Origin of the sequence: Paraburkholderia sp. GAS206C (assembly GCF_050435645.1) — a bacterium.
GTDB lineage: Bacteria > Pseudomonadota > Gammaproteobacteria > Burkholderiales > Burkholderiaceae > Paraburkholderia > Paraburkholderia phenazinium_B.
Window position 1 is genome coordinate 227,838 of record NZ_JBNDKR010000010.1, and the last position, 115,343, is coordinate 343,180.

89 protein-coding genes, 3 tRNA genes and 1 other RNA gene (2 of these 93 cut by a window edge) are annotated in these 115,343 nt (G+C 62.5%); 37 read left to right on the forward strand and 56 right to left on the reverse strand.

Annotated features, from left to right (window positions below; translation table 11 throughout):
- A protein-coding gene (locus P3T20_RS27790) for a peptidylprolyl isomerase (protein WP_429288453.1) crosses the window boundary here: on the forward strand, positions 1–377 show its 3' portion. Its footprint begins 403 nt before the window's first position; the window shows 377 of its 780 coding nt (coding positions 404–780); its start codon lies beyond the left edge, outside the window; its stop codon occupies positions 375–377.
- A 306-nt stretch (positions 378–683) separates the two neighbouring features.
- Here the strand turns inward: P3T20_RS27790 and purL are convergent, their stop codons facing one another.
- Positions 684–4,754: a phosphoribosylformylglycinamidine synthase gene (gene purL, locus P3T20_RS27795; protein WP_429288454.1), complete on the reverse strand. Its 4,071-nt coding sequence runs from the start codon at positions 4,752–4,754 to the stop codon at positions 684–686.
- Positions 4,755–5,068: 314 nt separating this feature from the next.
- Between purL and P3T20_RS27800 the strand changes: the two genes are divergently transcribed.
- From P3T20_RS27800 to pgi, 3 genes are all read left to right on the forward strand, one after another.
- Complete coding sequence (locus P3T20_RS27800) at positions 5,069–6,370, forward strand: FAD-dependent oxidoreductase (RefSeq protein ID WP_429288455.1); 1,302 nt, start codon at positions 5,069–5,071, stop codon at positions 6,368–6,370.
- A gap of 138 nt (positions 6,371–6,508) precedes the next feature.
- The gene (locus tag P3T20_RS27805; RefSeq protein ID WP_429288456.1) at positions 6,509–8,104 is read left to right on the forward strand and encodes an NAD(P)H-hydrate dehydratase; all 1,596 of its coding nucleotides are present in this window, start codon (positions 6,509–6,511) and stop codon (positions 8,102–8,104) included.
- Between the two features lie 258 nt (positions 8,105–8,362).
- Complete coding sequence (gene pgi, locus P3T20_RS27810) at positions 8,363–9,985, forward strand: glucose-6-phosphate isomerase (protein ID WP_429288457.1); 1,623 nt, start codon at positions 8,363–8,365, stop codon at positions 9,983–9,985.
- Positions 9,986–10,019: 34 nt separating this feature from the next.
- Here the strand turns inward: pgi and P3T20_RS27815 are convergent, their stop codons facing one another.
- Positions 10,020–10,706, reverse strand: coding sequence for an ABC transporter ATP-binding protein (locus tag P3T20_RS27815; RefSeq protein ID WP_074264763.1), 687 nt, complete (start codon positions 10,704–10,706; stop codon positions 10,020–10,022).
- Between P3T20_RS27815 and P3T20_RS27820 the strand changes: the two genes are divergently transcribed.
- Entirely contained in the window at positions 10,705–11,412 is a 708-nt protein-coding gene (locus P3T20_RS27820; protein ID WP_074264764.1) for an arylesterase, read from the forward strand. The two genes, P3T20_RS27815 and P3T20_RS27820, sit on opposite strands and share 2 nt — an antisense overlap.
- Positions 11,413–11,530: 118 nt before the next feature.
- Complete coding sequence (locus P3T20_RS27825; protein ID WP_074264765.1) at positions 11,531–11,872, forward strand: hypothetical protein; 342 nt, start codon at positions 11,531–11,533, stop codon at positions 11,870–11,872.
- 131 nt (positions 11,873–12,003) lie between these two features.
- Here P3T20_RS27825 and P3T20_RS27830 read toward each other — a convergent pair whose 3' ends face one another.
- From P3T20_RS27830 to tig, 8 genes are all read right to left on the reverse strand, one after another.
- Complete coding sequence (locus P3T20_RS27830; RefSeq protein ID WP_429288458.1) at positions 12,004–13,935, reverse strand: SurA N-terminal domain-containing protein; 1,932 nt, start codon at positions 13,933–13,935, stop codon at positions 12,004–12,006.
- An 86-nt stretch (positions 13,936–14,021) separates the two neighbouring features.
- Positions 14,022–14,098, reverse strand: a tRNA-Asp gene (locus tag P3T20_RS27835).
- 36 nt (positions 14,099–14,134) lie between these two features.
- Positions 14,135–14,210, reverse strand: a tRNA-Val gene (locus P3T20_RS27840).
- Positions 14,211–14,311: 101 nt separating this feature from the next.
- On the reverse strand, positions 14,312–14,584 hold the full coding sequence (locus tag P3T20_RS27845; RefSeq protein WP_007585907.1) for an HU family DNA-binding protein: 273 nt from the start codon (positions 14,582–14,584) through the stop codon (positions 14,312–14,314).
- A 341-nt stretch (positions 14,585–14,925) separates the two neighbouring features.
- Positions 14,926–17,346, reverse strand: a complete 2,421-nt coding sequence (gene lon, locus P3T20_RS27850; protein ID WP_074264767.1) for an endopeptidase La — start codon at positions 17,344–17,346, stop codon at positions 14,926–14,928.
- 185 nt (positions 17,347–17,531) lie between these two features.
- Entirely contained in the window at positions 17,532–18,803 is a 1,272-nt protein-coding gene (clpX, locus tag P3T20_RS27855) for an ATP-dependent Clp protease ATP-binding subunit ClpX (protein ID WP_074264768.1), read from the reverse strand.
- 180 nt (positions 18,804–18,983) lie between these two features.
- Positions 18,984–19,637: an ATP-dependent Clp endopeptidase proteolytic subunit ClpP gene (gene clpP, locus P3T20_RS27860; RefSeq protein ID WP_074264769.1), complete on the reverse strand. Its 654-nt coding sequence runs from the start codon at positions 19,635–19,637 to the stop codon at positions 18,984–18,986.
- Positions 19,638–19,803: 166 nt separating this feature from the next.
- Positions 19,804–21,150, reverse strand: coding sequence for a trigger factor (gene tig / locus P3T20_RS27865; RefSeq protein WP_074264770.1), 1,347 nt, complete (start codon positions 21,148–21,150; stop codon positions 19,804–19,806).
- Positions 21,151–21,560: 410 nt separating this feature from the next.
- On the opposite strand from tig, the gene P3T20_RS27870 reads away from it, so the two are divergent.
- The gene (locus P3T20_RS27870; protein WP_074264771.1) at positions 21,561–22,706 is read left to right on the forward strand and encodes a glycerate kinase; all 1,146 of its coding nucleotides are present in this window, start codon (positions 21,561–21,563) and stop codon (positions 22,704–22,706) included.
- 65 nt (positions 22,707–22,771) lie between these two features.
- On the forward strand, positions 22,772–23,224 hold the full coding sequence (locus P3T20_RS27875) for a MarR family winged helix-turn-helix transcriptional regulator (protein WP_074264772.1): 453 nt from the start codon (positions 22,772–22,774) through the stop codon (positions 23,222–23,224).
- Between the two features lie 92 nt (positions 23,225–23,316).
- On the opposite strand, the gene P3T20_RS27880 is transcribed toward P3T20_RS27875, so the two are convergent.
- A tRNA-Leu gene (locus P3T20_RS27880) sits at positions 23,317–23,403 on the reverse strand.
- Positions 23,404–23,632: 229 nt separating this feature from the next.
- Between P3T20_RS27880 and P3T20_RS27885 the strand changes: the two genes are divergently transcribed.
- The gene (locus P3T20_RS27885; protein WP_074264773.1) at positions 23,633–24,478 is read left to right on the forward strand and encodes a squalene/phytoene synthase family protein; all 846 of its coding nucleotides are present in this window, start codon (positions 23,633–23,635) and stop codon (positions 24,476–24,478) included.
- A gap of 83 nt (positions 24,479–24,561) precedes the next feature.
- Here the strand turns inward: P3T20_RS27885 and P3T20_RS27890 are convergent, their stop codons facing one another.
- The 3 genes from P3T20_RS27890 to P3T20_RS27900 form a co-directional block, all read right to left on the reverse strand.
- Positions 24,562–25,797: a DUF1501 domain-containing protein gene (locus tag P3T20_RS27890; protein WP_074264774.1), complete on the reverse strand. Its 1,236-nt coding sequence runs from the start codon at positions 25,795–25,797 to the stop codon at positions 24,562–24,564.
- Between the two features lie 90 nt (positions 25,798–25,887).
- Positions 25,888–27,507: a DUF1800 domain-containing protein gene (locus P3T20_RS27895; RefSeq protein WP_254368843.1), complete on the reverse strand. Its 1,620-nt coding sequence runs from the start codon at positions 27,505–27,507 to the stop codon at positions 25,888–25,890.
- A gap of 213 nt (positions 27,508–27,720) precedes the next feature.
- Positions 27,721–28,053, reverse strand: a complete 333-nt coding sequence (locus tag P3T20_RS27900) for a hypothetical protein (RefSeq protein ID WP_074264775.1) — start codon at positions 28,051–28,053, stop codon at positions 27,721–27,723.
- A 228-nt stretch (positions 28,054–28,281) separates the two neighbouring features.
- On the opposite strand from P3T20_RS27900, the gene ompR reads away from it, so the two are divergent.
- The 4 genes from ompR (at position 28,282) to P3T20_RS27920 (ending at position 31,874) form a co-directional block, all read left to right on the forward strand.
- Positions 28,282–29,016, forward strand: a complete 735-nt coding sequence (gene ompR / locus P3T20_RS27905) for a two-component system response regulator OmpR (RefSeq protein ID WP_006048917.1) — start codon at positions 28,282–28,284, stop codon at positions 29,014–29,016.
- Positions 29,017–29,060: 44 nt separating this feature from the next.
- Positions 29,061–30,410 carry an ATP-binding protein gene (locus P3T20_RS27910; RefSeq protein ID WP_074264776.1) on the forward strand — a complete coding sequence of 450 codons (1,350 nt, stop codon included), beginning with the start codon at positions 29,061–29,063 and terminating at the stop codon, positions 30,408–30,410.
- A 314-nt stretch (positions 30,411–30,724) separates the two neighbouring features.
- On the forward strand, positions 30,725–31,273 hold the full coding sequence (locus P3T20_RS27915) for a peroxiredoxin (protein WP_074264777.1): 549 nt from the start codon (positions 30,725–30,727) through the stop codon (positions 31,271–31,273).
- 76 nt (positions 31,274–31,349) lie between these two features.
- The gene (locus P3T20_RS27920) at positions 31,350–31,874 is read left to right on the forward strand and encodes a carboxymuconolactone decarboxylase family protein (RefSeq protein ID WP_074264778.1); all 525 of its coding nucleotides are present in this window, start codon (positions 31,350–31,352) and stop codon (positions 31,872–31,874) included.
- 165 nt (positions 31,875–32,039) lie between these two features.
- On the opposite strand, the gene ispF is transcribed toward P3T20_RS27920, so the two are convergent.
- Positions 32,040–32,519 carry a 2-C-methyl-D-erythritol 2,4-cyclodiphosphate synthase gene (ispF, locus tag P3T20_RS27925; RefSeq protein ID WP_074264779.1) on the reverse strand — a complete coding sequence of 160 codons (480 nt, stop codon included), beginning with the start codon at positions 32,517–32,519 and terminating at the stop codon, positions 32,040–32,042.
- A gap of 33 nt (positions 32,520–32,552) precedes the next feature.
- The gene (gene ispD / locus P3T20_RS27930) at positions 32,553–33,263 is read right to left on the reverse strand and encodes a 2-C-methyl-D-erythritol 4-phosphate cytidylyltransferase (protein WP_074266091.1); all 711 of its coding nucleotides are present in this window, start codon (positions 33,261–33,263) and stop codon (positions 32,553–32,555) included.
- A gap of 120 nt (positions 33,264–33,383) precedes the next feature.
- Here ispD and mfd point away from each other — a divergent pair, with 120 nt between their 5' ends.
- From mfd to mscL, 4 genes are all read left to right on the forward strand, one after another.
- Entirely contained in the window at positions 33,384–36,863 is a 3,480-nt protein-coding gene (mfd, locus tag P3T20_RS27935; RefSeq protein WP_429288459.1) for a transcription-repair coupling factor, read from the forward strand.
- Between the two features lie 138 nt (positions 36,864–37,001).
- Positions 37,002–38,249, forward strand: a complete 1,248-nt coding sequence (argE, locus tag P3T20_RS27940) for an acetylornithine deacetylase (protein WP_429288460.1) — start codon at positions 37,002–37,004, stop codon at positions 38,247–38,249.
- A gap of 56 nt (positions 38,250–38,305) precedes the next feature.
- Positions 38,306–39,328, forward strand: a complete 1,023-nt coding sequence (locus tag P3T20_RS27945; RefSeq protein WP_074264782.1) for a threonine/serine dehydratase — start codon at positions 38,306–38,308, stop codon at positions 39,326–39,328.
- 91 nt (positions 39,329–39,419) lie between these two features.
- Positions 39,420–39,878, forward strand: a complete 459-nt coding sequence (gene mscL / locus P3T20_RS27950; protein ID WP_074264783.1) for a large conductance mechanosensitive channel protein MscL — start codon at positions 39,420–39,422, stop codon at positions 39,876–39,878.
- A gap of 75 nt (positions 39,879–39,953) precedes the next feature.
- Here mscL and P3T20_RS27955 read toward each other — a convergent pair whose 3' ends face one another.
- The 3 genes from P3T20_RS27955 to P3T20_RS27965 form a co-directional block, all read right to left on the reverse strand.
- Positions 39,954–41,942 carry a response regulator gene (locus P3T20_RS27955; RefSeq protein WP_429288461.1) on the reverse strand — a complete coding sequence of 663 codons (1,989 nt, stop codon included), beginning with the start codon at positions 41,940–41,942 and terminating at the stop codon, positions 39,954–39,956.
- Between the two features lie 66 nt (positions 41,943–42,008).
- A complete protein-coding gene (locus P3T20_RS27960) occupies positions 42,009–42,488 on the reverse strand; it encodes a response regulator (RefSeq protein ID WP_074264785.1) in 480 nt (159 codons plus the stop codon).
- Positions 42,489–42,632: 144 nt separating this feature from the next.
- On the reverse strand, positions 42,633–44,243 hold the full coding sequence (locus tag P3T20_RS27965) for a sensor histidine kinase (RefSeq protein ID WP_429288462.1): 1,611 nt from the start codon (positions 44,241–44,243) through the stop codon (positions 42,633–42,635).
- 390 nt (positions 44,244–44,633) lie between these two features.
- Between P3T20_RS27965 and P3T20_RS27970 the strand changes: the two genes are divergently transcribed.
- Positions 44,634–45,134, forward strand: coding sequence for a hypothetical protein (locus P3T20_RS27970; protein WP_074264787.1), 501 nt, complete (start codon positions 44,634–44,636; stop codon positions 45,132–45,134).
- Positions 45,135–45,248: 114 nt separating this feature from the next.
- Here P3T20_RS27970 and P3T20_RS27975 read toward each other — a convergent pair whose 3' ends face one another.
- Positions 45,249–47,720, reverse strand: a complete 2,472-nt coding sequence (locus P3T20_RS27975) for an AsmA family protein (RefSeq protein ID WP_429288463.1) — start codon at positions 47,718–47,720, stop codon at positions 45,249–45,251.
- Positions 47,721–47,828: 108 nt separating this feature from the next.
- On the opposite strand from P3T20_RS27975, the gene P3T20_RS27980 reads away from it, so the two are divergent.
- Entirely contained in the window at positions 47,829–48,542 is a 714-nt protein-coding gene (locus P3T20_RS27980; RefSeq protein ID WP_429288464.1) for an ABC transporter ATP-binding protein, read from the forward strand.
- A complete protein-coding gene (locus tag P3T20_RS27985) occupies positions 48,539–49,348 on the forward strand; it encodes an ABC transporter permease (RefSeq protein ID WP_074264790.1) in 810 nt (269 codons plus the stop codon). Before P3T20_RS27980 ends, P3T20_RS27985 begins: the two co-directional genes overlap by 4 nt.
- A 102-nt stretch (positions 49,349–49,450) precedes the next feature.
- On the opposite strand, the gene P3T20_RS27990 is transcribed toward P3T20_RS27985, so the two are convergent.
- Together P3T20_RS27990 and P3T20_RS27995 are read right to left on the reverse strand one after the other, a co-directional pair.
- On the reverse strand, positions 49,451–49,999 hold the full coding sequence (locus P3T20_RS27990; protein ID WP_074264791.1) for a DUF6013 family protein: 549 nt from the start codon (positions 49,997–49,999) through the stop codon (positions 49,451–49,453).
- A 161-nt stretch (positions 50,000–50,160) separates the two neighbouring features.
- The gene (locus P3T20_RS27995; protein WP_429288465.1) at positions 50,161–51,177 is read right to left on the reverse strand and encodes a zinc-binding alcohol dehydrogenase family protein; all 1,017 of its coding nucleotides are present in this window, start codon (positions 51,175–51,177) and stop codon (positions 50,161–50,163) included.
- Positions 51,178–51,339: 162 nt separating this feature from the next.
- On the opposite strand from P3T20_RS27995, the gene P3T20_RS28000 reads away from it, so the two are divergent.
- Positions 51,340–52,308, forward strand: coding sequence for a LysR family transcriptional regulator (locus P3T20_RS28000; protein WP_074264793.1), 969 nt, complete (start codon positions 51,340–51,342; stop codon positions 52,306–52,308).
- Between the two features lie 107 nt (positions 52,309–52,415).
- On the opposite strand, the gene P3T20_RS28005 is transcribed toward P3T20_RS28000, so the two are convergent.
- Genes P3T20_RS28005 through P3T20_RS28015 form a run of 3 tightly spaced genes read right to left on the reverse strand, consistent with a single transcriptional unit; the run spans position 52,416 to position 56,779 of the window.
- Positions 52,416–52,739, reverse strand: coding sequence for a hypothetical protein (locus P3T20_RS28005; RefSeq protein ID WP_429288466.1), 324 nt, complete (start codon positions 52,737–52,739; stop codon positions 52,416–52,418).
- Positions 52,740–52,795: 56 nt separating this feature from the next.
- On the reverse strand, positions 52,796–55,795 hold the full coding sequence (ligD, locus tag P3T20_RS28010; protein ID WP_074264794.1) for a DNA ligase D: 3,000 nt from the start codon (positions 55,793–55,795) through the stop codon (positions 52,796–52,798).
- A gap of 21 nt (positions 55,796–55,816) precedes the next feature.
- Positions 55,817–56,779, reverse strand: coding sequence for a Ku protein (locus P3T20_RS28015; RefSeq protein ID WP_429288467.1), 963 nt, complete (start codon positions 56,777–56,779; stop codon positions 55,817–55,819).
- A gap of 234 nt (positions 56,780–57,013) precedes the next feature.
- Between P3T20_RS28015 and serB the strand changes: the two genes are divergently transcribed.
- The gene (serB, locus tag P3T20_RS28020) at positions 57,014–57,853 is read left to right on the forward strand and encodes a phosphoserine phosphatase SerB (RefSeq protein ID WP_074264796.1); all 840 of its coding nucleotides are present in this window, start codon (positions 57,014–57,016) and stop codon (positions 57,851–57,853) included.
- A 73-nt stretch (positions 57,854–57,926) separates the two neighbouring features.
- Here serB and P3T20_RS28025 read toward each other — a convergent pair whose 3' ends face one another.
- The 12 genes from P3T20_RS28025 to P3T20_RS28080 form a co-directional block, all read right to left on the reverse strand.
- Entirely contained in the window at positions 57,927–59,111 is a 1,185-nt protein-coding gene (locus P3T20_RS28025; protein WP_074264797.1) for a cystathionine beta-lyase, read from the reverse strand.
- Between the two features lie 55 nt (positions 59,112–59,166).
- Complete coding sequence (locus P3T20_RS28030) at positions 59,167–59,808, reverse strand: hypothetical protein (RefSeq protein WP_074264798.1); 642 nt, start codon at positions 59,806–59,808, stop codon at positions 59,167–59,169.
- 42 nt (positions 59,809–59,850) lie between these two features.
- Positions 59,851–61,035: a beta-ketothiolase BktB gene (gene bktB / locus P3T20_RS28035; RefSeq protein WP_074264799.1), complete on the reverse strand. Its 1,185-nt coding sequence runs from the start codon at positions 61,033–61,035 to the stop codon at positions 59,851–59,853.
- Positions 61,036–61,177: 142 nt separating this feature from the next.
- The gene (locus tag P3T20_RS28040) at positions 61,178–62,113 is read right to left on the reverse strand and encodes a sugar kinase (protein WP_074264800.1); all 936 of its coding nucleotides are present in this window, start codon (positions 62,111–62,113) and stop codon (positions 61,178–61,180) included.
- Between the two features lie 3 nt (positions 62,114–62,116).
- The gene (gene rimO, locus P3T20_RS28045; protein ID WP_217272822.1) at positions 62,117–63,454 is read right to left on the reverse strand and encodes a 30S ribosomal protein S12 methylthiotransferase RimO; all 1,338 of its coding nucleotides are present in this window, start codon (positions 63,452–63,454) and stop codon (positions 62,117–62,119) included.
- A 213-nt stretch (positions 63,455–63,667) separates the two neighbouring features.
- Positions 63,668–64,612 (reverse strand): DUF3800 domain-containing protein, encoded by a 945-nt coding sequence (locus tag P3T20_RS28050; protein WP_074264802.1) that lies wholly within the window; start codon positions 64,610–64,612, stop codon positions 63,668–63,670.
- A gap of 357 nt (positions 64,613–64,969) precedes the next feature.
- Positions 64,970–65,548, reverse strand: a complete 579-nt coding sequence (gene phaR, locus P3T20_RS28055; RefSeq protein WP_074264803.1) for a polyhydroxyalkanoate synthesis repressor PhaR — start codon at positions 65,546–65,548, stop codon at positions 64,970–64,972.
- Positions 65,549–65,685: 137 nt separating this feature from the next.
- Positions 65,686–66,426, reverse strand: coding sequence for a 3-ketoacyl-ACP reductase (locus P3T20_RS28060; protein ID WP_074264804.1), 741 nt, complete (start codon positions 66,424–66,426; stop codon positions 65,686–65,688).
- Between the two features lie 181 nt (positions 66,427–66,607).
- On the reverse strand, positions 66,608–67,789 hold the full coding sequence (locus tag P3T20_RS28065; protein ID WP_074264805.1) for an acetyl-CoA C-acetyltransferase: 1,182 nt from the start codon (positions 67,787–67,789) through the stop codon (positions 66,608–66,610).
- A 116-nt stretch (positions 67,790–67,905) separates the two neighbouring features.
- Positions 67,906–69,651, reverse strand: coding sequence for a class I poly(R)-hydroxyalkanoic acid synthase (gene phaC, locus P3T20_RS28070; RefSeq protein WP_074264806.1), 1,746 nt, complete (start codon positions 69,649–69,651; stop codon positions 67,906–67,908).
- Positions 69,652–70,186: 535 nt separating this feature from the next.
- Complete coding sequence (pgeF, locus tag P3T20_RS28075) at positions 70,187–71,053, reverse strand: peptidoglycan editing factor PgeF (RefSeq protein WP_429288468.1); 867 nt, start codon at positions 71,051–71,053, stop codon at positions 70,187–70,189.
- The gene (locus P3T20_RS28080; RefSeq protein WP_074264808.1) at positions 71,050–72,339 is read right to left on the reverse strand and encodes an RluA family pseudouridine synthase; all 1,290 of its coding nucleotides are present in this window, start codon (positions 72,337–72,339) and stop codon (positions 71,050–71,052) included. The genes pgeF and P3T20_RS28080 overlap by 4 nt, the downstream gene beginning before the upstream one ends.
- Before the next feature lie 38 nt (positions 72,340–72,377).
- Here P3T20_RS28080 and P3T20_RS28085 point away from each other — a divergent pair, with 38 nt between their 5' ends.
- A complete protein-coding gene (locus P3T20_RS28085) occupies positions 72,378–73,274 on the forward strand; it encodes an outer membrane protein assembly factor BamD (protein WP_074264809.1) in 897 nt (298 codons plus the stop codon).
- Between the two features lie 179 nt (positions 73,275–73,453).
- Here P3T20_RS28085 and rlmD read toward each other — a convergent pair whose 3' ends face one another.
- The 6 genes from rlmD to surE form a co-directional block, all read right to left on the reverse strand.
- A complete protein-coding gene (gene rlmD / locus P3T20_RS28090) occupies positions 73,454–74,809 on the reverse strand; it encodes a 23S rRNA (uracil(1939)-C(5))-methyltransferase RlmD (RefSeq protein ID WP_429288508.1) in 1,356 nt (451 codons plus the stop codon).
- Positions 74,810–75,020: 211 nt separating this feature from the next.
- A complete protein-coding gene (locus P3T20_RS28095) occupies positions 75,021–75,797 on the reverse strand; it encodes a 3'-5' exonuclease (RefSeq protein ID WP_074264811.1) in 777 nt (258 codons plus the stop codon).
- 4 nt (positions 75,798–75,801) lie between these two features.
- Positions 75,802–76,896 carry an RNA polymerase sigma factor RpoS gene (gene rpoS, locus P3T20_RS28100; protein ID WP_074264812.1) on the reverse strand — a complete coding sequence of 365 codons (1,095 nt, stop codon included), beginning with the start codon at positions 76,894–76,896 and terminating at the stop codon, positions 75,802–75,804.
- Between the two features lie 11 nt (positions 76,897–76,907).
- Positions 76,908–77,864: a peptidoglycan DD-metalloendopeptidase family protein gene (locus P3T20_RS28105; RefSeq protein WP_074264813.1), complete on the reverse strand. Its 957-nt coding sequence runs from the start codon at positions 77,862–77,864 to the stop codon at positions 76,908–76,910.
- A 5-nt stretch (positions 77,865–77,869) separates the two neighbouring features.
- The gene (locus tag P3T20_RS28110) at positions 77,870–79,030 is read right to left on the reverse strand and encodes a protein-L-isoaspartate(D-aspartate) O-methyltransferase (protein ID WP_074264814.1); all 1,161 of its coding nucleotides are present in this window, start codon (positions 79,028–79,030) and stop codon (positions 77,870–77,872) included.
- Positions 79,027–79,785, reverse strand: coding sequence for a 5'/3'-nucleotidase SurE (surE, locus tag P3T20_RS28115; RefSeq protein ID WP_074266093.1), 759 nt, complete (start codon positions 79,783–79,785; stop codon positions 79,027–79,029). The genes P3T20_RS28110 and surE overlap by 4 nt, the downstream gene beginning before the upstream one ends.
- Before the next feature lie 149 nt (positions 79,786–79,934).
- Between surE and P3T20_RS28120 the strand changes: the two genes are divergently transcribed.
- Positions 79,935–80,909: an NADPH:quinone oxidoreductase family protein gene (locus P3T20_RS28120; protein ID WP_074264815.1), complete on the forward strand. Its 975-nt coding sequence runs from the start codon at positions 79,935–79,937 to the stop codon at positions 80,907–80,909.
- A 96-nt stretch (positions 80,910–81,005) separates the two neighbouring features.
- Here P3T20_RS28120 and P3T20_RS28125 read toward each other — a convergent pair whose 3' ends face one another.
- From P3T20_RS28125 to ffs, 5 genes are all read right to left on the reverse strand, one after another.
- Positions 81,006–82,229, reverse strand: coding sequence for a CaiB/BaiF CoA transferase family protein (locus tag P3T20_RS28125; protein ID WP_074264816.1), 1,224 nt, complete (start codon positions 82,227–82,229; stop codon positions 81,006–81,008).
- A 32-nt stretch (positions 82,230–82,261) separates the two neighbouring features.
- Positions 82,262–82,858, reverse strand: coding sequence for a recombination mediator RecR (recR, locus tag P3T20_RS28130; protein WP_074264817.1), 597 nt, complete (start codon positions 82,856–82,858; stop codon positions 82,262–82,264).
- 33 nt (positions 82,859–82,891) lie between these two features.
- Positions 82,892–83,218 carry a YbaB/EbfC family nucleoid-associated protein gene (locus P3T20_RS28135; RefSeq protein WP_074264818.1) on the reverse strand — a complete coding sequence of 109 codons (327 nt, stop codon included), beginning with the start codon at positions 83,216–83,218 and terminating at the stop codon, positions 82,892–82,894.
- 60 nt (positions 83,219–83,278) lie between these two features.
- Positions 83,279–85,891, reverse strand: a complete 2,613-nt coding sequence (locus P3T20_RS28140) for a DNA polymerase III subunit gamma/tau (protein WP_074264819.1) — start codon at positions 85,889–85,891, stop codon at positions 83,279–83,281.
- A 302-nt stretch (positions 85,892–86,193) separates the two neighbouring features.
- An RNA gene (gene ffs, locus P3T20_RS28145) (signal recognition particle sRNA small type) lies at positions 86,194–86,292 on the reverse strand.
- Positions 86,293–86,661: 369 nt separating this feature from the next.
- Between ffs and trxA the strand changes: the two genes are divergently transcribed.
- The 12 genes from trxA (at position 86,662) to P3T20_RS28205 (ending at position 105,864) form a co-directional block, all read left to right on the forward strand.
- Entirely contained in the window at positions 86,662–86,988 is a 327-nt protein-coding gene (gene trxA / locus P3T20_RS28150; protein ID WP_074264820.1) for a thioredoxin TrxA, read from the forward strand.
- Positions 86,989–87,195: 207 nt separating this feature from the next.
- Positions 87,196–88,464, forward strand: coding sequence for a transcription termination factor Rho (gene rho, locus P3T20_RS28155; RefSeq protein ID WP_074264821.1), 1,269 nt, complete (start codon positions 87,196–87,198; stop codon positions 88,462–88,464).
- 247 nt (positions 88,465–88,711) lie between these two features.
- Complete coding sequence (locus P3T20_RS28160; RefSeq protein WP_074264822.1) at positions 88,712–89,224, forward strand: MerR family transcriptional regulator; 513 nt, start codon at positions 88,712–88,714, stop codon at positions 89,222–89,224.
- On the forward strand, positions 89,221–90,777 hold the full coding sequence (locus P3T20_RS28165; RefSeq protein ID WP_074264823.1) for an MFS transporter: 1,557 nt from the start codon (positions 89,221–89,223) through the stop codon (positions 90,775–90,777). Before P3T20_RS28160 ends, P3T20_RS28165 begins: the two co-directional genes overlap by 4 nt.
- A 3-nt stretch (positions 90,778–90,780) precedes the next feature.
- Positions 90,781–91,617, forward strand: coding sequence for a zinc-dependent peptidase (locus tag P3T20_RS28170; protein ID WP_074264824.1), 837 nt, complete (start codon positions 90,781–90,783; stop codon positions 91,615–91,617).
- Between the two features lie 208 nt (positions 91,618–91,825).
- A complete protein-coding gene (locus P3T20_RS28175; protein ID WP_074264825.1) occupies positions 91,826–92,089 on the forward strand; it encodes a type B 50S ribosomal protein L31 in 264 nt (87 codons plus the stop codon).
- Between the two features lie 367 nt (positions 92,090–92,456).
- Positions 92,457–94,229: an ArnT family glycosyltransferase gene (locus P3T20_RS28180; protein ID WP_074264826.1), complete on the forward strand. Its 1,773-nt coding sequence runs from the start codon at positions 92,457–92,459 to the stop codon at positions 94,227–94,229.
- A gap of 2 nt (positions 94,230–94,231) precedes the next feature.
- Complete coding sequence (locus tag P3T20_RS28185; protein ID WP_074264827.1) at positions 94,232–95,593, forward strand: MATE family efflux transporter; 1,362 nt, start codon at positions 94,232–94,234, stop codon at positions 95,591–95,593.
- A gap of 178 nt (positions 95,594–95,771) precedes the next feature.
- A complete protein-coding gene (locus tag P3T20_RS28190) occupies positions 95,772–101,993 on the forward strand; it encodes an alpha-2-macroglobulin family protein (RefSeq protein ID WP_429288469.1) in 6,222 nt (2,073 codons plus the stop codon).
- A 140-nt stretch (positions 101,994–102,133) separates the two neighbouring features.
- A complete protein-coding gene (gene pbpC, locus P3T20_RS28195; RefSeq protein WP_429288470.1) occupies positions 102,134–104,479 on the forward strand; it encodes a penicillin-binding protein 1C in 2,346 nt (781 codons plus the stop codon).
- A 174-nt stretch (positions 104,480–104,653) separates the two neighbouring features.
- On the forward strand, positions 104,654–105,277 hold the full coding sequence (locus tag P3T20_RS28200) for a ComEA family DNA-binding protein (RefSeq protein ID WP_429288471.1): 624 nt from the start codon (positions 104,654–104,656) through the stop codon (positions 105,275–105,277).
- Between the two features lie 155 nt (positions 105,278–105,432).
- Positions 105,433–105,864: a YidB family protein gene (locus P3T20_RS28205; RefSeq protein ID WP_074264830.1), complete on the forward strand. Its 432-nt coding sequence runs from the start codon at positions 105,433–105,435 to the stop codon at positions 105,862–105,864.
- A gap of 223 nt (positions 105,865–106,087) precedes the next feature.
- On the opposite strand, the gene clpB is transcribed toward P3T20_RS28205, so the two are convergent.
- The gene (clpB, locus tag P3T20_RS28210; protein ID WP_429288472.1) at positions 106,088–108,685 is read right to left on the reverse strand and encodes an ATP-dependent chaperone ClpB; all 2,598 of its coding nucleotides are present in this window, start codon (positions 108,683–108,685) and stop codon (positions 106,088–106,090) included.
- A gap of 119 nt (positions 108,686–108,804) precedes the next feature.
- A complete protein-coding gene (locus P3T20_RS28215) occupies positions 108,805–109,305 on the reverse strand; it encodes an Rrf2 family transcriptional regulator (protein ID WP_074264832.1) in 501 nt (166 codons plus the stop codon).
- A gap of 246 nt (positions 109,306–109,551) precedes the next feature.
- On the opposite strand from P3T20_RS28215, the gene P3T20_RS28220 reads away from it, so the two are divergent.
- Complete coding sequence (locus tag P3T20_RS28220; protein WP_429288473.1) at positions 109,552–110,028, forward strand: group III truncated hemoglobin; 477 nt, start codon at positions 109,552–109,554, stop codon at positions 110,026–110,028.
- Here the strand turns inward: P3T20_RS28220 and P3T20_RS28225 are convergent.
- The 6 genes from P3T20_RS28225 to P3T20_RS28250 all read right to left on the reverse strand — a co-directional run.
- Positions 110,009–110,485, reverse strand: coding sequence for a molybdenum cofactor biosynthesis protein MoaE (locus tag P3T20_RS28225; RefSeq protein ID WP_429288474.1), 477 nt, complete (start codon positions 110,483–110,485; stop codon positions 110,009–110,011). The genes P3T20_RS28220 and P3T20_RS28225 overlap by 20 nt on opposite strands.
- 10 nt (positions 110,486–110,495) lie before the next feature.
- Positions 110,496–110,753, reverse strand: a complete 258-nt coding sequence (gene moaD, locus P3T20_RS28230; RefSeq protein ID WP_074264834.1) for a molybdopterin converting factor subunit 1 — start codon at positions 110,751–110,753, stop codon at positions 110,496–110,498.
- A gap of 27 nt (positions 110,754–110,780) precedes the next feature.
- The gene (locus P3T20_RS28235) at positions 110,781–111,986 is read right to left on the reverse strand and encodes a molybdopterin molybdotransferase MoeA (protein ID WP_074264835.1); all 1,206 of its coding nucleotides are present in this window, start codon (positions 111,984–111,986) and stop codon (positions 110,781–110,783) included.
- 167 nt (positions 111,987–112,153) lie between these two features.
- Positions 112,154–113,605 carry a threonine synthase gene (gene thrC, locus P3T20_RS28240; RefSeq protein ID WP_074264836.1) on the reverse strand — a complete coding sequence of 484 codons (1,452 nt, stop codon included), beginning with the start codon at positions 113,603–113,605 and terminating at the stop codon, positions 112,154–112,156.
- A gap of 14 nt (positions 113,606–113,619) precedes the next feature.
- Positions 113,620–114,951 carry a homoserine dehydrogenase gene (locus P3T20_RS28245; protein WP_074264837.1) on the reverse strand — a complete coding sequence of 444 codons (1,332 nt, stop codon included), beginning with the start codon at positions 114,949–114,951 and terminating at the stop codon, positions 113,620–113,622.
- Between the two features lie 82 nt (positions 114,952–115,033).
- Positions 115,034–115,343, reverse strand: partial view of a pyridoxal phosphate-dependent aminotransferase gene (locus tag P3T20_RS28250; RefSeq protein WP_074264838.1) — the 3' end only. Its footprint extends 938 nt past the window's final position; the window shows 310 of its 1,248 coding nt (coding positions 939–1,248); its start codon lies off the right edge, out of view; the stop codon is at positions 115,034–115,036.

Sequence of the window (115,343 nt, forward strand, 5' to 3'; positions counted from 1 at the left end):
ACCACATCCTCGTGGATAACGAAGCCCAGGCCAAAGACCTGATCGCCAAGATCAAGGCCGGTGCGAGCTTCGAAGACCTCGCCAAGCAATATTCGAAGGATCCGGGATCGGGCAAGAACGGCGGCGACCTCGACTGGTCGGATCCGAAGGCCTACGTGCCGGAATTCGCCGCGGCGGCCGAGAAGCTGCAGAAAGGCCAGATGACCGACACGCCGGTGCACACGCAGTTTGGCTGGCACATCATTCGTCTGGACGACACGCGCGATACCGCGCCGCCGCCGCTCGAACAGGTGCGTCAGCAGATCGTTCAGCAGATCCAGCAGGAAAAACTGCAGGCGTTTGAAGAGAGTCTGCGGAAGAACGCGAAGGTGCAGTAACGGGTAGGGGGTTGCGCTGATGGGCTTTTGTCCTGGGGTGTCACCCGCCAACCGCTTACTGGCCGGGCCACACGTTTAGCTTGGCCCGCAAACAACAAAGCCGCCCTTGGGCGGCTTTGTTGTTTTTGACGGCGGCTTCAGATTTCTGCGAGCCTGATTCTCGGCATCACGGCGCCGTCTGGCTCGATGCGGCGGCAGATTTTCACCGTCGCCGCTGCCACATCCGCCGCCGCTACACCCACCGCCACTGCCACACCCGCCGCGGCTTGCTTGCCGCGGCCCCTTCCCTTCAGCAGCGTACGCGCCTCAACCCAGCCAGCGACGCGCGTTCTGGAACACGCGCAACCACGGGCTACCGTCGTTCGCGTTCCAGCCTTGCGGATGCCAGCTCATCTGCACCGTGCGATGCACGCGCTCGGTGTGCGGCATCAGGACCGTGAAGCGGCCATCAGGCGTTGTCACCGAAGTGATGCCATCCGGCGAGCCGTTCGGGTTGAACGGATACTGCTCCGTAGCCTGGCCGCGGTGGTCGACAAAGCGCATCGCCACCGCCACCTTCGACGCATCGCCTTGCTGCGAGAAGTCCGCGAAACCTTCGCCGTGCGCGACGGCCACCGGAATGCGCGAGCCTTCCATGCCGCTAAAGAACAGCGACGGCGACTGCTGCACTTCGACCAGCGAGAAGCGCGCTTCGAATTTCTCCGACTTGTTGCGCGTGAACTTCGGCCATGCCTCGGCACCGGGGATCATCGATGCAAGGCTGCTCATCATCTGGCAGCCGTTGCAGATGCCGAGTGCAAACGTGTCCTTGCGGGCGAAGAAGGCGGCGAACATGTCGGCCAGTTGCGCGTTAAAGCGGATCGTCTTCGCCCAGCCCTCGCCTGCACCCAGCACGTCGCCGTAAGAGAAGCCGCCGCATGCAACGGCACCCGCGAAATCGGCGAGCGTGGCGCGGCCAGCCAGCAGGTCGCTCATATGCACGTCGTAGGCGTCGAAACCGGCGCGGTCGAATGCATACGCGGTTTCGAGGTGCGAGTTGACGCCCTGCTCGCGCAGGATCGCCACGCGCGGGCGGGCCCCCTTGGCGACAAACGGCGCGGCCACGTCTTCCGCCGGGTCGAAGCTCAGCTGCGGCGTGATACCCGGATCGGCGGCATCGAGCAGCGCGTCGTATTCGGCATCGGCACAAGCCGGGTTGTCGCGCAGACGCGAAATGCGCCAGCTCACTTCGCTCCACGCACGATGCAGTTCCGTACGCGGCGCTTCGTAGATCTTCTTCGCGTCGCGATAGATTTCGATCGCGTCGCGTTCGTTGAGCTTACCGATCACGTGCGAGCATGCCGACAGGCCATGTTCTCGCAGCGAGGCCAGCACCGCATCGCGATCCTGAGCACGCACCTGAATCACCGCGCCCAGCTCCTCGTTGAAGAGCGCGCGGATCGTGCGGTCTTCACGGCGGCCGCTGGTCTGCTTGGCCCAGTCTTTGGCGTCGCCGTAGTCGAATTCGTGATTCGGATCGAGCGTCAACATATCGACGTTCAGCGACACACCGACGTGACCCGCAAACGCCATTTCGCAGACCGTCGCCCACAGGCCGCCGTCAGAGCGGTCATGGTACGCGAGCAGCTTGCCGTCGCTATTCAGCGCCTGGATCGCGGCGAAGAAACGCTTCAGGTCTTCGGCGTCGTCGACATCCGGCGTCGTGTCGCCCACCTGCTGCGTAACCTGCGCGAGGATACTGCCGCCGAGGCGATGCTTGGCGCGTCCCAGGTCGATCGCGATCAGCACGGAGTCGCCCGCTTCGTCGACGCGACGCAGTTGCGGCGTCAGATGACCACGTACGTCTTCGACCGGCGCGAACGCCGAAATAATCAGCGAGACCGGCGCGACCACTTCCTTCGCCACGCCCTGGTCGTCCCATTTGGTGCGCATCGACAGCGAGTCTTTGCCCACCGGAATGCTGATGCCGAGCGCCGGGCACAGTTCCATGCCGATCGCCTTGACCGTGTCGTACAGCGCCGCGTCTTCACCCGGCGCGCCGCAAGCGGCCATCCAGTTCGCGGACAGCTTCAGCTTGTCCAGCGACGCGATCGGCGCCGCCGCAATGTTCGTGACGGCCTCGCCGACTGCCATACGGCCCGACGCCGGCGGATTGATCACGGCGAGTGGCGTACGCTCGGCCATCGTCATGGCTTCGCCGCGGTAGCCGGCATAGTCCATCGTGGTGATCGCCACGTCGGCAACCGGCACCTGCCAGGGACCGACCATCTGGTCGCGCGCGGTTGTGCCGCCCACCGAGCGGTCGCCGATCGTAATCAGGAACGACTTGCTCGCCACCGTCGGGTGACGCAGCACGCTCACCGCTACTTCCGACAGGTTGATACCGGTGACATCCACCGGCAGCAGCGTGGTCTCGACGTGCTTGACGTCGCGATGCATACGCGGTGCCTTGCCGAGCAGCACTTCCATCGGCATATCGACCGGCTGGTGCGCGTCGTCGCTTTTCTCTTCGGCGTCGATCAGCTTCAACTGACGTTCGTTCGTCGCCGTGCCGATCACCGCGAACGGGCAGCGCTCGCGCTCGCAGATTGCCTGGAATTCCGGCAGATCGGCCGGCGCAATCGCCAGCACATAGCGCTCTTGCGCTTCGTTCGACCAGATCTCGCGTGGCGACAAGCCACTCTCTTCGAGCTGGATCTTGCGCAGCTCGAAAATCGCGCCTTTGCTCGCGCCGTCCACCACTTCCGGGAACGCGTTCGACAGACCGCCCGCACCCACGTCGTGAATGCTCAGAATCGGATTCTTCTCGCCGAGCTGCCAGCAGGCGTTGATGACTTCCTGCGCGCGCCGCTCGATTTCCGGGTTGCCGCGCTGCACCGAGTCGAAGTCGAGCTCAGCAGTATTGGTGCCGGTTGCCATCGAGCTGGCGGCGCCGCCACCCATGCCGATGCGCATGCCCGGGCCGCCGATCTGGATCAGCAGCGAGCCTTCCGGCAAGTCGTGCTTGTGGGTGTGCTGATCGGAGATATTGCCGATGCCGCCCGCGATCATGATCGGCTTGTGATAGCCGCGCACGGTGCCCGCGACGTTCTGCTCGTAAGTGCGGAAGTAGCCACCCAGGTTCGGGCGGCCGAATTCGTTGTTGAACGCCGCGCCGCCGAGCGGACCGTCGATCATGATCTGCAGCGGCGATGCGATGCGGTCCGGACGACCATAGATTTGCTGCTCGTCAGCCGGATTGCGATGGCCAACCGGCTGAACGGCGTCGCGGGCGTTTTCCCATGCTTCGCGCGCATCCGGCAAGTCGAGGTTCGATACGGTGAAGCCCGCGAGACCGGCCTTCGGACGCGCGCCGCGACCCGTGGCGCCTTCGTCGCGGATTTCGCCGCCCGCGCCGGTCGCAGCGCCCGGGAACGGCGAGATCGCGGTTGGGTGGTTGTGCGTTTCCACCTTCATCAGCGTGTGCGTCAGTTCGACGTGGCGCCCGTAGTGCTCAGCCAGTTCGCCTTCAGCCGCCGGCTTGCGCGGGAACCACCGCTCGGCCTGGCCGCCGGCCATGATTGCCGAGTTGTCCGAGTACGCGACGATGGTGCCCTGCGGATTGAGCTTCTCGGTATTGCGGATCATGTTGAACAACGAGATGTCCTGCTTCTCGCCGTCGATGGTCCACTCCGCATTGAAAATCTTGTGGCGGCAGTGCTCGCTGTTGGCCTGCGCGAACATCATCAGTTCGACGTCGGTCGGGTTGCGGCCGAGCTTCGTGAAGGCGTCGACGAGGTAGTCGATTTCGTCTTCGGCGAGCGCGAGGCCCAGTTCCCGGTTGGCCGTTTCCAGCGCGCCGCGGCCGTGGCCCAGCACATCGACCGTTTGCAGCGGCTTGGCCGGCAGTTCGTCGAACAGATGCATGGCGTGATCGCGCGACGGCGCCACGCTCTCGGTCATGCGGTCGTGCAGCGCGGCGGCGACAGCTTCGCGCGCTTCGTCGGACAACGTCTTCTTGCCAAGCAGGCCGCTCTTGAGCGTCACCGTGTATTCGACGCCGCGCTCGATACGGCGCAGTTGCGTCAAGCCGCAGTGGTGCGCAATGTCCGTTGCCTTGCTGGCCCACGGCGACACCGTGCCGAAACGGGGCACCACGAGAAAGGTCTCGCTGTTGCCGCGTTCCTTGACCTCGACGAACGGGTCGCCGTAGTGCATCAACGCTTCGATCTTCGCACTGTCTTCAGCCGTGAGCGGCGCCTGCGAGTTGACGAAGTGCAGATACTGGCCGTGCACGCCGGTGATGTTGGAGTCGATACGCGTAAGCGTCTCGAGCAGGCGGGTTTGACGGAAATCGGAGAGGGCCGAAGCGCCGGGGAAACACGAGAAGTGGGCCATGGACTTGACGTTGCGTCGATGAGTCGCGCGTGCAGGCGACGTGAAGCGAAAGAGAAGTCCAAGATTATACCCCGGGAAGACCCGCGAGCGGCCCTCCCGCAAGCGTCCGGGCGGTGTATGCGTGCGGTTTTGGCACGCGTCGGCACGCGCGACCGGCCGAATTCCCGATCCTCGGACGCCTGCGCGTCTGGGCCGATTGACTGCTATCATTCGGCGTTTCACCAGATCGGCGCAGCGGTCCTCTGCACGCGCCGCATGTCACGCATACCGGGAACGCCCGTCAGTCCGCGTTCCACCGGAAAATCGAAGCAAACATGGATGTCATCGTCATTGGCGGCGGAATTGTGGGCGTCGCCACCGCTTATCAGTTGCGCGCCGCCGGTCACCGGGTCTGCGTAGTCGAACGCTTTGCGACCGTCGCGCAGGGCGCGACCTATGGCCATGGCGGCACCGTCCTGCCGACGCCGCTCGACGTCTGGTTCGGGCCGACCTTCATGCAGAGCCGCCAGGCCGCCAAAAACGGCGTCATCCGCAAGACCGGCTTCAACGGCGGCGCCCGCCTGTTCGAGCGGCAACTGGCAACATGGCAGGAGCCGCAGGCCTTCAGCCGGCAATACGGGCTGCTGCGGCCGCTGATCGAGGCATCGCGCGAGGCGATGGCCGATATGGAAGCGCGCTTCGGGCTCGAATATGAACAGACGGAGGGCGTGCTCTACCTCACGCGCTCTGCGCAGGAATGGGAGCTGACCCAGCAGGCGCTCGAATTGCTGCGCCAGTATGAAGTGCCGCACCACGTGATGACGCCTGCCGAGTGCGCGGCGTTCGAACATTCGGTGCCGACCGATCCTGAGTTTGCAGGCGGCGTGCTGTTCGACCAGGAACGCACCGCGAACTGCCCACTCTTCACCAAGCTCATCAAGCAGACGCTCGATACCGAAGGCGGCGTGCAGTTCATGCTGAACCGGGAGGTCGATGCCATCCGGCTCGATGGGGAGCGCGCAGCGGTCGAACTGGCGCCGCGGCTCGGCGAAGTCACTTCGTCGCGCGAAGTCGACGTGATCAACGCCGACGCTATCGTGGTCGCGGCCGGTACCGGCTCGGTGCCGCTGCTCGAGCGGCTCGGTCTGCGGGTGCCCTTGCATCCGCTGCGGCTGCATACGCTGTCCGCACCGATCGCGCACGAAGAATGCGTGCCGCATGTGGCGATCGTCGATGCCGTGAAACGCATCACCATCACGCGGATGAATCACCGGCTGCGCATCGCCGGCGGCGCCGTGCTGCAAGGCGCCGGACAGACCGACAAGCCGCTGTCCGAAGCGGTCACCAAGGATGCTTTGGCCCTGCTCGGTCAGGCCACGCACGACTGGATTCCGGGCGCGGCCAAGATCTCGGCGGCGCTGTCGTGGGATGGCCTCAAGCTGCTCTCGCCGGATGGCCTGCCGATGGTCGGCAATGCGTTGCATCCGCGCCTGTTCGTCAACGTGGGGCACGGACCTGCTGGCTGGGGACTCGCCTGCGGGGCCGCGAAACTGGTGGCGGATCTGATCGGCGGCAGCGCGCCCGAATTGCCGGCGGATACGCTTGCTGCGTTGCGGCCTGAGCGGTTTCGATACTGAGACCGCGAGACTGAGGCGCCCTGAGGAGTCCTCGGGCGCCGTCGTGCGACGAAACCTGGCCGAACAGTTCCACGCCTTACGTGCATTCGCACTACCATGACGGTTCCGTGCCCGCCCGGGCCATCGCTTGACGCCGCCATGAACGAAGCCGCATCTGTCAGTCCCCACAATCCTTCCGACCTCTCCGGCCTGATCGACACGCACGACCGACCGCTCGCGCTTCTGAGCGTCGCCGATCTGCGTGCGCTCGAAGTCAGCGCTGCGGCCGCGCTGCCGCCGCACGAACTGATGGCACGTGCCGGCCGCGCCGCTGCGCTGTTCCTGACCGGGCAGATCGCGTCGGAGCGCTCGAGCGGTTCTGCCGCGACGGTCTGGATCGTCGCCGGTCCCGGCAATAATGGCGGCGATGCGCTGGTGGTCGCTACCGAGTTGCATATCGCCGGCGTCGCGGTCGAAGTCTGTATGCCCGTCGAAGTCAAACCGGAAGACGCCCGCTGGGCGCTCGGCGAGGCGCGCGCGGCAGGCGTTCCGATCAGCACGTCAGCGCCCGATTCTTTCGAGCGCTACGGCTGGCTGGTCGACGGCATGTTCGGGATCGGCCTGACCCGGCCGCTCGAAGGCGTGTTCGCCACGCTTGCTCAACAGTTGTCACAACGTGCGAAGCGGCAAGGCCGCGTATTGGCACTCGATGTGCCGAGCGGGCTCGATAGCGACACCGGCAATGTGGTTGGGTCCGGCACAGGGGTGCGAGCCACGCACACGGTGACATTCATCGGCGCCAAGCCAGGACTCTTCATGGCTTCCGGGCGCGATCTGGCCGGCGCGGTGACCGTCGCGCCAATCGGTCTGGACACGACGGCCACGGTCGCCCGTACCGGCGGTGTGCAACTCAATGCCCCGGCGCTGTTCGCGCCGTACCTCCCTTCGCGCGATTTCTCGACCAACAAGGGCTCGTTCGGCAGCCTCGCCGTGGTCGGCGGCGACTCCGGTATGTGCGGCGCGCCGATTCTCGCAGCGCGCGCGGCGCTACATTGCGGCGCCGGGAAAATCCACGTGGCGCTGCTTGGCGCAGGCGCCCCGCCCTACGATCCGCCGCATCCGGAACTGATGCTGCACGCCATCGACGATCTGCCGCTCGACAAGATGGACGCGCTGGCGATCGGCTGCGGCATGGGTCATCGCGACCGCGCGACCCAGGCGCTGCACGACGTGTTGCCGCTCGACGTTCCTAAGCTGCTGGACGCCGACGCATTGAACCTGGTCTCGAAGGATCCTGCGCTTGCCGCAAAGGTCGCCGCCCGCGGAGCAAAGGGCGATCCGTGCGTGCTGACGCCGCACCCGCTCGAGGCGGCGCGGCTGCTCGGCTGCGATGTCCCCACCGTGCAGCGCGACCGGCTCGCCGCCGCGCGCGCGCTGACCGCGCGCTTCGCCTGCGTCATCGTGCTGAAAGGCACGGGTACGGTGGTGGGCGCGCCGGACGGCCGGCTCGCTGTCAATCCGACCGGCAACGCCGCGCTCGCGACAGGCGGTACTGGCGACGTGCTCGGCGGTATCATCGGCGCGTTGCTGGCCCAGCGCCTGCCACCGTACGAGGCGGCGCTCGCGGGCGTGTATCTGCACGGCCTCGCTGCCGATACGCTAACAGCCCAGGGGGACGGCCCCGCAGGCTTGACGGCAGGCGAACTGGCGCCGATGGTACGCAAACTGCTGAACCGGATGTTCTATCCAGCCTGAACAGCTCGAGGTGCAAACCGGAGTCGGCGTTGCCGGACCCGGGTAGCGGGCGAGGCTTGTCCCGCCCAATCCCGCTATCTGAATCCGGCGTCCAACTGCCTGCCCGCTTCGCGTCAAGGCCGCTATACTGAAGTACTGCGCTGTCCGGCCGGGAACCGTTGCGAACCCGAAGCCCCGATAGCGCGCCCGAGCATCCCACCGGCTGCGCCTCGCGCGCACTGCCTTTCTTTCGTGCCCCTTCGTTAGACGGACGATCTCATGACGTTGAACACGCTCCCCGCCTGGTCCTCGCTGCAAGCCCATTACGACAAGATTCGCAATGAGCATATGCGCGACTGGTTCGCCCCCGCGAACGATCCCGCTCCCACCCGTGCCGAACGCTTTGCGTACGCTGGCGGTGGACTCGCGGCCGATTTCTCCAAACACCGCATCAAGGACGAAACTCTCAAGCTGCTTGTGCAGGTGGCCCGCGAAGCGGGTGTCGAGAAACGCCGTGACGCCATGTTCGCGGGCGAGATCGTCAACCCGACGGAAGGCCGCGCAGTGCTGCACACCGCGCTGCGTGCGTCCGATCCGAAAGCCCCGTTCCATGCAGAAGTTACGGCCGAACGCGCCAAGATGGCGGCGTTTGCCGACAAGATTCGTAGCGGCGAGTGGACCGGCTATACCGGCAAGCGGATTCGCTATGTCGTGAATATCGGTATTGGCGGCTCGGATCTCGGTCCGAAGATGGTGACGAATGCGTTGCATCACCTCGCCTCGCCGGAGATCACCAGCCACTTCGTGTCGAACGTCGACGGCGCCGATCTCTACCGCGTCATGCAGGAGATCGACCCGGAAGAGACGCTCGCCATCATCGTCTCGAAGACTTTCACCACGCTCGAAACCATGACCAACGCGCGCTCGCTGCGCGACTGGTTCATCGAGAATGGCTGCCCGGAAAACGCGCTCGCGAAACACTTCGTCGGCGTGTCGGCCAACACGGCCGAAGTCGTCAAGTTCGGTATCGCCAAAGAGAACGTCTTCCAGATGTGGGACTGGGTGGGCGGCCGCTATTCGCTGTGGTCGGCCGTCGGCCTCTCGATCATGATCGCGATCGGACCGAAGCAGTTCGACGAACTGCTCGCCGGCGCGGACGACATGGACAAGCACTTCCGCGAGGCCCCGCTCGAGCGCAACCTGCCCGTACTGCTCGGGATGATCGGCATCTGGTATCGCAACTTCTTCGGCTCGCAAAGCTACCTGGTCGCGCCGTATTCCGAGGCGATGCATTACCTGCCGTCGTATCTTCAGCAACTGGAGATGGAGAGTAACGGCAAGTCCGCACGCCTCGATGGCGCGATGGTCGACTATCCGACTTCAGCCGTCACGTGGGGCGAGCCGGGCACGAACGGCCAGCATGCGTTTTTCCAGATGCTGCACCAGGGCCCGACACTCGTACCGATCGATTTCATCGCCGTGCTCACGCCCGAGCATCCGCTCGTGAGCCATCATCCGAAGCTGCTGGCCAACTGCTTCGCGCAAAGCGAAGCGCTGATGCTCGGCCGTACGCTCGAGGAAGCGAAGAAGGTAGCGGGCCCGGACAAGCCGGAACTGGCGCCGCATCTGATGTTCCCGGGCAACCGTCCGTCGAGCACGATTATCCTGGAGGCGCTGACCGCGCGTTCGCTCGGCGCACTGATCGCGCTTTACGAGCACAAGGTACTCGTGCAGGGCACGGTGTGGGACATCAACTCGTTCGATCAATGGGGCGTCGAGCTGGGCAAGATTCTCGGCAAGGTGGTCGAGGCCGATCTGACCTCAGCGAGCGTCGATCCGGCGAAGCACGATTCGTCGACCTCGGCATTGATCGCACGCGCACGGGCAGCTTTGAAGCGTTGAGTATGTGAACCCCGGTGTCGGGGCAGGCAGTGTCTCAGGCGAGACGCCCTGCCTCGATCGTCACCGTGGTATCGCAACGGCGCGCGAGTTCGATGTCATGCGTGACGAGAATCAACGTCGCACCATTGGCCCGGTTCATTTCGAACATCAGATCGATCACCGCATGGCCTGTGGCCGCATCGAGGCTGCCGGTCGGCTCATCGGCAAAGAGAATGGCCGGATGCGTGACAAACGCGCGCGCTAACGCAACGCGTTGCTGCTCGCCTCCCGAGAGCAGCTTGGGATAGTGACGCGTGCGCTGCCCCAACCCCACCTGTTCAAGCAAGCCGCGCGCTCTCGCTGCCGCATCGCGCGAACTGATACCGCCTTGCAACTCGAGCGGCAAGGTCACGTTCTCGAGCGCAGTCAGATGCGGCATCAACTGGAAAGACTGAAACACAAAGCCGACCGAGCCGTTGCGCAACGCGGCGCGTTCGTCTTCGCTCAACTCAGTGAGTTCCTGACCGAGCAGCCGAACCGACCCCGAGGTGGCGCTGTCCAAACCTGCAAGCAGACCGAGCAGCGTAGACTTGCCGGACCCGGATGCGCCGACAATCGCCACACTGCTGCCGCCTTCGATGGAAAGATCGATATCATCGAGAATCGTCAGTTCACCCGTCGCATCCTTAACCCTCTTGCACAATCCCCGTACTTCGATGACTGGATCAGTTTTCTTTTGCATGGTGAGGCGTAGATTGAAAGTGCGCCTGGCTGCGCCGCGCGCCGCCGCTTTGAACACAGCCGCCGGCCTCTTCATGATGGCCTTTTCGGCAATACCGCTTGCGGCCCGTGCCGCCAATCCACCCAACGCAACCGTTACGGCCAGACCGGTCATCATGGTTCTCGGCGACAGCATTTCAGCCGAGTATGGCTTGCCCCGCGATACGGGCTGGGTTGCATTGATGCGCCAGCGTCTTGCCAATGAGCGGATCGATTATAGCGTTGCAAACGCAAGCATCAGCGGCGACACGACAAGCGGCGGACGCGCCCGCATGCCCGAACTGATACAGCGCCTCAAACCGAGCATCGTGATCGTCGAACTTGGCGCCAACGATGCGCTGCGCGGCGTCCCCTTGCCGACCACCGAGGACAATTTGCGCACGATCGTCGAACAGGCACAACAGGCGCATGCAAAGGTCGTGCTGATCGGCATGTACGTGCCACCCAATTACGGCCCCGACTACACGCAAAAGTTCCACGGAGTCTACGAGCAGATCTCGAAGGACCTGCACGTTTCGCTCGTGCCGTTTCTGCTTGCCGGCATCGCGGACAAACCAGACATGTTCCAAGCGGATCAGATGCATCCGACCCAGCAGGCACAGCCCGTGCTACTTGACAACGTGTGGCCGACCGTCAAGCCGTTGTTGCGCACGGGTTCCTCACACTGACAAGCTTCTTACAACTTGTTGCGAACGAGCGAGGAACGCGCACAGGGGAAGGTCGATCAGACACTTTCGCTAACCGCGAAATCCGGCTCGTTTTTGAGCGCTTTTGTGAGGAGATGACGTGAAATACTTACCGCTTATCGCTTTGACCGTGGCAATCTCTGCCTGCGCCGCTCAACCGCCGGTTGGCGTCCAGTCCGTGGGACAAAGCCAGCAACCTCCAGCAGCCGTCGCGCAATGTATTGCCCACAAGTGGGCAGATGGCACTCAACAGCAGGTCGTCTCGCAAGCTACCTTGGCAAACAATCAGGCTGTCGACGTTTATGTGCCGGGCCAGCAACCGCCTAACGGCGCGGCCGCTGTGGTACGCCCGGGTAATGGCACGGGCTCGTGGGTCGGCTTCCGCAGCGGTGGTGGCGGTGCGAGCAGCGACGCAACCAGCTCCATCAGCGCTTGCCTCTAAGGCTCCCCTCAACAATGCCTCTGGTGAAGTTCGCCAGATAAGAAAAAACCCCGCAAATGCGGGGTTTTTTTGTGATTCCTTGAAAAGTGCGTGCGGCTTGCTGCTGGCACCGCGCGTGGACTTCAACTCAATCAGTCGCCACCCGCTTGAGCGCTATCCAGCGAGCCGTAGAACTTGATCTTCGAACGCGCGCGCAGTGCTTCGACATAAGCTTCCACTTCGGATTGCGCTTCCGACTGCGCGATCTCCTGCTGCGCGGCGACGAGACGGCGTGGATCAACCGGTGCGCCGGGCAACACCGCATTCACGCGATACACCGCATAGCCCGCATCACCCAGGTCGACACCCACGTAGGCCGGCAATTTCTGCGGGTCGGCCTTGTAGATTGCGCTCAATGCGGCGACTGGCAAGCCCTGGGCGTCATTGCGCGAGACCTTCAGTGGCGCCGCAAAACCGGTAGTCGCATTCGACTTCTGCAACTCGGCAAGCTTGGCGATGCCGTCCTTGTGTGCCGCCTCATCGGCCTGTACGGCGATGACCTTCTGACGCACAGCGTCCTTGACGGTGTCGAGCGGAGGCACGGCCGCCGGCTTGTAGGCAGTGACGTGCGCAGCGATCAGCGTGTTGCTGCCGGCGTCGATAGCCTGCGTGTTGTTATGCGCCTGCACCGAGTCGTTCGCAAATACCGCGGCGAGGAACTTCGCGTTGTTCAGCGGGCTCGTGGGCGGCAACGCGGGATTCAGCTGCGGCGTCACCGTTGCAGTCTGGATCTGCAGCTTGTACTTGTCGGCTGCCGGCTGCAGGCTCTTGGCCTTCTCGTACACCAACGACGTAAAGCCATCTGAATCGTCGCTGAATGCCTTGGCCGCGAGTTGAGCCTTCAGGTCTTTGGCGATCGAATCCTTGACCGTGTCGAAGGGCTGCGTGACAGACGGCTTTACATCCGTCGCCTTCAGGATCAGCAGGCCCACGTCGGTCGGCACGACATCGCTGATCTCGTCCTTCTTCAGCTTGAATGCAGCGTCGTCGAACGCCTGGCCACCGGCCATCATGCCGCGGCCGAAGTAGCCAAGATCGCCACCCTTCGAAGCCGAAGCAGGATCCTGCGAGCTCTCCTGGGCAATCTTCGCAAAGTCGTCCGGATGCGCCTTGACTTGCGCCAGCAGGGCATCGGCCTTCTGCTTCGCCTTGGCCTTGTCTTCCGCGCTCGCGTTCGGCGCTACGGAGACCAGGATCAGGCTCGCGCGCATCTGCGCGGCGGTCTGGTAGTGCGCGATGTTGTCGTCGTAGAACTTTTTCAGATCCGCGTCCGAGGGTTGCAGACCTGCGGCCAGCGCGTCCGGCGACATCACGAGGTATTGGATGGTCGCGGTGACGGGTGTCGCAAAGTCGTTACGATGCGCGTCGTAGAACGCCTGCAACTGCGCGTCGGTCGGCTGGATTTTGGCGAGATAGTCGTGCGGATTGAACGCGAGACTCTGTACTTCACGCTGCTGTTCGGCAAGCGTCGTCAGGTTCTGCGCCAGTGTCTTCGACGTGAAAGCGCTGCCCTCGATGCTGGCCGGCAACTGCTGCGTGGCCAGCGTATAGCGCACGCGCTCGTCATACTGATCGGGCGTCATGCCCTGCATGGCGAGCAGTTCCTTGTAGCGATTCACGTCGATCGAACCGTCAGGATTCTTGAGCGACGAAATCACCGGGTCGTTCAGCAACACGCGACGCACTGCGTCGTCGGATGCCGTCAGATGAAGACGTTGCGTCTCATCGTTCAGCACGCGCTGTTCGATCAACCCGTCGAGCAGTTGCTTGCGACGCTCGGGCGTGTCGAACATTTTCATGTCGAAATTCGCGCCGAGCATCTGACGTGCGCGGTCGAGTTGTTGACGCATCGCGTCGTCATACTCGGCACGGGTGATCTTGTGCCCGTTGACGCTGGCGACGTTGGCGCTCTCGTCAAAGAAGCCACGGAAGCCTTGAATACCCACAAAACCCAGCCCCGGCACGATGACGAGGATGAGCATGAACATCATCAGGCGTTTGTGATTGCGGAAAAAATCGAGCATGCGTTAAGGATGCCAAAAACAGAACGCCCGATATTACAACAGCGGGCAATAAAAAAGGCGAACCGGAGTTCGCCTTTCAAGGATACTGGCGGAGTGGACGGGACTCGAACCCGCGACCCCCGGCGTGACAGGCCGGTATTCTAACCGACTGAACTACCACTCCTTATACTGCGTATGCACTGCATGCTGAACCGGGAACTGGTGGGTGCTGAGAGGCTCGAACTCCCGACCTACGCCTTGTAAGGGCGCCGCTCTACCAACTGAGCTAAGCACCCGCTCCGCGATTCTGCGTGATACCTCTCCACTACCTAAGTCGCGCCGCGCTCTTCAGCATTCTGAGCCTTCCGAAACGCACCACCCTTATGCAGCAAGTCGATTAGTTTAGCGCATCTTTTAGTGCTTTGCCAGGCCTAAATTTGGGCACCTTGGCTGCCTTGATCTTGATCGCAGCGCCCGTGCGCGGATTACGTCCCGTGCGTGCCGTGCGCTTGCCAACTGCAAACGTGCCGAATCCGACCAGCGTCACCGAACCACCCTTCTTCAACGTGCCTTTGACGCCGCCGATCACAGCATCCAATGCACGCCCCGCCGCCGCCTTCGAAATATCGGCCTGTTGTGCAATGTGATCGATCAATTCCGTTTTATTCATTCCAACCCCCGAGAATGTTTTTGGGCAATCGTAATGGCGCTTTATAGCGCCGGGTAATAACGCAGCACGGCAAGGACGCCGAGCCAACCAATTAGAATTGGCCGAAAGCCTTATGTCAAGCGGGGTTGCGCCGGATTCGAGGGGACTTTGCTATCCGCTTTTATGACGAAATCTTGCGACCGGGGGCTGCGACGCAAAACGACGGGTTGCATGCGACGCCATTAATCCAAAGAGTGGGACAACGAAGGCAAACGCAATGCCTTGTGCGACCTGCAGATAGCAGAAACCCGCGGACAATGCCGCGGGTTTCTGTTGATGCGCAGACTCTGCTACGAGTTGGCTTAGTGCTTCACCACTTCCGTTGCGGCGTCTTTACCGGCCTCCGCTGCGACAGGCGCAGCAGGCTTCGGCTCTTCTTCCGGCAACGGTTGCGGGACACGTTCGAGTGCGAGTTCGAGCACCTTGTCGATCCAGCGGACCGGCACGATTTCGATCGCATTCTTCACGTTGTCCGGAATCTCCGTGAGATCCTTGGTGTTTTCTTCCGGGATCAGCACCAGCTTGATGCCGCCACGATGCGCTGCGAGCAGCTTCTCTTTCAGGCCACCGATCGGCAGTACTTCACCACGCAACGTGATTTCGCCCGTCATCGCGACGTCGGCGCGCACCGGAATACCGGTCAGCACCGACACCAGCGCGGTCGTCATCGCGATACCGGCGGACGGACCGTCCTTCGGCGTCGCACCTTCCGGCACGTGAATGTGAATGTCCTGCTTCTCGAACGCTTCGTCCTTAACACCCAAACGGCGCGAACGCGAGCGGACCACCGTGCGTGCTGCCTCGACAGATTCCTTCATCACGTCGCCCAGCGAACCCGTGCGAGTCACGTTGCCCTTACCCGGCATCACCGCGGCTTCAATGGTCAGCAGATCGCCGCCCACTTCCGTCCACGCGAGGCCCGTGACCTGGCCAACCTGATTTTCCTTCGCAGCCAGACCGAAGTCGTACTTGCGCACACCGAGGAACGTATCAATGTTGCTGCCGTCGACCGTCACCGCACCCTCTGCCTTCTTCAGCAGAAGCATCTTCACGACCTTGCGGCAGATCTTCGAAATTTCACGCTCGAGTGAACGTACGCCCGCTTCACGCGTGTAGTAACGAATGATGTCGCGGATTGCAGTTTCCGTGACTTCGACCTCGCCTTCCTTCAGGCCGTTATTCTTCTTCTGCTTGGGCAACAGGTAACGTTGCGCAATGCTGACCTTCTCGTCTTCCGTGTAACCTGACAGACGGATCACTTCCATCCGGTCGAGCAACGGCGGCGGAATGTTCAGCGAGTTCGACGTCGCAACGAACATCACGTCCGACAGATCGAAATCGACTTCGACGTAGTGATCGGCGAACGTATGGTTCTGTTCCGGATCGAGCACTTCCAGCAGCGCCGAGGACGGGTCGCCGCGGAAATCCTGGCCCATCTTGTCCACTTCGTCGAGCAGGAAGAGCGGATTGCGCACGCCGACCTTGGTCAGGCTTTGCAGGATCTTGCCAGGCATCGAACCAATGTAGGTCCGACGGTGGCCGCGGATCTCGGCCTCGTCGCGCACGCCACCGAGTGCCATACGCACGAACTTGCGATTCGTTGCGCGTGCAATCGATTGACCCAGCGACGTCTTACCGACACCCGGAGGCCCAACGAGGCAAAGGATCGGCGCCTTGACCTTGTCCACACGTTGTTGGACAGCAAGATATTCGAGAATGCGTTCTTTGACTTTCTCGAGACCGAAGTGGTCTTCGTCGAGCACGCGTTCCGCATTCGAGAGGTCGTTGTTGACCTTGCTCTTCTTGCGCCACGGCAAGCCGATCAGCGTGTCGATGTAGTTGCGCACGACGGTGGCTTCAGCCGACATCGGCGACATCAGCTTGAGCTTCTTCAGCTCGGCGTCAGCCTTCTTTTTGGCTTCCTTCGGCATGCGCGCAGCGGTGATGCGCTTCTCGAGTTCTTCGAGATCCGCACCTTCTTCGCCTTCGCCCAGTTCCTTCTGGATTGCCTTGACCTGCTCGTTCAGGTAGTACTCGCGCTGACTCTTTTCCATCTGCCGTTTCACACGCCCACGGATGCGCTTTTCAACCTGCAGGATGTCGATCTCGGCTTCGAGTTGCGCGAGCAGGTGCTCGAGGCGCTCGATGACCGGGAACATCTCGAGGATGTGTTGCTTCTGGTCGAGCTTGAGCGGCAGATGCGCCGCGATCGTATCGGCCAGACGGCCGGCTTCGTCGATGCCCGAAAGCGAAGTCAGAATTTCCGGCGGGATCTTCTTGTTCAGCTTCACGTATTGGTCGAACTGCGACACGATCGCGCGGCGCAGCGCTTCAGTTTCAGCGCTGTCGGCGTGGTCGGGTTCGAGCGGCATGACTTCGCACGAAAACTGGGTTTCCTGCTCTTCGATCGAGAGCGTCTTCGCACGCTGCAAGCCTTCGACGAGCACCTTCACGGTACCGTCAGGCAGCTTCAGCATTTGCAGGATGTTGGCAATACACCCTACTTCGTACATGTCCTTTTCGGTCGGCTCATCTTTGGCAGCCGTCTTTTGGGCGACGAGCATGATGTGCTTGCCGCCTTCCATTGCTGCTTCGAGAGCCTTGATCGACTTCGGGCGGCCTACGAAGAGCGGAATCACCATGTGCGGGAAAACGACTACATCACGCAGCGGGAGCAGCGGGAGCGTAGTGCGTTCCGGCGGGAGGAGTTGGGTTCCTGACATTTCATTTCCCCATGAGTGGTATCAGTTCGTTCGATAGGTGAGGCCTGCAAAAACGATTACAAGGCCTCCGCGTGTGGGAAAAGTTCAGTGACTCCAAAGGAAACACAACCATCCTAACCCAAGATAAACAAAAAAGCCGTTCACGTTGCCATGAACGGCTTTTTTTGCAAAACCTTTAAAGCCGATCAATTCGAACCCGCAACCTTGGGTGCGTCTTCGTAGATCAGTAGAGGTTTACCGTCGCCGTCGATGACGTTGTCGTCGATGATGACCTTGCTAACCCCTTTCATCGTCGGCAACTCATACATCACGTCCAGCAACGCCTGTTCCAGAATGGAGCGCAGACCACGCGCACCCGTCTTCCGACGGATCGCCTTACGTGCAACCGCCTGCAATGCGCCAGGACGGATCTCGAGTTCGACGCGTTCCATGCTGAACAGCTTGTGGTACTGCTTCACGAGCGCGTTTTTCGGTTCGACGAGAATCTTCATCAGAGCAACTTCGTCGAGCTTGCCGAGCGTGGCAACCACCGGCAGACGGCCGATCAGTTCAGGAATCAGCCCGAACTTGATCAGATCTTCCGGTTCCACTTCGCGCAGCACTTCGCCGGCGTCACGGTCCTGCTTGCTCTTGACGCTGGCCCCAAAACCGATACCCGTCTTTTCCGTACGGTCGACGATGACCTTTTCAAGGCCGTCGAACGCGCCGCCGCAGATGAACAGAATATTAGTGGTGTCGACCTGGATGAAGTCCTGGTTCGGATGCTTACGACCACCTTGCGGCGGCACCGACGCCATTGTCCCTTCGACCAGCTTCAGCAAAGCCTGCTGGACACCCTCGCCCGATACGTCGCGGGTAATCGAAGGGTTATCCGACTTGCGGCTGATCTTGTCGATTTCGTCGATATAGACAATGCCGCGCTGGGCCTTGTCGACTTCGTAGTTGCAGTTCTGCAGGAGCTTCTGAATGATGTTCTCGACGTCTTCACCGACATAGCCGGCTTCCGTCAGCGTCGTTGCATCGGCAATAACGAACGGGACGTTCAGAAGGCGGGCGAGCGTCTGCGCGAGCAAAGTCTTACCGGAACCGGTCGGGCCGATCAGCAGGATGTTGCTCTTCGACAGCTCGATTTCGTCCTTCTTGTCGAGATGTTTGAGGCGCTTGTAGTGGTTGTAAACGGCCACTGCAAGAATCTTCTTCGCGCGTTCCTGCCCGATTACGTACTGATCGAGAATTTCGCGGATTTCCTGCGGACTTGGCAGATCGGACTTGGACAGGCCCGCTTCAATGCCCGCGCCTGCTGCTTCGTCACGAATGATCTCGTTGCACAGGTCGATACATTCATCACAGATGAATACCGACGGGCCGGCAATCAGCTTTTTGACTTCATGCTGGCTCTTGCCGCAAAACGAGCAATACAACAGCTTTTCGCTGTTAGAACCTTTCTTGTCCGCCATAGATGTGTGAGCCTCCGGACACTCGATTACATGATACGCCGTTTGCCCCTGCCTCGCAGTTGGGGCGAATGAGCAAAAGCAGTGACGGCGCTTGCCGCAGGCGCTTGGACGATTCTAATTATTTCACACCATAAACGGGCGTGTTCTCGCCCTCAAAAACGGGGCGAAAACCGCGCCGGATCATGGACGCTTATGCAACACCTGATCGACGAGGCCGTACGCCTGGGCGTCGTCGCCCGACATAAAGTTGTCGCGATCGGTGTCGCGAGCGATACGCTCGACCGGCTGACCGGTGTGATGCGACAGCAACTGATTCAACCGTTCCTTCAAATACAGGATTTCACGGGCCTGGATCTCGATATCCGATGCCTGACCGCGCGCGCCGCCGAGCGGCTGGTGAATCATCACGCGTGCATTCGGCAGCGTGAAACGCTTACCCTTTGCGCCGGCCGCCAGCAGGAACGCGCCCATGCTGGCCGCGAGGCCCATGCACAGCGTCGACACGTCCGGCTTGATAAATTGCATCGTATCGTAGATCGCCATCCCGGCCGAAACCGAACCGCCCGGGCTATTGATGTAAAAGCTGATGTCCTTGTCCGGATTTTCGCTTTCGAGGAACAACAACTGCGCGACGACGAGGTTGGCCGTCTGGTCGTTCACTTCACCGACCAGAAACACCACGCGTTCCTTGAGCAGACGCGAGTAGATATCGTACGAACGCTCGCCACGGCCGCTCGTTTCCACGACGATCGGCACGAGTCCGAGCGCCTGTGCTTCGAGATCCCGCGACGACTGGGAGGTCAACGTGTCCAGCATTTGGGCGCGAAAGGTCATGCAATGGGTCCTTGTCTGGGAATATTTATCAGGTACCGGACAGGTAAGTACGACAGCGCAGTATTCAAGTGCGCCGACCCCGGCGAACCCCGCTCAACACGACGCTTTATAAAAAAACGGCGTGCGGGCCGTCGCTCCGACAGCCGGCACGCCGTTGCAGCGACGCTTACGCTTGCGCCGTTGCGCTTGCCAGTTCTTCGAAGCTTACTTCCTTGTCCGTCACCTTGGCCTTGCTGAGCACGAAATCGACGACGTTGGCTTCAACGACGTAGGCTTCCATTTCTGCAAGGCGCTGCTGGTTGGAATAATACCAGCGGACGACCTCCTTCGGGTCTTCGTAGCTTTTCGCGAATTCGTCGACTTCGGCACGAATCTGCTCCGGCTTCGCCTGCAGCTCGTTGGCCTTGACCAGTTCGGCGAGCACGAGGCCCAGCTTGACGCGGCGCTCAGCCTGTTCCTTGAACATTTCTACAGGAATCGGCGCGTCGGCGGCGTTCGGCACACCACGTTGCGTCAGATCCTGACGCGCCATTTCGACGAGACGCTGCTGGTCCTGTTCGATCAGCGCGTTCGGCACGTCCAGCTCCGAAATCTTCAACAGCGCGTCCATCACCTGGTTCTTGACGATGGATTGCGTGCGGCGCTTCGCTTCGCGCTCGAGGTTGTCCTTGATTTCAGCGCGCATCTTCACCAGATCGCCGTCTTCGATGCCGAGCGATTTAGCGAATTCAGCGTCGATTTCCGGCAGGTGCGGCCACTCGATCTTCTTCATTGTGATCGTGAACTGCGCCGTCTTGCCGGCGACGTCCTTGCCGTGATAGTCGGCCGGGAACGCCAGGTCGAATTCCTTCGCTTCGCCGACTTTCAGGCCAAGCGCTGCCTTTTCGAATTCCGGCAGCATGCGGCCTTCGCCGAGCACGAACGCGAAATCTTCCGCGCTACCGCCCTGGAACACTTCGCCGTCGATCTTGCCGGCGAAGTCGACCGTCACGCGGTCGCCGTCTTTGGCTGCGGTGTCTGCACCGCCGTCGCCATGTTCGCCGGCGTCGCCGCGGGCGTGGAAGTGCACGCGCTGCTTGCGCAGGATGTCCAGCGTGCGGTCGATCTCCGCTTCGCTGATGGTGGTCGTGGTGCGCTCGATCTCAGCCGTGGAAACGTCGCCCAGCTTGACTTCGGGGTAGACCTCGAAGGTTGCGTCGAAAGCGTAGTCGCCTTCCGCTGCATCGACCTTCGGCGCGAAGCTCGGCTGACCCGCGACACGCAGGTTCTCGGCGCGGCTGATGTCGAAGAACTCCTTGCCAACCTTGTCGCTTAGCACTTCGGCTTCCACCTGGCCCGAATACTGTTGCGTCACCATCTTGAGCGGCACCTTGCCAGGGCGGAAGCCCGGCATGCGCACATTCTTCGCGAGTTGGCGGATACGCGAGTCCACTTCCTTCTGCACGGTGTCTTTCGGCAGGGAAATCGTGACGCGGCGTTCGAGCTTGCCGAGGTTCTCAACAACGTTAGCCATGGCTTCAATCGTCCTAAAATTATTCGAGCGAATCAGTTATCTTCTTCGTGCCGCTATTCGACGTCGCTTCGCATCTTGCGTCACATCGATTCAGCGCCTGCGCCGCGGGCTTGCAGGCCACCGGCAGCACGGTTTGGGTCTAAAGAGCCGAATATTTTAGCAAACTATTCGCGCGCTTAGCCGGGATTCGGAGTTTCGCGCCCATTTTTGTCCAGTTTCCTGCGGGTTTCGGGTCGGTTTAGAGCCGTTTTGACGGCCTGGGCCCATGTTTGCGCCTCTTCAGTCACTCCATTCCGGCTATGCTGTTCGACGTATTCAGTCGCGCGCGGCATGCTGATAAGCTAGCGGACGCGTTGGGCTAGCGCCCGCCCGCACCGCCTCCGCACTGAATTCAACTATCAAGAGACACCATGCCGAATCTGTCGTCCGCGCCCGTCGTCGTCATTGCTCCCGATTCTTTTAAAGGCTCGCTTAGCGCCGAACAGGTGGCGCAAGCCATCGCGTCCGGCGTAGCGCGTGCGCGGCCCGATGTCATCGTACGCATCTGCCCGATGGCCGACGGGGGCGAAGGCACGCTCGACGCCATGCTGACCGGCGGCGGCGAACGCCGCGTCCTGAGCGTGCGCGGCGCCGCGGGTCCTATGCGTGAAGCAGCCACAGGGCTGACAGGCGACGGCAGCGCGATCGTCGAAACGGCCGAGATCGTGGGCATTACCGATCCTGTCGGCATGGGCGTACCGGTTGAAGCACGCAGCTCGCGCGGCATGGGCGAAGCCATTCGCGCACTGCTCGACCTCGGCGTGCGACGCTTCTTCGTGGCGCTCGGTGGCAGCAGCACGAATGACGGTGGCGCGGGATTGCTGGCAGGCCTTGGCATGAAGCTATTCGATGCCCAGGGCGAGGAACTCGAGCCGACGCCCGAGCAGCTTGCCCGATTGGCTCGCATCGACGTCTCGCAACTGGATGCGCGACTCGCCGATACGACATTCGTCGGCATGTCAGACGTGGACAATCCGCTCACAGGCGAACACGGCGCCACTGCGATCTTCGGGCCGCAGAAAGGCGTGAAACCCGAACAGATCACGAGCGTCGACGCGGCCCTCGCTCGCTTCGCCGATCTGCTCGAACCGGCTCTCCAGCGCACGGCTCGCAACTTGCCGGGCGCGGGCGCAGCCGGCGGCCTGGGTTTCGCGTTGCATATGCTAGGCGCGCAGTTCGAACCGGGCGCGGAAACGGTGGCTCGCCAGATCGGCCTTGATGTGGCGCTTGAAGGCGCAGACTGGCTGATCACGGGCGAAGGCCGCTCGGATGTCCAGACGCTGCACGGCAAGGCGCCGTTTATCGCCTGCGCGCATGCACGCGCTTCAGGCGTGCCGGCCACATTGTTGTCGGGCGCAGTGGACTCCTCCGCGCTGCCGCGCCTTGCCGAACACTTCAGCGGCTGCTTCTCGCCGGCGCCTGGCCCGATCACACTCGAAGTCGCGATTCGCGATGCCGCGCAGCTGCTCGCCAACGAAGCTGAGCAATTGACGCGTCTTAGATACGGCGTGCGTTGACCGGTGAGGCGGTTGCGGCAACAATCACAGCGCCACGATCGCTTTCACTCACCATCGGGACGACCATGAAGGCCTCCGCCAAAGCCGGGCTCGAACAGTTTCTGACATACCGTCTGCACGTATTGAACAAGCTTGCCGAACGCGGCATCGGCGAGCGTTATCAGGAGAAGCTCGGTGTGACATTGCCGGAGGCTCGCGTGATTGCGTCAGTGGGATCGTTTGGGCCGTTTTCGATCATGGACCTCGCGCGGCATGCAAACCTCGACAAGAGTCAGGCAAGCCGCGCGGCCGAAGCGCTGATCAACCAGGGGCTCGTGCAGCGCGAAGCGAGCGAAGAAGACGGACGCGTCGTGCTGATTTCGCTGACTGTTGACGGACGCGAGCTGTACCGCAAGATCATGCCGATCGCCCGCAAGTGGAACGTCGATCTGTTCGACTGCCTCAACGAGGAAGAGAAAGCGGCGTTCGGCGACGCGCTCGACCGCATTATCGAAAGCGTGCAGGCACGCGCGGAGTAACCGGGTAAGCGGTTCCGTGGCGATTGGTTGTGCGTGCAACCAGTAAGTAAAAAGCCCCGCCAGTCATCGACTGGCGGGGCTTTTTAAATACTTGGTGCGAGGAAGGGGACTCGAACCCCTACACCATTGCTGGCGTCAGGACCTAAACCTGGTGCGTCTACCAATTTCGCCATCCTCGCGCCGGGTCAAGCGCATGCGCGCCGCGCCCGATGTGTGGCTCGCCAGCGGCCGTACTTCGCCAGCAGGAGCCGGTTTGACGTACGTCCGAAAGCGTAAGCGCGAGATTCTAACCGATTGATTTGCGCTTGTCTGCATTTGCCCGACGTATGTCGATGCTACAATTTTTGGCTAATGTTCGTACGGCATACACGCCGTCCCCACCGCGCTTCAGCCCCACACTCCATTCAAGTGAATTTCGACGAATATTGCCAGCAGAAAGCGGCGCTCCCCGGTTCGAGCAGCTACTACGCGCTGCGCGAGGCGCCAGCAGGACGCCGGCCGCTCCTGACCGCCCTGTTTGCACTGCGCCGCGAGTTCGAGGAGACCGTCAAGGAAACCAGCGATCCGGCCGTTGGCCGCACCAAGCTCGCGTGGTGGCAAAAGGAAATCGCGGCACTGGCAGCAGGCGCGCCCTCGCATCCGGTATCGAAGGCGCTCACCGCTCATATGAGGGGTGGCGCGCAAGCCATGGAAGCCGAGTATCCAGCGCTGCAAACGCTGCTGGCCGGCTTCGAAATGGACCTCGACCAGGCCCGTTACCTCGATTACCCGAATCTGCGGCGCTACCTGCAGGGTGTCGGCGGCACGTTTGCCACGCTGACCGCACGCGCGACCGCGCATAACCCAGCGCAGGCTGCCGCATGGGCCGCACCGCTAGGTGAGGCAATGTTGCTGGCGCAACTGATTGCCGAACTCGGCAACGACGCGCGGCACGGGCGCATCTATATTCCGGTCGACGAAATGCAGCGCTTCAACGTCACCGCGGCAGATGTGATCAACCGCAAATACAGTGACGCGTTCACCGAGCTGATGCGCTTTCAGACGAAGCGCGCCCGCGAAGCACTGAACACCGCCCTCGCCGCGATACCTGCCGGCGAGCGGCGCACGCAGCGCACCCTGCGGGCTCAGGCCGCTCTCGCGCTGGCGTTGCTCGATGAGATCGAACGCGATGGCTACCACGTGCTGCATCAAAGCATCGCGCTCACGCCAATCCGCAAGCTGTGGGTCGCGTGGCGCGGCGCGCGCCAACGCTGAACCCGCGTCCACAACCACACAACACCAGCACACCGCATCGCCGCATCGGTCGTCAACCGGCGCTCGGCACCAGGCGCGAAATTTCACGCACGCAGCAACGGCAACGGTTCAAAGCGCTGCTGCAACACCGCCGTAGCGTCGAGTCCCCACCACGGCCCAAGCACGGTCGCATAGATCTGGCGGAAGTCGACGCCCACCGGCAAGTTGCCGCTGCCGTCCAGTTGCGTCAGCACCGGCGGCGCGCCGTACAAGCCGCCGCGCACCCGTCCACCCATCACGAAATGCGGCGCCACCGTGCCGTGATCGGTCCCATTGCTCTGATTCTCGCGCGGCCGGCGTCCGAACTCCGCGTAGGTCACGACCAGCGTATTGTCCCAACGTCCCAACTCGACCAGCGCCGACTTCATCGACGCAAAACCTTCCGCGAGCTGCTTGAGCAACGCGGCCTGCTGCCCAGGCTGGTTCTGGTGCGTGTCGAAGCCGTTGAGCGTCAGCCGGATCACCGCTACGCCCTGTCCGTTCAGCGGCTTGCCCTGCGGGGTGTCGCCAGCGGCCAGCACTTGCATCGCCGTCTTGATCGAAGTCCCAAACGCGCCCTGCGGAAAAGCGGTCTTGAGCGGAAATTGCCCTTCGCGTGGACGCAGGCGGTCGGCGGCCTTCACGATATCGTTCTCGACGTCGAGAATATGCGCGAGCTCGGGATTGCGCTCATGCAGCGACACAGGCGTCGCGAGGCGCGAAGCCTTGATGAACTGCGCCGGATTCACGAGCGCAATGGCCCGTGCGCCGTTGGCGAGCGGCCCCATCTCGGCACTACCGATCACCACGCCGTCCGCGACAAAACTCGGCGGTACCGCGTGCTGCGCGAACGCGCGAGTCAACCAGCCTTCACGAAGATATTGATCCGAGCGCGAGGCGGTGTCCCATATCTCGATAGAGCGGAAATGTGAGAGATTCGGCTGCGTATAGCTGACGCCCTGGACGATGGCCAGTTGCTGGCTCTGCCATAGCGGCATCAGCGGTTGCAAAGAGGGATGCAAGGCCGTGCGCTCGTCGAGCTGGATGACCTGCTCGCGCCTGATGCCGATGTTCTTGCGTAACTGATAGTAAGCAGGATCCGCGTAAGGGATGACTGTATTCAGTCCGTCGTTGCCGCCTTTCAACTCTACGAGAATCAGCAGATTGCCGTAACCGCCGCGCGCGAGCGTCGTTGCCGCCGCTGCATCGGACTGGCTCGCGCCCTGGGCACCGAACGCCCGCGGCAGCCAAAGGGCCGCGCCTGCCGCTGTGGTCATCGAAAGAAAATCGCGCCGTCTCATGCTGCACCTCATTCGTTTGTAGCTACGTGGAGTGCGCCGCCCGGTCCGCGCCGCTTCGATTCTTCATTTCTTTGGTTCGACAAAACTGACTTACTTCAACTGATATGCCGGATCCATCAACAGCGCTTCCAGGTAAGCGCTCGCGGTCGAATCGGTTTCGATGGCATCGACCGGAGCAATCGGCAACACCGCGTGCTGCAATTGCAGGTCAGCGGAGAGGCCCGCTTTCGCGGTTGGAGCCGTGTTGAACTGCGCGAGCCACGTGTCGATATCAAAGCGTACTCCGCCCTGCCCCACCCGCGCCATCGCGCGCTGCACCATCGCCGCCTTCGGGTCCTGGCTCATCGTGCCGTTTTGCGGACGATGCGGCGCGGCGGTCTCGGTGGCGCGGAAGATCTGCTCGACGAACTGCTTGCGTGCGAGCAGCGTCGAACTGTTGATCCACGTCGTGCCACCGGGCCAGCCCTTCACGTTGGGTGGATAGAACAGGTTCTCACCCAGATTGCGAATCTGTCCGGCGAACGGTGCCGTGTTGTCGTAGCTGATATCGAACTCGCGCAGCGCTCCCACCACGAACTCAGCGGGCGACTTCACCAGCACGCCGCGATTGCGCTCGTCCCAGAACGCATCGCTGAGGAAGAGTCCGCGTAATGCGACTTTTATGTCGTAATGACTGGCGCGAAAGCGCTCGGCAACCGCTGCGATCTGCGCCGGGTCCGGCGTATCGGAGACGAACTCGCGCCACAACTTTGTCGTGACGAAGGTGGCGGTCTCAGGACGCGCCAGCAGAATGTCGAGCACCTGGTCGCCGTCGAACGGACCGCTCTGGCCGAGTACGGTCTTGACTGCATCGTCATGCAGGTTGGCGCGCCACACGTACGCCTGGGTATCCGGATCGAGGCTCCATCCTGTGTAGGCACGCGCTGCTTCCGACACGTCCTGCTGCGTATAGTGGCCTTCGCCGAGCGTGAACAGTTCCATCACTTCGCGGGCAAAGTTTTCGTTGGGCTTGCCCTTGCGGCTGCCGGCGCCGTCGAGGTACTGCAGCATGGCCGGATCTTTCGCGACGTCGTGCAGCATCTGGCCGAAATTGCCCAGCGCGTCGCGTCTGAGCAGCATGTCCTGTTGCGCCATCTGCTGCGGATAGCCGACCTTGTCCTGGCCCGAGGTGAAATGGTTGTGCCAGAAGAGCGTCATGCGCTCGGTCAGCGGCGACGGCGTGGTCAACATCTCGCGCACCCACCATGCGCGCAACTCTTCGTAACGCTGACCGCGCGTGCGCCCTTCGGCTTGCCGCTGATCCTGCGTCCAGGCCTTGCGCTCGTCACGAGTCGGGATCGGCTCCAGGACCCACGCGGGCATCGGCGTAAAGGATTCGGTGCGCGCCGTGGACAACACCTTGTCGACTGTCTGCGCACGCGTCAGCCCGACGTATTGGGCGACTTCGGCGTTGTCCGGCGCAAATCCCACCCGTGTCAGGAAAAAGCGCGCATCATCAGCGTCAAGGAGAGCTTCGGCCGAGTCGTCGTCGGTCGCCACCGGTGCATGGTGTTTGCCGCGCTGACCATGCGGTGAAGTTGACGCGGGCGCTGTGCCGTTCTGGGCGTCGGCCACTTGCGCCCCCACCAGCGCTGCGAGCGCAACGACGGCAAAGAACAAGGTGAGCACGGGATTCGACCTGTCGCCGGTGCGCCTTAGCAGCTTTTTCATTGTCAGTCGTCCGTGGTCCGGTAGCGGTGTCGAGAAGACGCCAGCTTGGCATGCGAGTCATACGTGACACGCACGATCATCCTCTCTGGCCACTCAACGGCAGATCAGGCGGGAAAGTTGACGGGGGAAGTGAAACGAAATTTTTCACGCGCATCGCGACACGCTGCGCGTCGCACCAGGCGGTACTCGACGATGAAAACTGGGCGTAGTGCCCTAGCGTTTGTACAACTCGCGAACGGCGTCTTCGATGTGCTGACGTAGCAGACGCCGCTCTTCGGGCGTCATGTGGCCGTCGCGGCGACGCTGATCCAGATCGGGGGGAACTGCGGCACGCATCATGGCGTCTGAAGCTTGGTGATCCGGTTCGGGAGTATGCGGCTGGTGCGACAGTTTGAAGGCGCGGAAGCGCGGCGCGTGTGGGTTCGATGCCCGTTCGTCGGTGGACTGGGCATGGGCGAGCGAAGGGCCTAATGTGCCCGCGAGTGTGCCGGCCACAGCCAGCGCAATCACGCGTAGGCGCACATTCGGCCAAACCCCTCCCTTCATCTTGTTCCCTTCGTGGTGCGGCAACCGGCTATCCTAAATGCGTGTACAAACCCCGGAAAAAAAGCCGGGTGCGAATTTTAGTCGAGTGAAGTATCCACCGAACAGCCGCATTCAGTAAAGCAGTCTACGCGTCACCGCTTTACGCCATGCCACAGTGCGGGTAAATTTTGTAACTGACTGTAACCCGCGAATTGATGCAAACTCGCGCCACTTTGTAATCGCGCTAAGATGCCGACCATGGAAACCAAAAACCCTTCGAAAATCCTCGTCGTCGATGACGATCCGCGTCTGCGCGATCTTCTACGCCGCTACCTTGGCGAACAGGGCTTCAATGTCTACGTCGCCGAAAATGCGCCGTCAATGAACAAGCTTTGGGTGCGTGAGCGTTTCGACCTGCTGGTGCTCGACCTGATGCTGCCCGGCGAAGACGGCCTGTCGATCTGCCGTCGCCTGCGCGGCAGCAACGATCGCACGCCGATCATCATGCTGACGGCCAAAGGTGAAGACGTCGACCGTATCGTCGGGCTCGAGATGGGCGCGGACGACTATCTGCCGAAGCCGTTCAACCCGCGCGAACTGGTCGCGCGCATCCACGCGGTGCTGCGCCGGCAGTCGCCGTCGGAACTGCCGGGTGCGCCGTCCGAGACCACCGAGGTCTTCGAGTTCGGCGAGTTCGCACTCAACCTCGCTACCCGCACGCTGACCAAGGCCGGTCAGGAAATCCCGCTGACCACTGGCGAGTTCTCCGTGCTGAAGGTGTTCGCCCGTCATCCGCGCCAGCCTCTGTCGCGCGAAAAGTTGATGGAACTGGCGCGCGGTCGTGAATACGAAGTGTTCGACCGCAGCCTCGACGTGCAGATCTCGCGTCTGCGCAAGCTGATCGAACCGGATCCGGGCAGCCCGCGCTTTATCCAGACCGTCTGGGGTCTTGGCTACGTATTCATTCCCGACGGCGCAGCCTGAGTTTGTTCGCGCTTTCCGCTTTTGTTTTCAGATAAGAAGGGCCCATGCGGATCGACCGGCGCCTCCTGACGCTCGCGTTCGGTGGCCTTTTCTGGCGGACCTTTCTGCTGATTGCATTATTGATCGCAGTCAGTCTCGCCGCCTGGTTCCAGAGCTTCCGGGTGATCGAACGCGAGCCGCGCGCGCAGCGCGTGGCGTTGCAGCTCGTCGCGATCGTGAAGCTCACACGCACCGCACTCCTCTATTCCGATCCCGACCTGCGGCGCGCACTGCTGCAAGATCTGGAAAGCAATGAAGGAGTGCGCGTGTATCCGCGCGAAACCTCCGACAAGTACAAGCTGCAACCGGACGAGTCGTTGAACCGGCTGATCGAACACGACATCCGTGGACGGCTCGGCGACGACACGGTGATTGCGCAATCGGTCAACGACATCCCGGGCGTCTGGATCAGCTTCAAGATCGACGACGACGATTACTGGGTCGCGCTCGACCGCGATCAGCTCGATAACGCGACAGGCCTGCAATGGGCCGGATGGGGTGTATTTGCACTTGCGCTATCGCTATTTGGCGCAGCCTTCATCACGAGTCTGGTGAACCGGCCATTTGCACGTCTCGCGATGGCGGCGCGCAAGGTGGGCTCGGGGCAGTCGCCCGAGCCGCTGCCCGAGCGCGGCATGGGCGTGGCCGCCGAGACCAATCGAAGCTTCAACCAGATGGTGCAGGATCTCGAGCAGCTCGAAGCCGACCGCGCGCTGATGCTTGCCGGCATCTCGCACGACCTGCGCACCCCGCTCGCCCGGCTGCGGCTCGAAACCGAAATGAGCCCATCGGATCAGACCACCAAGGACGCGATGGTCGACGACATCGAGCAGATGGACATGATCATCGGCCGATTCCTCGATTACGCGCGACCGGTGCAAAGAGTCCCGGAACCTGTCGACCTTTCCGTGATCGCAGGAGAACTGGCGGCGCGAATTGCGTCGGAGGACGGCATGCGGCTGATCACGCGGCTGGCCCCATCGGCGGTGATCGAGGCCGACGAAACCGATATGCGGCGCGTGATCGGCAACCTGCTCGAAAACGCCCGCAAGTATGGTCTGAGCGAGGGCGACGGCATTCCGCGCGTGATCCTCGAGACGCGTGTGTCGCACTCGCGTGTCGAGCTTTCGGTGGTCGACGAAGGTCCGGGCATTCCGGAAGACCAGCTGACGCTCGTCACACGCCCGTTTTACCGCGTCGACACGGCGCGGACCCAGGCCAACGGCACCGGACTCGGCATGGCGATCGTGCAGCGACTGGTCGGCCGGTATCGCGGCGGCCTGCGACTGCGCAACCGCAGCCCAGGGCCGGGACTCGAAGTCACGATCGAATTTCCGCTCGCCAAGGGCGTCTGAGGCATCGGGAAACTCCCGGGGCCCCACGTGCTGCCAGCGCTTCGGCGCCCTCGCAGCACCCCATATTGCGGTGCATGAGCGTGCCAACCTGCCGCGCAACAGCCCTGCCGTAAACGCCGCAGAAGCGGTGGCATTTGAACAATCTATCGACGCGGTGAAGAAAAACTATCTACCTTATTAGTTAAAAACTATTGCTGCGATGCATCAATAGAGTTATAATTAAGTCTGTGTAACGTATTCGTTACAGCGAGCAGGTAGCCTGAACAGGCCGTTTTTTCCAACTCATTGGCAACCCTTCACAGGAGTATTTCCGCATGAAAACCGTTGGCGACAAACTGGAAGCTTTCACCGTCACCGCAGCCAAGCCGGGCTTCAACAACCATGAAGAAAACGGCGTGTCGGCGTTCGAAGAAATCACCGAACAGTCGTTCCCGGGCAAGTGGAAGATCATCTACTTCTACCCGAAGGACTTCACTTTTGTGTGCCCGACGGAAATCGTCGAATTCGGCAAGCTGGCTGGCGACTTCGCAGAGCGCGATGCTGTCCTGCTGGGCGGCAGCGTGGACAACGAGTTCGTGAAACTGGCATGGCGCCGTGAGCACAAGGATCTGAGCAAGCTGAACCACTACGCGTTCGGCGACGTCAAGGGCGAGCTGATCGACCAACTGGGCGTGCGCGACAAGGAAGCAGGCGTGGCGCTGCGCGCAACGTTCATCGTCGACCCGGACAACACGATCCAGCACGTTTCGGTGAACAACCTGAACGTTGGCCGTAACCCGGAAGAAGTGCTGCGTATTCTCGACGGTCTGCAAACGGACGAACTGTGCCCGTGCAACCGTGCAGTTGGCGGCGCAACGCTGTAAGCCTTGCAAGTCGAAAGCCCGCTAAGCTTGAAAAAGCCGGCGGGCTTTTTTATCGGCAACCTGATAGGAGATATCAATGGAATTCTTGTCTGCGATTAAAGCACTTGTTCCTGACTACGCTAAAGACATTCGTTTGAACCTGGACGGCACGATTGCGCGGTCATCGCTGGAGGGCACAGATGCCGTGGGTGTGGCGTTGGCTGCCGCGTTTGCGGCGAAGAGCCCGGTGATTGTCGATGCGATTCGCAATGCGGGTGTGTTGTCTCCCGAGGAAGTCAATGGCGCGCTGACGGCTGCTGCATTGATGGGGATGAATAACGTCTGGTATCCGTATGTGGAGATGACTGACAATGCGGATCTGAAGTCGCAGCCGGCGCAGTTACGGATGAATGCTTATGCTTCGCACGGTGGCGTGGATAAGCGGCGGTTTGAGATGTATGCGCTTGCGGCTTCTATTATTGGCAAGTGCCATTTTTGTGTTAAATCGCACTTTGATACGCTTGTTGCTGAGGGGATGAGTTCTACTCAGTTGCGGGATGTGGGGCGTATTGCTGCGGTTGTTAATGCTGCTTCGCAGGTTATTGTGGCTGAAGGGAAGTAATCAGGTTTTTCACTTTCTGTGGGACGCTGCGCGGGTGGGTTTTTTATGCGTGGCGTTTGCGGTTGATTTATTTGCCTGCGCGGCGCTTTGTCGCTGTTCTTGCGGTGGACCGATAACAAATCAAGGAAAGGCCAACACCGCCGCCCCGCAGGCAAAAACCCCCACTCACCCCTTAATTAACAAAACCACAGCCTGAGCCTCAATCCCCTCAGCCCTGCCCAGATACCCAAGCTTCTCATTAGTCTTAGCCTTGACATTAACCCGATCAAGCGCCAGCTTCAAATCCTCAGCAATATTAACCCGCATAGCCTCGATATGAGGCGCAAGCTTGGGCGCCTGAGCAATAACCGTACTATCCACATTCCCAATAGAGAACCCAGCCTGAGCAATCCGCGCGGCACATTCCCTCAACAGCACACGCGAATCCGCACCGGAAAACTTCGCATCAGTATCGGAGAAATGCCGCCCAATATCCCCCAACGCGGCTGCGCCAAACAAAGCATCCGTAATAGCATGCAACAACACATCCGCATCCGAATGCCCCAGCAACCCCCGGTCATAAGGCACCGTCACGCCGCCAATAATGAGCGGCCGCCCCGGTACGAGCGCGTGCACGTCATACCCCTGTCCAATTCTTAAATCCATAGCTCGAAGTCCGGTTATCAACGATGAAACTCTTCAGGAAGCCGCAGGCCGGCTCAAAATCGCCTCGGCCAGATCGAAATCTTCCGGATACGTAACCTTGAAATTGCGCAAGCTGCCCTGCACCAGGAGCGGCGCGTGGCCCAGCCACTCAATCGCGCTCGCCTCGTCCGTCAGATCATGTCCGTCCTGCTGCGCCCGCAAGATCGCCTCGCGCAACATCCCCACGCGGAACATCTGCGGTGTCTGCGCCTGCCACAAGCCGTCGCGCGACTCGGTCCGGGCAATCCGTCCACCACTGTCCGGCGCAATGCGCTTGAGCGTATCCGCCACCGGCAGCGCCATGATCCCGCCCACCGCGTCGTCCTTGAGCGCATTAACCAGCGTGCGGATCAGGAGAGCCGTGATGCCCGGGCGTGCCGCATCGTGCACCAGCACCCAGTCGTCGTCGTGCGCTCCGAACTCGGCCAGCGCGTGCAGGCCGTTCAGGACCGAGGCCTGGCGTGAAGCGCCGCCGCAGCGCCGTACCGCGAATCGCAAGCCGGAAAAGCGGCGGGCGTCGAAATGCTGGTCCTCGGGGGCGATCACTACCAGCGTCTGCGCGAACTCGCTGCAGGCGTCGAAAGCCGCCAATGAGTAATGCAACAGGTCGCGACCAGCTACAGTGCGATATTGTTTGGGCATCGCGGCGCCGGACCGGCTGCCGGTGCCTGCGCACGGAATCAGAGCAAAAAGACGTGAAGTCACTGGTGCGGACGCCGCGAAAGTCAAAGTAAAGGACGGATTTTATAATAGGTCCTTCGCATCCACGCCATGACACGCGTAAACTTGCCGCTCACGTGTGACCCACCGGCCGCCTTCTCCTCTATGCCAGACATTGCCGCATCATCGCAGTACTCCTCGCCCGTCGCGCTCGTCAAGGCCGGCCAGCGTTTCGCCTTCGACGGTACGCACGGCTCATCCGATGCCCTGCTGATCGCCCGCTATCACCTCGCCTATCGCGAACAGGTGCCGCTGCTCGCCGTCGTCTGCTCGAGCGCCGTCGACGCCCAGCGCCTCACGCAAGAAATCGCTTTCTTCGCTCCTGAGGCGCGTGTGCGCCTCCTGCCCGACTGGGAAACGCTGCCTTACGATACCTTCTCGCCGCACCAGGATCTCGTCTCCGAGCGTCTCGCCACGCTCCACGACCTCGGCGAAGGCCGCTGCGACATCCTGCTGGTGCCCGCCACCACGGCCCTGTACCGCATGCCGCCCGCCTCGTTCATGGCGGGCTACACGTTCTCGTTCTCGCAAGGCGAGCGTCTCGACGAGGCCAAGCTGAAGGCCCAGTTGACGCTGGCAGGCTACGAGCACGTCAGCCAGGTTGTGCGCCCCGGAGAGTACTGCGTGCGCGGCTCGCTGCTCGACCTGTTTCCGATGGGCTCGCCGCTGCCGTACCGGATCGATCTGTTCGACGATCAGGTCGACTCGATCCGCGCGTTCGACCCCGACACGCAGCGCAGCCTCTATCCGGTGAAAGACGTGCGCCTGCTGCCCGGCCGCGAATTCCCGTTCGACGAAGCCGCCCGCACCGCCTTCCGCAGCCGTTGGCGCGAGGTCTTCGAGGGCGACCCGAGCCGCGCCTCGATCTATAAAGACATCGGCAATGGCGTACCGTCCGCGGGCATCGAATACTACCTGCCGCTCTTCTTCGAAGAGACCGCCACGCTGTTCCACTATCTGCCGGCGGGCGCGCAACTCGCGTTCGTCGGCGATCTGGAAGCGGCCATCAAGCGTTTTACCAACGACACCAAGCAGCGTCACAGCTTCCTGGCGCATGACCGCGACCGGCCGATTCTCGAGCCGCAGCGCCTGTTCCTCTCGGACGCGGACTTCTTCACGTTCGCCAAACCGTTCGCGCGTCTTGTGCTGCCGGCCAATGCCGGCGGCGGCTGGTCCACGCCGCTGCCGGATCTCGCGATCGACCGCCACGCGGACGATCCGGTCGCGGCATTGCGCAGCTACCTCGATACGACCCAGAACCGCGTGCTGTTCGCCGCGGAATCGGCGGGCCGGCGCGAAACGCTGCTGCAATTGCTGGCTGACAACCATCTACGGCCGTCCTCGAGCGACAGCTTCAACGACTGGTTAGCCGGCGACGAACGCTTCTCGCTCGGCGTTGCTCCGCTGTCCACCGGCTTCGCGGTGCCGGCCGAAGGCATCGCTGTCATCACGGAAACCGAGCTGTACGGCCCGCTCGTACGCCGCTCCGGACGGCGCCGCCAGGAACAGGCGAGCAACGTCGATTCGATGGTGCGCGATCTGTCGGAGCTGAAGGTGGGCGACCCGGTCGTGCATTCGCAGCACGGTATCGGCCGCTATATGGGTCTGGTGACGATGGATCTCGGCGAAGGCGAAACCGAGTTCCTGCACCTCGAATACGCCGGCGAAAGCAAACTCTATGTGCCGGTCGCGCAGCTGCACGTGATCTCGCGCTATAGCGGCGCGGATCCGGAAAGCGCCCCGCTTCACTCGCTGGGCTCCGGTCAGTGGGAAAAAGCCAAGCGCCGCGCCGCCCAGCAGATTCGCGATACCGCTGCTGAATTGCTCAACCTGTATGCGCGCCGCGCGGCGCGCGAGGGTCATGCGTTCGCGCTCGAACCGCGCGACTATGTGAAATTCGCGGAAAGCTTCGGCTTCGAAGAAACGCCCGACCAGGCCGCGGCGATTGCCGCCGTGATCGGCGATATGACGAGCGGCAAGCCGATGGACCGTCTCGTCTGCGGCGACGTCGGTTTCGGCAAGACCGAGGTCGCGCTGCGCGCGGCCTTCATTGCGGTGATGGGCGGCAAACAGGTCGCACTGCTATCGCCGACTACGCTGCTGGCAGAACAGCACACGCAAACCTTCTCCGACCGTTTCTCCGACTGGCCAGTGCGCATCGCTGAATTGTCGCGCTTCAAGTCGACCAAGGAAGTCAACGCAGCGATCCAGCAGATTAACGACGGCAGCGTCGATATTGTCATCGGCACGCACAAACTGCTGTCCTCGGATGTGCAGTTCAAACGCCTCGGTCTGGTGATCATCGACGAGGAGCATCGCTTCGGCGTGCGTCAGAAAGAGGCCCTGAAAGCGTTACGCGCCGAAGTCGACGTACTGACGCTCACCGCCACGCCGATTCCGCGCACACTCGGCATGGCCCTCGAAGGCCTGCGTGACTTCTCCGTGATCGCAACGGCGCCGCAAAAGCGGCTCGCCATCAAGACCTTCGTGCGCCGCGAAGAAGATGGCGTGATCCGCGAGGCCATGCTGCGCGAGCTGAAGCGCGGCGGCCAGGTCTACTTCCTGCACAACGAAGTCGAAACGATCGAGAACCGCCGGCAGATGCTCGAAGCGCTGGTGCCCGAAGCTCGCATCGCAGTCGCACACGGCCAGATGCACGAGCGCGAACTCGAACGCGTGATGCGCGACTTCGTCGCCCAGCGTGCCAACGTGCTGCTGTGTACGACCATTATTGAAACCGGCATCGACGTGCCGAGCGCCAACACGATCCTGATTCACCGTTCCGACAAATTTGGCCTCGCACAGTTGCACCAGTTGCGCGGACGCGTCGGACGCTCGCATCACCAGGCGTATTCGTATCTGCTGGTGCACGACCCGCAGGGGCTCACCAAACAGGCGCAGCGCCGTCTCGAAGCCATCCAGCAGATGGAAGAACTCGGCTCGGGTTTCTATCTGGCCATGCACGACCTCGAAATTCGCGGCACGGGCGAAGTGCTGGGCGACAAACAATCGGGCGAGATTCAGGAGATCGGTTTCCAGCTTTATACGGACATGTTGAACGACGCCGTGAAGGCACTCAAGGAAGGCAAGGAACCCGATCTCACCGCGCCGCTCGCGGCCACCACCGAGATCAATCTTCACGCGCCTGCAATTCTGCCGGCCGATTATTGCGGCGATGTGCAGGAACGTCTGTCGCTCTACAAGCGCCTCGCAAATTGCGAACATAACGACGCGATCGATGGCATCCAGGAGGAATTGATCGACCGGTTCGGCAAGCTACCGCCGCAAGCGCACGCGCTGGTGGAAACGCATCGCTTGCGACTCGCTGCGAAACCGCTGGGGATTTCGAAGATCGATGCGGGAGAATCGGTCATCGGCCTGCAATTCGTCCCAAATCCGCCGATCGACGCGATGCGGATCATCGAAATGGTGCAGAAACACAAGCACATCAAGCTCGCGGGTCAGGACAAACTGCGCATCGAAACGCGCAGCCCCGATCTGGCCGTGCGAGTGGCAACCGTGAAAGAAACGCTGCGCGCACTCGGCTCGCCGACGCGGGGTACGGCCACCGCAGCGGTACGCTGAAGCGAGCTCCGCGGGGTCAGGCAACCCACCTCCGCCCTGTATGCTGCGGCGCGCAAGACGCGCCGCAGCCTGCTATTGCGCGAGCCGGGGCAGCGTTTTTTGGGTATGATCGAAAGACTTAAAAGTCGGAGCTTCGTCATGTCCCACGTCGCTGAATCAGCGCGTTCCGCGCACACAGCCGCATCGTCCGCACCCGCCGCCTCGTCGTCCACGTCCCCTGCTTCGCTTCCCTGGATCACGCGCCTAGTATCAATGGATACGGTCAGCCGCAATCCGAATCTCGGCCTGATCGAAACCGTGCGCGACGAATTGCGCGCAGCCGGCGTCGAAAGCACGCTCACGCACGACCCCAGCGGCAAATGGGCCAATCTGTTCGCCACGATCCCCGCCCATGACGGCGAGACCAATGGCGGCATCGTGCTATCGGGTCACACGGACGTGGTGCCGGTCGACGGTCAACAATGGGACAGCGATCCGTTCAAACCGGAAGTACGTGACGCCAAACTCTACGGCCGCGGCACCTGCGACATGAAAGGCTTCATCGGCGCCGCGCTCACGCTCGTGCCCGAAATGCAGCGCACGAAACTCGCCAAGCCGATTCACTTCGCGCTCTCGTTCGACGAGGAAGTCGGCTGCGTCGGCGCGCCGCTATTGATTGCAGACCTGATGAAACGCGGCATCAAACCGGACGGCTGCATCGTCGGCGAGCCGACCAGCATGCGCCCGATCATCGCGCACAAAGGCATCAACACGTACCAGTGCTGCGTGCGGGGACAGGCGGCGCATTCGTCGCTGACACCGAAGGGACTGAACGCAATCGAATACGCTGCACGGCTGATCTGCTACATCCGCGATATGGCCGATCAGTTTCGCGAGCAAGGCCCGTTCGACGAACTGTTCGACGTGCCCTTCAGCACCGCGCAGACGAGCACCATCGTAGGCGGTAACGCGATCAACACCGTGCCTGCGGAATGCCGCTTTCAGTTCGAATTCCGCAATCTGCCTACGCTCGATCCGCAGTCGATTTTCGCGCGCATCGATCAGTACGCACGCGAAACGCTGTTGCCGAAGATGTTGCGCGAACATCCGTCCGCAGCCATCGAGATCTCGAAGATCGCGGCCGCCCCTGGCCTCGACTCGTCGGAGCAGGCAGCGATCACTGAACTGGTACGCGCGTTGACCGGGGACCAGGACAAACGCAAGGTCGCTTACGGCACCGAAGCGGGACTGTTCTCGCTGGCAGGCATTCCGGCCATCGTATGCGGCCCCGGCGACATCCAGCAGGCGCACAAGGCCAACGAGTTCGTGGCACTGGAACAGCTGGTGGATTGCGAACGCTTCCTCGCAAAGTTCATTCACAGCATGTCGGTGGAGGCTCTGACTTGAACTGAAGCAGGCCGCGCGACTCCAAAGACTAAGAACGGACGACTTCACCCCACGCCATGTCCACCGCTACGCCTCAGCACACCGACCATACGATCGACGGCGAGCCGATCCCGACGCTCGACGACATCGCCTCGCAGCATTTTGCGTTGACGCCGTGGGTCGCGCGCACGCCGGTGTTCGACAAGCTCGATTTGCCATCGCTGGAAGGCACGATGGTGAACTTCAAGTTCGAACTGCTGCAGGCGGGCGGCAGCTTCAAGACACGCGGTGCGTTCACCCATCTGCTCGCGCTCGACGAAGCGCAACGCAGTGCCGGAGTGACTTGCGTATCGGGCGGCAATCATGCGGTCGCGGTCGCCTATGCGGCGATGCGCCTCGGCATCAGCGCCAAGGTCGTGCTGTTTCGTTCGGCCAACCCGGCGCGCGTCGCGCTGTGCCGGCAGTTCGGCGCAGAGATGGTGCTGGCGGAGAACGGCGCCGAGGCATTCGAGATCGTGCGCCGCGTCGAAGCCGAGGAAGGCCGCTATTTCGTGCATCCGTTCAACGGTTACCGCACGGTGCTCGGCACCTCGACACTCGGCTACGAATGGGCCACGCAAACGCCGGATCTGGACGCCGTGATCGTACCGATCGGCGGCGGCGGCCTTGCGGCAGGTGTGTCGACGGCATTACGGCTGGCGAATCCGCGCATCCATGTGTTCGGGGTCGAACCGGACGGTTCCGATGCGATGAGTAAGAGCTTCGCGGCCAACCATACGATCAAGATGGGCCACATGTACAGCATTGCGGATTCGCTGATGGCACCGCACACCGAGCAATACAGCTACGAACTGTGCAGACGCCATATCGACCGCCTCGTCACGGTCACAGACAACCAGTTGCGCTCGGCCATGCTGACGCTGTTCACGCAACTCAAGCTCGCCGTCGAACCCGCCTGCGCGGCGGCTACAGCGGCCCTGCTCGGTCCGCTGCGCGAGACGTTGCAGGGCAAACGCGTTGGGGTGCTGCTATGCGGGGCCAACATCGATACGGTCAGTTTTGCAGCGCACGTCGAGCGGGCTCACGCGCTTGAGTCATAGTTTCCGTAGCGCAAGCGCATCCTCAAAAGCACTACCCTATCCTCCCCACGTTGGCTATCATGGCGCCATCGACTTCAAGGAGGAAATCCCAATGAGCATGGTCAAGGAGTTCAAGGAATTTGCCCTCAAAGGCAACGTGATGGATCTTGCAGTCGGTGTGATTATCGGCGGCGCGTTTTCCACCATTGTTAATTCAATTGTCAAAGACCTGATCATGCCGGTCGTCGGACTCGCCACCGGCGGCCTCGATTTTTCCAACAAGTTCATCCGCCTGGGCGAAATTCCGGCAAGCTTCAAGGGCAGCCCCGAGTCGTATAAAGACCTGCAAACGGCGGGTGTGGCCGTATTCGGCTATGGCTCGTTCATCACCGTGCTGATCAACTTCATCATCCTCGCCTTTATCATTTTCCTGATGGTGAAGTTCATCAACAACCTGCGCAAGCCGGCCCCTGCCGAAGCGCCGCCGCCCGCTCCGACGCCGGAAGACGTGCTGCTGCTGCGTGAAATCCGCGATTCACTGAAAAATTCGCCGCGCCTGCCCCAGGCGTAGGTAAGGCATAGGCAAGACGTAGGTAAGCGCGCGGTTAGTGCGAAATTACGTGCAGTCATTCGCCAAAACTTCGCACTACGTGGAATCGGAGGCCGCGGTTTTTTCGGCCTTCACATTCGCCGCGCTCTCGATCAACTGTTCGAGCTGACCGAAATTCACAGGCTTGGTCAGATGCGATGTGAAACCGGCGCCCAGGCAGCGACGCACATCCTCGTCGGTGCCGAAGCCGGTCAAGGCGATCGCCGGCACGTCCGAATGTTCGCGAAACGCCTTGATGAAATCGAGGCCGGTGCCGTCCGGCAATCCGACGTCGCTCACAATCAGATCGAACGTCACCGACTGTGTGGCCGCCAGCGCGTCGGCCACGCGGCCCACCACCGTCACCTCATGACCGAGGCTGCGAATCAGCTGCGCCATCACCTCGGCGGTGTCCACATGATCCTCGATCAGCAGGATCGTCATGATGCCACCCGGGTAGGTCGCAGCGGGTGCCGGGACGACCGCTTCTTCGACAGGCTTCGCGGCCGTCGGCAAGGTAATCGTGAAGGTCGCGCCGCAGTGCGCTCCGGGACTCTGTGCCGTTACCGTGCCGCCGTGCACATCGGTCAGCGCCTTGGTGATAGCGAGACCTAATCCCAGACCGCCGAACTGGCGGGTCATGTTCTGGTTGCCCTGTTCGAACGCGTTGAAGAGCTTGCCGATCTGCTCGGGTTCAATGCCGATCCCCGTATCCTCGATCGAGATCTGCACATGCATCCGCTCGTCGCGCGTGCGCACATAGATATGACCGCCGTCCGGTGTGAATTTGGCGGCGTTGCGGATCAGGTTCCAGAGCATCTGCTGCAACCGCGCGCGGTCAGCAAGCACGTAGTGGTGCTGCGCAGCCTTGTCGACATGCACGTCCTGCTGCTTGACCTGAATCTCGCTGCGAAACAGTTCAAGCACGCTGTCGATCACTTCATGCACGTTCACGGTCTCCAGCGAGAGACGCAGCTTGCCGTTCGCCACCCGCGTGAGATCGAGCAGATCGTCGATGAGGCGCGCTTCGAGTTCGACGTTGCGGCGGATCATCAGCACGCACGAGCGCGCCTGGTCCGGCAGGTCCGGTATCATTTCGAGGAGCCGCGAGCCCGCCAGCACCGGCGTGAGTGGCGTACGCAACTCGTGCGAGAGCATTGCCAGAAAGCGGTCTTTCGCACGATTGGCTTCTTCGGCGGCGTGCCGCGCAGCCTGCTCGGAAGCCAGCAGCCGTTCATGCTCCTCAATCGCTTCGCGCTGCGAATGAATGTCCGTGCAACTGCCAAACCACTTGGTGACCACGCCGTCGGAATCGCGCATCGCAACGATACGCGCGTCGAACCAGCGGTATGCGCCGTCATGGCCGCGAATGCGCAGCTCATGGCGATAGTCCTCGGCCCCGCTCCTGACCGTTTTCAGCCAGCTCTGGCGGATTTCCTCGCGATCGTCGGCATGAACGGCTTCGAGCCACGCAAGGCCGTGCGAATGGCTCTCGTCGAGACCTGTGTATTCGAACCACTGCTTCGACAGAAAATCGCAATCGCCATTGGCGTCGCAGGTCAGCACGAGATGCGGCAGCGCTTCCGACAAGGTACGGTAATGCTGCTCGCGGTCGCGCAGCAGCACTGCTTCGGCCGAAGCCCGCTGTAGTCGGACCTGTGAGAGCGCCCGCTCCACAGCTTCCGGCAGATAGTCGAGGTAGTCGCCGGATTTCGGCACCACGTCCGAGACGCCGGCGCGCAACGCCTCGATCACGCGCGATTCGTCCGTGAACCCGGTAACGAGAATGGCGGGACTGCGCACGCCTTCGGCGCGCAGCCGGCGGAAGAAGTCGAGGCCAGTCTCCGGCCCGTTGAGCTGATAGTCGAGTACGAGCAGGTCCGGCTCGCCGGCCGCGATCCGCTCGCGGGCACTTTCGACGTCCGAACAGAGCGCCACGCGACAACCGGCCCGCTGCAGCGACTTGCGTGCAAGACGCAAGATGCCTTCGTCGTCATCGACGACAAGCACATAATCCGCGGGTGGCGAGGATACGTCTTCGGTCATGCTGGTTCTTTCTATGGCTAGATTTACGCTGGCGGATTTGAGGCCTGTACCGTAACGATAAGTCCCTCAGGATGCCATTAAACGCTGGCCCGGCGGCAGCTTCACCACCTGCAGGAAGAAGCCGAGGCGGCGCACCGCCTCGATGAATGCGTCATATTCGACCGGCTTCGTGATGTACACATTGCAGCCAAGTTCATAGCAGCGCTCGATTTCGCGCGGATCGTCGGTCGTGGTCAGGACGATCACCGGCACCGCAGCCGTCGACGGAGAGTCCTTCAGACGGCGCAGCACCTCAAAGCCGTCCACCCGCGGCATCTTGAGATCGAGCAGCACGACGAAGTTCATCAGATCCTGGCGCGGCGGATATTTGCCGGCTACGTCCCCACTGGGTGGATCGCCGAAAAAATAATCGAGCGCCTGCTGCCCATCGGAAAACCGCAGAAAACCGTTCGAGATGCCGGCCCGGCGCAAATTGCGCTCGACGAGCGTAGCGTGGCCGTCGTCGTCTTCGATCAGGACGATGCTGACCGTTTCCCCATGTTTCATCCTGCCTCCGTGCCTGCGAATCGCCGGTGCGTGATCAGTTTATTCGTGTTTCATACTTTTCAATTTAAGCGATCCGCGGGGCAGCCCAAGGGCTGCACACGAGAACCGCCTTGCTGCATGACTTGCTGCGATTCGACGCCCGCTTTACAGCCGGGCCGGCTGCTCGGGCAGCACGACGAAAAACGTCGATCCCGCGCCTTCTGCCGATTCCACCCAGACGCGTCCGCCGTGCCGCTCGGCCATGCGCCGCACCAGTGCAAGTCCAATGCCGTCGCCTTTCGCCACTTCGCCGTGCAGCCGCTGAAAGGCACGAAACACTTTGGACATATAAGCCGCCGGAATGCCAAGCCCATTGTCGCGCACATAGTAAGTTCGCGTGCGCAGGACAGGCGGCTCGCTCTCGTCCACAGGATCCGGCTCGCACGCGCCCACCTCGATACGGCCCATGCGGTCCGGATCGAGAAAGTTGAGGGCATTGCCGATCAGATTGCTGAAGATCTGCTCGATCGCGCCCGGGTCGCCCCACGCCGGCGGCAACTCGCGCACGGTGACGGAAACGCCGCGCGCTTCGATCGTGCCGGCTAATCCGTCGACCACGTGCGCCACCACCCGCCCGATACTCACGCGCTGCCACTGATATTCGAGGCGCCCGGCCCGCGAGATCCGCAGCAACGCCTCGATGATCGCGGCTGCCCGCGTCACGGCGGTCCGCAAAAACTGCAGCGATTCGCGCACGTCGCCATCGAGGACATCGGTGAGGCGGCGTTCTTCGGCTTTCGGTAACTGCGCCGCATCGATTGTGGCGCGCAGTTCGTCGCAGGAAACCTGCAGCTCCTTGGAGAAGCCCTGCAGGTTCACGAGCGGCGAGCGCAAGTCGTGCGAGACGCTGTAGATGAACATCTCGTTGTCCTGGGTCTCCTGGCGCAACTCCTCGTTGACCCCTGCCAGTTCCTTGGCACGCGCCTCGAGCTTTGCCTTCAGGACGGTCTGGGACTGCTCGGCCGCGCGCAACCGTGCGCCGGTCTGGTGCAGTACGGCGTCGAGCGCGGCGATCTCGTCGTTGCCTGAAAGAGGTGCACTCAATGGCCGGCCATGGCCGAGGCGCTCGGCGTTCCCGCTCAGCACCTCGAGACGGCGGCCGATACTGCGGGCGAATACCAGCGCGGTGAAACCCCAGATCAGCATGGAGCCAAGCACGGCCGCGATCAGCGCATATTGCTGGCGAGCCTTGGTCTGAGCGAGCGAAGCGCTGCGCTCGGCATCGAGGCGCGACTCTTCCGCGACGAAAGCATCGAGCTGGTCGCGAAACAGCGCCACCTGGGTCGGCACCTCACCGGCCTCGAGCGCGGTGAATGCGCTCATGCTGCGACCCTCACGCAGGCCCTTGGCGATGGTCTCGGCCTGGGCCCGGTAAGCGTCGACGGTAGCGCGCATCTGCTGCACGCGCGTGGCCTGCTGAGGTGTGTCGACGACCAGTTGTTCGAGATGGGTCAGCCGGTCACCCAGATCGACCCATGCCACATGACGGTCGACGAACGTGGGGTCGCCCACCACCATACCCGTGCGAACCCGCGCGGCCTGACGCAGCAGCGGGTCGATGAGCGAAGACGACTGATACAGGATCTGCTTGCTATTGGCGACCCACAGCGCGGCCTGCGCCGCCCGCTGTTGCGTCTCGAAGACGACGCCGAGCAATGCCAGCTCGACGACGCTCGGCATCGCGATCAGCAGGAGACCCTTGGTAAATAGTTTCATGTGCGCCTGGTAGTCTATCCGGACGCCGCACGGTCCAGGCGGCGGGCTGCGCTTTGCCCCCAAGCGGCGCAGGCCGCCGAACCGCCGTAGCGGAACCGGGTCATTATCGACGCGAACCCGAGATATTTCAATCTGCCGCCATGGAAGCGCTGGACAACATAAAAATGTGTTTTTTTAATGGCGAGGCTCTCCCTTACAGGGCACCTGCGTCTATCATTGAGACAGAAGTTAGAGACTGATGCTGGGGATGCGAAAGCGCGCGGCAAGGCGATTCGGCACGATTCGTGCGGATGGGTGTGAGGCAGACTGATCGTCGAATCACCGTGAATCTGGCATTTTCGTATGCTATAAAAGATCGACGTGCGGCGGCGCGAAGCCGGGAGTGGTCGCATGAGGACGCTGCGTTTCTTGCAATTCTTTTTCAGGCGAATTTTTATGTCCTTCCCGAAAAAGCGTCGGCGCGCGAAGGTGGACGGCGATGAGTCGTTCCTCGCCGTGCTACGGCACTTCAAACCGTTCGGCCAGCTCGACACCAAGATCGCGCGGGCTCGCGCACAAGATGAGCCAGTGCTGTACGCCCATGTGCTGCCAGGTCTCGACGTCCTCCTATGCAGCGTGCGCGGTGCGCAGCCGCCCTACCCGGCGCCTGCCGAACTGCGCCGGCGTTGCATTGAATCAATTGCCAATGCCCTGGAACAGCCGCTCGACGGGTTGGAAAACGGCGGTTACTGGTACGAAGCGGACGGCTTCGGCTTCCTCGTATTTGCCAGCCGCGCCCGCGGCCGGATTCTCCCGGAGTTCGGCGCCACCCGTGCGGCGGTAGGCGGTCCACGTCGCGGTGTACGGCGCCAGGATGCCGCTGGCGATGCGACGCCGCGCTCATTGCGCTGAGTCTCTTCTGATTCTGTTATGCGGCGATAAGATAAGCCGCGGGCTCATGCTCTCATGAGCCCGCCTGCTTTCCTTGTGCGCTGATACTGCCCTTCCCGCACACCTGTCTCCTGCCTAGCTCCCCTTGTACAAGGCACCGCCATTCGCCGGTGACGCGGCCGCCGGCCTGGCAGCCTTGCTTGCGCTGCTTGCCGCGGCCGGAGCCGAAGCATTCCCGTCCAGCGATATCGGCGCACGCGCCTTTTCCTTCTGCCCCGGCGCCGGCGCAGTAGGCTGCGCGCGCTCGGCCGCCAGCAATTGATTGCAGGGCAGCGGCTTGTTATTGCTCGGCGCAATCAGCGGGATCAGCGCGGCAAACGGGTTGATCAGGCCGAGGCCGACCATTGCGCCACCGCGCAGCGCCAATGCCGTCGCATTCACGCCGACGTGAGGATCCTTGAAGGTGCCTTTCACGTATAGCGGCGAGCGCAGCGAAAATACCCGGAAGCCCTTCGTGTGCGGATGCACGCCCAGGTCCATTGTCTCGTCCCGCATATTGACGTTACCGTCGATGTCGATCACCGCGTCGTCCGTATCCAGCGCGAAGACTCGCGGATTGAGCACGCCATCGGTCGCGACGAAGTCCGCTGCGGCGCAATTGATCTTGACGTCAGCCGTGCCGAACAGCTTTTCGTAGACCACGTTGGCCACGTTCAGGCCAGCGGCCTCCATCAGCAAGCGGCTCACCGTGCCGTCAGTGACCAGCGCCTTCACTTCGCCATTCGCGGTTCCGGCGAGCGCCGCCGGCGAATTGCCGGTCGCCGAAAGCGCGGCATCGCCGTTCACTTCGCCGAGTGCGCTTTGCATCGTCTTGAAGTTCGGGAACAGTTGCTTGAGTTTCAGGTGGCGCGCCGCGGTCGAGAAACGGCCCTTCAACGGCGTCGTGCTGCCGTCCAGATGAATGTCCGATGAGAGCGTGCCGCCTGCCACGCCGAACGAGAGCGGTACCAGCGAGAGCACGCCGTCCGTCATCACGACGTGGGTGTAAAGGTTGGTAATCGGCAGATCCGGATTCTTGATGAGCCGCCGGCCGGTGAATTTGACGTCGGCGTCAATCGCTTTCCAGCGGTCCGTACGGAACTCCTCGACCGGCAGGGCCTTGTTGGACGGCTGTTTGGTCGCATCGCCACGCTTGGCTTTGCTGGCGTTCGAATCGGCGCCGATCACCGGGGCGAGATCGGAGAATTGCAGCAGGTTCGATACAAGCTCACCCTGCAGTAGCGGCCTTGGCTCGCGAGCCGTATAGGTCAGCGAGCCGTTCAGGTCGCTGCCGCCCACCCGGCCTGTAAAATTTTCATACTTGAAGACGTTGCCGTCCTGCTTGAAATTGCCTACGAGGCGCCCTTCAGTGGCATAAGGCGGCGTGTCCGGCAATGTCACGCCCGTCAGTGAATACAGATGCGCCATGCTGGTGCCCTGCAGCCACAGACGTAAATCGACGGCAGCAAGATGGGCCGGATCCGTGATCGTGCCGACCAGCGCCACATGCAGGTCGCCGGCCTTGACGTCGGCCTGCAGCGGGAACGGCCGGTTCACGTCCTGCAGCGCCAGCAGGCCGCCTAACTTGCCGGTGCCCGATACGGGCGTGTGGTTGTACGACCCCTTGGCGGTCCAGCCCAGGGCGTACGGCGGAACCGGAGGCTTGGCGCCGATGCCTACGCTGCTGGCAGGATTGATCGGCGCAGACGCGACCGATGTCATGGTCGCTTCACCCGCCCCAGGACGGCCGGCCGCCGACGCGCTCGAGCCGCCGCTTCCCGCTGTCGCGGCAGAGGCCTGCGCAGCAGCCGAGGCCGAGCCCGTAGACGACGCCTCCGCAGCCGCCGACGCCGCCGTCGCCTCCGAAGCGGTGATCGCATTCGCCTGAGCGGTCAGCTTGCTCGCCCCCTCCTTGCCAACCACCTGTGCGGAGTCCTTACGGGAGGCCGCTTCCTGTTGTTTCATCACGTCGCCGATCGGGATCGGCTGGCCAAGCGTATCGACCACGACCTGCATGTCGGTCTTCTTCTGCTCGTCCGAATAGGCAATGTTGGCCTTGGCGAATGCAATGTCGTGCAGTTCCAGCTTCCATTCCGACGGCCCAGCAGATGACTGCAGTTTGAACGTCCAATTATTGCGCCCGTCGAGCACCCGTTCGAGGTCAACCGAGGGATTCACCAGATTGATCGCCGGAATCACAATGTCATGCGCGAGCAACGGCAGCACCGCGACTTCGAAGTCGATCTCGTCGAGCGTGGCGAAGTGCGGCTGTTTGGTCCAGTCGGGATTGGCTATCGTGATATTGGCCGCCGAAAATCGTGGCCAGGGCACCCAGCCGCGCCAGCCCGTCTCACCCACCGGATGGCGCCAGCCGACTTTCAGATCGCCCTCGATGACAAACTGCCTGCCTATCGCGTCGCTGACTTTCTGGTCCACCCAGGGACGCGCGCGATTCCAGTCGAAGGTCAGGATAAAAATCGCCAATGCAGCGATCAGGACAACGATGACTGCCAGGAGCCATGCGATGATCTTGCCGATTCGTCCGCCGATCGTGCTCGACACTGCCATGAGTCACTCCATTCTTCTCAATTTGCTTATCGGACAGCAGATAACATGCCCGGTTCACTGTGCATCAGGCACGGGGACGCGCATTGTACCTATGAACCCAATTCAAACATGACCGACACTCCTCTCATCGACGCCGTGGACATCTCCAGACGCGATCCGCTGAGCGGTCAGATACTCCTGCGTCAAACCCGTTTCACGCTGTACGCAGGCGACCGGGTCGCCATCACCGGCCCGTCGGGTTCGGGCAAGAGCGTGTTTCTGCGCGCGCTCGCGCTGCTCGATCCGCTTAACAGCGGACACATTGCCTGGCACGGCAAACCCGTCGAACGCGCGGCGATCCCGCGCTACCGCCGCAATGTCGCCTATATCCGGCAACGGCCCGCGATTCTCGACGGCACGGTCGAGGACAACCTGCGCTACCCGTTCTCGCTCAAGGCGTATCGCGATGTGCAGTTCGATCGCACACGGGCCGCTTCGCTGGCGGCGCAGGCGGGTCGAGGCAACGACTTTCTCGACAAACGCGCGAGCGATCTGTCGGGCGGCGAAGCGCAGATCGCGGCGCTGATCCGTGTGCTGCAACTCGACCCGGAGGTCTTGCTGCTCGACGAGCCGACGGCCTCGCTCGATCCCGAGTCGTCGCACGCTATCGAAGGTCTCGTCAAAGCGTGGTTCGCCGACGACCGGCAGCCGCGCGCATCGGTGTGGGTATCGCACGATCCGGCCCAGGCAAAACGCATGAGCGAGCGTCACCTGACCATGCGCGGCGGCGTTCTCGATGAAGCCGCAGCACCGAGAGATGCCAATGAGGAACCAGCCCAATGAACCTGCAAAACCTCAGCCTGTGGGATGTGGCGATCGCCGCGCTGCTGATCGTGGTGAACGGCGCGGTGTCGGTGGCGCTCAAGCTGGACCTCGAACGCAAGCTCGCCTGGGCCGCGGTGCGCACCGTGGTTCAGTTGCTGGCGATCGGTTATGTGCTCGGCTGGGTGTTCCAGTTCGACCGCTGGTTTGTCGTGCTGCCGTTGATGGTGGCGATGACCCTCATCGCCGGATTCGCAGGCGCGCAACGCGGCGCACGCACCTATACCGGGCAGCGCGTCGACAGCATCGTATCGATCTGGGTCAGCTCGTGGCTGGTGGCTGCCGTGGGTCTGTTCGTCGTGATCCGCATTCGCCCGTGGTACGAGCCTCAATATGCGATTCCGATTCTCGGCATGATCCTCGGCAATACGCTCACGGGGGTGTCGCTTGGCATCGAACGGATGACCGAAGAGCTGACTGCGCGGCGCGATCGCGTGGACATGGCGCTCGCGCTTGGCGCCACCCGTTGGGAAGCTGCCCAGGCGCCGGCGCGGCAGGCGGTGCGTGCAGGGATGATTCCGACGCTCAACCAGATGGCAGTGGTAGGCATCGTCAGCCTGCCCGGCATGATGACCGGTCAGGTGCTCGCCGGCCAGTCGCCGCTGCAGGCTGTCCGCTATCAGATCGTGATCATGTTTCTGATCGCGGCGTCGTCGGCGCTCGGTACTGTGCTGGCCGTGCTGCTGACTTATCGGCGGCTGTTTTCAGCGGATCACCGGTTTTTGGCATCTCGATTGATGGAACGAGCGGCGACCAGGCGGCGCTGATGCTTGCCTTGCCGTGGCGTTTGATCCACTGCATGCAGCGCACATAGGCGGCGCATGCACAGCGCATCATATATGCCACCGAAGCGCTGATCACTCAACCGTTCAGCGCTTCGCCGACACCACGACCTGGGTTCCATCGCTCAAGGTCAGCGTCTTCGCACTGCCGTTGGTGGGCATGCTAAAACGCACAATCTGACTGAGCCTGACATCGTTCGGACACTTGAGCGTCTTGCCGGCGTTGGTCACGTTCTTGGTGCCGTGTGGCGCCAATGCCTGGAAGCTCAGTTGCACGGTTGCCGTACCGTCATTGGCGACCACCGGCGCAAAGCGGATCTGCGTTTGCCGCAGCACCGCGCCGTTGCTATCAAGGGGATACGACGTGTAGTCGGGACACTGATCCGTCGCCGCGACCGCGCCGCCAGGCGGCACGGTCTTCCACGTGAAGTCATCGGACTCGCCGGAGCGGATCGTGCGGGTTTCCTGCACGTTGCCGAATTCCTTCGAAGTGACCTTGACGGTGTAGCGGATCGGTCCATCCGTCGCGGCTTGCGAAGTCACCGTGATCGGCGTGACGGCATGGGCCGCCGGCACCAGAGCGCAGGCAAGAGATGCGACCATAGACACGGCGGAGAGTCTGAAGCAGGGGCTCATACGGTCACCTCGTCGTTGTGCCGCTGCACGCTCGCGTCGCGAGACGCGCAGCGACTTTGCATGGAGCCCTGCCAGTCTACCGCCAAGCGGACCCAAAAACGCTTCGCGCGGATTGGGTGTTAACCCGCTTGCGTTAAGCGCGTCCCTTGGCTTAGATATGCCTAGAAGCCGGTCAACACGAGCTTGCCGATTGCCCGGCCTTCTTCCAGCAATTGATGCGCGCGCCGCACGTTCTGCGCATTGATCTTGCCGAGGTCCTCGCCGACCGTCGTGCGCAGCGTGCCCGCGTCGACGAGACGGCCTACTTCGGTCAGCAGCTTGTGCTGTTCGATCATGTCGGGCGTACCGAACATCGAACGCGTGAACATGAATTCCCAATGGAACGCGGCGCTCTTCGCCTTCAGCAACTCGACCGCAATCGGCTTGCTGTTTTCAACGATCGTACAAATACCGCCCTGCGGTTTGATCACCGCGGCTGCCGCCGGGAAGTGCTTGTCCGTGTCGTTGAAAATCAACACGTAGTCCACCTGCTCGAAACCGATCTCCTTCAACTGCGCCGGCATGTCGCCGAAATGATCGACGATGTGATCCGCGCCCAGCTCGGTCGCCCACTTTGCCGACGCCGGACGCGAGGCTGTCGCAATCACGGTCAGTCCGGCGAGCTGCTTCGCCAGTTGAATACCGATCGAACCCACCCCGCCCGCGCCGCCGATGATCAGCACCGAGCGCCCCTTATCCGCGCCTTGCGGCGACACGCCGAGCCGATCGAACAGCGCCTCCCACGCGGTAATCGCGGTCAACGGCAACGCCGCGGCGTGGCTGAAGTCGAGCGAAGCCGGTTTGTGGCCGACGATGCGTTCGTCGACGAGGTGATACTCGCTGTTCGCGCCCGGCCGGGTAATGCTCCCTGCATAGAACACCGGATCGCCGACCTTGAAAAGCGTCACTTCGGGGCCGACTGCCGCCACCGTTCCCGCCGCGTCCCAGCCGAGCACGCGTGGCGCTTTCTCGACCGTGTCTTTCGGCGAGCGCACCTTGTAATCGACCGGGTTCACGGAGATCGCCTCGACCTTTACGAGCAGGTCACGGCCGCTGGCTTCCGGCTTGGGAAGCTCGACGTCGAGCAGCGCTTCGGGATGGTCGACGGGCAAATAGCGATAAAGACCGACAGCTTTCATGGCAACTCCTGATTCGTTCATCGATTAGACGGGGTTAAACATTCGCTTCGACGCGGGTGCCGTGGGCGGCCCGGCATCGATCGACTGGTTGCTATCTTAGGACGATCCTTCCTCTTTCAGAACAGGCATAATGGCTTAAACATTTTCTTGAAATTCGGAATAATGACGTCTGCTGCCTCTCCGCCATCTGCCGTCAATGAGCGCGAACGGCTCGATCTGCTCGACGTCGCGCTGTTCGTGCGGGCTGCGCTGCTGGCTAATGTATCGGCGGCCGGGCGCGAGTTCGGTTTGTCGGCGGCGGTGGCAAGCGCCCGGCTCGGGCAGCTCGAAAGGCTGCTCGGCGCGCGTCTGCTGCATCGGACCACCCGCCGCATCAGCCTGACGCAGGACGGCGAGGTTTTCATGATGCGCGCCCAGACGCTGCTCGACGCCGCGGCCGCCGCCCGCGCCTCGGTTGGCCGGGCGCAAACCGAGCCGCAGGGGCGTCTGCGGGTGTCGATGACATCGTCGTTTGGACGCCAGCATGTTTCGCCAGTGATCCCCGAATTTCTGCGCCGCTATCCGGGTGTGAGCGTCGATCTGCGCCTCTCCGACCATATCGTCGATCTCGTCGACGCCGGGGTCGATCTGGCAATCCGGCTTGGCGCGTTGAAGGATTCGACGCTGGTGGCAAAACGTCTGGCGGTGAACCGGCGCGTCATCTGCTGCGCACCCGCTTATCTGGCGGAGCACGGCACGCCGCATCATCCGGCTGATCTCGTGCAACACGAATGCGTGATTCTGTCGGACCAGCATACGTGGGCTTTCGAGACGCCGGCGGGGCCGATCGATGTGCGCGTCAGCGGGCGCCTCGCCACCGATAACGGCGAGGTCATCCGCGACGCCTTGCTGGCCGGCTTCGGCATTGCGTTGAAATCGACATGGGATGTCGCGCCTTACCTGCGCAGCGGCAAACTGGTGACGATTCTCGACAGCTATCCGCTCGCCGAGACGGTGGCGATCTGGGGCGTCTATCCGAGCCGCGCATTCGTGCCGCCCAAGACGTTGGCGTTTATCGACTTTCTGGCAGAGCACTTCGGCGATCCGCCGTATTGGGATCTCGAGCCGCGTGAGGCAGACGCTGGGTCCTGAGACCCGGAAAGCGTTGCACCGCGCAGCAACGCTCGCCTCCAATACGCATACCGGCGGCGTGCACTGGCGCAGAACCGGCCTTCATTCCCTTCATTCAATACCCACGCTTAGTGCTTGTTGCCCGCGCCAGACTTAACTTTGCCGCTGGAATTCGCATTGCTGTGCGCATCGTTCTGCGTCTTCTGCTGATACTCGTCGCCACCGCGCCGGTCCGTGTCCTTCAGGCCGCGCTGCAGATCGCTATGGGCCTGCTTGCCGACACGACGCGGATCGTCCTCGTGTTGCGACTCCGAAGTTTGATCGGTTTCGTGCGGCAACGGAGCGGCCTCATCCTGCAACGAACGGGCGTCCTGACTCGCGTGCGGGTCAGCGCTCTTGCCGTGCTTTTGTTGCTTGCCGCCCGCTTGCGACACTTGGGGTGATGTCTTCATCGTGTCCTCCCGTTCCAGTTGGTTTTGACTGCGCCGGCGCATAAGCGTCCGCCGGCTCAATCGGATTTCGCGCCATCGAGGCGCTTCTTCATTGCGGCAGTGATGCGTTGCCGCGTCTTCGCGTAATCCGCCCAAGGGTCTTGCCGCAGCGACTCAAGCCGTTCGTGCAGGTTGGCAATGGTCCATTGATCGCCGGCTGTGGTGCCGGCAACCTCGTCCCACGCGAGCGGTACGGAGACGCCAAGGCCAGGTCGTGCGCGTGCGGAAAAAGCGGCCACGGTGCTCGAGCCGCGGTTGTTGCGCAGGTAATCGACGAAGATCTTGCGCTTGCGGTTCTGCGGACCCATCTTCGCGGCGAAATGTTTGGGCAGCGTGGCCGCCATGTGTTGTGCGACGGCCTGCGAAAACGCCTTCACCTCGTCCCAGCCAGCCTGCTTCGCGAGCGGCACGACGACATGCAAGCCTTTGCCGCCACTTGTTTTGCAGAACGATTCGAGACCGAGTTCATCAAGCAGCGTGCGGGTCAGTTGAGCGGCTTCGATCATCTTGTCCCAGCCGAGCGCCGGGTCCGGATCGAGATCAAACACCATCCGGTCAGGCTTTTCGATGTTCGAAGCGAGCGCGTTCCACGTATGCAGCTCGACTGTGCCCATCTGCGCCGCGCCGATTAGCGCCTTTATCGTGTCGACCGAGATCAGCGGTGGATGGCCAGGATCGAGGCCCGGATGCTGGGTGACGTTCGGAATCGCCAGCTTCTGGCTATGCTTCTGGAAGAACAGCTCGCCGCCGATGTCCTCCGGGGCGCGCACCAGCGAGACCGGCCGATCCTTCAGATGCGGCAGCATCCAGTCAGCAACCGATTCATAGTACTGCACGAGATCGATCTTGCGGGCGCCGGTCTGTTTGTCGATGACGCGGTCTGGGTGAGAGATCCGCACGCCGGCGATCGATGACGGCTCGTCGGCTGCAGGGGTCTTCTTGCCGCGAGATGCGCGGGCCGGTGCGGTCTTGGACGCCGCGGCTTTGGGCGTTGCCGTCCTGGACGTTTCAGCCTTGGACGCGGCAGCTTTGGATGTTGCAGCCTCTGACGTTTCAGCCTTGGACGCTGTGGCTTTAGACGTTGCGCTGTTCCCTGCCGCGTCCTGCTTCACGGTGCGTTTTCCCGCTGCACCCGGTTTCGCGGTTGTATTGGCAGAACGCTCGGTTGGGTTCGGTTGCACATCGGCTCCTTCGCGCGGCGTTTCCCTGACGATCTGCCGCGCCGGTTTATCATTTCGCAAGCTCACGAACGACGCCTGCCGCACGATGCGCTCGTCGGTCCACTCCGCGAAATTGCACTCGCACACGAGCGACGGTTTGACCCAGTGAACGGGCGTGCGACTGCGTTCGCGAGGCACACTGGCGAACGGCATGCGTGAGGTCTCGAGCACATCGAGTTCCTTCTTCACCGAACGCAGCAGCGCCGCATCGAAGCCCGTGCCGACCCGGCCCGCGTACTGCAGTTTGCCTTTGCTATCGTGCACGCCGAGCAGCAACGCGCCAAACGCCGCCCGGCTGCCCGCAGGCTCCGTGTAGCCACCAATCACGAATTCCTGACGACGCCGGCACTTGAGTTTGATCCAGGTCGACGTGCGGCCCGACGCGTAATGGCTGTCACGCCGTTTGCCGATGATCCCCTCGAGCGCCATGTCGCAGGCGCTTTTCAGCAGTTCCTCCGCGCTGAAGGCGAAGTCCTCGGAAAAGCGCAGAACCCGCTCGTCCGTGCCCTCCAGCAGCGCGTGCAGAATGGCGCGGCGTTGTACCAGTGGCACGGCACGCAGGTCGTAGCCGTTCAGATACGGGACGTCGAACAGATAGATCACAATGTCTTGCGGCCGGTTTGCATCGAACGCATTCTGGAGTGCCTGGAAGTTCGGCACATCGTTGTGATCGAGCACGACTGCTTCGCCATCGAGCCATGCGCTCTCGAGTTCGAGTTGCGCCAGCGCGTCGACCTGTTTGCTGAATTTCGCGCTCCAGTCGTTGCCGGCGCGCGTATCGATGCGTACAGGATGCTTCGAGGCGCGATGATCGATGCGCACCAGTACCCGGTAACCGTCGAACTTGATCTCGTACGACCATTCGTCGCCAGGCGGGGCGGCGTCGACCAGTGTCGCCAGTTGCGGCTTGAGCGTGGCGGGCAAGCTGGCTTTCGCCGCGCCCTTGATTGCCGGCGATGCCGCTAGCGTGCGGAGCGACTCCGCGCTGCGGTTGGCGACGATATCGGTTTTTGTCGGGTCGGCCGCATGCGCTTGCGAGGTGGATTTCCGCCCCGCGGTAGTTGTTTTGCTGGCGCGGGTGGCTCGTTTGGCTGAGGTGTGCGTGTCTACGGCATGCTTCTCTGCCGTCTTTCCCACTGCCGTCTTCCCGCCCGTTTTTCCAGCCGCGGCTTTGCGCGCCACGCCGTTGCGTGAGCGAGACGCCGCCGGAGCATCGAGCACACTGCCAGGACGCTCGGCGAGCACATCGAAATCCGCCTCGCTGCGGGCCGCGTCGTCGCGTTCCTTGATCAGCAGCCATTGCTCCTTGTCCCCACTTCCACGCATATGGCTGCGTACCAGCATCCAGCCGCCCTGGAGCTTGTCGCCAGCCAACGTGAACTTGAGCTTGCCTGCCCGATAGGCCTCGTGCGCGTGCTTGAGGCCCCCGTCCGGTTCCCACGTGCCGCGATCCCATACGATTACGGAACCTGCACCGTAATTGCCGGGCGGTATCTCACCTTCGAACGACCCGTATTCCAATGGGTGATCTTCCACATGCACGGCCAGCCGCTTTACCGACGGGTCCAGGCTCGGTCCTTTAGGCACCGCCCAGGACTTCAGCGTGCCATCGAGTTCCAGGCGAAAGTCGTAGTGAAGGCGGCGCGCGTCATGCTCCTGAATCACATAGGACAGCGCGTGCGCCTGTCCGGCCGACGACGCCTTGCGGCGCGCAACCTTCGGGGCGCCCTTGCCTGACGGCTCGGGTGTCTCGTCGAAGCGGCGCTTGCGGTGATAGGGATCAAGGCGGTCGGCCATAGCAGTGCTTTAAAGACAGGCTTACGCAGCGCTACGCTTGCGCGACGCAGCTTCTTTGCGCGAAGCCGCCGCGCGCGCGCCGGTGCTAGCCGCGCGGCGCGTCGTGCCAGTCTTGCGGCGTGGCGGCTCGGCCGCCTCCTCCGCATCATCGTCCTGCGCCGCGGACACTCGCCCTCGCGTTTTGCCCTTGCCACGTCCGAGGCTGCGCTTGAGCAGGTCCGACAGATCGAGAATCTCGGCCGACTGACGCGATTCCTTGGGAGTTTCTACGTCGGTGACCTCTTCGGTCTTGCCCGCCCGAACCTTGCGGTCGACGAGCGCCATGATGTCGTCGCGGAACGTGTCGTGATAGGTCGACGGGTCCCAGCTGTCGCTCATGTCGTCGATCAGCTTTTTCGCCATATCGAGTTCGCGCGCGGTCACTCCCGCCTTCTTCGGGTCCTCGGACGGCAACTTCAATTCATTGTAGTCGCGCACTTCGTCGGCCCAGCGCAGTGTGTTGAGCGCAAGAACCGGCCCAACCGGAATCAGCGCCGCCAGATGCTGCTTGTTGTGCAATACCACGTTCGCGACGCCGATCTTGCCGGACGCCTTCAGTGCCTCGCGCAGCAACGCATAAACCTTCTCGCCCTTGCGGTCGGGCGCCAGAAAATATGGAGTGTCGAGATAGAGAAACGAAATCTCGGGGGCTTCGACGAACGCGAGGATATCGACGGTTTGCGTCGACTCCGGATTCGCCGAGCGGATTTCGTCATCGGACAGGACAACGTACTTATCCTTCTCGTACTCGAAGCCGCGGACGATGTTATCGCGCGTGACTTCCTTGCCGGTCCGCTTGTTGATCTGCCGGTAGCCGATGGGATCGATGGACCGCTTGTCGAGCAGATTGAAGCCGACTTTTTCCGACTGCGTGGCCGGATACAGTTGTACCGGCACGTGCACGAGGCCGAAGCTGATCGCGCCTTTCCAGATCATGTGTGACATCGTGCGCTCCACAAAGGCCGGGATCTTTGACGAAGCAGCAAGCGTGCCACGGAGGCACGGCCGTGGTGGGCCGCGCCAGTGCCCGTGCGGCCCGGCGGCACCTCTCTGGGCGCCCTGTAACTCTTGCGTAAGATCGGCAAAAGCTACGGTCGGGCGGCGCCGCGGGCGGCCTGCGCCGACCCGTTACAATAGCCAGATTTTCCGCGCGCGCCGCGCGCTCCTTCCTGCGTCGACATGAACCTCGTCATCCAAAGCCCCGCGCCGTTGTCCGCCGATCATCATAAGACACTCATCGCGCTTGCGCGTGGCTCGCGCGCCACCGTCATCGATGCGTACGCCATCCGCATTGCCGACGCCAACCCCGCCCAGCGCGCCGATCTCGAGGTTTACTGCGACACGCACTCGCTAGACTTCGCGTTTGTCGAACCCAACCGGCACTTGCGCGACTTCGGCCTGGTGGCAATGGATATGGATTCGACGCTGATCACAATCGAATGCATCGACGAAATCGCCGATTTCTGCGGGCTGAAAGCCGAGGTCGCGGCGATCACCGAGGCGTCGATGCGCGGCGAAATCAAGGACTTCAACGAAAGCCTCACGCGCCGGGTAGCGCTGCTCAAGGGCCTCGACGCCAGCGCGCTGGAACGCGTGTACGACGAACGGCTGCGTCTCTCGCCGGGAGCTGAACAGATGCTCGCCGGGGCAAAGGCAGCGGGTCTGAAAACGTTGCTCGTGTCCGGCGGTTTCACGTTCTTCACGGACAGGCTGAAGGCCCGCCTGGGCCTCGATTTCTCGCACGCGAATACGCTCGAAATCGTCGACGGCAAACTGACCGGCAAAGTAACAGGCGAGATCGTGAACGCCGACGTCAAGGCGCGTACGCTGCGTGAGACCTGTGCCAAGCTAGGCATAGATCCGAACCGGGCGATCGCGATGGGCGACGGTTCGAACGACCTGAAAATGATGGCCGAGGCCGGGCTATCGGTCGCATTTCGTGCGAAGCCAGTGGTGCGCGAAGCGGCCAGCGTCGCGTTTAACCACGTTGGGCTGGATGGGGTGTTGCGGTTGTTTTGAGCTGCTTAAGACGTCGCAACGCGGTAAGTGCGGCGATTCTTAAAAAGAACGCTTCATTCTCAGCAAGCGATACCTAGGCCAACGTACTCAAACTCTGCTCGATATCCGCGCGCAGATCGGCCTCTTCCTCCAGCCCGATATAGAAGCGCACTAACGTGCCTTGATGCGGCCACTGCGCCGCCGTCCGCATCGAAGCGATGTCGTACGGCACCACGAGGCTGTGCGCCCCACCCCAGCTCCAGCCGATCGAAAACAGCTCGAGCGACTCGCAGAACGTGTCGATTTGCGCCGGCGTGTAGCGGCCGTCGAACACGACCGAAAACAGTCCGCCCGCGCCCGTGAAATCGCGTTCGTAGACCTCGTGTCCCGGACAATCGGCAAATGCCGGATGCAGCACCGCCGCAATCTCAGGACGTGTCTTCAGCCACTTCGCAAGCGCGAGCGCGCTGCGGTCATGCTGCTCGAAACGCACCCGCATGCTGGGCAGGCTGCGCAGAATCAGCGAGCAGTCGTCCGCGGAGACGCCGATGCCCATGCGCATGCGCGCCGCTTTCAGCTTCAGATGCACGTCACGATCCACCGTGATGGTCGCGCCCATCAGCACGTCGCCACCACCCGACTGATACTTGGTCAGCGCCTGAAGCGAGATATCGACACCATGATCGAACGGACGGAACGCCAGTCCAGCGGACCAGGTATTGTCGATTGCCGTGATGACGTTGCGGGCACGCGCTGCCGCAGTGATCGCCCGGATGTCGGGCACTTCCATCGTCACCGAGCCCGGCGCTTCGAGCCAGATCAGGCGCGTATTGGGCTGGATCAGGTCCGCAATCCCCGCGCCGATCAACGGGTCGTAATAACGTGCCGTAATGCCGAAATCGCGCGCCAGCCAATCGCCGTGCTCACGGTTCGGCGAATACACGTTGTCGGGGATCAGGACGTCGTCGCCCGCCTTGACGAGGCCAAAGTAGACGTTGGAGATCGCCGACAGTCCCGACGGCTGCAACAGCGCATGATTGCCGCCTTCGATCGCGGCGAGCCGCTGCGCCAGCACGAGGGAGGTCGGCGTCGCATGCAGGCCGTAGCGCCACTGGCCGTCGTTGCGCCAGTCGCACGCCCGCATCGCGGCGAGATCGGGAAACACGACCGTCGATGCGCGCGCCACCGGCACCGATAGCGATTCGAAGCCCGGTGTGACCTGGTCTTCAGCGCGCACGATGCGGGTTTGCAGGCTGCGCTTTGGTTTGGATTGAGTCATGGTGATTTCGCGTAGAGGCAAAACAGAACGGATAGCGCGTGCCGCAACACAGCGCCTAGTCGCCTGTCGACAGGTTGTTCACCCCGTTCACCGTATGCGCGCCACTCGGGGCTGCGGCAGCCGGAGCGGCGGGTGCGGCCGGGGTGGCAGCACCACCGCCAGCGGCCGGCGGCGCCGTTTGCGCAGTTGCAGCAGGAACAGGTTGTCCCGCAGCCAGCGGACGCAAGTCGAACGGCTGCGGATCCGAATCGTCGACATTCATCCGGTCGCCCGCCACCGAACCGTCGGCAGCAAACTTGCCAACCCAGTTGCCGGTGATATGGGTACCGTCGTTCGACTCTTCCACTTCGAGGGTATCGCCGTCGCGATCCCCCGCGATCAGGATCACTTCGCCCGTGTCGGTGTACTGATATTCACCATGCACGCCCGACGGATCGTCGGTCTTCGGTCCGAGGCGTAGCACGATCTGGCGCGAGCCAAGCGTGCCCACCAGGCGCGGAAACTTTGCAAACTCCGGGCTCGGCTTGAGCGGCAACTGGATCGGCGGCGGCGCGGCGAGCTCCTTGACCGCATCGCTTTGTGCCCAGACCTGGGCAGGCATCAAGACGCTCGCACCGGCCAGCAGCAGCATCGCCGCAGTACCGGAGACCCAGCCGCGCAAAGAGGCAGCATTCTTCATTGCTTTCGATTCCAGCATCGTTCCTTTCCTGTTGCACGAGGCGAGGCGCTACGCCTCGCGTCAAATCCGCTCGAAGATCGCCGCGATGCCCTGGCCGCCGCCGATGCACATCGTCACGAGCGCGTAACGCCCGCGAGTGCGCTGCAGTTCGTAGAGCGCCTTCACGGTAATCAGTGCGCCGGTCGCGCCGATCGGGTGGCCGAGCGAAATGCCGGAGCCGTTCGGATTGACCTTCGCGGGATCGAGTCCAAGTTCGTTGCTGACCGCGCACGCCTGCGCGGCAAATGCTTCGTTGGCTTCGATGACATCGAGATCGGCGACCGTCAGGCCGGCCCGTTCGAGCACCTTGCGGGTAGCCGGCACCGGGCCGATACCCATGTACGCCGGATCGACGCCCGCGTGCGCGTACGCGACCAGACGTGCCAATGGCTGCACACCGCGCTGCTCCGCGACGCTGCGCTCCATCAGGACAACCGCAGCGGCCGCGTCGTTGATACCGGACGCGTTGCCGGCAGTGACCGAGCCGTTTTCCTTCGCAAACACCGGCTTCAACTTCGCAAAGTCTTCCGCCGACGGATTCACGCGAACGTGTTCATCCTGTTCGAACACGACGTCACCCTTCTTCGATGCAATCGTGACCGGCAGAATCTGTTCCTTGAAATACCCGTTCGCGATAGCGTGGGCGGCACGACGATGCGATTCGAGCGCGAGCGCATCTTGGGCTTCACGCGTGATGCCGTATTTTTGCGCGACGTTCTCAGCCGTCACGCCCATGTGGATGCCCTGGAACGGATCGTTGAGGGCGCCCAGCATCATGTCGACGAGACGCGCATCGCCCATGCGCTGGCCGAAGCGCGCAGCGGGCATCACATACGGCGCGCGGCTCATGTTTTCTGCGCCGCCGCCGATGGCGATATCCGCATCGCCGAGCAGCACGCTCTGCGCGGCGGAGACGATCGCCTGCAGACCGGAACCGCACAAGCGGTTCACCGTCAACGCAGGCGTATGCTGCGCGACGCCGCCGTTCAACGCCGCGACGCGGGCCAGATACATATCCTTCGGTTCGGTGTGAACCACGTTGCCGAACACGACATGGCCCACTTCGTCGCCCGACACCTTCGCACGCGACAACACCTCACGCACCACGCGTGCGCCGAGATCGGTCGGCGAGAAGTCTTTGAGGCTGCCACCGAAGTCGCCAATTGCCGTCCGTACCCCGCTTATCACTACGACGTCCCGTTGCATTGCTCGCTCCTCCTACTCTCTGATTCACTGATGGTGATCTGGATTGCCACTATTTCAACGACGGTCGCGGACCGCCTGGTTCGTTGTCGTCGCGTCCAGGTGCTCTCGTGCAGATCACGCGCATACGTGCGAGAGAGACGCCTTAAACAGCCTCGGCCAACGCCTGCTCGACCACCGCACGATGGGGAATCGGCGCCACTGCGCCGTAGCCTTGCGTGGACAATGCCGCCGCCACGTTGGCATAGCGCGCCGCGGCAAACGGATCGTCACCCGCGACGATGCGGGCAATAAACGCACCGCCGAAACAATCGCCAGCACCGGTCGCATCGACGGCGTTCACGACGTGACCCGGCACGAGGCGGCGCTCATCCGGCGTGGCCACATAAGCGCCCTGCTTGCCGAGCTTGAGCGCTACCACGCGGGGCCCGAGCGCCAGCAGATAATCGACGATCTCGTCGCGGCCAGTGAGCCCCGTCAGCTCCGTGACATCGTCCCAGCTTGGGAGACAGATATCCGTGTAGCGAATCGCTTCGGCCATCACCGCACGCGCTCGCGCGAGCGGCCACAGCTTGAGACGCAGGTTGGTATCGAAACTGACACGCACACCGTTCGCGCGAGCGTGGCCGATGGCCGCGAGAGCAGCATCGCAGGCACTTACGCTGATGGCGAGACTGATGCCGGACAGATGCACCACCTGGGCCGCGGCAATCGCGTCAAGCGGCAAATCCCGTGGGGCGTAACGACTCGCGGCCGAACCGGCGCGCAGATAATCGAACTGATGCCCGTCCGGGCCGTGCGAGACAAAATAGACGCCGGTGGGCGCGTGGCTATCGACCTTCACCATCGACGTAGCGACCGACTCGCACTGCCACAGATCGAGCAGCAGACGCCCGAAATGATCGTCGCCGACTGCCGACACAAAGCCGGCCGTCGTACCCTGACGAGCAGCCGCGACGCAGAAGTTCGAGGTGTCGCCGCCAAACCCCTGCAGATAGTTCGGCTCGTCCTTCGACGCCTGGTTGAATTCGACCATTGCCTCGCCGAGCGCGAGGACTGCCGGGCTCGCGGACGTAGGCATGGCTTACACCTCGCCCCACAGATCGTGGCCATCCGCACCGCTGATCTTCACCGAGACAAAATCACCGACCTTGTAGCGCTTCGAGGCCTTGGTGGTGGGCGCGATATACACGACCCCGTCGATCTCCGGCGCATCCGCTGCCGTGCGGCCGATGCCGCCGTCGGTATTGATCTCATCGACCAGCACCTTCAGCGTCTTGCCGACCTTGCGGGCGATGCGCTTCGCCGACACTTCCTCGGCGACTTCCATGAAACGCGCGCGGCGTTCTTCACGCACTTCGTCGGGCAACGCACCGTCCAGTTCGTTGGCCGTGGCGCCCTCAACCGGCGAGTAAGCAAAGCAGCCAACCCGATCCAGTTCTGCTTCGCGGATGAAATCGAGCAGCGTCTGGAAATGCTCTTCGGTCTCACCAGGAAAGCCGGCGATGAACGTGCTGCGGATGGTCAGATCCGGGCACATCTCGCGCCATGCGCGCACGCGCTCAAGCACTTTTTCGGCATTGGCCGGGCGCTTCATACGCTTGAGCACTTCGGGATGCGCGTGCTGGAACGGTACATCGAGGTACGGCAGCACGTGGCCTTTGAACGGGCCTTCGGCCATCATCGGGATCACTTCGTCGACGCTTGGGTACGGATACACATAGTGCAGGCGCACCCAGGCGCCGTATTGCGCCGCCAGTTCGCCGAGTGCGCCGACGAGATCGGTCATGCGCGTCTTGATCGGCTTGCCGTTCCAGAAACCGGTGCGGTACTTCACGTCCACGCCATACGCACTCGTGTCCTGCGAAATCACCAGCAGTTCCTTCACACCGGACTTGAACAGGTTTTCAGCTTCAAGCATCACGTCAGCGACCGGACGCGACACGAGGTCGCCGCGCATGGACGGGATGATGCAGAACGTGCAGCGATGGTTGCAGCCTTCGGAAATCTTCAGATACGCGTAGTGGCGCGGCGTGAGTTTCACGCCCGCAGCGGGCACGAGATCCACGAACGGGTCGTGCGGCTTCGGCAGGTGGTTATGGACCGCCTGCATCACTTCGCCCAGCGCATGCGGACCGGTGACGGCCAGCACCTTCGGATGCACCTCTTCGATCAGGCCTGAGCCGCTCGCGCTCTTCTTCGCGCCGAGGCAACCGGTGACGATCACCTTGCCGTTTTCGGACAGCGCCTCGCCGATGGCGTCGAGGCTTTCCTGGACCGCTTCGTCGATGAAGCCGCAGGTGTTGACCACGACCAGATCGGCGCCGTCATAGGTCCCCGAGATCTCGTAGCCTTCGGCGCGCAGTTGCGTGATGATCTGCTCGGAGTCGACGAGCGCTTTCGGGCAGCCGAGGGAGACCATGCCGATTTTAGGAGCAGATCCCGCCTTCGCCTTTGATTCCAAATGGTTTTTCACTGATACACCGTACTTGTGGGGGTCGTGGCGCACCGCGCCGCGAAGGCACTATTCTACCGTGCCATGTGTCCTCGACGTCCCCTCGTCGGAATATGACCGCGACGCTGAAGTTGGTTGTGAAATGCAACACCCGGTAAAGCCGGGCCGCCGCGACGATGCCTAAGCTAATGCGGCCGTGCTGGCCGTTGCCTCGTCGTCGCCTTTCTCAACTCCGTCTGCGTCCACCGCCGCATGCCATTCGACATCCAGGCCGTGCAGCGGCACATGGACCGGAGTCTGAACTGGCGGCACCACAAAGAGATCGGCCGACGAACGCTTCTGGTGTTTGTCGGACACCCAGACGCTCCAACCTGCGTCGACCTTAAATTGAAGCTTTTTCAGACGCTTGCTGTAGCGGCGACGAGCGACAAGATCGCGCCCATTCACATGGACTCCCGAGACGTGGCCAAAACAGTAAACCGATGACGCGATCGGGAAGATAAGCGCGCTGCACAAGACATCGGTCAGCTGGAGACCGACGTGGTTGTTACTCACACCGAACGTCGGCAACTCGATCACACGGTCAAATGGATCGCCTTTCGCCCGGTACTTTTGAGTAAAAATCGAATGCGCAACCTGGTCGTTCAGTTGCGTAGTCCTAAAGTCGGCAATCACAAAACCTTGCGAGTCCTTGTGCTTCAGAAACGACTGGAAGGCCTTGCATGCATACTGCACCGATTGAGTATAGGTCTCGCGCGACTTGAACGGCATAGCTACACCCTTTATCCAGACCGACGCGAGAACCCGACAGCTGTAGCGCTCAAGCAGTCCCAACGTATCGTCGATAAACCGCAATTGCGTTCGGGCTTTATGGCCTTTCTTCCGGATCGCACTTCGAAGATCAGAGCCCTTGACCTCTTCTCGCACGTCGTCGAGTAGATGAGGCGAAGTGAACGACCCCGGGAAGTACGTGCGCTTCAACGTGAGAAACTCACGCGTGAGGAGCGGGAGCGCCTCTTGATGAACGACCAGTCCTGCGACTACAAGCAAAGGCTGAATATCCGTTTTCCTCGCGGGCAAAGGCGCACTGCATCCTGCCTCGTCGATGTAACAGATATACGACACTTTTGCCCCCGGAAATGAAAACAGCCGCTTTGAGCGGCTGTTTGGCGGCGTATCGCCGTATTTGTCGCCAGGTTGCCCCGTTCGACGATTGATTGAGCTACGGCCCAATCATTTGGAAAATGGTAAGCGCTCGACGCAGCGGCGTCAATCCCTCCGATTGGCCAACCGCCTCTACGTTTGCTCCACGAATCCCGCAGTTTTATTCTTTGGCGTGACCGCGCGAGCGCTCGAGCGCACGCCGAAACAAACACCGGATCATGCATTGTCTCGCTCGTCACGTCGCCGGCGCAGTCAACCAGCTTTGCCGCTCAACCAGCAGCTATCGCCAGCGCGACGCCAATCCAGGCGCGTCGCCCCCTACTTCTTCTCCGGCTCCGGATCCGTCTGCGGATTGGCCGGCGTAAACGGGAACGTGCTGAACATCGACTTGGCCTGATTCTGCATCTGCTCCTGCATCTGCACGAACATGTTCTTCGACTGCTCGATATAGCTGGTCATCATGCCCTGCATCATCGGCGCCTGCATGTTCATAAACTGCGACCACACCTCGGGGTTCATCGCCTTGCCTTCATACAGGTTCTTCGACTGGTCGGCGAGCTTGGCCTGAATGTCGATGAACGCCTGAATGTTCTTCTCGAGATACGTGCCCATCATCCCCTGCATCGCGTGTCCGTAGAAACGGATGATCTGCGAGAGCATCGACGACGAGAACATCGGCAAACCGCCGCTCTCTTCTTCCAGAATGATCTGCAACAGAATGGCGCGCGTCAGATCCTCGTTGCTCTTAGCATCGATGACCTTGAAATCCTCCTGGTCCAGCACGAGCTGCTTGACGTCCGTCAGCGTGATGTACGTGCTTGTCTCGGTATCGTAGAGCCGACGGTTCGGATATTTCTTGATGAGTCGTTCGGCAGTTTTCTTTGTAGTAGTGGTCATTTAACGCCTTTGAGCGCCATTGAAGCGCAGAAACGGCGCTGTCGCATCCGCAATCGGGCCATGATTGCAGATGCGAGACGCCGCCGGAAAAACCTGAACCATGTGGCGCCCCGTCTTGCGACAGAGCACCTCACGGATCAGCCCATGTGCAGACCGCCATTCAGCGAGAAATCGGCTCCCGTAGAAAAACCCGATTCGTCCGACGCGAGCCACGCTACGATCGAACCGATCTCATCCGGCTGGCCAAGACGGCGCACCGGAATCGTCGCAACGATCTTTTCCAGCACATCGGGACGGATCGACTTGACCATATCCGTGCCGATGTAGCCAGGCGAAACGGTATTGACCGTCACACCCTTGGTGGCGACTTCCTGAGCCAGCGACATCGTGAAACCGTGAATGCCGGCCTTTGCCGTCGAGTAGTTGGTTTGCCCGAACTGGCCCTTCTGCCCGTTCACCGACGAGATGTTGATCACGCGCCCAAAGCCGCGCTCGACCATACCATCGATCACCTGCTTGGTGACGTTGAACAGACTCGTCAGGTTGGTGTCGATCACCGCCGTCCAGTCTTCATGCGTCATCTTGCGGAACACGACGTCGCGCGTGATGCCCGCGTTGTTGACCAGCACGTCGATTTCGCCGACTTCGGCCTTCACCTTGTCAAACGCCGCCCGCGTCGATTCCCAGTCGCCCACATTGCCTTCCGAGGCGATGAAGTCGAAACCGAGTGCCTTCTGCTCTTCGAGCCATTTGACCCGGCGTGGCGAGTTCGGGCCACAGCCTGCGACGACCTTGAAGCCTTCCTTATGAAGACGTTGGCAAATGCTCGTGCCGATGCCGCCCATCCCGCCCGTTACATACGCAATTCGCTGTGCCATAAACCACACTCCATTATCGTTTTTCCGAGGCGCCGACCGGCAGCCTCTTTCCTCGCCTTTACTGCATCATCTCCGCTGCCGCCGGGCGACCGGCCGGCGAGGCCGTCATACACCGCGCGCCGCTTCACCCCTCACCGCGGATGAAGCGCCCGCGCGGCAATCCTGCTCCGGGCAGGCGCGCTCAGAACCGCTCGACTGCCAGCGCCACGCCCATGCCGCCGCCGATACACAGCGACGCCAGCCCCTTCTTCGCATCTCGCTTCTGCATTTCGTGCAGCAGCGTGACGAGAATCCGGCAACCGGACGCGCCGATCGGATGGCCGATCGCAATCGCACCACCGTTCACGTTGATCTTCGAGGTGTCCCAGCCCATTTGCTGATGCACGGCGAGCGCCTGCGCAGCAAACGCTTCGTTGATCTCCATCAGATCGAGATCGGCCGGAGTCCAGCCCGCGCGTTCGAGGCAACGGCGCGACGCCGGCACCGGGCCCATACCCATCACCTTCGGATCGACGCCGGCGTTGGCGTAGGCCTTGATGCGTGCCAGCGGCGTGAGGCCGAGCGCGTCGGCTTTCTTGGCCGACATCACGAGCACCGCGGCGGCGCCGTCGTTCAGGCCCGACGCGTTAGCTGCCGTCACCGTGCCTTCCTTCGAGAAAGCAGGCTTCAGACTGGCGAGCGACTCGGCGGTCACGCCGTGGCGCACAAATTCGTCGGTGGCAAAACGCAGCGGCTCGCCCTTGCGTTGGGGAATCTCGACCGGCACGATTTCGTCGTCGAAACGGCCCGACTTCTGCGCGGCTTCCGCCTTGTTCTGCGACAGCGCCGCAAACGCGTCCTGCTGCTCGCGAGTGATGCCGTATTCCTTCGCGACGTTCTCTGCCGTGACACCCATGTGGTACTGGTTGTACACGTCCCACAGGCCGTCGACGATCATGCTGTCGATCAGCTTGGCATCGCCCATGCGGAAGCCGTCACGCGAGCCCGGCAGTACGTGCGGTGCGGCGCTCATGTTTTCCTGGCCGCCGGCCACCACGATGTCGGCGTCGCCCGCGATGATGGCGTTAGCCGCCAGCATCACAGCCTTCAGACCCGAGCCGCAGACCTTGTTGATCGTCATGCCGGGCACCGCCAACGGTAGCCCCGCCTTGATCAGCGACTGACGCGCCGGGTTCTGGCCGGAACCGGCCGCGAGAACCTGCCCCATGATGACTTCGCTGACCTGCTCGGGCTTCACGCCCGCGCGCTCGAGTGCAGCGCGAATCACGATGGCGCCGAGATCGGGTGCAGCGGTTTTCGCCAGCGACCCACCGAATTTACCCACTGCCGTACGCGCGGCCGATACGATCACTACATCAGTCATTTCAATTTCCTCCGGACGCTACGGCCAGTTGCTCCGCCGCCCGTCAAGTTAAAAATCCATTCAACTGCTCAACGCCGCTCGCGTCCCATACCGACTCACTAACCGAACCCCGCGTGTCACTCTTTTTGCATCACATAGCGCCCGGGCGCTGCCTCGATCACCGGATGCTCGGCCGAGCCCGCTGTAGCGCGCGCCTTGACCTTCTTGCCGCCATACTGATCGAGCCAGCGGGTCCACTCGGGCCACCAGCTGCCCGGTACTTCCTCGGCCTGATCGAACCAGTCGTCCGGACTCTCCGGCAAGCTCTTGTCTTCTGCCTTGAGCACCCAGTAATTGCGCTTGTTCTTGGCCGGCGGGTTGATCACACCCGCGATATGTCCCGAGGCACCGAGCACGAACTCGAGCGGCCCGCTCAGCAACGGCACCGAAGCATAGGCCGTGCGCCACGGCACGATATGGTCTTCCCGTGAGCCGTAGATGAAGGTCGGCACATCGATCAGCGACAGGTCCACCTTCTCGCCGCAGACGGTCAATGCATTCGGTTCGCGCAGACGATTCTCGAGATACGTGTTGCGCAGGTACCAGACGTACATCGGCCCGGGCAAGCTGGTCGAGTCGCTGTTCCAGTACAGCAGGTCGAACGGCATCGGCGTGCGACCCTTCAGATAATTGTCGACGACATAGTTCCACACCAGATCGTTCGGGCGCAGGAACGAGAACGCGTTGGCGAACTCGATGCCGCGCATCAGACCCGGTTGCGTGCCGTTCTTGCCGCCGATAGTCTGCTCGCGCATCTGCACATGGGCTTCGTCGACGAACACATCGAGCACACCCGTGTCGGAGAAATCGAGCATCGCGGTGAGCAGCGTCATCGAGGCAGCGGGATGTTCGCCGCGTGCCGCGGCGACCGCGAGCGCCGTGGCGAGCATCGTGCCGCCGACACAAAAGCCGAGCGTGTTGATCTGCTCGCGTCCACTGATCTGACGAACGGTCTCGATTGCGGTGAGCACACCTTCGTCGGTGTAATCGTCCCACGTCTTATGCGCAATCGATGCATTCGCATTGCGCCACGAAATCAGGAACACCTGGTGCCCCGATTCAAGCCCGTGAGCGACCAGCGAATTCTCCGGTTGCAGATCGAGGATGTAGAACTTGTTGATGCAAGGCGGCACGATCAGCAACGGCCGCTCGCGCACGCTCGCCGTGCGCGGCTTGTACTGGATCAACTGGATCAGGTCGTTCTCGAACACGACCGATCCTTCAGTGTTCGCGAGATTCCTGCCGACCACGAAACTCGATTCGTCGGTCTGCGAGATCTTGCCGCGTTTCAGATCGCTCAACAGATTGCTGACGCCTTGACGCAAGCTTTCACCTCGACTCTCGAGCAATGTCTTCTGCGCTTCCGGATTCAATGCGAAGAAGTTGCTCGGCGAGGTGGCTGCAGTCCATTGCTGAACCGCGAAGCGGATGCGCTCGCGCACCTTCGGTTCGGTGTCGAGCGCTTCGACCAGTTCCTGCAGGTAACGTGCGTTAAGGAGATACCATGCGGCCGTGAATGCGTAGGCCGGCGCGGCACTCCACGCATCTGAACTAAAACGGCGGTCTTTGAGTTCGGGGGCTTTCGACTTCGAGTCCGCCGATTGCTGAAGCAACTGCATCGCTTCACGCGAATAGTCGGCTTGCAGTTTCTGCAGACGCTCCGCAGGGATCGCCGCAGTAGGCAACTTCAGACCGGCAAACTGGCCCATGGCTGCGGCCGCGTTGCTGAAGTCGGGCATGGCCGGCATGGCAGGCATCTGCGGCATCTGAAAGGCCGCAGCCTGACCCGCGCCAGGCACACCGAGCGAGCGCCATGCATTCATCCACGCATCGAGTAACTGCTGCGCACCGGCTTGTTGCTGGGTACGCTCCGCTGTGGAGTCCGTGCTTGAGGAAGTCGAGGATTGTGATGCTGCCATACCTGCTTTTGACCGGTGAGTCCTCGCGGACGGTTGAGAGGCAGGTTTCTAGCGCACGTGGGCGATTGCTCGCGACCTCGTCACGCCCTGTCCCGTGTGTGGGGGACATTCTTGCTCCCCATCGCAAGGCATGTCAATGCTTGTTCCCGATTTTGCCGCAGTGCGATATTTTTTTAATTATCGTTTTCCCCATGTATTTCATTGCACTAATGGAATGCCCTTGAACGAATCGACAGGAAATGTAAAAGGCCCGTATTACAGGGCCTTTTTATGCATTTAACGCTGGACGTGACAACGATTTTCAGCCGGCTCGATTGCACGCGGGTTAACCGGCGCATGCACTTCCGGCGACGCAACAAATAATCATGTCCGCCCCCCGAACAAACCCTGATGAATCCCGCTCGCCGTGGCTGCCACGGGCATGAATGAGCCGGTATCGTCAGTCGGCAAGCCAGATCATCGCGGCCATACGGCCTGTTATGCGATCGCGCCGGTATGAATAAAAGCGCTCGCGTTCGGTCACCGTGCAGAGATCGCCGCCGCCAATCTGCGTCACGCCGAAACGTTGCAGGCGCAAACGTGCCAACGCGGGAAGATCGGCGAGATATTTACCGGGTGAATCGGGACGCGGCACAAATGCCTGAGCGGTGGCTTCGCGTTGCGAACCGTCGACATCATTCATGAAGGCGTCACGCACGTCTGCCCCGACCTCGAATGCGTCTGGCCCGATCGACGGGCCCAGGTATGCGTGTAGTGAGCCGGGTTGCGCACCCGCCAGCTCGGCCACGCGCAGGGCGGTCTTTTCGACCACGCCTGCAGCGAGGCCGCGCCATCCCGCGTGCGCGGCGCCCACCGCGCGGCCTTCGGCATCGCATAACAGGACGGGCATGCAATCGGCGATCATCACGACGCAGATCGTGCCGGGCCGGTTCGTCACGCTGGCGTCGGCGCGGACGAGCGGCGCGCCTGCGCGGGCCTGCTCGAGCACTTCGTGCGCGTCGACCACTTCGGCGCCATGAATCTGTTCGAGCCAAGCCGGCTCGGCGCCGTCGGTCAACACCCGCAGACGGGCACGGTTCTCGACGACGCATAACGGATCGTCGCCAGCCAACCGGCCGAAATTCAGGCCGCCCACCCGATCGACGCCGTCGCTCCAGCGGCCATACGGCGGCAAGCTGACGCCGCCGTTGCGCGTGGTCACCAGCGCGCGCACGCGTGGCGGCGCCTGCCAGCCGGGTTGAAGCACGTCGGCCCGGGTCAGCTCCGGGAAAGTGGATGCAGGCGGTGTCGATTCAGGCTGGTTCATGCGCGGTCGTCCTCATCGTTGCCATCGTCGCCACCGTGCTCATGGTCGTCAGCTTCGTCGTCTTCGTCAGCTTCGTCCTCGTCGTCGAGAAATGCTTCGTAACCTTCCGCTTCCTCGTCTTCGTAATATGACTCGTCGAACTCGCCCGCCTCGTCACGGCCAAGTCCAAGCGCTGCCGACAGCGCCGCCATGTCTTCCGGCACCTCGGCGCGCCACTGCATGTCACGTCCTGTCCGCGGATGAATCAGACCGAGGCGCCACGCATGCAGCGCCTGGCGCGCAAAGCCGTCCGGCAAAGGCGTGACCGAACGCTTGCCGCGCGCGCGTCCATAGACCGGGTCGCCGAGCAACGGATGACCAATGTGCGCGCAATGCACACGAATCTGGTGGGTCCGCCCGGTTTCGAGATCGCAGTGGATCGCCGACACCGGCTGCCGCTGCCAGATAGCTGTGTCGACACGCCGGAAATGGGTGCGTGCGGGTTTGCCCGCAGCACTCGTGACCACCGCCATGCGGGTGCGCTCGCGCGGATCGCGGCCGATCGGCGCATCGATGGTGCCCTCATCAGGCATGTTGCCCCACACGAGCGCGAGATAACGGCGCTTGACGGTGCGCGCCTGCAGTTGCCGTACGAGGTCGGTCTGCGCTTCGAGCGTGCGCGCCACCACCATCAAGCCCGAGGTTTCCTTGTCGAGACGGTGCACGATGCCGGCGCGCGGCAAACCGGACGCCGCCTCGCCGTAGCGGTGCAGCAAGCCGTTCAGGATGGTGCCGCTCCAGTTGCCGGCAGCCGGGTGCACGACCATGCCGGCGGCCTTGTTGATGACGACGAGGGTGTCGTCCTCATAGACCACGTCGAGCGGTACGGGCTCGGGCGTGAACGCAAGCTGCTCAGGCAGCAGGTCGGGCACGAGCTCGATCTGCGCGCCGAGCGGCACCGGTTTGCGGATCTTCGCGGGCTCGCCATCCACCAACACGCGCTCCGCCTCGATCCAGCTTTGCAGACGGTTGCGCGAAAACTCCGGAAATACCTTGGCGAGCACCTTGTCGAGCCGCTCGCCGGCCAGTTCGTCGGGCACGGTCACCACGCGAGGCGTGTTGTCCACGGCTTTGCTGGCCACCTTCGGCACCTCGCTCCCGGCCTGATGGGGCACGAGCGCGTCGCCGTCAAGATCGTCATCTAACGAATCACTACCCAACGCGTCGGAGGGGTCAGCGCTTGGGCTATAATCTTTGTTGCTATTCCGGGCCCCTGCAGAGGGATCCGGATTATTTGATCGGGTCATTGAGTCTGGGTCACCTGGACGTAAAGCTAGACTGGAAAATGCGAGCCTTGAACACCATTACTGAATCGGCCCAAAAGACGGCGGCCTACAAGACGGCAGCCCAGACGACAGTCTGGACGACTGTCCGACGCATGGCCTCCCGGGTGGCACGGTATTTTGCGTGCGCCGCGGCCATTGCGATTGTGGCGGCCTGCCATGGCCTGCCGGAAAAGACCGATGAAACGGCTACCTGGCCGAACGCCAAATTATATACGGAGGCACAGGACTCCCTGTCCAACAAGGACTGGGGCAAGTGTGCGAAATACTTCGAAATGCTTGAGGGTCGCGATCCGTTCGGTCACTTCGCCCAGCAGGCGCAGATCAACGTGGCCTACTGTAACTGGAAAGACAGCGAGAACGACGCAGCCAATCAGGCTATCGACCGCTTCATCCAGTTGCACCCGGATCATCCGGATATCGCCTACGCGTATTACCTCAAGGGCATGATCAACTTCAACGACGACCTCGGTCTGTTCGGCCGTTTCTCCGGCCAGGACATGAGCGAGCGCGATCCGAAGTCGCTGCGCGAGTCGTATGACGCGTTCAAGGTGGTGGTGGACAAGTATCCGAACAGCAAGTACGCACCGGATGCTGCACAACGCATGCGCTACATCGTGAACGCGCTGGCGTCGCACGAAGTCCATGCAGCGGATTACTACTACCGTCGTGGTGCGTATGTCGCGGCAATCAACCGTGCGCAGCTTGCCATCAAGGATTACCGCAATGCGCCCGCGATCGAAGACGCACTGCACATCATGATGCTGTCGTATGAAAAGCTGAACCAGCCGCAACTGGCCGACGACACGAAGCGCATTCTGGCGGGCACATTCCCGGACAGCCCGTACATCACCGGCCATGCGCGGCCTGGCACGGAAAAATCGTGGTGGCAGTTCTAAGCCGCATGCCTTGCGAGCGGCGCCGGATCTGATCCAGATCCACGCGTGATGAAAAAACGCCATGACTTTAAGGTCATGGCGTTTTTGTTTGTGCTTTTCGTTTGGTTCGTACAGCTGGATTATGCTGGCGTCCGGAGCGCGTTTGCGCCGGTGCAACGCAAGGCCAGCCGGTCATCAGGTCAGTCGCGCTCGAACAGCGCAATCGACTCCACATGCGAGGTATGCGGGAACATGTTGACCACGCCCGCTCCCTTGAGCCGGTAGCCTGCCTCGTGCACGAGCAGACCCGCATCGCGAGCGAGCGTCGACGGATTGCAGGATACGTAGACGATGCGCTTCGGCAGCGGACCATGACCGCTCTGCGCAATTTCAGCCAGTGCTTTCGATACCGCCAACGCGCCTTCACGCGGCGGATCGATCAGAAATTTATCGAAATGACCGAGCGCGCGCATATCGTCGGCGGTGACTTCGAACAGGTTGCGGCAGGCGAACGACGTGTGCCCTGCCACGCCGTTTTCCCCGGCATTCGCCAGTGCTCGTGTGGTGAGCACTTCACTGCCCTCGATCCCCACGACTTCCTTCGAAATCCGCGCAAGTGGCAACGTGAAATTGCCGATACCGCAGAACAGATCGAGCACGCGATCGGTACGCGAGGGCGCCAGCAGACGTAGCGCACGCCCCACCAGCACGCGGTTGATCTGGTGATTGACCTGCGTGAAATCAGTCGGCTTGAACGGCATGCGGATGTCGTACTCCGGCAGCGTGTAGTCGAGCCGGGCGTCGAGCGGATAGAACGGCACCACTGAGTCCGGCCCCTGCGGTTGCAGCCAGAACTGCACGTTGTGGGCATCGGCAAACTCTCGCAGCAGTTGTTCGTCGGCCGCGTTGATCGGCTCCAGAATGCGCAGGACCAGCGCCGTCACGGTTGAACCAACTGCCAGTTCGATCTGCGGCATACGCTCTCGAATCGACAGGCCTTCGACCAGCCGGCGCAGCGGCACCAACATCGCCGAAACGTGCGGCGGCAGCACCTCGCAAGAGGTCATGTCGGCGATAAAGCTGCTCTTGCGTTCGTGAAACCCGACCAGCACACCGCCCTTCTTCGCCACGTGCCGCACGGTAAGACGCGCCCGATAGCGATATCCCCACGACGGACCGTGAATCGGCCGGTACACCGTTTCGGGCCGCAGCTTCGCCAGATGCGCGAGATTGTCTTCGAGCACGCGCTGCTTCACGGCGATCTGCGCGCGTACATCGAGGTGCTGCATGGAACAGCCTCCGCAGGTGCCAAAAAACTGACACTGCGGTTTGGTGCGAAGCACGCTCTCGCGCAGCACGTCGATCACTTCGGCCTGTTCGAAGCTCGGTTTCCTGCGATAGCTCAAATAAGTGACGCGTTCGCCAGGCAACGCGCCCTCGACGAAAATCACCTTGCCCGGCGTACCGTCTTCGTTGACGGTCCGGCCTACGCCACGCGCCTCCATGTCGAGCGATTCGACTTCGAGAATCGGGGCGATAACAGGCACAACGGACACACCCGCCTCGGCGGACGCTTTCTTCTTGCCTCTGGACGAACGGTTCGAGGCACGATGGGGGGCACTCTGAGACACCTGCGGCTTCCTGACAGACTATTGGGGGAAGGCGAGATTGTAGACGAACCGCAACCGCCGACGACGATTCGACGTTGCGGACGATCAACGCAACGCCCGCTTCGGGCGCCACGCCGCCGCTGGCTCGCGCACGCTGCTATTGGTCGAACGCCGCCAGATACTCGGCCCAGTGCGACGCCGGTTCCAGTGCGAGCGAGCTTTTCACCAGAGCGATTTCGTCCGCGTATTCCTCAGCGGAGAAACCGCCACGCATCAACTGGAAGCGGCAGTACAGCAGATAGGTGTTGACGACGTCCGTCTCGCAGTAATTGCGGATTTCTTCGATCCGTCCATCCTGAAACGCGTGCCAGACCTGGCTGCCGTCCATACCGAGCTTGCCGGGAAAACCGCACATTTTTGCGAGCGCGTCGAGCGGCGCGTTGGCGCGTGTCTGGTACATCGCCAGCACGTCCATCAGATCCGTATGGCGCGCATGATAGCGGCTGATGTAGTTGTTCCACTTGAACTCGCGATCGTCCTCGCCAAGGTCCCAGAAACGGTTCGCAGGAATCCCGTTGACCAGCGCGCGATAGTTCAGCACCGGCAAATCGAAGCCGCCGCCGTTCCACGAAACGAGTTGCGGCGTGTACTTCTCGATCACGCGGTAGAACGACTGCACCAGCGCCGCTTCGCCGTCTTCCAGCGTACCGAGCGAGCGCACCCGAAAACCATTGTTGTCGCGAAACACACAGGAAATGGCCGCGATCCGTTGCAGATGGTGCGGCAGGAAATCGCTGCCGGTTTTTTCGCGGCGCGCGGCAAAGGCGTGCTCGGCGACTTCGGCGTCGGTCAGCGTGGCGGGCAAATCTTCGAGGCGGCGAATGCCGGCGACATCGGGAATCGTCTCGATGTCGAAAACAAGAATCGGTGTCATCAGTTTATAAAACGGCGTCCTTACGCACACCGTTGGAGGCAAAGAAGCGCTTCAGGCGAACCAGGGCTTCCTGCTGGATCTGGCGCACACGCTCGCGCGTGAGGCCCATTTCGTCGGCCAGCTCTTCGAGCGTGGCCGGCTCGATATGATTGAGGCCGAAGCGGCGCTCGATTACGTGACGGTGCTTGTCGGACAAACGGGCAAGCCACGCGCGCGTCAGGGTTTCCAGTTCGCGGTGCTGTACCTCGGCGTCCGGCGACTGGCTCTGGTCGTCGGACAGCAGATCGAGCAGGCTGCTGGCCGGATCGAGATCGAGCGGTGCGTCGAGCGAAGCGGTGTGTTCGTTCAGCGCGAGGATATCGGTGACTTCGTCGGTGGTCTTGCCGGTCAGATACGCGATGTCGTCGATGCTGGCGTCGCGGCGGTCAGCTGCGTCGCCGGAGTTCATCGAGTTCTTCTCCAGATGGCGCTTGGCGCGCAGCACCTGGTTGAGTTCGCGAATCACATGCACCGGCAGGCGCACGGTGCGCGCCTGATTCATGATGGCGCGCTCGATGCTCTGACGGATCCACCAGGTGGCATAAGTAGAAAACCGGAAGCCACGCGTAGGATCGAACTTCTCGATGGCGTGCATCAGGCCGAGATTACCCTCCTCGATCAGATCGAGCAGCGGCACTCCGCGGTTCAGATAACCTTTCGCGATACTGACGACGAGTCGCAGATTGCGCTCGATCATGACCTGGCGTGCCTCGAACTCGCCCGCCTTGGCCAGACGCGAGTAGCGTTGCTCTTCTTCCACCGTCAGCAGCGGCTTTACACTGATCCGGTTCAGGTAATGCTGAATCGTGTCAGCCGTGAGTTCGGCTTGCAGCAGCGCACGGAAATCGTCGGCGTCGGGCGCCGCGTCGCTGGCGCCCTCGCGGGTTTCGCCGGGCTCGTCCGCACCGGCCTGGCGCTCGTCCTGATCGCGCGCGTTATCGAGGTCGTCAACGCTATCGTCTTCGACCTCCGAAGCGACGCCGTCCTCCACCGTGACATGCGTGGCGCGGCTGATATTCTCAGACTCGGCTTGCGGCGGGCGGCGCTTCGATTTCGGCATGGTCGTATCGCTTATTGCGGCGGCAAATACTTCAGTGGGTCGACAGGTTTGCCCTGCCGGCGAACTTCGAAATGCAACATCACACGGTCCGAATCGCTATTGCCCATTTCGGCGATCTTCTGCCCCTTGGTTACCGCGTCTCCCTCTTTTACCATCAAAGCGCGGTTATGTGCATACGCCGTCAGATAAGTTGCATCATGCTTGATGATAATGAGATTGCCGTAACCGCGCAGCCCATTTCCAGCATAAACGACGCGCCCATCCGCAGCCGCTTTCACCGGATCGCCGGCAGCCCCGCCGATATTGAGGCCCTTGTTGGTCGAATCGTCGAACGTGCCGAGGATCGGACCGCGCACCGGCCAGGCAAACGCGAGACTGCTCGCGGGCGCTGCGCTCGCGTCGCCGGTGTCGCTCGCGCCGTTCTGCGGCGGGACCGACGGCGCGTTCGGACCAGCGCCGTAGGTCGGCGGCGGCGGCGCGATACTAGCCGGACCGCCCTGGCCGGGAGCCGGGTTCGGTCCAGGCGCAGGCGAGCCGCCGAGCGGCGCGGTCTGCACGCCCCCGCCCACGATCGGCGCGGTGGCCACACCCGGCGTCAGCGCGGCGACGTTCGCGCCCGGAGGCGCGACCCGCAGCAACTGATCGACCTCGATCTGGTTCGGGTTGGTCAGGTTGTTCCACGTCGCGATATCGCGATAATTCTGACCGTTCTCTAGAGCGATCCGGTAAAGCGTATCGCCCGGCTTCACCCGGTAATAGCCCGGAGGCGGCGGCCCCAGCGGCACCGGCGCCGCAGGCTGCTGCGCGGACTGGGTACCGAGGTCGCCGGATTTATCGACAACCGGCGCGTTATCGAGCCGAGTCGCACAGGCCGTCAACAGGGAGAGCGCGACCACGCACACGCTACGCTGGGCTACGGTCAGGTGGACATTCAGGCTTTTTATTTGCATCGCGCGCAACATACTCATCGGTTTCAGATCACTCCGGATTTTAAGGGTACAAAGAAAACGCGATCAAGCCTCGACTCGCGCCACTGCGCGGGTCCGGTGCGCTCGACGAGCGTAAGCACCTGCTGCGTCTGCCCATCCTGCGTACCGACCGGCGCGACGAGGCGCCCGCCGATAGCAAGCTGCTCGAGCAACGCCTGCGGCACGTCGAGCCCGGCCGCTGCGATCACGATCGCATCGAAGGGCGCGGCAGCCGGCAGTCCGATACGTCCGTCCCCGTAGTGCAGCCGGATATTCGGAATGCGCAGCGGACGCAGATTTGTCTTGGCGCGCTCGTAGAGCGGTTTGATGCGTTCAATCGAATAAACATCGCGTGCGACCTGGCTCAGCACAGCCGCCTGGTAACCGCAGCCCGTGCCGATCTCGAGCACGTTGTTAAGCGTGCGGCCGGCGGCGGCCAGTTCGATCATCCGGGCGACCACGGAAGGCTTGGAGATGGTCTGATGGTGACCGATCGGCAAAGCCGCATCCTCATAAGCCTGGGGCGCCAGGCCCGGGTCCACGAACATATGGCGCGGCACCACCGACATTGCATGCACCACGCGCTGATCGGTAATGCCGTTTGCCCGCAGGCGTTCGACCATGCGTTCGCGAACCCGTTCCGAAGTCAGCGCGAGTGCACCGTTCAAGGCCACATTGGGTGCGCCGACGCTTCGTTCCAAAGGTCGCAGTGCGACGGGCTTCGGCGGCGCGGCACGGTTGGCGAGCGTCGAAGCGGCGAGCACGGCGCCAGATTTGCTGCCGGCCGATGCCGCTGCCTTGGCGACGGGTTTGGCTACAACCGGCTTGGGCGTCGCTGGCGCAGCTTTGACGGCCGGTTTCGCCATGGGTTTGGCTACAACCTGCCTGGCTACGATCGGCTTGGCCACCGCTGGCGCCGCTTTGGCGACCGGCTTCACGACAGGTTTAACGACGACGGCGGCCGCCGCCTTGGCCGGCTGACCCGGAGCACGATTGCCCGCCGCCTCACCGCGCGCCGGCGTCTTCGCCCGCGCACCGTTTGCACGGTCGGTCGCGGCGGCGAGATTCGCCGCGCGCACTTCGCCGGGGCGCCCTTCGGGCCGACGCGGCTCGCGCACGAGATCCTCGAGGCCAAGCGGAAAGCGCTTTGCGCGCTCCTGGGTCATGAAGCGCCGCTCCCGGCGCGTAGCCACTCGCGCGTCGCGGGCAACATGGCGGTATGAGTCAGATCGAGTTGCAGCGGCGTGATCGACACATGGCCGTTGGCGACGGCGTGGAAGTCGGTACCTTCGCTCGCATCGCGCGCGCTGCCCGACGGCCCGATCCAGTAGATCGGTTCGCCGCGCGGGTTGGTCTGCGGTATTACCGGCTGCGACGGATGCCGCTTGCCGAGACGGGTGACCTGCCACTCGCCGATCTGCTCGTACGGCAGATTGGGAATGTTGACGTTCAGCAACGGGTTCCCGGGCAGCGGATGTTCGAGATAATGGGCGACGATTTCCGCGGCGACACGGGTCGCGGCGTCGAGATGTCCCCAATCCTTGTCGACCAGCGAAAATGCGATCGCCGGTACGCCGAACATGATGCCTTCGGTGGCCGCAGCAACCGTTCCGGAGTACAGCGTGTCCTCACCCATGTTCTGGCCGTTGTTGATACCGGAGACGACCAGATCGGGTCGATGGTCCAGCATGCCGGTCAGCGCGATATGCACGGAGTCGGTCGGCGTGCCGTTCACGTAGTAGAACCCCGTCGACGAGCGCAGCACGGACAGCGGCCGCGACAGCGTCAACGAGTTCGACGCGCCGCTGCAGTTCTGCTCCGGCGCCATTACAGTGACATCGGCAAATGCCTTCAACGCCTCGTAAAGCGCAGCAAGGCCGGGCGCCAGATAACCGTCGTCGTTGCTGAGTAGGATTCGCATGCGGCGATTGTAACCGAGGAAAGAAGACGCGCGAACGACACTCCAGGCATCGCGCATCAGGTATGTCACACAAGGTAAAAACGCACGATCGTTCGGCTTGATTTACACTTCAGAATACCCGGGTGAACCCCGATCGAAATGGAGACACAATGCGCGCGATTCGCTGTATTCAGTACGGGCCGCCTGAGAGCCTTGCGGTAGTCGATCTGCCCGACCTCGAGCCGCAAGCTGGCGAGGTGGTGATCGACGTCAAGGCAGCCAGCGTCAATTTTCCCGACGTGTTGATCATCGAGAACAAATACCAGTTCAAGCCGCCGCTGCCGTTCACGCCGGGCTCGGAAGTCGCCGGTATCGTGCGCGCGGTCGGCGCCGGAGTAACCCAGTTCCAGCCGGGTGCGCGGGTGGTGGCGTTCACGGGCCAGGGCGGTTTCGCTGAGCAGGCCGTGGCGCCCGCAGCGGCTTGCGTGCCGCTTGCCGCGGGCATCGACTTTTCGGTCGCGGCGGCTTTCACGCTCGCCTATGGGACGTCGCACCACGCGGTGGTCGATCGTGGCGCGTTAAAGGCCGGCGAAACGATGCTGGTGCTAGGCGCCGCGGGCGGCGTGGGGCTAGCGGCTGTGGAGATCGGCAAGGCGCTCGGCGCACGCGTGATCGCGGCGGCCTCTTCCGACGAGAAACTCGCCATCTGCGTCAAACACGGCGCCGATGCGACCATCAACTACAGCACCGAAGATCTGCGCGAGCGCATCAAGGCGCTGACCGACGGCAAAGGGCCGGACGTGATCTACGATCCGGTCGGCGGGATCTACGCCGAGCCGGCGTTTCGCAGTATCGGCTGGCGCGGCCGCTATCTCGTCGTGGGATTTGCCAACGGCGAGATTCCAAAGCTGCCGCTCAACCTGACTCTGCTGAAGGGCGCGAGCGTCGTCGGCGTGTTCTGGGGCGATTTCGCGAAGCGCGAGCCGCAGCACAACGCGGCGGCGTTCAAGGAAATGACCGGCTGGATCGGTGAAGGCAAACTGCGCCCGTACGTGTCGGCGCACTATCCGCTGGAGGAAACCGGGCGGGCGCTGCGTGAAATGGCCGAACGCCGGGTGGTCGGGAAGATTGTGATTACGCCGTAGGCGTTGATGCAGCGTTTGCTCGTCGAACATCAACGACAGCTGGAAAAAACGGCGTTCAAGGTCAATCGATCGCACGCCGTTTTTCTTCACCCAGGCTCACACGACCTGCTGCGCGTGCAGCCGCGCAATATGCTCGGCATCGTAGCCGAGCGAGCGCAAAACCTCATCCGTATGTTCGCCTAGTTCCGGCCCCAGCCAGCGTGTTTCGCCGGGCGTCCCGGAGAGCTTCGGTGTCACCGCGGGCAAGGTGATTTCCTTGCCGTCCTGCCATTTGAAGCGCTGGATCATCTGACGCGCCATGAATTGCGGATCGGTGAACATATCGGCGACGCTATAGATACGGCCCACCGGCACATCCGCGGCGTTCAGAACCTCGAGCGCTTCGTCGATCGTGCGGGTGGCAAGCCACGTGGCAATCGCCTGATCGATCTCCTGAGTGCGCGGCACGCGCCCGTCGTTGTGCGCCAGCGCGGGATCGTTGGCGAGATCTTCGCGTTCGATGGCGAGCATCAGGCGTCTGAAAATCGGATCGCTGTTGCCGCCGATCACGATGCTGCCGTCGCGGCACGGATACGTGTTCGAAGGCACGATGCCCGGCAGCGACGCGCCAGTGCGCTCGCGCACCATGCCGTAGACGCCGTACTCGGGCACCACGCTCTCCATCATGTTGAAGACCGCTTCGTAAAGCGCGACGTCGACCACCTGCCCTTTGCCGCCATTCGCCTGACGATGATGCAGCGCCATCAGCGCGCCGATTACGCCATGCAGCGCCGCGATCGAATCGCCGATCGAGATACCGATGCGCGGCGGCGGCAATTCCGGATAACCGGTGATATGACGCAGGCCGCCCATGGATTCGGCAATCGCGCCGAATCCTGGCCGGTCCCGATACGGTCCGGTCTGTCCATAGCCGGATAGACGCACCATCACGAGGCCAGGGTTTTCGGCCGACAGCACGTCATAGCCGAGCCCGAGCTTCTCGAGCAGCCCAGGGCGGAAATTCTCGACGACGATGTCCGCTTCCTTCGCCAGCCGCCGCACGATCTCCTTGCCCTCCTCGGCCTTCAGATTGATCGTCACGGATTTCTTGTTGCGGGCCTGCACAGCCCACCACAGCGACGTGCCGCCGACTTCCGGATAGAGCTTGCGCCATTTGCGCAGCGGATCGCCGCCCTTCGGATCTTCGATCTTGATCACGTCGGCACCGAACTCGCCGAGAAAACGCGCCGCGAACGGCCCCGCGATCAGCGTGCCGAGTTCGAGCACTTTCACGCCGGCCAGCGGGCCGGCGGGACGTGTCGCGTCAAGGGTTGCGCTCATGGGTCTCCTGGATGACGCCGGGCCTGGCCGCGCTACAGCGAGCGCCGGTCGAGCATTGCGCGGGCGATCGTGCCGGCGTCGACATATTCGAGCTCGCCACCCACCGGCACGCCGCGCGCGAGGCGCGTGACGGCGAGTCCGCGCGCCTTGAGCGTCTGCCCGAGGTAATGCGCGGTCGCTTCGCCTTCGTTGGTGAAATTGGTCGCGAGTACGACTTCCTTGACGATGCCATCTGACGCGCGCTTAACGAGCCGGTCGAAATGGATCTCCTTCGGTCCGATGCCGTCGAGCGGACTCAGGCGCCCCATCAGCACGAAATACAAACCGCGGTAGGTCATGGTCTGCTCGAGCATGATCTGGTCGGCCGGTGTCTCGACCACGCATAGCAGCGCCGGATCGCGCTCTTCGTCACTGCAAACCTCGCAGATCTGCGCCTCGGTGAAGGTATTGCACTTCTCGCAGTGCTGCAGATGCTCGGTCGCAAACAGCAGCGACTGGCCGAGCCTTTCCGCGCCCTCGCGGTCATGCTGCATCAGGTGATAAGCCATGCGCTGCGCGGATTTCGGCCCGACACCGGGCAGCGCGCGCAGCGCTTCGACGAGCGCCGATAAGGCGGAAGGTTGTTTCATGCGGAACCGGCGGCGTCGAAATGCGGTGTTATATCAGAACGGCAGCTTGAAGCCCGGCGGCAGCGGCAAGCCAGCGGTCATGCCACCCATTTTTTCCTGGGCGGTGGCTTCGGCCTTGCGCACGGCATCGTTGAAGGCTGCGGCGACGAGATCTTCCAGCATGTCCTTGTCGTCGGCGAGCAGGCTCGGATCGATCGTGACGCGGCGCACCTCGTTCTTGCACGTCATCGTCACCTTGACGAGACCTGCGCCCGACTGCCCTTCCACCTCGATCTGCGCGAGCTGGTCCTGCATCTTCTTCATGTTTTCCTGCATCTGCTGAGCCTGCTTCATCAGCCCGGCGAGTTGGCCTTTCATCATGGACGTGCTCCTTCTTGATAGCGTGAAATCTGGGGGTATGGCGCTATGATGCGCCGCAAATCAATGCGTTGACGGGGCGTTGCCCGCGGCATCCGGCGCGATAGGCCGGATGGATCCCGGCACGATGCTCGCGCCGAACTCGCGGATCAGCGATTGTACGAACGGGTCGGAGCCGATCTCGCGTTCAGCCTCTTTCTGGCGCTGCGCGCGGGCGGCGGCGTCGAATGCCGCAGCCGTGCGGCGCGCCGGACCGACTTCGACCAGCACGTCGAGTTCTTTGCCCAGGCGCTCGGCAAGCGCCGCCTTGAGCTTGGCGACCTGGGAGGCTTCAGCATACTGCGGGACCGGCACACTCAGTTTGAGCGTGCTGCCTTCGAGCGCCATCAGTTCGCTGTTGAAGGCGAGCTGATAGGAAATGCCCTTGAGCGCGAGGCCTACGGCAAGTGCCGGCCAGTCGCCGTTGAAACCGATGGGGTCAAGCGGGATGGCGGGCGGTAACGGGCGTGTGTCGAGCGGCACTGGTACGGCGGCTGCGGCAGCCGCTGGCACACGCACGTCGTCGGGACCTACGTCGAATACCGGCACGTAGCCGTCGTCGGGCGGGCCGAAATAATCGTCCTCGGCTGAGAGCGGCACGTAGTCGTCGGGCGGCATGTCGTCCCACGGCGCGACGGATGGTGCGCCTTGGGCACCGCCGTTGCCGTTGCCGTTGCCATTGCCGTTGTTACGCGGAGCCGCCGACGTTGACGTCGCCGACGAGCCACGAGCGGGAGCGGCTTCCTGGGTGTTGCGCGGCGCACCGGGTGTCGGCACGGGTACGTTCACGCGCGGAGCAGCGGGCTTCGCTGGAACAACCGGTGAAGGTTTGGCCGTTGCGACCGGTGTTGCGGCACTCCCGCGGCCGCGGTCCGAAGACACTTTCAGGCCAGCGCTGCGTAAAACGTCGAGCGCGGCACTGGCGCCGCCCGCGCGGCGCGGCGCGGCGTCGGCAAGCGGAGCCTCCGTGCGAACGGCGGGTGCAGGAGATGCCGGCAGCGGTACGGTTGAAGTCGCGGTGGACACAGCCGGTTCACTGTGCAACACGGCTGGCTCCGATGCACTTTCACCCCGCACTGGAAGCGCTTCTTGATCTTCGGCAAACGCCTCGGCATCCGCAACGGGAGTTTCTGCCTCTGCCGCCGAAGTCGCGGTGGCACTCGCCTCGCGTAGTGCGGCCTCTTGTGTCGGCTCAATGGCTGGTTGCAGGTTTTCTTCGGCCGGACCGGCTGCTTCAGGGACCCCTTGCCGTGCGGCCTGACCAGATTCCCGAGGAGACGCGGATTCGGCTGAGGACGGCACCAATGCGCTTTCTTGCACGTTAGCCGCGTGAGACTCTGCACCCCGAGCCACGACCGTTTCATGACCGGCGGCGTCAGCACGATCAGCAACGGCCTGGGTTGTCGACGCTGCCGCCGGCGTTACCGCGACGGCACGCGCCGCTTGCCCTTGCGACGCAGCCACAGCCGGCGAGCCACTGCGCTTCGCGCCCCCCGTACCCGACGCTCCCGCCGGACGGGTCGTGCTCGGACCGCCGCCACCGCCGCCGGTCGGAGCCGGCTCAAAGGCCAGCATCCGCAGCAGCGTCATCGTAAAGCCAGCGTATTCGTCCGGCGCGAGGCCGAGTTCGCTCCGGCCGATCGTCGCAATCTGATAGAACAACTGCACCTGCTCCGCACTCAACGCCTCGGCGAAACGGCGTAAATCCATCGCCTCGGGCCACTCATCAAGCACCGACGACGGCGCAAACTGCGCCCACGCAATCCGGTGCAGCAAGCTGGCCAGATCCTGCAACGCGGTCGAAAACGACAGGCTGCGCAGCGACATTTCATCGGCCACGGCCAACACCGCTGGACCGTCGCCATCAGCGAGCGCGTCGAGCAGACGAATCAGATAACTCTGGTCCAGCGCGCCGAGCATCCCGCGCACCGCTTCGTCGGTCACCTGATTGGCCGAATAGGCGATGGCCTGGTCGGTCAGCGAAAGCGCATCGCGCATCGAGCCGTCCGCTGCGCGCGCCAGCAGGCGCAACGCCTGCACCTCGAACGGCACGTGTTCCTCGCCGAGGATATGCTCCAGATGCGACACGATGTGCCCAGCCGGCATCTGCTTCAGATTGAATTGCAGACAGCGTGACAGGACGGTGACCGGAATCTTTTGCGGATCGGTGGTCGCAAGAATGAACTTGACGTGCGGCGGCGGTTCTTCCAGCGTCTTCAACATGGCGTTGAAGGCGTGATTCGTGAGCATGTGCACTTCGTCGATCATATAGACCTTGAAGCGCGCATCGACCGGCGCATAAACCGCTCGCTCGAGCAGTGCGGCCATTTCGTCGACGCCGCGGTTACTCGCGGCATCCATCTCCACATAATCGACAAAGCGCCCTTCGTCGATCTCCCTGCAGGCGCGACAGACGCCGCACGGCGTCGAGGTCACGCCGGTTTCGCAATTGAGCGCCTTCGCGAAGATGCGCGAGAGCGTCGTCTTGCCGACGCCGCGGGTTCCGGTAAACAGATAGGCATGGTGCAGACGCCCGCCGTCGAGCGCATGCGTGAGCGCGCGCACCACGTGCTCCTGTCCGACGAGCGAAGCGAAATCCTTCGGTCGCCATTTGCGTGCGAGAACTTGATAGGTCATCGGGAAATTGTATCAGTAACGATAGCGCGCAAAGGCGATTCGACCACGTACGGGCACGCGTCATCGCCTCATTGAAAAGAGCAACTGAACCGATAGGAAAAAATAGTGGGAAGCGAGAGTAGCGAACCGTCGAACGACGAACACACCACGAGTAGCCTGCACGCGAAGAACCGCCCAGAGGCACCGCGAATACAACGCGAGAATCGCTGAAGAAAACCGGACACCGCAGGGATCAGATACGCGCAGACCCGAAACAGGAATTTCAGGCCAATAGCGGGGCAAACTACAGAAAGAAAAAGGAAGGTGACGAGCCCGACCCTCGGCACTGGTGGAAAACGGCTGTGGCTGCTTCGTTCCCGACCTGACCAGGTTGACCGCCCCTCCATGCGAGGAGGCCCGTCACGAAAGATTCTACCATCGGTCGGCCCGCGAGGCGAAGCAAATCCCAACAAAGTTAGCTGCGAGGCCACTTGTGTTCGCCTGCGCCACCACCAGATAGAGTGTGTTACAGAGGTGGCCACGCTACCGGCAGGCCTTAGCCCTACTGGCCGCATGAGTACTATCACCACCGGCAACGCATAGCAATTTAGGCTAAACTGACGTACGAATGTCCCGTAAAGCCGAGCATTCTGCCCATTCCGGAGCACTTCGAGAGAATCGCCCGCGAATGTTCAGCACGGCTCCCTTTGCGGCAACGCGAACAGAAGTTTTCTTAGTTTGATGTATCGTGGCGAGCAATCCAGGCGGGCCTCGATCCGAGAGAGGTATACATGAGCGAACAAATCAAGCATATCAGCGACGCATCGTTCGAACAGGACGTCGTTAAATCCGACAAACCCGTGCTGCTCGATTTCTGGGCTGAATGGTGCGGTCCGTGCAAGATGATTGCGCCGATCCTCGACGAAGTCGCCAAGGACTACGGCGATCGCCTGCAGATCGCCAAGATCAATGTGGACGAACACCAGTCGACGCCGGTCAAGTTCGGCGTGCGCGGCATCCCCACGCTGATCCTCTTCAAGAACGGCGCAGTCGCGGCCCAGAAGGTCGGCGCCCTGTCGAAGTCGCAACTCACCGCGTTCCTCGACGGCAACCTGTAATCTGTTTTAATTGAAACACCGCGGTTCGTGTTGTCGCACGACAACACGAACCGTGAGAAGATACGTTTGTGCCGCGCCGGCTGAAATTGGCGTGTGCTATGCTAGAATCCGCAAAACGTCGAAAAGACGCTTAAGTCCCTGAGCGGTTCCGCTCACTCTCCTCCCAGATTTCATTTCAGGTCGCACCTTCTCCTGCGGGTTCTCCGTATGCATTTATCCGAGCTTAAGACTCTGCACGTGTCCGAATTGATCGAGATGGCCAATGGCCTCGAGATCGAAAGTGCGAACCGCCTGCGCAAGCAGGAATTGATGTTCGCCATTCTTAAAAAGCGCGCCAAAACTGGCGAAACGATTTTCGGCGACGGCACGCTCGAGGTGCTGCCTGACGGCTTCGGCTTCCTGCGCTCGCCGGAAACCTCCTATCTGGCGAGTACGGACGATATTTATATCAGCCCGTCGCAAATCCGCCGCTTCAACCTGCATACCGGCGACACGATCGAAGGTGAAGTCCGCACGCCGAAAGACGGCGAGCGTTATTTCGCGCTGGTGAAGGTCGACAAGGTCAACGGCCAGCCGCCGGAAGCCTCGAAGCACAAGATCATGTTCGAGAACTTGACGCCGCTGCACCCGAACAAGGTGCTGCTGCTCGAGCGTGAGATGCGCGGCGAAGAAAACGTGACCGGCCGCATCATCGACATGATCGCGCCGATCGGCAAGGGCCAGCGCGGTCTGCTGGTGGCATCGCCGAAGTCCGGTAAAACCGTGATGCTTCAGCACATCGCACACGCGATCAAGCAGAACCATCCGGATGTCATCCTGTTCGTGCTGCTGATCGACGAGCGCCCGGAAGAAGTGACCGAAATGCAGCGTTCGGTGGCCGGCGAAGTGATCGCCTCCACGTTCGACGAACCGGCTGCGCGTCACGTCCAGGTCGCCGAAATGGTGATCGAAAAGGCCAAGCGCCTCGTCGAAATGAAAAACGACGTGGTGATTCTGCTGGACTCGATCACGCGTCTCGCTCGTGCCTACAACACCGTGGTGCCGGCTTCGGGCAAGGTGCTCACGGGTGGTGTGGACGCCAACGCGCTGCAACGTCCGAAGCGCTTCTTCGGCGCGGCCCGTAACATCGAGGAAGGCGGCTCGCTCACCATCATCGGTACGGCGCTGATCGAGACGGGTAGCCGCATGGACGACGTGATCTACGAAGAGTTCAAGGGCACCGGCAACATGGAAGTGCACCTCGAGCGCCGTCTGGCTGAAAAGCGTGTGTACCCTTCGATCAATCTGAACAAGTCCGGTACGCGTCGCGAAGAGCTGCTGATCAAGCCGGAAGTTCTGCAAAAGATCTGGGTGCTGCGCAAGTTCATTCACGACATGGACGAAGTCGAGTCGATGGAATTCCTGCTCGACAAGATCCGTCAGACGAAGAGCAATTCCGAGTTCTTCGACATGATGCGTCGAGGCGGCGGCAGCTGATAGCCGGCCTGCACATTGCCGGCACGTTGTAGTACGTAACGCGTCGCGCTCGCAAAAACCGCCTGTCTTTTCGCAGGCGGTTTTTTTTCGCCCTTGCCCTCGCCCTCGTCGAATTTCTCACCTTCGGACTCAGATTGCCTGGCGTGAGATGCACTGCCGGGCACGGCAGAGTGCCGCCTCAACCTGTACGTGAACGTTCACGTTGCACTATAATAAGCACACCGCCTCCAAACCGCGCCATAACCTCATGTCAAAGGACCGCCCCATCCTGCTCACCGTGCGCGACGCCGCCGAGCGACTGAACGTCACGCCGCGTACGCTCAAGTACTACGAGGAACGCGGGCTCGTTTCGCCCACGCGCAGCGAGGGGCGCTACCGCCTCTACGACGAAGATGACCTCGAGCGTTTCGCCCGCATCCTGCGACTGCGTTCGCTAGGTTTTTCCCTGCACGGCATCACCGAGATGCTCAAGCGCCCGCTCGAACCGGATGAAAGCGGCAGCAACCGCTTTTCCACCGACTCGCTGCAAGAGATTCGGGACGCACTCGCGCAACAGATCAATGCGCTCGACGCACGCGTTGAAGCCATGCGCCGTGAATTGAAAGAAGCGCAAACGCTGAAGGGCGAACTCGCCCATGACCTCGATTACGTCGAGCGGCGCCTCGCCGGTGAAAACGCCGATGCACTGCTCAAACAGCGCCGGGAAGCACACGCAAAGCGTTCGCTGAAGAAACCCAAAACGCCGGACGAACCGGCATGAGTACCGTGTCGACCCGCGTGCCGCTGTTCAGCGTCGAAAAGCTGCGCGGCGACTTCTTCCCCTGGGTGCTGGCCGTCGTCACCGGGCTCGACTATTTCGACAACGCCATCTTCTCGTTCTTCACGAGCTACATCGCCGGCGGCGTCAATGCGTCGCCCGACGAACTCGTGTGGTCTTCGAGCGCCTATGCCGTGGCCGCCGTGCTCGGCATCCTGCAACAGCAATGGTGGGTTGAGCGCTTCGGCTACCGTCGCTATGTCGCCGGCTGCATGCTGCTGTATTCGGCGGGTGCCGTCGCCGCGGCGCTGTGCGAAACCTCCTTCGAACTTGCCTTCGCGCGCGGCTTCCAGGGCTACTTCATCGGCCCGATGATGGGCACCTGCCGCATCCTGATCCAGATCAGTTTCACGACGCAACAACGCCCGATTGCCACGCGAGCCTTTCTGCTTTTGATCGTGCTGAGCAGCGCGCTCGCACCGCTCGTCGGCGGCCAACTGGTTGCGCATTTTGACTGGCGCGCGCTGTTCGCCTGCACCGCACCGGTGGGCGTTCTGTTCGCCATCCTCGTGTTGCTCGCGCTGCCGGACTCGGGCGATCGCCAGCCGGAAGAGCGCGGCTCGGCGCACTTCTGGCCATATATGATCTTCGCGTTCGCGCAAGGCGCACTGCAAATCGTCATGCAGCAACTGCGCTTCCAGCTATTCACCAGCTCGCCCGGATTGATCCTGCTGACTATCCTCGGCGTCGGCGCCCTCGTCTGGTTTGCTTATCACCAATGGCACGAACCGAACCCGCTGGTGCGGCTGCACGCTTTGCGCGAGAAGACCTTTCAGGCCGGCATCGTGCTCTACATGTTCTATTACTACCAATCGACCGCTTTCAGCTATCTGATCTCACGTTTCCTCGAAAGCGGCCTCGGCTATCCCGTGGAGAACACCGGGCGCCTCGTCGGCGTGACCTCACTGATTTCAGCCAGCGCGTTGTTCGTCTATCTGCGCTACTCGAAGCTGTTGCCGCGCAAGAAGTGGATCATCGTGCCCGGCTTCGCGCTCGCCGCCTTCGCCGCGGCGTGGATGACGCGCATGGAGCCCGGCGTCGGTGAGAGCGCCCTGCTCGTGCCGCTGCTGCTGCGCGGCCTGCTGTTACTGTTTATCGTGCTGCCGGTTGCCAATCTGACGTTTAGAATCTTCGCTATCGAGGAATTCACGCACGGCTACCGGCTCAAAAACATCGTGCGGCAATTGACGATCTCGTTTGCCACGGCGTCGATGATCATCATCGAACAGCACCGTGAAGCGTTGCATCAGGCGCGGCTCGCCGAGTTCGTCAATCCGTTCAATCCGGTGTTCCAGAACACGCTCGCTGTGCTGACCAACGGCTTCGCGGCGAGCGGCCGCTCGCTCGCCGACGCGCACGCACTGGCGATGGGACAGATCGCCCGGACGGTTGCGCAGCAGGCAAGCTTTCTGACCTCGCTCGATGGTTTCTATTACCTGATTGGCGTAGCGGTCTGCGGTGGAATTTTCGCCGCGTGGCAAAAACAGATCGACTGAGCGATGTTATCGAAACTCACTAACTGGTTTGACTCGCGCCGCCGCGAGCGCGCGCTGCGCGACCATGCGATCGACGATCCGCTCTGGCAGGCCACGCTTGCTGGATTGCCTTTCCTCGCCCATCTGGACGCGGATGACCTCGTGCGGCTGCGCGAACTGAGCAGCCTGTTCCTCGCGCAGAAGGAATTCTCCACCGCGCACGGACTTGAACTGACTGACCCGATGACCGCCGCGATCGCCGCCCAGGCCTGTCTGCCAGTATTGAACCTCGGGCTGGACCTGTATCGCGGATGGGTGGGCGTGATCGTCTATCCAGGCGAATTCGTGATCCGCAAGACGGTCGAGGACGAAGACGGCGTCGTACATGAGGTCGAGCACGACGCCAGCGGCGAAGCCTGGGAAGGCGGCCCGGTAGTCCTCTCCTGGGAGGACGCGCAGATGACGGACGGATCGGACGCGTATAACGTCGTCATCCACGAATTCGCCCACAAGATCGACATGCTGACGGGCGAAGCCGACGGTCACCCGCCGCTATTCCGGCGCTGGCACGCTCCACTCGATGCCGCCGCCTGGGCCGATGTGTTCGACCACGCCTACGATCACTTCTGCAACCGCGTCGACGCGGTCCCCGAACGCCGCTGGGCGCGCTTCGAGCGGGAATCGCTGATCGACCCGTACGCGGCGGACCATCCATCGGAATTTTTTGCCGTTTGCAGCGAAGCGCTATTTGTCCAGCCCCACGCCTTCGAGGCCGAGTATCCCGAGCTATACCGGCTGCTGGCCCGCTATTACCGGCAGGACCCGGCCCGCGTAGGCGCTCTGCAAGCGCAAGCCGGCTAGCAGGGGCGCGGGCACGGGCACGCCACACAGCGAAACCGCCCGCCAGCTGGCGAAAAACCTCCGGAAAAGTCGTCAACCAACTGATTTTCTGGCATAATCGCCGTTTTTCGACCTTAGGCAAGTGGCTCGCGCCAAAATGCTTTCGCGAATCCAGTAGAGATTTTGCGACTGCACGCGGGTTGGCTACCGCCAGACTAGAGGATTTACCATGAAAGAAGGCATTCACCCCGATTACCGCGAAGTCCTGTTCGTCGACATGTCGATCGACTTCAAGTTTGTGACCCGCTCGACCATCCAGACGCGCGAAACCGGCGAATTCGAAGGCAAGACCTACCCGCTCGCCAAGATCGAAGTGTCGTCGGAATCGCATCCGTTCTACACGGGTCAGCAAAAGATCATGGACACGGCAGGCCGCGTCGAGAAGTTCAACAAGAAGTTCGGCACGCGCGCTACCGGCAAGGCAGCGAAGTAATACCCGCGTCGTCGCTGGCCATAGGCCGGACGGGTGCTCAGGCACCAGCACAGAAGGGCAGCGTAAGCTGCCCTTTTTTGTCACCGGCGTTGCTAATGTCAATGGCTTTGTCACCCGACGTACGGCAAGCGGGCCGCCACCACGCTGCCACTACGCAACGACCACACGACATCACGCGCGTCCACCCATGGCCCTATCCGGACGTTCACTGCATGGTTACAGCACTTCGCACAACGTTGCGCTCTGTTACCGGTCGTGACGCGCGCGCTGCGCCACGTCTACAATGCCGGATGCTGCGAATCGGCCATGCTGCCGGGCACCCTGCCCCGCGCCGGCCGACGCCCCTATCCGAGATCAACAAATCCGCATGAGATCAGTCGTTCGCCTCACTGCATCCGCCACGAGCGCCCTGCCGCGCTGGCTGTTGCTGACCCTCAGTATCATCTACGCCGCGTTCGGCCTGTTCGGCCGCGATCCGTGGAAGAACGAGGATGCGGCCGGTTTCGGCGTCATGTGGACGATGGCCAAAGGCAACGCGCACGACTGGCTGTTTCCCAACCTGGTCGGCAAATACCTCACCGATAACGGACCGCTCGGCTACTGGCTCGGCGCCAGTTCGATCCGCGCGCTGGCGCCATGGGTCGATGCAAGCAATGCTTCGCGCGTCTTTACCGGCCTGCTGTTTTGCGGCGCCTGCGCGTTCGTCTGGTACGCGGCCTATCTGCTCGGCCGCCGCCCCGAGGTTCAGCCGTTCAAATACGCATTCGGCGGCGAGCCGGAACCGCGTGACTACGGCCGCACGCTCGCCGACGGCGCGCTGCTGATCCTGCTCGCCTGCTTCGGCCTTGCTGAGCGTGGCCACGAAACCACGCCGCAACTGGCGCAGTTCGTCTGCATCGCGATGCTCGTCTACGGCCTCGTGCGGATGATCGATAAGCCGATCCAGGGCGCGCTGGTATGGGGTCTTGCACTCGGTCTCGTCGCGCTGGCGAGCAACCCCGTGCTGGTGGCCGCGTTGCTGGTGGGCACGCTCGCCATGACCATCATCGTGCCCGAGACACGCACGCGCTGGCTCATGCTTGCGGGCTTGCCGGTTGCCCTCGTGGTGTCGCTGTCGTGGCCGGTAGCGGCCCTCTCCGCCTACCCGGACGACGCCGTCTGGTATCTCAATCAATGGGTGAGCACGAGTCTCAACGCCTTCGCCGGCCCGCCCGGCTCGGTGGCCCGCTACGCGCTGAAAAACCTGCCGCTTTTCACCTGGCCCGCCTGGCCGCTGGCAATCTGGTCGTGGTTTAGCTGGTCCGGTCTGCGGCGTGCGCCGCACGTCGCCATTCCGGTCTCGGTGATCACGCCGCTGTTGATCCTCGTGGTGCTGCAGAGCCATCAGACCAACCTGCTGTTCATGCTGTTGCTGCCCGCCCTCGCGGTGCTCGCGACCTTCGCGCTGCCTACGCTCAATCGCGGCACCATCAATGCGATCGACTGGTTTGCGCTCCTCAGCTTCACGATCCTCGGCAGCACCGTCTGGCTCTTCTGGATTGCGGGTCTCACCGGCTTCCCCGCGCCACTCGCCCGAAATATGGCGCGTTATGCGCCGGGGTTCGTTCCGCAGTTCAAGATGATCTCGTTCGTCTGTGCGGTCGCAGTGACGGTATGCTGGTTCGTGCTGGTTCGCTGGCGCCTCGCACGTCATCCGAAAGTGCTGTGGCGCAGCGTGGTGCTCTCGAGCGCTGGCACGACGCTGATGTGGGTGCTGGTGATGACGCTGTGGCTGCCCATCATCAACTACAGCCGGACCTATAAGGATGTGGCCGAGCAGATTGCCAGCCACCTGCCTGACGACTATAGCTGCATCTCGCCGGTACGCCTCGGCAACGCGCAGATCGCGACGTTCGCCTACTTCGGTCACATGCATTTCGCGTTCGATCAAGACTGCGATGTGATCCTGCGCCAGGACACCCAGGACTACGGCGAGCCCAGTTCGATGTCGAACTTCGTCTGGAAGCTGGTTTGGGAAGGCCGCCGGGTTGCCGACCGCGACGAACGCTTCCGCCTGTATGTGCGTATCGACCGCCCGAAGCCGCCCGTCACACACCGCGCCTGGCGCCCGAAGCGCGGCGCCGCGGCCTCTGCGGACTGACGATGTTCGCCGATGTGCGCAAAATCGCCGGGCTCGCGTGGCCTGTGCTGATCGGCCAGTTGGCCATCATCGCCTTCGGCGTCATGGATACGGCGATGGTGGGCCGCTATTCAGCAGTCGATCTCGCGGCGCTCGGCCTTGGCTCGTCGATCTACATCTCGGTCTATATCGGCCTGACCGGCATCCTCACCGCGCTGCAGCCGATTGCGGGCCAACTCTATGGCGCGCGCCAGTACCCTGAGATCGGCGAGCAGGTACGCCAGTCGCTATGGCTCGCCTTCGCGCTGATGATCATCGGCTTCCTGATCCTGTATTTCCCCGGCCCGCTGCTGCATCTCGCGCGGGTGCCGGCCGCGCTGTATGAACGCACGCTCGCCTATCTGCAGATCCTCGCGTTCGGTTTGCCGGCTGGTCTCGTGTTTCGCGTCTACGGCTCGCTCGCCAATGCAGTTGGCAAACCGCGGCTCGTGATGATCCTGCAGATTGGCGCCTTGCTGCTGAAGGTTCCGCTCAACCTGTGGTTCATCTTCGGTGGCCTGGGCGTGCCGGCGCTCGGCGGTCCGGGATGCGCGCTCGCCAGCACCGGCATTAACTGGATGCTCGCGATCGTCGGCATGCTGCTGATGAGCAGGATCGATGTGTTCAAGCCTTTTGGGATCTTTTCGCGCTTCTGCTGGCCGGAGTGGCACCGTCAGGTCGCGCAACTCAAGCTCGGCATTCCGATGGGACTCTCGTATCTGATCGAAGTCACCTCGTACACGTTCATGGCGCTGTTTATCGCACGCTTCGGCACGACGACGCTCGCGGGACATCAGATCGCCGGTAACGTCGGCGCGGTGTTGTACATGACGCCACTGTCGATCGGTATCGCTACCTCCACACTCGTGGCCCAGGCGCTCGGCGCGCATCGGCCAGAAGCGGCGCGCACGCTGTCACGCCACGGCATCTTGATGGCGGTGATGATCGCGTGCAGCTATGGGGCGATCGTTCTGGCGCTGCGGCCGCTCATCATCGAAGGCTATACGCCCAATGCACAGGTCGCGGCAGCCGCCATGCCGCTCGTCTTGATCGTGGTCTTCTATCACGTGTTCGATTCGCTGCAGGTGACCACCGCCTTCGTACTGCGCGCCTACAAGGTGGCGGTCATCCCGACTGTGATCTATGCGGTCGCGCTGTGGGGCGTCGGGCTGGGCGGCGGGTATCTGCTCGGCTTCGACATTGGCGGCTCAATACCTGTCTGGCTCACGGGCGCACGCGGGTTCTGGTTCGCCAACATGGCGAGCCTGGGTATCGCCGGGTCCGGTCTTTTGATTTACCTGCGCACGGTAAGCCGGCGGCATCTTCGTACCGGCGTCGAGGCATAGCCGGATAACGCCGCGCAGATGGTCCACGTGCACCGCTTCCCAAGGTGCATCAAGCTCTCCGAATCACCTTCCACCTCCACGATCCCCATCGGAAACTTCTGACACTTAACAAGGTTGGGGATACTGATAATCGTCCGGTAGAATCGCCAGCATTCTGTAAGCGACAGGAGCATGGTCGATGCGAAGCGGCACCCTCAGACGGAAGTGGATGTGGGCAACGGTAGCAGCGCTCGGCGTGCTAAGCGCATCCACATGGCGAGCCGATGCAGCGCGCATCACCAGCGTCTCACCGCAAGGCAAGGTGACGCAGGTCAGACAGGTCGTCGTCAAGTTCGACGAAGCAATGATCGCGTTCGGTTCGGCCGCGGCCCCCGCTCCCGCGCAGGTGCATTGCAACGACGCCGCCGCGAGCAACGGCCAGGCCCGCTGGATCGACGAAAAAACCTGGGCATGGGACTTTGCCGCAGACCTGCCACCGGGTGTGAGCTGCAAGGTCGATCTCAACGACGGACTGAAGTCCGTTGCCAGCCACGCCATCACCGGCCCGCATCGTTACGCGTTTGAAACCGGCGGTCCATTCGTGCAGGACATACGTCCGGACTCCGGCGAGATCGAAGAAGATCAGGCGTTCGTCCTGACGCTCAACGGGCCGGCTACGGCTGCGTCGGTGCACGACCATGTGTGGTGCGAATCGAGCGGCCTCGGTAACCGTATCCCCGTCAAGAACCTCGACGACGCGGCGCGTGCCGCTCTGCTCAAACACTTTCACCTGAAGAAAGATGCGGCACGCATCTTGACGCTTCAGTGTCAGCAGACGCTGCCCTCCTCCGCCAAGATGCAACTGGTGTATGGAGCAGGCGTGGCGAGCCCGAGCGGGATCGCCAATGACGTCGAGCGTCGTTTCGACTACACCGTACGCGACCCGTTCGCCGCCAGCTTTTCGTGTGAGCGTGAAAACGCCAAGGCGCCGTGTACACCGCTGCGTCCGGTGGAAGTGCGCTTCAATGCGCCGATCAGCCGCGCCGACGCCGAAAAGCTCACGCTCAAGGGACCCGGCGGCACGATCTCGCCGACCTTCAAACCTGACGACAAGGATTCCGAAACAACTACGGTCGACTTCGCGGCGCCGCTGCCCGAACACGCAGAACTCACGATCGACATCCCGGCAAACCTGAAAGACGTCAGTGGCCGCACGCTCACCAACGCCGATCTGTTCCCGCTCAAGACCACCACGGCGCCGATGCCGCCGCTCGCCAAGTTCTCGTCGGGGACCTTCGGCATCATCGAACGCTTCGCTGAACCGGACATGCCCGCGCTCGTGCCCGTGACGCTGCGCAACGTCGAAGCGGATCTGCACGTGGCAGGTCTCAATGCCGGCAACGCGCAATTCAGCAAACTGCGCGTCGACGCGGACACCGATATCCGACACTGGATGCGCCTTGTCGACCAGTTCGACGGCTACTCGATGAACCGTTCGAACATCGACTCGCTGATGCCTGGACTGCTGCAGCACGTGAAGAACCCGGTGTACGTGCCGCGCTCGCCGGATGAGTCCAGCGACGACAACAAGAAAGACCCCCAGATCGACATCCGTTCGCTGTCGCTGCTCGCGGGACAGCGCGGCGTGGAGACGCTCGCGCTGCCCAAGGAAGACCCGCAGGCGCTGAGGCCATTCGAAGTCGTCGGCGTGCCGGTGACGAAGCCAGGCTTCTACGTGATCGAACTGGCCTCGCCTGCGCTCGGCGCTTCGCTGTTGAGCAGAAAAGCGCCGATGTACGTGCGCACTGCCGTGCTCGTCACCAACCTCGGCGTGCACTTCAAGCAGGGGCGTGATAACAGCGTGGTGTGGGTGACCTCGCTCGACAAGGGTCAACCGGTGCCGAATGCCACCATCGAGGTGAGCGACTGCAACGGCGCCCCGCTCGCCGATGGCAAGACCGACGCGCACGGCGTGCTGACCATCGACAAACCGCTTGCTGCGCTCAAGGAATGCGGCGAAAAGAGCTTCGAAGGCTTCTTCGTCTCGGCGCGCGTCGACGACCCGAAGACCGGCCCCGATATGGCGTTCGTGCGCTCGGACTGGAATCGCGGCATCGAGTCCTGGCGCTTCAACGTGCCGACCGACACCAGCATCGAGCAGACCGTCCGCGCGCATACGGTCTTCGATCGGACGCTGTTGCGCGCTGGTGAGACAGTGTCGATGAAGCATCTGATCCGCGTCGAGACGTTGCTTGGTTTCGCTTATCCGCAGAAGTATCCGACGCGGGTGACGATTCGCCATCTCGGCAGCGGCCAGACCTATCATCTGCCGCTCAAATGGGCGGCCGACCACAGCGCGGATTCGACCTTCACGATCCCGGTGGCAGCGAAACTGGGCGAATACAGTGTTACGCTCGACGACGGCGATCCGAACGCGAAGGCTCCCACTGGAGCCGTGAGCGGTAACAGTGGTAGCGGAAGCAATGACGCCAGTGACGATAGCGACGCCGGCGATAACGCAGACAACAGCGACGACAGCGGCGCCGCACCGCAGATGAGCTACGAGTCCGGCAGCTTCCGTGTCGAGGAATTCCGCTTGCCGGTATTCAAAGGCACGATCGCCGTGCGTGACGAAAAAACGCATCCGCTGGTTGCCGCGAAACAGGCCCCGCTTGCCGTGCAGATCGACTACGTCTCGGGTGGCGCTGCATCGAATCTGCCGGTGCAGGTGTCAGCCTTGCTCAAGAACACGGCACTCGACTTCACTGACAATTTCCCTGACTTCAGCTTCACGCCCTACACACCGCAAACCGGCGACGACACCTCGGACGTCAACGACGAAGACAGTGACACACAGCAACCCGCCGACGACGGCGCCAAGCTGATCGCCGACAAGGAAGCGCTCACGCTCGATCGCAACGGCTCCGGTGGCCTGACGCTGAAGAATCTGCCGCACGTCGACGCGCCCAAACGCCTCGCACTCGAAGCGACGTTTGCCGATCCGAACGGCGAAGTGCAGACGCTTTCCGGCGGCGCGACACTGTGGCCCGCCGCAGTGGTTGCCGGCATCAAGTCAGGGCAATGGGTTTCGGTTGGCAACACCGTACCGGTCAAGGCGCTTGCCGTTGACCTGCAAGGCAAGCCGCGCTCCGGCGTGGCGCTCGACGTGCACGGCTACGCGCGCATCACGACCACGTCGAGAAAGCGCATGGTCGGCGGCTTCTACGCCTACGACAACCATACCGAGACGAAGGATCTCGGTTCGCTATGCAGCGGCAAGAGCGACGACCACGGCCTGCTGACCTGTGACGCGAAGCTGCGCGACGCAGGCAACATCGACCTCGTCGTCACGGCCAAAGACGGCGACGGCAACGTATCGACGGCAAGCAGTTCGGTGTGGGTCACGCGCGAAGACGAGTTGTGGTTCGGCGGCGAGAACACCGATCGCATCGACGTGCTGCCTGAGAAGAACTCCTATGAACCGGGCGACACCGCGCGCTTCCAGGTGCGCATGCCGTTCCGCTTCGCTACCGCCCTGGTCGCGGTGGAACGCGAAGGCATCCTCGAGACGCATGTGGTTCAACTGGACGGCAAGGATCCGACCGTCGAGCTCAAGGTGAACGAGGCGTGGGGGCCGAACGTCTATGTGTCGGTGCTCGCATTGCGTGGACGGATTCACGAAGTACCGTGGTATTCGTTCTTCACGTGGGGCTGGAAGGCGCCGCTCGAATGGGCGCGCGCGTTCTGGTACGAGGGACGTCAATACGAAGCGCCGACGCCACTCGTCGATCTGTCCAAGCCGGCCTTCCGCTACGGTATGGCAGAAATCAAGGTGGGCACGGCGGCGCACAAGCTCGCCGTGACGGTTACTCCGGATGCGAAATCCTACACCGTGCGTGGCAAAGCGCATATCAAGCTGCATGTGCAAATGCCGGGCGGCAAGCCCGCGCCCGCGGGAACGCAAATCGCTGTGGCCGCAGTCGACGAGGCGCTGCTCGAACTGATGCCCAACCAGAGCTGGGACGTGCTCGATGCGATGCTCGAGCGGCGCGCCTACGGCGTGGAGACGTCGACCGCGCAGATGGAAATCGTCGGGCGCCGTCACTTCGGGCGTAAAGCGGTGCCAGCGGGCGGCGGTGGTGGCCATAGCTCGACCCGCGAGCTGTTCGACACGCTGCTGCTATGGAACCCGCGCGTCACGCTCGACGCGAACGGCGACGCGTCGCTCGACGTGCCGCTCAACGATTCGCTGACGAGCTTCCGGATCGTCGCGATCGCGGCGGTCGGTCCGGGCACGTTCGGCACCGGCAGCACATCGATTCGCAGCACTCAGGATCTGCAACTGATCTCGGGTCTGCCACCGCTCGTACGCGAAGGCGATCAGTTCCGCGCGCAGTTCACCGTTCGCAATACGACGGCCCGCGCGATGAAAGTGGTCGTCACGCCAAACGTGCCGGGCTTGACGCTCGCCGCGCAAACGGTGGATCTCGCCGCGGATTCGGCGCAAGAAATCGCATGGACCGTCACGACGCCCGATGGCCTTGCTGATACCCCATCCGGCGCGCTCACGTGGAGCGTGGCGGCGGCCGAGCAAGGCGGCCCGCATGCCAGCGACGCGCTGAAAATCGCGCAGCATGTGACCGCGGCCGTGCCTGTGACAGTTCAGCAGGCGACGCTTGCGCAAGTCGACGGCACGTTGTCGTTACCGGTGGCCGCGCCGCCCGATGCGAGCGCGACCCAGGCCGGGGCAATTCGCGGCGGCATCGAAGTATCGCTGCAGTCGAAGCTCTCCGATGGCCTGCCCGGCGTGCGGCGCTTTTTCGAGCGCTATCCGTACAACTGTCTCGAGCAGCAGACTTCGCGCGCCATCGGTCTGCGTGATCCGGCTCAATGGCAGGCAGTGATCGCGAAAATGCCGGTCTATCTCGACCGCGACGGCCTCGCCAATTATTTCCCGCCGAGCGACGACAGCGGCAACCACGGCAGTACGACGCTGTCTGCGTATCTGCTCGCCGTCAGTGACGAAACGGCGAAGCTCGATCCGCGCTTCATACTGCCAGACGATCTGCGCAGCAAACTCGAAGCGGGCCTCCTGAGTTTTGTGGAAGGCAAGATCCAGCGCGATATCTGGGCGCCGCGCAAGGATCTCGACCTGCGCAAGCTCGAAGCACTCGAAGCTCTGTCGCGGTTCGGGATGGCACAGCCGGGCATGCTCGAGTCGATCGAGATTGCGCCGAACCAGTGGCCGACCTCGGCGGTGCTCGATTACTACGCGATCCTGTCGCGTGTACCGGGCATTCCTCAACGCGACGACAAGCTCGCGCAACTCGAACAGATCCTGCGCGCACGACTGACGTATCAAGGCACGCGCCTCACGTTCTCGACCGAGGCGAACGACGACCTGTGGTGGCTCATGACCAGCACCGAAGACAACGCGGCCCGCACCGCGCTGACCTTTGTCGATTCGCCTTCGTGGAAAGACGAGATGCCGCGCCTCGTCGCCGGCTTGCTCGCGCTGCAACGCAACGGTGCGTGGGAGACGACGACGTCCAACGTGTGGGGGTCACTCGCGGTCGAACGGTTCTCGCAGGTGTTCGAGAGCACACCGGTGACTGGACAGACGCGGGTGCAACTCGGCGCGCTCGACAAGTCGGTTTCGTGGAGTGCGGGTGCGGTCGCGAGCGCGCTCCCGGCCTCGGCAGTCACACCAGCGAGTGCGACACATGCCGTGACGTCAGCAGGATCGACTACGTCCGCGACACCTGCGACGCCCGCCATACACGCCACGCCGATCACGCAAACGAAGGACACCCATAGCCAGCTTCTGCCATGGCCGCCCGCGAACCAGGGCACAGCATCGCCCTTGACGCTGACGCACGAAGGCACCGGCAAACCGTGGGCGACTATCGAAAGCCTCGCCGCAGTGCCGCTAAAAGCTCCCTTCGCAGCCGGCTATCGCATCACGAAAACGATCACACCGATCGACCCGGCCGTCAAAGGCGTCTACACGCGAGGCGACGTGGTGCGCGTGCATCTGGACATCGAAGCGCAGACCGACATGACCTGGGTGGTCGTCAACGATCCGGTGCCGGCTGGCGCAACGATCCTCGGCTCGGGGCTCGGACGCGATTCGGAGGCAGCAACCCAGGGAGAAAACAGCGCAGCCAACGCCGATCAACAGGCATGGCCCGCGTTTATCGAACGCGGCTTCGATGGTTACCGGGCGTACTACGATTACTTGCCGAAGGGCAAACTCTCGGTGGAGTACACGGTGCGGCTCAACAACGTCGGCACGTTCGGTCTGCCGCCGACGCGGGTCGAAGCGCTGTACGCACCGTCGACGTTCGGTGCGTTGCCGAATGCGCCGTTCGTGGTGGTGCCCGCAGCCGGCACCGGCACCGCCGCTGCGGCGTCCAGGTGAGGTACGCTGAGATCGCGGCGTGAACCGAAGCAATGAGCGACTGCCACTACACACTGTCCAGCACCCGCCGCCACGCGCAAAGCGTGCGCCGGCGGCGGCGGCATGGCATACGCGATGTAGTTGGCGCGGCAGGCGCAACGATGCGTACACTCGCCGCGTGGTTCACCAACGCTCGCAATCGCGCTTCACGTGCGTCGCTGCCGCTCGCCCGCATCACGCTTTGCATCAGTCTGTCCACCGCGTCGCTCACTGCCTTCGCCCTCCCTTCGTTCAACGAAGTCCACACCCGCTGGCACAGCTCGGACTGGGTGCTGCTCGCGCGCGACGGCCAGCCGCTGGAGCGCACGCGCATCGACAACACGGAACGCCGCGGCGACTGGGTCGCGCTCGCCGATGTCTCGCCCGCGCTGCGCGAGGCGATCGTCGTCTCCGAAGACAAACGCTTCTACGAGCACAGCGGCGTCGACTGGCGCGGCGCGGCTGGCGCAGCTTGGGCTAACCTGTGGAACACCCGCACGCGCGGCGCCTCGACCGTGACGATGCAATTGACCGGCCTGCTCGACGACGACCCACAACGTTCAGGACAACGTTCCATCACCCAGAAAGCCGGGCAAGCCGTCAACGCGCTATGGCTCGAGCGCACCTGGCGCAAGGACCAGATCCTCGAGGCCTATCTGAATCTGGTGCCGTTTCGTGGCGAGACGATTGGCTTGTCGGCCATTTCGATGACGCTGTTCGGCAAGGCGCCCTCCGGGCTCAACGAGCGTGAAGCGGCCGTGGCCGCCGCGCTGATCCGCGCGCCGAATGCCCCCTACGCCAAGGTCAGCGAACGCGCCTGCCGGATCCTGCGCGACATGCAGGCGGCCAGCCAATGCGCGAATCTCGGCAGTTTTGTGCAACTGGCATTTGCACGCCCTGCTCCCGCGACCCTCTCCATCACGCCCGATAGCGATACGCTTGCACCGCACTTTGCGCGCCGCGTAGCAGCCGAGGCGCATCCGGTCGCCGGCACGCGCGTTACTTCCACGCTCGACGCGAACCTGCAACGCTTTGCCCGCGACACGCTGACGCGAACGCTGATCGAACTGAACGCCCGCGCGCATCCGCGCAACGTGCAGGACGGCGCCGTGGTCGTGCTCGACAACGCCACGGGCGAGGTGCTGGCGTGGGTCGGCTCGTCGGGTGCACTGTCCGGCGCTCGCGACGTGGATGCCGTGCTCGCGCTGCGCCAGGCCGGTTCGACGCTCAAGCCGTTCCTGTATGCGCAGGCCATCGACGAACGGCGGCTCACCACGGCCTCCCTGCTCGATGACGCACCGCTCGATCTCGCCGCCGGCGGCGGCCTGTATATCCCGCAGAATTACGACAAGGATTTCAAGGGCTGGGTTAGCGTGCGCACGGCCCTTGGCTCCTCGCTAAACGTGCCGGCCGTGCGCACGCTGGTGATGGTGACGCCGCATCGTTTTGCGAAGACGCTCACTGCGCTGGGCCTGCCGCTCACGCAAAGCGGCGACTACTACGGCTACAGCCTCGCTCTCGGCAGCGCCGACGTCACCCTGCTGGCGCTGACCAACGCCTACCGGGCGTTGGCGAACGGCGGCGTTGCCAGGCCTACGGCCGATCTCCCGCACCGTCCGTCCACGCCACGCGATGGCGGAACGAAGCCTGCACAACGCGTATTTAGCGCCGACGCGAGTTTTATCGTCACTACCGTGCTGTCGGATAACAACGCACGCACCCGCACTTTCGGTTTCGACAGCCCGCTCGCCACGCGCTTTTTCTCTGCCGTGAAAACCGGCACCAGCAAAGATATGCGCGATAACTGGACGGTAGGCTTTACCTCACGCTATACGGTGGGCGTGTGGGTCGGCAATGCAGACGGCACACCGATGTGGGATGTCTCCGGTGTGACGGGCGCGGCGCCCGTGTGGGCCGCGATTGTCGGCTATCTGCACCGGCGTTTGCCGAGCACGCCGCCTGCCCTGCCAGCAGGCGTGATCGAGACGCACGTCACGTTTGAAAACAACGTAGAACCTGCGCGCGACGACTGGTTTGTCCGCGGCACCGAAACCCCGACGGTCGGACTCGCCGCCGACGCGAATGCAGCCGCACTACGCGTGTCGACGCGCGGTGCAGTGCGGATCGGCTCGCCCGCCGACGGCACGATCTTCGCGCTCGACCCCGACATTCCCGCGGCGCGCCAGCGGATCGCCTTCGAGCGTGCCAGCGGCGCCGCGACGCTCAGCACCTGGCGGCTCGACGGCAAGACGCTCGGACACGCCCCGCGTGTGCCGTGGCTGCCCTGGCCTGGGCGTCATCTGCTGGAACTGCTCAATGTCGACGGCAGCGTCGCCGATTCGGTGCGCTTCGAAGTGCGCGGCGCTGTGGCTCGCGGGGCGGTCCCGGGCGAAAGCACAGGCACAGGCGCCAGCAAACACACGGCCGCCGCTCACACATCGATACCATCACATCCGCCTACGCAATAGGCGAATGGTTTAAATATTGTCCGAGTGATTTACTTGTCACGAATCGATCGGTATAAATCGTCGGCTTTTAGTAAAAAGGGTGCACGGTTTATCCTATGCTTAAGCGCAGCGCCTGCTGACTGAATGCGTCGTCCGTTCCCGGCTAACTTTTTTGCCCTCAATGGAGTGCCTGCCATGCTGAAGAAGCTGCTCATGCTGTGCGTCGTCCTGGCCCTGTCGCTGTCAGCCGGTTTCGCCGCCGCCGCGGTCGAGGTCAATTCCGCCGATCAGGCGACGCTTGAAACGGTAAAGGGCATCGGTCCCGTCCATGCAAAAGCGATCATCGACGAGCGTACCAAGAATGGCCCGTTCAAGGATGCGGACGATCTCGCCTCTCGCGTCAAAGGTCTTGGCACCAAGTCGGTGACCAACCTCGAAACAGCTGGCCTGACGATTAACGGCTCCGCGACGCCGCCGACCGGCGCGAAGGCCTCCGCAAAAGCGGGCAGCGCGAACACCGCGAGCACGAACACGAGCACACCGGCAACAAAGGCGCCACCCGCAACCGCCCCGGCCACCACGGCCGCTACGACCACAGCAGCACCCGCCGCCGCGACAGCGAACGCCCCCGCAGCAGCATCCGGCGGCAAGGCATCAAAGAAGAAAAAGAGCAAGACCGCAGCATCCGACGCAGCCGCCGCCTCCGCTCCCGCCGCAGCCGCTGCAAGCGCGCCGGCAGACGCATCGGGCAGCAAAACGTCGAAGAAGAAGGCCAAGAAGAGCAAGGCCGCATCGGCGGCCGCAGCATCAGGCACGTGATCGTCGCCAGATGGTCAGGCGTACTGTGCAATGCGCCTGAACACTTCTAGCCTCGTCACGAAAGCCCGTCTCATCTACACCTGGTGCCGCGCAACCGCGCGGCGTTTTCACCCGTCGGCGTCTCGAAAGAACGCCGGCATTCAAGAGAGACCGTCATGAGCCTACTCGATACCCTCGGTTCCGTGTTCGGCCAGTCGCCGCAAGGCGGCGGCAGCCAGCAAGCCCTGATCAGCACCGCGCTTGAATTCGTCAACAACCAGCCGGGCGGCCTGAACGGCCTGATCCAGCAGTTCAAGGACAAAGGTGCCGGCGACATCATTAGCTCGTGGATCAGCAACGGCGAAAATCAGCCGATCTCGGCAGACGCGCTGCATAGCGTCCTCGGCTCGGATACCGTCACCAACCTCGCCGCCAAGGCCGGCGTGCAACCCGACCAGATCACGGGACTGCTGTCGCAGGTCCTGCCGCACGTCGTCAATGCAGCGACCCCCACCGGTGAAGTTCCCGCGGAAGGCCAACTGAACGCAACCAGCGTGCTCGGCGCACTCGGCGGTCTGGAGTCGCTGTTCGGCAAGGGCAACGCGTAACGTCCAACGCGTTGCATCTGGGCGCATCGCGCATCAGCCTCCACCCGCTGATCGAAACGCGGTGCGGAAAATAAAAAGGGCAACGAATCGAAATTCGTTGCCCTTTTTGCTTCGCCCGTAAGCGTCAGTTCAATTGCGACTGCCCTGCGAAGGCATCACGCATGTCAGACGTGCCACCGGCTTCACACGCGCCGCAGACGCAACGCGTGTGACTCGAAGCCACTTAATGCACGACGCGGTCGAACGCCAGCTTGCCGTTCTCCACCTCGACCGGAATCACATCCTTCGGGCCGAACTTGCCGGCCAGAATCAGCTTCGCGACCGGGTTCTCGATCTCCTGCTGGATCGCGCGCTTCAACGGCCGCGCACCGAACAGCGGGTCGTAGCCGACCTTGCCGATCAATTCCAGCGCCTCGTCCGACACCACCAGTTGCATATCGAGCTTCGCGAGCCGGTCATGCAGCCGCTGCAACTGGATCTTCGCGATCGACTGGATATTCGAGCGGTCGAGCGCATGGAACACGACGACATCGTCGATCCGGTTCAGGAATTCCGGGCGGAAATGCAGCTTCACTTCTTCCCACACCGCATCCTTGATCGCTTCCTGCGGTTCGCCGACCATCGACTGGATCACCTGCGAGCCGAGGTTCGACGTCATCACGATCACCGTGTTCTTGAAGTCCACGGTACGCCCTTGACCGTCCGTCATGCGACCGTCGTCGAGCACCTGCAGCAGCACGTTGAACACGTCCGGGTGAGCCTTCTCGATCTCGTCGAGCAGGATCACGCTATACGGCTTGCGACGCACCGCTTCGGTCAGGTAACCGCCTTCCTCATAGCCGACGTAGCCCGGCGGCGCGCCGATCAACCGCGCAACGCTGTGCTTCTCCATGAACTCGCTCATGTCGATACGGATCAGATGATCTTCCGAATCGAACAGGAACGACGCCAGCGCCTTGCACAGTTCGGTCTTGCCCACGCCCGTCGGGCCGAGGAACAGGAACGAGCCGTACGGGCGATTCGGATCAGACAAGCCCGCACGCGAACGACGGATCGCATCCGCGACGGCCGAGATCGCTTCGTCTTGCCCGACCACACGGTCGTGCAGTTTTTCTTCGATCTGCAACAGCTTTTCGCGCTCGCCCTGCATCATCCGCGAAACTGGAATGCCAGTCGCACGGGACACCACTTCGGCGATTTCCTCAGCACCCACTTGCGTGCGCAACAGACGCGGCCGCGTCGGATTGTTCTGCTCCTTCGCTTCAGCCTTCGTGACTTCCTTCAGTTGCGCTTCGAGCCCCGGCAGCTTGCCGTACTGCAGCTCGGCGACCTTCTCAAGCTTGCCTTCGCGTTGCAGCCGGACGATTTCCGCACGAGTCTTCTCGATCTCTTCCTTCAGCTGCGCACTACCCTGCACCGCCGCTTTCTCAGCGGTCCAGATTTCTTCGAGGTCCGAATATTCGCGATTCAGCCGCTCGATTTCTTCCTCGATCAACTGCAGGCGCTTCTGCGAGGCTTCGTCCTTTTCCTTCTTGACGGCTTCGCGTTCGATCTTCAGCTGGATCAGGCGGCGGTCGAGCCGGTCCATTTCTTCGGGCTTCGAATCGATTTCCATCTTGATCTTCGAGGCAGCTTCGTCGATCAGATCGATGGCCTTGTCCGGCAGGAAACGGTCCGTGATGTAGCGATGCGACAGTTCCGCCGCCGCGACGATCGCCGGGTCGGTGATGTCCACGCCGTGGTGCAGTTCGTACTTCTCCTGCAAACCGCGCAAGATGGCGATGGTCGCCTCGACCGAAGGCTCGTCGACCAGCACCTTCTGGAACCGGCGTTCGAGCGCCGCGTCTTTTTCGATGTACTTGCGATACTCGTCGAGCGTCGTGGCGCCGACGCAATGCAGCTCGCCGCGCGACAAAGCCGGCTTGAGCATATTGCCCGCATCCATCGCACCTTCGGCCTTGCCCGCGCCGACCATGGTGTGGATTTCGTCGATAAAGACGATGGTCTGCCCTTCGTCCTTGGCGATATCGTTCAGCACGGCTTTCAGGCGCTCTTCGAACTCGCCGCGATACTTGGCGCCGGCAAGCAGTGCCGCCATATCGAGCGAGAGCACGCGCTTGCCCTTGAGCGTCTCCGGCACTTCGCCGTTGACGATGCGTTGCGCCAGCCCTTCGACGATCGCCGTCTTGCCGACGCCCGGCTCGCCGATCAGCACCGGGTTGTTCTTGGTGCGGCGTTGCAGGATCTGGATCGAGCGGCGAATTTCGTCGTCACGGCCGATCACCGGATCGAGCTTGCCCGCACGCGCACGCTCGGTCAGATCGACGGTGTATTTCTTCAGCGCTTCGCGCTGGCTTTCGGCGTCCTGGCTATGTACTTGCGAGCCGCCGCGCACGGCGGCAATCGCCGCTTCGAGCGATTTGCGCGACAAACCGTGCTGGCGCGCGAGACGCCCAGCCTCGCCCTTGTCGTCGGCTACCGCGAGCAGGAACATTTCGCTCGCAATAAACGTGTCGTTGAGTTTCTGTGCTTCTTTGTCGGCCTGGTTCAGCAGGCCGGTCAGATCACGGCCGATCTGGACGTTGCCATCGGTGCCCTGCACTTGCGGCAGACGCGTGATGGCCTCGTTCAGGGCCGTTTGCAGCGCCTGAACATGCACTCCAGCGCGCGATAGCAGCGAGCGCGCCGAGCCATCCTGTTGCGCGACGAGTGCCGCGAGCAGGTGGACGGGCTCGATGTACTGATTGTCACGGCCGACGGCCAGACTCTGCGCATCCGCCAACGCTTCCTGGAATTTAGTGGTGAGCTTGTCGACTCTCATCAAGAGACCTCCAATTTTCGAATATCACCAAAATGAGGCGTTTTCTGCGGGTTTCAAGCGCTTTTTTGCACTCGGCGGCAACTATTTAACAATTGAGACGCACAAGCGCTCTGGTCTGCTCAATCGGCCGGACCCGCCTTGTTGTCGCCGGGCGCTGCCAGCGCAATGGGGATGATGGGCCGCATGCCGAGCAACGCCGCCATCGGTCCCGCGGGCTCGGCCAGTTCACCAATCGTATGGCTATCCAGCGCAGATAGAAAGGCGTGTCGCGCCACCTCGAGCACACCTTTAAGCCGGCACTGAGACTCGATCACGCAATGCCGGTGGCTACCCTTCTCGTCGGGGAAGCAGCCGACCAGCGCAAAATCGCTCTCGGTCGCACGCACCACTTCACCGACCGTCACCGAGCCCGAGTGCTCGAACAACCGCAAGCCGCCGTTACGGCCACGCACCGTCTCGACCCAACCGAGCTCGCCGAGCCGCTGGACGACCTTCATCAAATGGTTTTTCGAAATGCCGTACGCATCCGAGATATCCTGGATCGTCGACAATCCTTCGCTGCGCACCGCGAGATACAGCAGGACGCGTAGCGAGTAGTCCGTATAGTCGGTCAGTCTCATAAGGGCAAAGTCACGATGAGCGACGAGCGCGATCCTCTGGAAAAACCGTGTCGACGCAAGGGTTGCCGGTCCCGACGCATCGCAATAACATGCGGGAGCTGCGCATGTTATTGCGCCGGTGGCCGGTAAAACTGTGTCATTCTGAATGGTATCGTTTGCGGCTAGCGTTGTTTTTCTGATTAATGCGATGACGCGGGAGGATTTCTCGCCTTACTCATTGCATCGTCGCTTTTCCGTGGTCACAGCATGAACCCAACTTTAGACGCGGCGTCCGCCGCGCCGCGACACGCCGAACCCACTGACGCCAATATCCGCGAACTCGTCTACGCGTTTTATGACAGGGTGCGCGCCGATGCGTTGCTCGGCCCGGTTTTCGAGCAGAAACTCGCAGGACGCTGGGATGAGCATTTGCCGAAGATGTGCACCTTCTGGGCAAGCCTCGTGCTCGGGGCGAAGCAGTATCGCGGCAATGTGCAGCAGGCGCACCAGCCGCTGCCCGGCATCGAGCCCCGGCATTTCAGCCACTGGCTCTATCTGTTCCTCGATACTGTGGAGACGCGCTACGAACCCGCTGCGGCGATCCGCTTCATGGAACCTGCATTGCGGATCGCGCAGAGCCTTCAGTTGAGCCGTTTTGGGTGGGACTACAAGATCCCTGCCGAGCAACAGGCGTTGCTCGAGCGGGTTGCCCCGCGCCAGCGCGTCATTCGGACTTCGTATTAACCGGGACGCCGCCCCAGCGCGCGAGTGCAGCTTCGTCGGTCACACGGGCGTCGACCCAGCGTTCGCCCTGTTCGGTCTTTTCCTTCTTCCAGAACGGCGCTTCGGTCTTCAGATAATCCATCACGAATTCGCAAGACGCGAAGGCGTCACCACGATGCGCCGCGGTGGTGGCCACCAGCACGATCTGGTCGAGCGGGACCAGCTTGCCCACCCGGTGGATGATCAGCACCTCGATACCCGGCCAGCGCCCGCGCGCCCCCTCGACGATCGCCGCCAGCGACTTCTCCGTCATGCCCGGATAGTGTTCGAGCTCCATCGTTTCGACCGCGCTGCCGTCGTTCAGATCGCGCACCGTCCCGACGAAGCAGGCCACTGCGCCGATCTTCGGATTTTGCGCACGCAAGGCGGCCACCTCGGTGCTGAGGTCGAAGTCTTCTGTCTGGACGCGAACCGTCATCGCCTTTTCCTCAGCCGCCCGTCACGGGCGGAAAGAACGCCACCTCGCAGCCCTCGGTAAGCCGGGTGCCGGGGTCGGTCATCACGTGGTTGCAGGCCATGCGCAGCGCGCGGCCCTCGGCGAGCGTGTCCGCCCAGATGCCGCCGCGCACGCGCAGCCACGCCCGCACGTCGCCCACCGTGGCAATGCTGTCGGGCACATCCACCGTTTCATCGGCGGTACCGAGCGCTTCGCGCACGCTGGCAAAATATTTCAGATCGATCTTCATCGGGGTCGCCGCCGTCCACTGCCGGCGTCAGTTCAACAGTTCGGAAAAGGGAATGAAGTGCACGGTCTCGCCGGCGCTGATGACGTGATTGGGCGGATTGTCGATCAGCCCGTCGCCCCATACCGTGGAAGTCAGCACGGCGGAACTCTGGTTCGGAAACAGATCGAGGCCGCCGGCGGGATTGATCCGCGCACGCAGGAATTCATTGCGCCGGTCGGCTTTGGACTGCGTGAAGTCGGCTCGCAGCGAAAGCGCTCGTGGCGTCACGACGCGCACGCCGGACAGGCGCAGGACGAACGGTCGCACGAACAGCAGAAAGGTGACGAAAGTCGACACCGGATTGCCGGGCAAGCCAATGAAGAACGTCTCGCCCTCCGCGCGCCGTACCGCGCCAAACGCGAGCGGCTTGCCGGGCTTCATGGCGATCTGCCACATGGAAAGCCGCCCTTCCGCCTCGACGGCAGGCTTCACGTGGTCTTCCTCCCCCACCGAGACCCCGCCGCTGGTCAGAATCAGGTCGTGCCCCTGGGCCGCTTCGCGCAGGGTTGCTCGGGTCGCATCGAGCTGGTCCGGCACGATGCCGTAGTCAGTCACTTCGCAGCCGAGCTTTTCGAGCAGTCCACGCAACGTGTAGCGATTCGAGTTATAGATGGCGCCGGGTTTGAGCGGCTCGCCGGGCATCGTCAGTTCATCGCCGGTGAAGAACACCGCGACCTTGACGCGCCGCATCACGGACAGTTCCGCGCAGCCGACCGATGCGGCCAGCCCCAGGGCCTGCGGAGTCAGGCGCGTGCCGGCCGGCAGGATCACCGAACCGCTGCGGATGTCCGCCCCCTGCGCCGTGATCCACTCGCCCGCCTTCGGCAGATGGAGGATCGTCACCGTGTCGCCCGCCAGTTCCGTCTGCTCCTGGATGACGATCGCATCGGCGCCCGGCGGCACCGTCGCGCCGGTGAAAATGCGCGCCGCCGTGCCGGCTGCAAGCGGCTGCGGCGCGTGGCCTGCCGGAATGCGCTGCGAGACCGGCAGACGGCGCTCGCCTTGAGTCAGGTCGGCGATGCGCACCGCGTAACCGTCCATCGCGCTGGTGTTCATCGGCGGCACGTCGAGTGGCGAAACCACGTCGGCGGCCAGCACGCGGTTTAGCGCATCGAACGTCGGCAGTGTTTCCGCGCCGGCAACGGCGTTAGCGGCGCCCAGCAGCGTCGCGAGGGCGTCGGAAGTGGACAGCATCGGGGCACGCGGCGTAGAGGACGTGGGAGAGGTGGGCGTGGACATCGAGGGGAAGGCCCGCAGAACCGAAAGGAATATTGTAGCGGTCTGCGGGAAACGTCGGGGAGACAACAGTGCGCCATAACATGGCGCACTGTAGACCGGACGCATGGTCCCTCAGGCGCTCTTCAGGCGCCCGTATGGGCGACCACAAAGTCCTTCACGCGCTGCACATCCGCAGGCAGCACTTCAAAGCGCTGCGGCAACGACTCGAGCCCCGAAAACGCCGCCGGGCGCTCCGGTTCGCGCAGCAGCGCTTCGCGGATCGTCTCGCCGAACTTGATCGGCTGCGCCGTCTCCAGCACGATCATCGGGATGCCCGGCTGCAGATGTTCGCGCGCCACCTTCAGGCCATCGGCCGTATGGGTGTCGATCATCGTGTCGTAGCGTTCGAACACGTCGCGAATCGCATCCACGCGGTCAGCATGGCTGCTGCGGCCCGACACGAAGCCGAACTCCTGCACCCGCGCGAAATCGCCGCTCGCCGCCAGATCGAAACCGCCCTTCTCTTCGACGTCGCGGAACAGCTGCAACACGCGAGCCGGATCGCGGCCCAGCAGGTCGAACACGAAGCGCTCGAAATTCGACGCCTTCGAGATGTCCATACTCGGGCTGCTGGTGTGATACGTCTCGGCCGCCTTGCGTACGCGGTAGATGCCGGTGCGGAAGAACTCGTCGAGGACGTCGTTCTCGTTGGTCGCGACCACCAGCTTCTCGATGGGCAGGCCCATCATTCGCGCAATATGGCCGGCGCAGACGTTGCCAAAATTGCCCGACGGCACCGTGAACGAGACCCGCTCGTCGTTCGACTCCGTGGCGGCGAAATAGCCCTTGAAGTAGTACACGACCTGAGCCACCACACGCGCCCAGTTGATCGAATTGACCGTGCCGATCTTGTACTTCGCCTTGAACGTGTGATCGTTAGAAACGGCCTTGACGATGTCCTGGCAGTCGTCGAAATTGCCTTCGACGGCGAGATTAAAAATGTTCGGATCCTGCAGGCTGTACATCTGCGCTGTCTGGAATGCGCTCATCTTCTGATGCGGCGACAACATGAACACGCGGATGCCCTTCTTGCCGCGCATCGCGTATTCGGCTGCGCTACCGGTGTCCCCCGAAGTGGCGCCGAGGATGTTCAGCGTCTCGCCGTTCTTCTCCAGCGCGTATTCGAACAGGTTGCCGATCAACTGCATCGCCATGTCCTTGAACGCCAGCGTCGGACCGTTCGAGAGCTCCAGCAACGACAGCGGCGCGCCGTTCTCGACGCCCAGCGTTTTCAGCGGCGTGATCTGTGCAGCGCCTTCGTCGTCGCGGACATTGCAGTACGTCGCCGCCGTGTAGGTGCGGCGCGTGAGCGTGCGTAGATCTTCAGCGGGAATATCGTCGCTGAACTTCGACAGGATCTCGAAGGCGAGGTCCGCATACGGCAGCGTGCGCCAGCGCGCAAGTTCATCGGCCGACACCCGCGGATATTCCGCGGGCAGGTACAGGCCGCCGTCTCTCGCGAGACCGCCCAGCAGGATGTCGGAAAAGGTATGGCGCTCGCCGGCTCCGGCGCCGCGCGTGGAAAGGTAGTTCATATCAAGTCTCTGGCCTAGTTCAGCGCTTCCATGCGCAGCTTCGTCACCTGCGACACAACGGTCTTCAGCGCCTCGATGTTCCTGATCGCCGCGTTGACGTGTTTTTCAACCGTTTCGTGCGTGATCAGGATGATGTCGGTCTCGCCCTTGCCGTTGGCGTCGACCTGCTCCGATTCCTTCTGCAGCAGCGCGTCGATCGAGATACCCGTGTCCGCGAGGATGCGCGTGATATCCGCGAGCACGCCGGTCACGTCTGCCACCCGCAGACGCAGGTAGTAGCCGCTCGTCACTTCGTCGATCGGCAGGATCGGCGTGTTCGACAGGCTGTCCGGCTGGAACGCCAGATGCGGCACGCGATGCTCCGGGTCCGCGGTATGCAGACGGGTCACGTCCACCAGATCCGCCACGACCGCCGATGCCGTCGGCTCGGCGCCCGCGCCCTTGCCGTAGTACAACGTGGTGCCGACCGCGTCGCCATGCACGACCACCGCATTCATCGCGCCTTCCACGTTGGCCAGCAGGCGTTTCTCGGGAATCAGCGTCGGATGCACGCGCAGTTCGATGCCCTTGTCGGTGCGGCGCGCGATGCCCAGCAGCTTGATACGGTAACCGAGCTCTTCGGCGTACTTGATGTCGATCGCCGCCAGCTTGCTGATACCTTCGACGTAAGCCTTGTCGAACTGCACCGGCACACCGAACGCGATCGCGCTCATGATGGTCGCCTTGTGCGCGGCGTCGACGCCTTCGATATCGAAGGTCGGATCGGCTTCGGCGTAGCCCAGTTCCTGCGCGGCCTTCAATGCGGTCACGAAGTCGAGCCCGCGGTCGCGCATCTCCGACAGGATGTAATTCGTCGTGCCGTTGATGATGCCCGCGATGTACTGGATCCGGTTCGCCGTCAGCCCTTCGCGCAGCGCCTTGATGATCGGAATACCGCCGGCCACCGCTGCTTCGAAAGCCACCATCACGCCGTTGGCGTGGGCCGCTTCGAAGATCTCGGTACCGTGCACGGCGAGCAGCGCCTTGTTGGCCGTCACCACATGCTTGCGATTGGCGATGGCGCGCAGCACCAGCTCGCGCGCGATGCCCGTGCCGCCGATCATTTCCGCGACGATGTCGATGGACGGATCGTCGACCACCGCGGCGAAGCTATCGGTGATCTCAACCGTGCCGGCTTCGGCGCCGAGCGCCGCCGTGGCCTTGGCCGGATTGCGCACGGCAATGCGCGCAATCTCGATGCCGCGGCCGGCGCGTCGTTTGATTTCTTCCTGGTTGCGGCGCAGTACCGTGAAGGTGCCGCTGCCTACCGTGCCGAAGCCCAGCAGTCCAACTTTGATCGGTTCCATGCAGCGTGTGTTTTCGAGTAAGGATTAAGGGAAACGGTTGTCCGGGTCTGTTGCGCCGTCAATCGGGAACGGCGGGCGTTTTTCAGACCGCGTGACGTTTTCGGTAGCCGTCGAGGAAGCGGGCGATCCGGTTGATCGAATCCGCCAGGTCGTCGACATTCGGCAAAAACACGACACGGAAGTGGTCCGGCGTCTTCCAGTTGAAACCCGTGCCCTGCACGAGCAGCACCCGTTCGGCCAGCAGCAGCTCCAGGATGAACTGCTGGTCGTCTTCGATCGGATACATCTTCGGGTCGAGGCGCGGGAACATATACAGCGCCGCATCCGGTTTCACGCAGCTCACGCCGGGGATCGCCGTCAGCATGTCATACGCGAGTTGGCGCTGTTTGTAC

What these genes read in the sequence shown, in the direction of transcription:
- purL (WP_429288454.1), bottom strand. Translation starts at nt 4,754, where the DNA reads ATGGCCCACTTCTCGTGTTTCCCCGGCGCTTCGGCCCTCTCCGATTTC.
- P3T20_RS27800 (WP_429288455.1), top strand. Translation starts at nt 5,069, where the DNA reads ATGGATGTCATCGTCATTGGCGGCGGAATTGTGGGCGTCGCCACCGCT.
- P3T20_RS27805 (WP_429288456.1), top strand. Translation starts at nt 6,509, where the DNA reads ATGAACGAAGCCGCATCTGTCAGTCCCCACAATCCTTCCGACCTCTCC.
- pgi (WP_429288457.1), top strand. Translation starts at nt 8,363, where the DNA reads ATGACGTTGAACACGCTCCCCGCCTGGTCCTCGCTGCAAGCCCATTAC.
- P3T20_RS27820 (WP_074264764.1), top strand. Translation starts at nt 10,705, where the DNA reads ATGGTGAGGCGTAGATTGAAAGTGCGCCTGGCTGCGCCGCGCGCCGCC.
- P3T20_RS27815 (WP_074264763.1), bottom strand. Translation starts at nt 10,706, where the DNA reads ATGCAAAAGAAAACTGATCCAGTCATCGAAGTACGGGGATTGTGCAAG.
- P3T20_RS27830 (WP_429288458.1), bottom strand. Translation starts at nt 13,935, where the DNA reads ATGCTCGATTTTTTCCGCAATCACAAACGCCTGATGATGTTCATGCTC.
- P3T20_RS27845 (WP_007585907.1), bottom strand. Translation starts at nt 14,584, where the DNA reads ATGAATAAAACGGAATTGATCGATCACATTGCACAACAGGCCGATATT.
- lon (WP_074264767.1), bottom strand. Translation starts at nt 17,346, where the DNA reads ATGTCAGGAACCCAACTCCTCCCGCCGGAACGCACTACGCTCCCGCTG.
- clpX (WP_074264768.1), bottom strand. Translation starts at nt 18,803, where the DNA reads ATGGCGGACAAGAAAGGTTCTAACAGCGAAAAGCTGTTGTATTGCTCG.
- clpP (WP_074264769.1), bottom strand. Translation starts at nt 19,637, where the DNA reads ATGACCTTTCGCGCCCAAATGCTGGACACGTTGACCTCCCAGTCGTCG.
- tig (WP_074264770.1), bottom strand. Translation starts at nt 21,150, where the DNA reads ATGGCTAACGTTGTTGAGAACCTCGGCAAGCTCGAACGCCGCGTCACG.
- P3T20_RS27870 (WP_074264771.1), top strand. Translation starts at nt 21,561, where the DNA reads ATGCCGAATCTGTCGTCCGCGCCCGTCGTCGTCATTGCTCCCGATTCT.
- P3T20_RS27875 (WP_074264772.1), top strand. Translation starts at nt 22,772, where the DNA reads ATGAAGGCCTCCGCCAAAGCCGGGCTCGAACAGTTTCTGACATACCGT.
- P3T20_RS27890 (WP_074264774.1), bottom strand. Translation starts at nt 25,797, where the DNA reads ATGAGACGGCGCGATTTTCTTTCGATGACCACAGCGGCAGGCGCGGCC.
- P3T20_RS27895 (WP_254368843.1), bottom strand. Translation starts at nt 27,507, where the DNA reads ATGAAAAAGCTGCTAAGGCGCACCGGCGACAGGTCGAATCCCGTGCTC.
- P3T20_RS27900 (WP_074264775.1), bottom strand. Translation starts at nt 28,053, where the DNA reads ATGAAGGGAGGGGTTTGGCCGAATGTGCGCCTACGCGTGATTGCGCTG.
- ompR (WP_006048917.1), top strand. Translation starts at nt 28,282, where the DNA reads ATGCCGACCATGGAAACCAAAAACCCTTCGAAAATCCTCGTCGTCGAT.
- P3T20_RS27910 (WP_074264776.1), top strand. Translation starts at nt 29,061, where the DNA reads ATGCGGATCGACCGGCGCCTCCTGACGCTCGCGTTCGGTGGCCTTTTC.
- P3T20_RS27915 (WP_074264777.1), top strand. Translation starts at nt 30,725, where the DNA reads ATGAAAACCGTTGGCGACAAACTGGAAGCTTTCACCGTCACCGCAGCC.
- P3T20_RS27920 (WP_074264778.1), top strand. Translation starts at nt 31,350, where the DNA reads ATGGAATTCTTGTCTGCGATTAAAGCACTTGTTCCTGACTACGCTAAA.
- ispF (WP_074264779.1), bottom strand. Translation starts at nt 32,519, where the DNA reads ATGGATTTAAGAATTGGACAGGGGTATGACGTGCACGCGCTCGTACCG.
- mfd (WP_429288459.1), top strand. Translation starts at nt 33,384, where the DNA reads ATGCCAGACATTGCCGCATCATCGCAGTACTCCTCGCCCGTCGCGCTC.
- argE (WP_429288460.1), top strand. Translation starts at nt 37,002, where the DNA reads ATGTCCCACGTCGCTGAATCAGCGCGTTCCGCGCACACAGCCGCATCG.
- P3T20_RS27945 (WP_074264782.1), top strand. Translation starts at nt 38,306, where the DNA reads ATGTCCACCGCTACGCCTCAGCACACCGACCATACGATCGACGGCGAG.
- mscL (WP_074264783.1), top strand. Translation starts at nt 39,420, where the DNA reads ATGAGCATGGTCAAGGAGTTCAAGGAATTTGCCCTCAAAGGCAACGTG.
- P3T20_RS27955 (WP_429288461.1), bottom strand. Translation starts at nt 41,942, where the DNA reads ATGACCGAAGACGTATCCTCGCCACCCGCGGATTATGTGCTTGTCGTC.
- P3T20_RS27960 (WP_074264785.1), bottom strand. Translation starts at nt 42,488, where the DNA reads ATGAAACATGGGGAAACGGTCAGCATCGTCCTGATCGAAGACGACGAC.
- P3T20_RS27965 (WP_429288462.1), bottom strand. Translation starts at nt 44,243, where the DNA reads ATGAAACTATTTACCAAGGGTCTCCTGCTGATCGCGATGCCGAGCGTC.
- P3T20_RS27970 (WP_074264787.1), top strand. Translation starts at nt 44,634, where the DNA reads ATGAGGACGCTGCGTTTCTTGCAATTCTTTTTCAGGCGAATTTTTATG.
- P3T20_RS27975 (WP_429288463.1), bottom strand. Translation starts at nt 47,720, where the DNA reads ATGGCAGTGTCGAGCACGATCGGCGGACGAATCGGCAAGATCATCGCA.
- P3T20_RS27980 (WP_429288464.1), top strand. Translation starts at nt 47,829, where the DNA reads ATGACCGACACTCCTCTCATCGACGCCGTGGACATCTCCAGACGCGAT.
- P3T20_RS27985 (WP_074264790.1), top strand. Translation starts at nt 48,539, where the DNA reads ATGAACCTGCAAAACCTCAGCCTGTGGGATGTGGCGATCGCCGCGCTG.
- P3T20_RS27990 (WP_074264791.1), bottom strand. Translation starts at nt 49,999, where the DNA reads ATGAGCCCCTGCTTCAGACTCTCCGCCGTGTCTATGGTCGCATCTCTT.
- P3T20_RS27995 (WP_429288465.1), bottom strand. Translation starts at nt 51,177, where the DNA reads ATGAAAGCTGTCGGTCTTTATCGCTATTTGCCCGTCGACCATCCCGAA.
- P3T20_RS28000 (WP_074264793.1), top strand. Translation starts at nt 51,340, where the DNA reads ATGACGTCTGCTGCCTCTCCGCCATCTGCCGTCAATGAGCGCGAACGG.
- P3T20_RS28005 (WP_429288466.1), bottom strand. Translation starts at nt 52,739, where the DNA reads ATGAAGACATCACCCCAAGTGTCGCAAGCGGGCGGCAAGCAACAAAAG.
- ligD (WP_074264794.1), bottom strand. Translation starts at nt 55,795, where the DNA reads ATGGCCGACCGCCTTGATCCCTATCACCGCAAGCGCCGCTTCGACGAG.
- P3T20_RS28015 (WP_429288467.1), bottom strand. Translation starts at nt 56,779, where the DNA reads ATGTCACACATGATCTGGAAAGGCGCGATCAGCTTCGGCCTCGTGCAC.
- serB (WP_074264796.1), top strand. Translation starts at nt 57,014, where the DNA reads ATGAACCTCGTCATCCAAAGCCCCGCGCCGTTGTCCGCCGATCATCAT.
- P3T20_RS28025 (WP_074264797.1), bottom strand. Translation starts at nt 59,111, where the DNA reads ATGACTCAATCCAAACCAAAGCGCAGCCTGCAAACCCGCATCGTGCGC.
- P3T20_RS28030 (WP_074264798.1), bottom strand. Translation starts at nt 59,808, where the DNA reads ATGCTGGAATCGAAAGCAATGAAGAATGCTGCCTCTTTGCGCGGCTGG.
- bktB (WP_074264799.1), bottom strand. Translation starts at nt 61,035, where the DNA reads ATGCAACGGGACGTCGTAGTGATAAGCGGGGTACGGACGGCAATTGGC.
- P3T20_RS28040 (WP_074264800.1), bottom strand. Translation starts at nt 62,113, where the DNA reads ATGCCTACGTCCGCGAGCCCGGCAGTCCTCGCGCTCGGCGAGGCAATG.
- rimO (WP_217272822.1), bottom strand. Translation starts at nt 63,454, where the DNA reads ATGGTCTCCCTCGGCTGCCCGAAAGCGCTCGTCGACTCCGAGCAGATC.
- phaR (WP_074264803.1), bottom strand. Translation starts at nt 65,548, where the DNA reads ATGACCACTACTACAAAGAAAACTGCCGAACGACTCATCAAGAAATAT.
- P3T20_RS28060 (WP_074264804.1), bottom strand. Translation starts at nt 66,426, where the DNA reads ATGGCACAGCGAATTGCGTATGTAACGGGCGGGATGGGCGGCATCGGC.
- P3T20_RS28065 (WP_074264805.1), bottom strand. Translation starts at nt 67,789, where the DNA reads ATGACTGATGTAGTGATCGTATCGGCCGCGCGTACGGCAGTGGGTAAA.
- phaC (WP_074264806.1), bottom strand. Translation starts at nt 69,651, where the DNA reads ATGAATGCATGGCGCTCGCTCGGTGTGCCTGGCGCGGGTCAGGCTGCG.
- pgeF (WP_429288468.1), bottom strand. Translation starts at nt 71,053, where the DNA reads ATGAACCAGCCTGAATCGACACCGCCTGCATCCACTTTCCCGGAGCTG.
- P3T20_RS28080 (WP_074264808.1), bottom strand. Translation starts at nt 72,339, where the DNA reads ATGACCCGATCAAATAATCCGGATCCCTCTGCAGGGGCCCGGAATAGC.
- P3T20_RS28085 (WP_074264809.1), top strand. Translation starts at nt 72,378, where the DNA reads ATGCGAGCCTTGAACACCATTACTGAATCGGCCCAAAAGACGGCGGCC.
- P3T20_RS28095 (WP_074264811.1), bottom strand. Translation starts at nt 75,797, where the DNA reads ATGACACCGATTCTTGTTTTCGACATCGAGACGATTCCCGATGTCGCC.
- rpoS (WP_074264812.1), bottom strand. Translation starts at nt 76,896, where the DNA reads ATGCCGAAATCGAAGCGCCGCCCGCCGCAAGCCGAGTCTGAGAATATC.
- P3T20_RS28105 (WP_074264813.1), bottom strand. Translation starts at nt 77,864, where the DNA reads ATGAGTATGTTGCGCGCGATGCAAATAAAAAGCCTGAATGTCCACCTG.
- P3T20_RS28110 (WP_074264814.1), bottom strand. Translation starts at nt 79,030, where the DNA reads ATGACCCAGGAGCGCGCAAAGCGCTTTCCGCTTGGCCTCGAGGATCTC.
- surE (WP_074266093.1), bottom strand. Translation starts at nt 79,785, where the DNA reads ATGCGAATCCTACTCAGCAACGACGACGGTTATCTGGCGCCCGGCCTT.
- P3T20_RS28120 (WP_074264815.1), top strand. Translation starts at nt 79,935, where the DNA reads ATGCGCGCGATTCGCTGTATTCAGTACGGGCCGCCTGAGAGCCTTGCG.
- P3T20_RS28125 (WP_074264816.1), bottom strand. Translation starts at nt 82,229, where the DNA reads ATGAGCGCAACCCTTGACGCGACACGTCCCGCCGGCCCGCTGGCCGGC.
- recR (WP_074264817.1), bottom strand. Translation starts at nt 82,858, where the DNA reads ATGAAACAACCTTCCGCCTTATCGGCGCTCGTCGAAGCGCTGCGCGCG.
- P3T20_RS28135 (WP_074264818.1), bottom strand. Translation starts at nt 83,218, where the DNA reads ATGATGAAAGGCCAACTCGCCGGGCTGATGAAGCAGGCTCAGCAGATG.
- P3T20_RS28140 (WP_074264819.1), bottom strand. Translation starts at nt 85,891, where the DNA reads ATGACCTATCAAGTTCTCGCACGCAAATGGCGACCGAAGGATTTCGCT.
- trxA (WP_074264820.1), top strand. Translation starts at nt 86,662, where the DNA reads ATGAGCGAACAAATCAAGCATATCAGCGACGCATCGTTCGAACAGGAC.
- rho (WP_074264821.1), top strand. Translation starts at nt 87,196, where the DNA reads ATGCATTTATCCGAGCTTAAGACTCTGCACGTGTCCGAATTGATCGAG.
- P3T20_RS28160 (WP_074264822.1), top strand. Translation starts at nt 88,712, where the DNA reads ATGTCAAAGGACCGCCCCATCCTGCTCACCGTGCGCGACGCCGCCGAG.
- P3T20_RS28165 (WP_074264823.1), top strand. Translation starts at nt 89,221, where the DNA reads ATGAGTACCGTGTCGACCCGCGTGCCGCTGTTCAGCGTCGAAAAGCTG.
- P3T20_RS28170 (WP_074264824.1), top strand. Translation starts at nt 90,781, where the DNA reads ATGTTATCGAAACTCACTAACTGGTTTGACTCGCGCCGCCGCGAGCGC.
- P3T20_RS28175 (WP_074264825.1), top strand. Translation starts at nt 91,826, where the DNA reads ATGAAAGAAGGCATTCACCCCGATTACCGCGAAGTCCTGTTCGTCGAC.
- P3T20_RS28180 (WP_074264826.1), top strand. Translation starts at nt 92,457, where the DNA reads ATGAGATCAGTCGTTCGCCTCACTGCATCCGCCACGAGCGCCCTGCCG.
- P3T20_RS28185 (WP_074264827.1), top strand. Translation starts at nt 94,232, where the DNA reads ATGTTCGCCGATGTGCGCAAAATCGCCGGGCTCGCGTGGCCTGTGCTG.
- P3T20_RS28190 (WP_429288469.1), top strand. Translation starts at nt 95,772, where the DNA reads ATGCGAAGCGGCACCCTCAGACGGAAGTGGATGTGGGCAACGGTAGCA.
- pbpC (WP_429288470.1), top strand. Translation starts at nt 102,134, where the DNA reads ATGCGTACACTCGCCGCGTGGTTCACCAACGCTCGCAATCGCGCTTCA.
- P3T20_RS28200 (WP_429288471.1), top strand. Translation starts at nt 104,654, where the DNA reads ATGCTGAAGAAGCTGCTCATGCTGTGCGTCGTCCTGGCCCTGTCGCTG.
- P3T20_RS28205 (WP_074264830.1), top strand. Translation starts at nt 105,433, where the DNA reads ATGAGCCTACTCGATACCCTCGGTTCCGTGTTCGGCCAGTCGCCGCAA.
- clpB (WP_429288472.1), bottom strand. Translation starts at nt 108,685, where the DNA reads ATGAGAGTCGACAAGCTCACCACTAAATTCCAGGAAGCGTTGGCGGAT.
- P3T20_RS28215 (WP_074264832.1), bottom strand. Translation starts at nt 109,305, where the DNA reads ATGAGACTGACCGACTATACGGACTACTCGCTACGCGTCCTGCTGTAT.
- P3T20_RS28220 (WP_429288473.1), top strand. Translation starts at nt 109,552, where the DNA reads ATGAACCCAACTTTAGACGCGGCGTCCGCCGCGCCGCGACACGCCGAA.
- P3T20_RS28225 (WP_429288474.1), bottom strand. Translation starts at nt 110,485, where the DNA reads ATGACGGTTCGCGTCCAGACAGAAGACTTCGACCTCAGCACCGAGGTG.
- moaD (WP_074264834.1), bottom strand. Translation starts at nt 110,753, where the DNA reads ATGAAGATCGATCTGAAATATTTTGCCAGCGTGCGCGAAGCGCTCGGT.
- P3T20_RS28235 (WP_074264835.1), bottom strand. Translation starts at nt 111,986, where the DNA reads ATGCTGTCCACTTCCGACGCCCTCGCGACGCTGCTGGGCGCCGCTAAC.
- thrC (WP_074264836.1), bottom strand. Translation starts at nt 113,605, where the DNA reads ATGAACTACCTTTCCACGCGCGGCGCCGGAGCCGGCGAGCGCCATACC.
- P3T20_RS28245 (WP_074264837.1), bottom strand. Translation starts at nt 114,951, where the DNA reads ATGGAACCGATCAAAGTTGGACTGCTGGGCTTCGGCACGGTAGGCAGC.